General features: G+C 63.7%; 114 protein-coding genes, 2 tRNA genes and 2 riboswitches (1 of these 118 running past the window's edge). Of the genes, 63 read left to right on the top strand and 53 right to left on the bottom strand.

Annotated elements, in window-relative coordinates; translation table 11 throughout:
* Together U3648_RS05345 and U3648_RS05340 are read left to right on the top strand one after the other, a co-directional pair.
* A protein-coding gene (locus U3648_RS05345) for a hypothetical protein (RefSeq protein WP_420858213.1) crosses the window boundary here: on the top strand, positions 1-384 show its 3' portion. It extends 42 nt beyond the left edge of the window; only the last 384 of its 426 coding nucleotides appear in the window; its start codon lies beyond the left edge, outside the window; the stop codon is at positions 382-384.
* A complete protein-coding gene (locus U3648_RS05340; protein WP_420858212.1) occupies positions 384-836 on the top strand; it encodes a low molecular weight protein-tyrosine-phosphatase in 453 nt (150 codons plus the stop codon). Before U3648_RS05345 ends, U3648_RS05340 begins: the two co-directional genes overlap by 1 nt.
* Here the strand turns inward: U3648_RS05340 and U3648_RS05335 are convergent.
* The 6 genes from U3648_RS05335 to U3648_RS05310 form a co-directional block, all read right to left on the bottom strand.
* On the bottom strand, positions 805-1,131 hold the full coding sequence (locus U3648_RS05335) for an arginine transporter (RefSeq protein WP_420858211.1): 327 nt from the start codon (positions 1,129-1,131) through the stop codon (positions 805-807). The two genes, U3648_RS05340 and U3648_RS05335, sit on opposite strands and share 32 nt — an antisense overlap.
* A gap of 173 nt (positions 1,132-1,304) precedes the next feature.
* Positions 1,305-1,379, bottom strand: a tRNA-Glu gene (locus U3648_RS05330).
* A 90-nt stretch (positions 1,380-1,469) separates the two neighbouring features.
* Entirely contained in the window at positions 1,470-3,242 is a 1,773-nt protein-coding gene (gene recJ / locus U3648_RS05325; protein WP_420858210.1) for a single-stranded-DNA-specific exonuclease RecJ, read from the bottom strand.
* Positions 3,243-3,329: 87 nt separating this feature from the next.
* Entirely contained in the window at positions 3,330-3,788 is a 459-nt protein-coding gene (locus U3648_RS05320) for an RDD family protein (RefSeq protein WP_420858209.1), read from the bottom strand.
* Between the two features lie 63 nt (positions 3,789-3,851).
* Positions 3,852-4,319, bottom strand: a complete 468-nt coding sequence (locus tag U3648_RS05315; RefSeq protein WP_420858208.1) for a DUF2852 domain-containing protein — start codon at positions 4,317-4,319, stop codon at positions 3,852-3,854.
* Between the two features lie 158 nt (positions 4,320-4,477).
* The gene (locus U3648_RS05310; RefSeq protein ID WP_420858207.1) at positions 4,478-4,948 is read right to left on the bottom strand and encodes a YbaK/EbsC family protein; all 471 of its coding nucleotides are present in this window, start codon (positions 4,946-4,948) and stop codon (positions 4,478-4,480) included.
* A 95-nt stretch (positions 4,949-5,043) separates the two neighbouring features.
* Between U3648_RS05310 and U3648_RS05305 the strand changes: the two genes are divergently transcribed.
* Both U3648_RS05305 and U3648_RS05300 read left to right on the top strand, forming a co-directional pair.
* Complete coding sequence (locus tag U3648_RS05305) at positions 5,044-7,848, top strand: [protein-PII] uridylyltransferase family protein (protein WP_420858206.1); 2,805 nt, start codon at positions 5,044-5,046, stop codon at positions 7,846-7,848.
* Positions 7,823-8,098, top strand: a complete 276-nt coding sequence (locus tag U3648_RS05300; protein WP_420858205.1) for a hypothetical protein — start codon at positions 7,823-7,825, stop codon at positions 8,096-8,098. The genes U3648_RS05305 and U3648_RS05300 overlap by 26 nt, the downstream gene beginning before the upstream one ends.
* Before the next feature lie 65 nt (positions 8,099-8,163).
* Here the strand turns inward: U3648_RS05300 and eda are convergent, their stop codons facing one another.
* Together eda and edd are read right to left on the bottom strand one after the other, a co-directional pair.
* Positions 8,164-8,805, bottom strand: coding sequence for a bifunctional 4-hydroxy-2-oxoglutarate aldolase/2-dehydro-3-deoxy-phosphogluconate aldolase (gene eda, locus U3648_RS05295; protein WP_420858204.1), 642 nt, complete (start codon positions 8,803-8,805; stop codon positions 8,164-8,166).
* A gap of 16 nt (positions 8,806-8,821) precedes the next feature.
* Positions 8,822-10,624 (bottom strand): phosphogluconate dehydratase, encoded by a 1,803-nt coding sequence (edd, locus tag U3648_RS05290; RefSeq protein WP_420858203.1) that lies wholly within the window; start codon positions 10,622-10,624, stop codon positions 8,822-8,824.
* Between the two features lie 248 nt (positions 10,625-10,872).
* On the opposite strand from edd, the gene U3648_RS05285 reads away from it, so the two are divergent.
* From U3648_RS05285 to U3648_RS05275, 3 genes are read left to right on the top strand one after another with little or no spacing between them, the layout of a single operon-like run.
* On the top strand, positions 10,873-11,544 hold the full coding sequence (locus U3648_RS05285) for a DUF6778 family protein (protein ID WP_420858202.1): 672 nt from the start codon (positions 10,873-10,875) through the stop codon (positions 11,542-11,544).
* A 26-nt stretch (positions 11,545-11,570) separates the two neighbouring features.
* The gene (locus tag U3648_RS05280; protein WP_420858201.1) at positions 11,571-12,767 is read left to right on the top strand and encodes an RSP_2647 family RNA methyltransferase; all 1,197 of its coding nucleotides are present in this window, start codon (positions 11,571-11,573) and stop codon (positions 12,765-12,767) included.
* Positions 12,764-13,318 (top strand): RSP_2648 family PIN domain-containing protein, encoded by a 555-nt coding sequence (locus U3648_RS05275; protein ID WP_420858200.1) that lies wholly within the window; start codon positions 12,764-12,766, stop codon positions 13,316-13,318. The genes U3648_RS05280 and U3648_RS05275 overlap by 4 nt, the downstream gene beginning before the upstream one ends.
* Positions 13,319-13,397: 79 nt before the next feature.
* Here the strand turns inward: U3648_RS05275 and U3648_RS05270 are convergent, their stop codons facing one another.
* From U3648_RS05270 to U3648_RS05245, 6 genes are all read right to left on the bottom strand, one after another.
* Positions 13,398-14,081: a M48 family metallopeptidase gene (locus U3648_RS05270; protein WP_420858199.1), complete on the bottom strand. Its 684-nt coding sequence runs from the start codon at positions 14,079-14,081 to the stop codon at positions 13,398-13,400.
* Positions 14,082-14,084: 3 nt separating this feature from the next.
* Positions 14,085-14,690, bottom strand: coding sequence for a DedA family protein (locus U3648_RS05265; RefSeq protein ID WP_420858198.1), 606 nt, complete (start codon positions 14,688-14,690; stop codon positions 14,085-14,087).
* Positions 14,690-15,046, bottom strand: coding sequence for a hypothetical protein (locus U3648_RS05260; protein WP_420858197.1), 357 nt, complete (start codon positions 15,044-15,046; stop codon positions 14,690-14,692). The genes U3648_RS05265 and U3648_RS05260 overlap by 1 nt, the downstream gene beginning before the upstream one ends.
* Positions 15,040-16,185 (bottom strand): M24 family metallopeptidase, encoded by a 1,146-nt coding sequence (locus U3648_RS05255; protein ID WP_420858196.1) that lies wholly within the window; start codon positions 16,183-16,185, stop codon positions 15,040-15,042. The genes U3648_RS05260 and U3648_RS05255 overlap by 7 nt, the downstream gene beginning before the upstream one ends.
* Positions 16,186-16,247: 62 nt before the next feature.
* On the bottom strand, positions 16,248-16,913 hold the full coding sequence (locus tag U3648_RS05250) for an alpha/beta hydrolase (protein WP_420858195.1): 666 nt from the start codon (positions 16,911-16,913) through the stop codon (positions 16,248-16,250).
* Positions 16,910-17,542, bottom strand: a complete 633-nt coding sequence (locus tag U3648_RS05245; protein ID WP_420858194.1) for a DNA-3-methyladenine glycosylase family protein — start codon at positions 17,540-17,542, stop codon at positions 16,910-16,912. Before U3648_RS05245 ends, U3648_RS05250 begins: the two co-directional genes overlap by 4 nt.
* 100 nt (positions 17,543-17,642) lie before the next feature.
* Here U3648_RS05245 and U3648_RS05240 point away from each other — a divergent pair, with 100 nt between their 5' ends.
* Positions 17,643-18,884: an MFS transporter gene (locus U3648_RS05240; RefSeq protein WP_420858193.1), complete on the top strand. Its 1,242-nt coding sequence runs from the start codon at positions 17,643-17,645 to the stop codon at positions 18,882-18,884.
* A gap of 214 nt (positions 18,885-19,098) precedes the next feature.
* Here U3648_RS05240 and U3648_RS05235 read toward each other — a convergent pair whose 3' ends face one another.
* The 5 genes from U3648_RS05235 to U3648_RS05215 form a co-directional block, all read right to left on the bottom strand.
* The gene (locus U3648_RS05235) at positions 19,099-19,857 is read right to left on the bottom strand and encodes a squalene/phytoene synthase family protein (RefSeq protein ID WP_420858192.1); all 759 of its coding nucleotides are present in this window, start codon (positions 19,855-19,857) and stop codon (positions 19,099-19,101) included.
* Positions 19,854-21,476: a citramalate synthase gene (gene cimA, locus U3648_RS05230; protein WP_420858191.1), complete on the bottom strand. Its 1,623-nt coding sequence runs from the start codon at positions 21,474-21,476 to the stop codon at positions 19,854-19,856. The genes U3648_RS05235 and cimA overlap by 4 nt, the downstream gene beginning before the upstream one ends.
* A 163-nt stretch (positions 21,477-21,639) precedes the next feature.
* The gene (gene cysS / locus U3648_RS05225) at positions 21,640-23,058 is read right to left on the bottom strand and encodes a cysteine--tRNA ligase (protein WP_420858190.1); all 1,419 of its coding nucleotides are present in this window, start codon (positions 23,056-23,058) and stop codon (positions 21,640-21,642) included.
* Positions 23,059-23,214: 156 nt separating this feature from the next.
* On the bottom strand, positions 23,215-23,739 hold the full coding sequence (locus U3648_RS05220; protein ID WP_420858189.1) for a DUF1697 domain-containing protein: 525 nt from the start codon (positions 23,737-23,739) through the stop codon (positions 23,215-23,217).
* Between the two features lie 13 nt (positions 23,740-23,752).
* Positions 23,753-24,934: a BaiN/RdsA family NAD(P)/FAD-dependent oxidoreductase gene (locus U3648_RS05215; RefSeq protein ID WP_420858188.1), complete on the bottom strand. Its 1,182-nt coding sequence runs from the start codon at positions 24,932-24,934 to the stop codon at positions 23,753-23,755.
* Between the two features lie 180 nt (positions 24,935-25,114).
* Between U3648_RS05215 and ftsW the strand changes: the two genes are divergently transcribed.
* From ftsW to recN, 16 genes are all read left to right on the top strand, one after another.
* A complete protein-coding gene (gene ftsW / locus U3648_RS05210; RefSeq protein ID WP_420858187.1) occupies positions 25,115-26,278 on the top strand; it encodes a putative lipid II flippase FtsW in 1,164 nt (387 codons plus the stop codon).
* A gap of 45 nt (positions 26,279-26,323) precedes the next feature.
* The gene (locus U3648_RS05205) at positions 26,324-27,424 is read left to right on the top strand and encodes a UDP-N-acetylglucosamine--N-acetylmuramyl-(pentapeptide) pyrophosphoryl-undecaprenol N-acetylglucosamine transferase (protein WP_420858186.1); all 1,101 of its coding nucleotides are present in this window, start codon (positions 26,324-26,326) and stop codon (positions 27,422-27,424) included.
* Position 27,425: 1 nt separating this feature from the next.
* On the top strand, positions 27,426-28,838 hold the full coding sequence (gene murC, locus U3648_RS05200) for a UDP-N-acetylmuramate--L-alanine ligase (protein ID WP_420858185.1): 1,413 nt from the start codon (positions 27,426-27,428) through the stop codon (positions 28,836-28,838).
* On the top strand, positions 28,835-29,062 hold the full coding sequence (locus tag U3648_RS05195; RefSeq protein ID WP_420858184.1) for a hypothetical protein: 228 nt from the start codon (positions 28,835-28,837) through the stop codon (positions 29,060-29,062). The genes murC and U3648_RS05195 overlap by 4 nt, the downstream gene beginning before the upstream one ends.
* 25 nt (positions 29,063-29,087) lie before the next feature.
* Positions 29,088-30,284: an APC family permease gene (locus U3648_RS05190; protein WP_420858183.1), complete on the top strand. Its 1,197-nt coding sequence runs from the start codon at positions 29,088-29,090 to the stop codon at positions 30,282-30,284.
* Positions 30,281-30,547, top strand: coding sequence for a DUF2484 family protein (locus tag U3648_RS05185; protein WP_420858182.1), 267 nt, complete (start codon positions 30,281-30,283; stop codon positions 30,545-30,547). The genes U3648_RS05190 and U3648_RS05185 overlap by 4 nt, the downstream gene beginning before the upstream one ends.
* Entirely contained in the window at positions 30,544-30,792 is a 249-nt protein-coding gene (locus U3648_RS05180) for a DUF2484 family protein (protein WP_420858181.1), read from the top strand. The genes U3648_RS05185 and U3648_RS05180 overlap by 4 nt, the downstream gene beginning before the upstream one ends.
* A gap of 63 nt (positions 30,793-30,855) precedes the next feature.
* Complete coding sequence (gene murB / locus U3648_RS05175) at positions 30,856-31,791, top strand: UDP-N-acetylmuramate dehydrogenase (RefSeq protein WP_420858180.1); 936 nt, start codon at positions 30,856-30,858, stop codon at positions 31,789-31,791.
* 145 nt (positions 31,792-31,936) lie between these two features.
* On the top strand, positions 31,937-32,815 hold the full coding sequence (locus U3648_RS05170) for a D-alanine--D-alanine ligase (RefSeq protein WP_420858179.1): 879 nt from the start codon (positions 31,937-31,939) through the stop codon (positions 32,813-32,815).
* Positions 32,803-33,684 (top strand): cell division protein FtsQ/DivIB, encoded by an 882-nt coding sequence (locus tag U3648_RS05165; protein ID WP_420858178.1) that lies wholly within the window; start codon positions 32,803-32,805, stop codon positions 33,682-33,684. The genes U3648_RS05170 and U3648_RS05165 overlap by 13 nt, the downstream gene beginning before the upstream one ends.
* Entirely contained in the window at positions 33,684-35,018 is a 1,335-nt protein-coding gene (ftsA, locus tag U3648_RS05160; RefSeq protein WP_129683406.1) for a cell division protein FtsA, read from the top strand. The genes U3648_RS05165 and ftsA overlap by 1 nt, the downstream gene beginning before the upstream one ends.
* Before the next feature lie 175 nt (positions 35,019-35,193).
* Positions 35,194-36,807: a cell division protein FtsZ gene (gene ftsZ, locus U3648_RS05155; RefSeq protein WP_420858177.1), complete on the top strand. Its 1,614-nt coding sequence runs from the start codon at positions 35,194-35,196 to the stop codon at positions 36,805-36,807.
* Between the two features lie 193 nt (positions 36,808-37,000).
* The gene (lpxC, locus tag U3648_RS05150; RefSeq protein ID WP_420858176.1) at positions 37,001-37,921 is read left to right on the top strand and encodes a UDP-3-O-acyl-N-acetylglucosamine deacetylase; all 921 of its coding nucleotides are present in this window, start codon (positions 37,001-37,003) and stop codon (positions 37,919-37,921) included.
* A gap of 144 nt (positions 37,922-38,065) precedes the next feature.
* The gene (locus tag U3648_RS05145) at positions 38,066-38,920 is read left to right on the top strand and encodes an outer membrane protein assembly factor BamD (protein WP_420858175.1); all 855 of its coding nucleotides are present in this window, start codon (positions 38,066-38,068) and stop codon (positions 38,918-38,920) included.
* Entirely contained in the window at positions 38,911-39,498 is a 588-nt protein-coding gene (locus tag U3648_RS05140) for a hypothetical protein (RefSeq protein ID WP_420858174.1), read from the top strand. The genes U3648_RS05145 and U3648_RS05140 overlap by 10 nt, the downstream gene beginning before the upstream one ends.
* A gap of 80 nt (positions 39,499-39,578) precedes the next feature.
* Entirely contained in the window at positions 39,579-41,234 is a 1,656-nt protein-coding gene (gene recN / locus U3648_RS05135) for a DNA repair protein RecN (RefSeq protein WP_420858173.1), read from the top strand.
* Between the two features lie 209 nt (positions 41,235-41,443).
* Here the strand turns inward: recN and U3648_RS05130 are convergent, their stop codons facing one another.
* Positions 41,444-42,817, bottom strand: a complete 1,374-nt coding sequence (locus U3648_RS05130) for an FAD-binding oxidoreductase (protein ID WP_420858172.1) — start codon at positions 42,815-42,817, stop codon at positions 41,444-41,446.
* A 66-nt stretch (positions 42,818-42,883) separates the two neighbouring features.
* Here U3648_RS05130 and U3648_RS05125 point away from each other — a divergent pair, with 66 nt between their 5' ends.
* The 10 genes from U3648_RS05125 to U3648_RS05080 all read left to right on the top strand — a co-directional run bounded on the left by U3648_RS05125 (position 42,884) and on the right by U3648_RS05080 (position 53,931).
* Complete coding sequence (locus tag U3648_RS05125; protein WP_420858171.1) at positions 42,884-44,572, top strand: chloride channel protein; 1,689 nt, start codon at positions 42,884-42,886, stop codon at positions 44,570-44,572.
* Between the two features lie 130 nt (positions 44,573-44,702).
* The gene (locus tag U3648_RS05120; protein ID WP_420858170.1) at positions 44,703-45,503 is read left to right on the top strand and encodes an endonuclease/exonuclease/phosphatase family protein; all 801 of its coding nucleotides are present in this window, start codon (positions 44,703-44,705) and stop codon (positions 45,501-45,503) included.
* A gap of 161 nt (positions 45,504-45,664) precedes the next feature.
* A riboswitch (FMN riboswitch) is annotated at positions 45,665-45,812 on the top strand.
* Positions 45,813-45,892: 80 nt separating this feature from the next.
* Positions 45,893-46,342 carry a 6,7-dimethyl-8-ribityllumazine synthase gene (locus U3648_RS05115; RefSeq protein ID WP_420858169.1) on the top strand — a complete coding sequence of 150 codons (450 nt, stop codon included), beginning with the start codon at positions 45,893-45,895 and terminating at the stop codon, positions 46,340-46,342.
* 169 nt (positions 46,343-46,511) lie between these two features.
* Positions 46,512-47,588, top strand: coding sequence for a hypothetical protein (locus tag U3648_RS05110; RefSeq protein ID WP_420858168.1), 1,077 nt, complete (start codon positions 46,512-46,514; stop codon positions 47,586-47,588).
* 152 nt (positions 47,589-47,740) lie between these two features.
* Complete coding sequence (locus U3648_RS05105) at positions 47,741-48,859, top strand: hypothetical protein (RefSeq protein WP_420858167.1); 1,119 nt, start codon at positions 47,741-47,743, stop codon at positions 48,857-48,859.
* A gap of 113 nt (positions 48,860-48,972) precedes the next feature.
* Positions 48,973-50,910 (top strand): AAA family ATPase, encoded by a 1,938-nt coding sequence (locus U3648_RS05100; RefSeq protein WP_420858166.1) that lies wholly within the window; start codon positions 48,973-48,975, stop codon positions 50,908-50,910.
* Positions 50,907-51,260 (top strand): hypothetical protein, encoded by a 354-nt coding sequence (locus tag U3648_RS05095; RefSeq protein ID WP_420858165.1) that lies wholly within the window; start codon positions 50,907-50,909, stop codon positions 51,258-51,260. The genes U3648_RS05100 and U3648_RS05095 overlap by 4 nt, the downstream gene beginning before the upstream one ends.
* Before the next feature lie 355 nt (positions 51,261-51,615).
* Positions 51,616-52,968 (top strand): DUF6638 family protein, encoded by a 1,353-nt coding sequence (locus U3648_RS05090; protein ID WP_420858164.1) that lies wholly within the window; start codon positions 51,616-51,618, stop codon positions 52,966-52,968.
* Between the two features lies 1 nt (position 52,969).
* Entirely contained in the window at positions 52,970-53,242 is a 273-nt protein-coding gene (locus U3648_RS05085; protein WP_420858163.1) for a hypothetical protein, read from the top strand.
* A gap of 11 nt (positions 53,243-53,253) precedes the next feature.
* A complete protein-coding gene (locus U3648_RS05080) occupies positions 53,254-53,931 on the top strand; it encodes a DUF1523 family protein (RefSeq protein ID WP_420858162.1) in 678 nt (225 codons plus the stop codon).
* A 4-nt stretch (positions 53,932-53,935) separates the two neighbouring features.
* Here U3648_RS05080 and U3648_RS05075 read toward each other — a convergent pair whose 3' ends face one another.
* The gene (locus U3648_RS05075) at positions 53,936-54,781 is read right to left on the bottom strand and encodes an AraC family transcriptional regulator (protein WP_420858161.1); all 846 of its coding nucleotides are present in this window, start codon (positions 54,779-54,781) and stop codon (positions 53,936-53,938) included.
* 126 nt (positions 54,782-54,907) lie between these two features.
* Between U3648_RS05075 and rpe the strand changes: the two genes are divergently transcribed.
* Positions 54,908-55,585 carry a ribulose-phosphate 3-epimerase gene (rpe, locus tag U3648_RS05070; protein WP_420858160.1) on the top strand — a complete coding sequence of 226 codons (678 nt, stop codon included), beginning with the start codon at positions 54,908-54,910 and terminating at the stop codon, positions 55,583-55,585.
* 3 nt (positions 55,586-55,588) lie between these two features.
* Here rpe and U3648_RS05065 read toward each other — a convergent pair whose 3' ends face one another.
* Genes U3648_RS05065 through soxR form a run of 3 tightly spaced genes read right to left on the bottom strand, consistent with a single transcriptional unit; the run spans position 55,589 to position 57,487 of the window.
* A complete protein-coding gene (locus U3648_RS05065; protein ID WP_420858159.1) occupies positions 55,589-55,804 on the bottom strand; it encodes an Ada metal-binding domain-containing protein in 216 nt (71 codons plus the stop codon).
* Between the two features lie 41 nt (positions 55,805-55,845).
* Entirely contained in the window at positions 55,846-57,018 is a 1,173-nt protein-coding gene (locus U3648_RS05060; RefSeq protein ID WP_420858158.1) for a pyridoxal phosphate-dependent aminotransferase, read from the bottom strand.
* A gap of 31 nt (positions 57,019-57,049) precedes the next feature.
* The gene (gene soxR, locus U3648_RS05055) at positions 57,050-57,487 is read right to left on the bottom strand and encodes a redox-sensitive transcriptional activator SoxR (RefSeq protein WP_420858157.1); all 438 of its coding nucleotides are present in this window, start codon (positions 57,485-57,487) and stop codon (positions 57,050-57,052) included.
* A gap of 81 nt (positions 57,488-57,568) precedes the next feature.
* Between soxR and U3648_RS05050 the strand changes: the two genes are divergently transcribed.
* Together U3648_RS05050 and U3648_RS05045 are read left to right on the top strand one after the other, a co-directional pair.
* Positions 57,569-57,721 carry a hypothetical protein gene (locus tag U3648_RS05050; RefSeq protein ID WP_420858156.1) on the top strand — a complete coding sequence of 51 codons (153 nt, stop codon included), beginning with the start codon at positions 57,569-57,571 and terminating at the stop codon, positions 57,719-57,721.
* The gene (locus tag U3648_RS05045; protein WP_420858155.1) at positions 57,708-58,094 is read left to right on the top strand and encodes a VOC family protein; all 387 of its coding nucleotides are present in this window, start codon (positions 57,708-57,710) and stop codon (positions 58,092-58,094) included. The genes U3648_RS05050 and U3648_RS05045 overlap by 14 nt, the downstream gene beginning before the upstream one ends.
* A gap of 56 nt (positions 58,095-58,150) precedes the next feature.
* Here U3648_RS05045 and U3648_RS05040 read toward each other — a convergent pair whose 3' ends face one another.
* The 3 genes from U3648_RS05040 to U3648_RS05030 all read right to left on the bottom strand — a co-directional run bounded on the left by U3648_RS05040 (position 58,151) and on the right by U3648_RS05030 (position 61,465).
* Positions 58,151-59,965 carry a M3 family oligoendopeptidase gene (locus U3648_RS05040; RefSeq protein ID WP_420858154.1) on the bottom strand — a complete coding sequence of 605 codons (1,815 nt, stop codon included), beginning with the start codon at positions 59,963-59,965 and terminating at the stop codon, positions 58,151-58,153.
* Between the two features lie 271 nt (positions 59,966-60,236).
* Positions 60,237-61,175 (bottom strand): alpha/beta hydrolase, encoded by a 939-nt coding sequence (locus U3648_RS05035; RefSeq protein ID WP_420858153.1) that lies wholly within the window; start codon positions 61,173-61,175, stop codon positions 60,237-60,239.
* The gene (locus U3648_RS05030) at positions 61,175-61,465 is read right to left on the bottom strand and encodes an SCP2 sterol-binding domain-containing protein (protein ID WP_420858152.1); all 291 of its coding nucleotides are present in this window, start codon (positions 61,463-61,465) and stop codon (positions 61,175-61,177) included. The genes U3648_RS05035 and U3648_RS05030 overlap by 1 nt, the downstream gene beginning before the upstream one ends.
* 72 nt (positions 61,466-61,537) lie before the next feature.
* Between U3648_RS05030 and U3648_RS05025 the strand changes: the two genes are divergently transcribed.
* The 5 genes from U3648_RS05025 to U3648_RS05005 all read left to right on the top strand — a co-directional run bounded on the left by U3648_RS05025 (position 61,538) and on the right by U3648_RS05005 (position 66,479).
* Complete coding sequence (locus U3648_RS05025; protein ID WP_420858151.1) at positions 61,538-62,098, top strand: tetratricopeptide repeat protein; 561 nt, start codon at positions 61,538-61,540, stop codon at positions 62,096-62,098.
* A gap of 33 nt (positions 62,099-62,131) precedes the next feature.
* The gene (locus U3648_RS05020; protein ID WP_420858150.1) at positions 62,132-64,930 is read left to right on the top strand and encodes a helicase-related protein; all 2,799 of its coding nucleotides are present in this window, start codon (positions 62,132-62,134) and stop codon (positions 64,928-64,930) included.
* A 9-nt stretch (positions 64,931-64,939) separates the two neighbouring features.
* Positions 64,940-65,332, top strand: a complete 393-nt coding sequence (locus tag U3648_RS05015; RefSeq protein WP_420858149.1) for an RNA-binding S4 domain-containing protein — start codon at positions 64,940-64,942, stop codon at positions 65,330-65,332.
* Positions 65,333-65,384: 52 nt separating this feature from the next.
* Complete coding sequence (gene fdxA, locus U3648_RS05010; protein ID WP_420858148.1) at positions 65,385-65,720, top strand: ferredoxin FdxA; 336 nt, start codon at positions 65,385-65,387, stop codon at positions 65,718-65,720.
* A gap of 249 nt (positions 65,721-65,969) precedes the next feature.
* Entirely contained in the window at positions 65,970-66,479 is a 510-nt protein-coding gene (locus U3648_RS05005) for a CarD family transcriptional regulator (protein ID WP_420858147.1), read from the top strand.
* Between the two features lie 156 nt (positions 66,480-66,635).
* Here U3648_RS05005 and purD read toward each other — a convergent pair whose 3' ends face one another.
* Positions 66,636-67,898, bottom strand: a complete 1,263-nt coding sequence (gene purD / locus U3648_RS05000; protein WP_420858146.1) for a phosphoribosylamine--glycine ligase — start codon at positions 67,896-67,898, stop codon at positions 66,636-66,638.
* A 69-nt stretch (positions 67,899-67,967) separates the two neighbouring features.
* On the opposite strand from purD, the gene xseA reads away from it, so the two are divergent.
* On the top strand, positions 67,968-69,482 hold the full coding sequence (gene xseA, locus U3648_RS04995; protein ID WP_420858145.1) for an exodeoxyribonuclease VII large subunit: 1,515 nt from the start codon (positions 67,968-67,970) through the stop codon (positions 69,480-69,482).
* Here xseA and U3648_RS04990 read toward each other — a convergent pair whose 3' ends face one another.
* Entirely contained in the window at positions 69,483-69,875 is a 393-nt protein-coding gene (locus tag U3648_RS04990; RefSeq protein ID WP_420858144.1) for a hypothetical protein, read from the bottom strand. It lies immediately after the preceding gene.
* Positions 69,872-70,900: an alkane 1-monooxygenase gene (locus U3648_RS04985; RefSeq protein ID WP_420858143.1), complete on the bottom strand. Its 1,029-nt coding sequence runs from the start codon at positions 70,898-70,900 to the stop codon at positions 69,872-69,874. The genes U3648_RS04990 and U3648_RS04985 overlap by 4 nt, the downstream gene beginning before the upstream one ends.
* Between U3648_RS04985 and U3648_RS04980 the strand changes: the two genes are divergently transcribed.
* The 4 genes from U3648_RS04980 to U3648_RS04965 all read left to right on the top strand — a co-directional run bounded on the left by U3648_RS04980 (position 70,899) and on the right by U3648_RS04965 (position 74,512).
* Complete coding sequence (locus tag U3648_RS04980) at positions 70,899-71,591, top strand: lysoplasmalogenase family protein (protein WP_420858142.1); 693 nt, start codon at positions 70,899-70,901, stop codon at positions 71,589-71,591. The two genes, U3648_RS04985 and U3648_RS04980, sit on opposite strands and share 2 nt — an antisense overlap.
* Positions 71,592-71,667: 76 nt before the next feature.
* Positions 71,668-72,978 (top strand): signal recognition particle-docking protein FtsY, encoded by a 1,311-nt coding sequence (gene ftsY / locus U3648_RS04975; protein ID WP_420858141.1) that lies wholly within the window; start codon positions 71,668-71,670, stop codon positions 72,976-72,978.
* Between the two features lie 14 nt (positions 72,979-72,992).
* Positions 72,993-73,898 carry an EamA family transporter gene (locus U3648_RS04970; protein WP_420858140.1) on the top strand — a complete coding sequence of 302 codons (906 nt, stop codon included), beginning with the start codon at positions 72,993-72,995 and terminating at the stop codon, positions 73,896-73,898.
* A gap of 2 nt (positions 73,899-73,900) precedes the next feature.
* On the top strand, positions 73,901-74,512 hold the full coding sequence (locus tag U3648_RS04965; protein WP_420858139.1) for an inner membrane-spanning protein YciB: 612 nt from the start codon (positions 73,901-73,903) through the stop codon (positions 74,510-74,512).
* Here the strand turns inward: U3648_RS04965 and U3648_RS04960 are convergent, their stop codons facing one another.
* Positions 74,513-75,214: a glutathione S-transferase family protein gene (locus tag U3648_RS04960; RefSeq protein ID WP_420858138.1), complete on the bottom strand. Its 702-nt coding sequence runs from the start codon at positions 75,212-75,214 to the stop codon at positions 74,513-74,515. It abuts the gene before it with no gap.
* A gap of 60 nt (positions 75,215-75,274) precedes the next feature.
* Positions 75,275-76,195 (bottom strand): MBL fold metallo-hydrolase, encoded by a 921-nt coding sequence (locus tag U3648_RS04955; RefSeq protein WP_420858137.1) that lies wholly within the window; start codon positions 76,193-76,195, stop codon positions 75,275-75,277.
* 176 nt (positions 76,196-76,371) lie between these two features.
* A riboswitch (glycine riboswitch) is annotated at positions 76,372-76,457 on the top strand.
* A 151-nt stretch (positions 76,458-76,608) separates the two neighbouring features.
* On the opposite strand from U3648_RS04955, the gene gcvT reads away from it, so the two are divergent.
* From gcvT to U3648_RS04925, 6 genes are all read left to right on the top strand, one after another.
* Positions 76,609-77,754, top strand: coding sequence for a glycine cleavage system aminomethyltransferase GcvT (gene gcvT / locus U3648_RS04950; RefSeq protein ID WP_420858136.1), 1,146 nt, complete (start codon positions 76,609-76,611; stop codon positions 77,752-77,754).
* Positions 77,755-77,778: 24 nt separating this feature from the next.
* Positions 77,779-78,138 (top strand): glycine cleavage system protein GcvH, encoded by a 360-nt coding sequence (gene gcvH / locus U3648_RS04945; protein ID WP_420858135.1) that lies wholly within the window; start codon positions 77,779-77,781, stop codon positions 78,136-78,138.
* A gap of 84 nt (positions 78,139-78,222) precedes the next feature.
* Positions 78,223-81,072 carry an aminomethyl-transferring glycine dehydrogenase gene (gcvP, locus tag U3648_RS04940; RefSeq protein ID WP_420858526.1) on the top strand — a complete coding sequence of 950 codons (2,850 nt, stop codon included), beginning with the start codon at positions 78,223-78,225 and terminating at the stop codon, positions 81,070-81,072.
* 111 nt (positions 81,073-81,183) lie between these two features.
* Entirely contained in the window at positions 81,184-81,972 is a 789-nt protein-coding gene (locus U3648_RS04935; RefSeq protein WP_420858134.1) for a transporter substrate-binding domain-containing protein, read from the top strand.
* Between the two features lie 39 nt (positions 81,973-82,011).
* A complete protein-coding gene (locus U3648_RS04930; RefSeq protein WP_420858133.1) occupies positions 82,012-82,806 on the top strand; it encodes an amino acid ABC transporter permease in 795 nt (264 codons plus the stop codon).
* A gap of 53 nt (positions 82,807-82,859) precedes the next feature.
* Positions 82,860-84,884: a M3 family metallopeptidase gene (locus U3648_RS04925; protein WP_420858132.1), complete on the top strand. Its 2,025-nt coding sequence runs from the start codon at positions 82,860-82,862 to the stop codon at positions 84,882-84,884.
* A 9-nt stretch (positions 84,885-84,893) separates the two neighbouring features.
* On the opposite strand, the gene U3648_RS04920 is transcribed toward U3648_RS04925, so the two are convergent.
* Together U3648_RS04920 and U3648_RS04915 are read right to left on the bottom strand one after the other, a co-directional pair.
* Positions 84,894-85,808 carry a cation diffusion facilitator family transporter gene (locus U3648_RS04920; RefSeq protein ID WP_420858131.1) on the bottom strand — a complete coding sequence of 305 codons (915 nt, stop codon included), beginning with the start codon at positions 85,806-85,808 and terminating at the stop codon, positions 84,894-84,896.
* A 12-nt stretch (positions 85,809-85,820) separates the two neighbouring features.
* Positions 85,821-86,387 (bottom strand): SH3 domain-containing protein, encoded by a 567-nt coding sequence (locus tag U3648_RS04915; protein ID WP_420858130.1) that lies wholly within the window; start codon positions 86,385-86,387, stop codon positions 85,821-85,823.
* Positions 86,388-86,502: 115 nt separating this feature from the next.
* On the opposite strand from U3648_RS04915, the gene U3648_RS04910 reads away from it, so the two are divergent.
* A complete protein-coding gene (locus tag U3648_RS04910) occupies positions 86,503-87,489 on the top strand; it encodes a 2-hydroxyacid dehydrogenase (protein WP_420858129.1) in 987 nt (328 codons plus the stop codon).
* Positions 87,490-87,557: 68 nt separating this feature from the next.
* Here U3648_RS04910 and U3648_RS04905 read toward each other — a convergent pair whose 3' ends face one another.
* From U3648_RS04905 to U3648_RS04880, 6 genes are read right to left on the bottom strand one after another with little or no spacing between them, the layout of a single operon-like run.
* On the bottom strand, positions 87,558-89,762 hold the full coding sequence (locus U3648_RS04905; protein WP_420858128.1) for a 3-hydroxyacyl-CoA dehydrogenase NAD-binding domain-containing protein: 2,205 nt from the start codon (positions 89,760-89,762) through the stop codon (positions 87,558-87,560).
* A 12-nt stretch (positions 89,763-89,774) separates the two neighbouring features.
* On the bottom strand, positions 89,775-90,986 hold the full coding sequence (locus U3648_RS04900; RefSeq protein ID WP_420858127.1) for an acetyl-CoA C-acetyltransferase: 1,212 nt from the start codon (positions 90,984-90,986) through the stop codon (positions 89,775-89,777).
* 11 nt (positions 90,987-90,997) lie between these two features.
* Complete coding sequence (locus U3648_RS04895) at positions 90,998-91,624, bottom strand: glutathione S-transferase family protein (RefSeq protein ID WP_420858126.1); 627 nt, start codon at positions 91,622-91,624, stop codon at positions 90,998-91,000.
* Positions 91,621-91,833, bottom strand: coding sequence for a hypothetical protein (locus U3648_RS04890; RefSeq protein ID WP_420858125.1), 213 nt, complete (start codon positions 91,831-91,833; stop codon positions 91,621-91,623). Before U3648_RS04890 ends, U3648_RS04895 begins: the two co-directional genes overlap by 4 nt.
* Positions 91,834-91,887: 54 nt before the next feature.
* Positions 91,888-93,663, bottom strand: coding sequence for an acyl-CoA dehydrogenase C-terminal domain-containing protein (locus tag U3648_RS04885; RefSeq protein WP_420858124.1), 1,776 nt, complete (start codon positions 93,661-93,663; stop codon positions 91,888-91,890).
* A gap of 25 nt (positions 93,664-93,688) precedes the next feature.
* Entirely contained in the window at positions 93,689-94,087 is a 399-nt protein-coding gene (locus U3648_RS04880; RefSeq protein WP_207209200.1) for a MerR family transcriptional regulator, read from the bottom strand.
* Between the two features lie 268 nt (positions 94,088-94,355).
* On the opposite strand from U3648_RS04880, the gene U3648_RS04875 reads away from it, so the two are divergent.
* A complete protein-coding gene (locus tag U3648_RS04875; protein ID WP_420858123.1) occupies positions 94,356-95,546 on the top strand; it encodes a glycosyltransferase family 61 protein in 1,191 nt (396 codons plus the stop codon).
* On the opposite strand, the gene U3648_RS04870 is transcribed toward U3648_RS04875, so the two are convergent.
* Together U3648_RS04870 and U3648_RS04865 are read right to left on the bottom strand one after the other, a co-directional pair.
* Positions 95,539-95,907: a MerR family transcriptional regulator gene (locus U3648_RS04870; protein WP_420858122.1), complete on the bottom strand. Its 369-nt coding sequence runs from the start codon at positions 95,905-95,907 to the stop codon at positions 95,539-95,541. The genes U3648_RS04875 and U3648_RS04870 overlap by 8 nt on opposite strands.
* A 63-nt stretch (positions 95,908-95,970) precedes the next feature.
* Positions 95,971-97,122 (bottom strand): putative manganese transporter, encoded by a 1,152-nt coding sequence (locus U3648_RS04865; RefSeq protein WP_420858121.1) that lies wholly within the window; start codon positions 97,120-97,122, stop codon positions 95,971-95,973.
* A gap of 101 nt (positions 97,123-97,223) precedes the next feature.
* On the opposite strand from U3648_RS04865, the gene U3648_RS04860 reads away from it, so the two are divergent.
* The 3 genes from U3648_RS04860 to U3648_RS04850 are packed head-to-tail and all read left to right on the top strand — an operon-like array spanning position 97,224 to position 99,527.
* Entirely contained in the window at positions 97,224-97,682 is a 459-nt protein-coding gene (locus U3648_RS04860; RefSeq protein ID WP_420858120.1) for a PaaI family thioesterase, read from the top strand.
* Complete coding sequence (locus U3648_RS04855) at positions 97,679-98,185, top strand: PaaI family thioesterase (RefSeq protein WP_420858119.1); 507 nt, start codon at positions 97,679-97,681, stop codon at positions 98,183-98,185. Before U3648_RS04860 ends, U3648_RS04855 begins: the two co-directional genes overlap by 4 nt.
* A 4-nt stretch (positions 98,186-98,189) precedes the next feature.
* Positions 98,190-99,527, top strand: a complete 1,338-nt coding sequence (locus U3648_RS04850; RefSeq protein WP_420858118.1) for an MATE family efflux transporter — start codon at positions 98,190-98,192, stop codon at positions 99,525-99,527.
* 10 nt (positions 99,528-99,537) lie between these two features.
* Here the strand turns inward: U3648_RS04850 and arsC are convergent, their stop codons facing one another.
* The 5 genes from arsC to U3648_RS04825 are packed head-to-tail and all read right to left on the bottom strand — an operon-like array spanning position 99,538 to position 102,584.
* Positions 99,538-99,876, bottom strand: coding sequence for an arsenate reductase (glutaredoxin) (gene arsC, locus U3648_RS04845; RefSeq protein WP_420858117.1), 339 nt, complete (start codon positions 99,874-99,876; stop codon positions 99,538-99,540).
* On the bottom strand, positions 99,873-100,922 hold the full coding sequence (locus tag U3648_RS04840) for a quinone-dependent dihydroorotate dehydrogenase (RefSeq protein WP_420858116.1): 1,050 nt from the start codon (positions 100,920-100,922) through the stop codon (positions 99,873-99,875). Before U3648_RS04840 ends, arsC begins: the two co-directional genes overlap by 4 nt.
* Positions 100,919-101,257 carry a DUF952 domain-containing protein gene (locus U3648_RS04835; protein ID WP_420858115.1) on the bottom strand — a complete coding sequence of 113 codons (339 nt, stop codon included), beginning with the start codon at positions 101,255-101,257 and terminating at the stop codon, positions 100,919-100,921. The genes U3648_RS04840 and U3648_RS04835 overlap by 4 nt, the downstream gene beginning before the upstream one ends.
* Before the next feature lie 45 nt (positions 101,258-101,302).
* Entirely contained in the window at positions 101,303-101,605 is a 303-nt protein-coding gene (locus U3648_RS04830) for a DUF4389 domain-containing protein (protein WP_420858114.1), read from the bottom strand.
* 1 nt (position 101,606) lies between these two features.
* Entirely contained in the window at positions 101,607-102,584 is a 978-nt protein-coding gene (locus U3648_RS04825; protein ID WP_420858113.1) for a Gfo/Idh/MocA family protein, read from the bottom strand.
* 158 nt (positions 102,585-102,742) lie between these two features.
* On the opposite strand from U3648_RS04825, the gene U3648_RS04820 reads away from it, so the two are divergent.
* Positions 102,743-103,267, top strand: coding sequence for a DUF4262 domain-containing protein (locus U3648_RS04820; protein WP_420858112.1), 525 nt, complete (start codon positions 102,743-102,745; stop codon positions 103,265-103,267).
* 36 nt (positions 103,268-103,303) lie between these two features.
* On the opposite strand, the gene rpoH is transcribed toward U3648_RS04820, so the two are convergent.
* The 4 genes from rpoH to U3648_RS04800 all read right to left on the bottom strand — a co-directional run bounded on the left by rpoH (position 103,304) and on the right by U3648_RS04800 (position 107,653).
* Positions 103,304-104,200 carry an RNA polymerase sigma factor RpoH gene (gene rpoH / locus U3648_RS04815; RefSeq protein WP_420858111.1) on the bottom strand — a complete coding sequence of 299 codons (897 nt, stop codon included), beginning with the start codon at positions 104,198-104,200 and terminating at the stop codon, positions 103,304-103,306.
* A 177-nt stretch (positions 104,201-104,377) separates the two neighbouring features.
* Complete coding sequence (locus U3648_RS04810; protein ID WP_420858110.1) at positions 104,378-105,454, bottom strand: hypothetical protein; 1,077 nt, start codon at positions 105,452-105,454, stop codon at positions 104,378-104,380.
* A 97-nt stretch (positions 105,455-105,551) separates the two neighbouring features.
* Positions 105,552-106,916, bottom strand: coding sequence for a TolC family outer membrane protein (locus U3648_RS04805; RefSeq protein ID WP_420858109.1), 1,365 nt, complete (start codon positions 106,914-106,916; stop codon positions 105,552-105,554).
* Between the two features lie 83 nt (positions 106,917-106,999).
* A complete protein-coding gene (locus U3648_RS04800) occupies positions 107,000-107,653 on the bottom strand; it encodes a protein-L-isoaspartate O-methyltransferase family protein (RefSeq protein WP_420858108.1) in 654 nt (217 codons plus the stop codon).
* Positions 107,654-107,793: 140 nt separating this feature from the next.
* On the opposite strand from U3648_RS04800, the gene U3648_RS04795 reads away from it, so the two are divergent.
* Positions 107,794-107,867: transfer RNA gene (locus U3648_RS04795), tRNA-Cys, on the top strand.
* 250 nt (positions 107,868-108,117) lie between these two features.
* Complete coding sequence (locus U3648_RS04790) at positions 108,118-109,608, top strand: tyrosine-type recombinase/integrase (protein ID WP_420858107.1); 1,491 nt, start codon at positions 108,118-108,120, stop codon at positions 109,606-109,608.
* Here the strand turns inward: U3648_RS04790 and U3648_RS04785 are convergent.
* A complete protein-coding gene (locus U3648_RS04785) occupies positions 109,605-110,171 on the bottom strand; it encodes a tyrosine-type recombinase/integrase (RefSeq protein WP_420858106.1) in 567 nt (188 codons plus the stop codon). The two genes, U3648_RS04790 and U3648_RS04785, sit on opposite strands and share 4 nt — an antisense overlap.
* A 270-nt stretch (positions 110,172-110,441) precedes the next feature.
* On the opposite strand from U3648_RS04785, the gene U3648_RS04780 reads away from it, so the two are divergent.
* Both U3648_RS04780 and U3648_RS04775 read left to right on the top strand, forming a co-directional pair.
* Positions 110,442-110,684, top strand: a complete 243-nt coding sequence (locus U3648_RS04780) for a type II toxin-antitoxin system prevent-host-death family antitoxin (protein WP_420858105.1) — start codon at positions 110,442-110,444, stop codon at positions 110,682-110,684.
* The gene (locus tag U3648_RS04775) at positions 110,677-111,096 is read left to right on the top strand and encodes a hypothetical protein (RefSeq protein ID WP_420858104.1); all 420 of its coding nucleotides are present in this window, start codon (positions 110,677-110,679) and stop codon (positions 111,094-111,096) included. The genes U3648_RS04780 and U3648_RS04775 overlap by 8 nt, the downstream gene beginning before the upstream one ends.
* A 6-nt stretch (positions 111,097-111,102) precedes the next feature.
* Here the strand turns inward: U3648_RS04775 and U3648_RS04770 are convergent, their stop codons facing one another.
* The gene (locus tag U3648_RS04770) at positions 111,103-111,324 is read right to left on the bottom strand and encodes a DUF3768 domain-containing protein (protein WP_420858103.1); all 222 of its coding nucleotides are present in this window, start codon (positions 111,322-111,324) and stop codon (positions 111,103-111,105) included.
* Positions 111,325-111,374: the final 50 nt, after the last annotated feature.

Here is a 111,374-nt window from a genome sequence, read left to right as displayed (position 1 = left end):
CTTCTGTGGAACGCGGGCGGGGCATTCGACTATCTGATGACGCAACTGCAAAACGAGGCCTATCTTGGCCAGTTGAACGAGGCACAACGTGCCTTCCTTGACGCGCGCCCGGTTTGGTTCGATGCCTGCTGGGCCCTTGGGGTCTGGGGGTCGATCCTGGGATCGGTCCTGATCCTGCTGCGATCGCGGTTTGCGGCTACGGCCTTTGGGGTCTCCATCCTTGGCTTGCTTGGGTCGTCAATCTGGTCCTTCTTCATCGCCGACCCATCGGCGGTCGAGGTCAACGGAACCTTCGGCCTTGTCTTCTCGGCTGCAATTGTCGCCATCCTTCTGGCGCTATACACCTATTCCCGGACGATGTCGGGGAAAGGGCATTTGCGCTGATGCGTGTCTTGTTCGTCTGTCTGGGAAACATCTGCCGGTCTCCTGCGGCCGAGGGGGTGGTTCGCGCCCGCGCGCCCGACTGGGACACCGACAGCGCCGGCACGGGCAACTGGCACGTGGGCGAAGCGCCCTATCCGCCGATGCAAAAGGCGGCAATGCAGCGGGGTGTGGATATTTCGGACCTGCGCGCGCGGCAGTTTCGGCCCGGTGATTTCGACCGGTTTGACCTGATCGTCGTGATGGACAACGATAACCTTGAAGCCGTTGAACGACAGCGTCCGATGGGCCGGACGACCCCAGTGAAGCTGTTCACGGATTTCGGGCCGGGCGGGGTAGGGGATATCGTGCCCGACCCCTATTACACCCGCGATTTCGAAGGTTGCCTGAACCTTATCGAGACCTGCGCCGACGGGCTGCTTCTCAGCTACGGCACATCGCCTCGGCGGTGCTGACAAAGTTGCGGTAACGGGCCCAGAATGCCTCTGCCGCCGGGCCATCGGCGGTGCGTGTGTCCTGCGCCTTGTCCGGGTCGCCAAAGAATTCCGCCGCACGGGACTGATCGCGGCTGGATAGGGTCTGGTTCGCCGCCGCCTGCACGCAGGAACACAGCTGCCGGTTCGCCGCCGAGCGGCCCCCAGCCATACAGGCCTGACTGATTTCCCCTGTCGCACTAGGCGTGCCACGGCTGCCGCCGCCGCCACAGGACGCCAGAACTGCAAGTGCCACAATGGCCAATGAATACCGCATGTTGAAAACTCTCGCCGCTCGATTGTGTGCCGGGCCAAGCCCATTGTCGTTGAGGCGATTATGCCACAAGGGGCCGACCATGCAAATGCGCCGCAACGGGGCGCAGCAACATTTGGCCAAGACAATGCGCAGGGCGCTCAAAGGGGCGAAACTTCGACGATTTTCAGGAAAAGTGGCAGCCCGTAGGGGAATCGAACCCCTCTTTCCAGGTTGAAAACCTGGCGTCCTAACCGATAGACGAACGGGCCACTCTGTGGTGAGGCGGCTTCTAATTAAACCCGGCGACCCGCGCAAGAGGATTCGGACAGAAAAATTCGACCCGCCGAAAGTTTTTCGGATCAGCCCGCCGGGGCCGCATCTTCCAGCCGCAACTGCACCGAAGACCGGCCCTGCCAGTGATTGATCTCCAGCCGTCCGGCAAGGTGGAACCGCGCCCCGTTGTGCCCCTCGATCATGGGCCCAAGAGGTCCGTCGAAGGCGCCGAAGGCGATGCTGTCGATCCGGGGCCCCAGCCCGTCGGTAAAGCTGAATTTCAGGTGGTTGGCGCCGACCCGCTTGGCAAAGCTGATCTGCATGTCGGCAAAGGCAAACCGCGGGGCACGGGCGCCCGCGCCGAAAGGCCCCGCCTGTTCGATCTGTTCGACAAGATCCACGGTCGCCGCGCCCGGCATCAACAGCCCGTCCAGCCGCAGGTCTGCCGGGCCAATCCGGTCCGCGCCCTGCCGCGCCAGCAGGTCGCCCAGCCGATCCATCGCCGCTTCCAGCTTGTCCCGGGCAACAGTCAGCCCCGCTGCCATCCTGTGGCCGCCGCCCTTGACCAGCAGCCCCTCGGACGCAAGCCGGTGAATGGCGGCCCCTAGGTCGATCCCCGAGACGGACCGGCCCGAACCCTTGCCCTCGTCCCCGTCGAACCCGATCACGATGGCGGGCCGGTTGGTGGCTTCTTTCAATCGGCTGGCAACAATGCCCACCACGCCGGGGTGCCACCCATCGCCTGCGGCCCAGACCAGCGGGCCATCCATGCCCCGGGCCTCGGCCTGTTCAAGGGCCAGGTCGCGCACGGTGTTTTCGATCTCTCGCCGGTCCTTGTTCAGCCCGTCCAGAATTTCGGCCAGCGCCTGCGCCTCGGCTCGGTCAGCGGTGGCCAGAAGCCGCGCCCCAAGGTCGGCCTTGCCGATCCGTCCGCCCGCGTTCACCCGTGGTCCCAGCAGGAACCCGAGGTGATAGCTGCTCGGCGCCGTATCCATCCCCGCCACGTCCGACAGGGCCACGATGCCGGGGCGCTGCCTGCGCCCCATCACGGCCAGCCCTTGCCGGACAAAGGCCCGGTTCACCCCGATCAGGGGTGCGACATCGGCAACGGTGCCCAGCGCCACGAGGTCCAGCAGGTCCATCAGGTTCGGCCCGGTCACGCCCTTGGCCCGCAGCTGCCGGTTCGCCTCGACCAACATCAGGAACACGACCCCCGCCGCGCAGAGGTGCCCAAGATCACTGCTTTCGTCCTGCCGGTTGGGGTTTACCACGGCCACGGCGGGGGGCAGGGTTTCGCCGCCAAGGTGGTGGTCCAGAACCACCACATCCGCCCCCTTTGCCGCTGCAATCGGTCCATGCGACAGCGTTCCACAGTCCACACAGACAATCAGGGTATGGGTGCGGGCAAGATCCTCCATCGCCGGTTCGTTGGGGCCATAGCCTTCGTCGATCCGGTCGGGGATATAAAGGGTCGCCTGCCGCCCCATGTCCCGCAGCCAGGAAATCAGCAGCGCGGCGGAGGTGCCGCCATCGACGTCGTAGTCGGCGAAAATGGCGATCTTTTCGCGGGTTTCCACGGCCTGCAGGAACCGCTCTGTCGCCTTGCCCATATCCTTCAGCGTCAGCGGATCGGGCAAAAGATCCCGCAGGGTGGGCGACAGGTAGCTGTCCGCCTCTTGCGCCGAAACACCACGCCGCACGAGGGTCCGGCACAGGGGCAGGGGCAGGCCGGTTTGTTGGGCCATCGCCTCTGACTGGCGGTCATCTTCGATGCCGGGACCGATCCAGCGGCGGCCAGTGGCCGAGGTTTCAACGCCAAGAAAGGCGGGGGTGTGCGCAATATCTGGGGTGTCTGTCATGTCGGCATACTAGGGGCCGGGAAACAGATTCGCCACGCGCGAAAATGGCCCGGCGCAAGGACCGGGCCATTTCGGGGGGCAAAGGGATCAGCGGGCCAGCCGGTTCACCATCGCTGTGTTCATCACCATGTCGGTCAGACCCTGACGGCGATCCGACAGCAGCATCAGCACGATGGACACGAGTTGCAGCGGCGCGACGGTGATCGACACGGTGAACCCCAGCGTGTGCAGGAACGCCTCGCCGCTATCGAGCTTCTGGCGGTTGGCGTTGCGCAGTTCGACCGCCATCAGCCGCATCCCCCATGTGGCCCCGGTTCCGGCGATCGTCCACCAGCGGTAGAAGAAGCCGATCACCAGCATCATCGCCGGGAAAAACAGCACGCCGACAAAGGCGGTGAAGGGCAGGGCGAGACCGGCGAGAATGGCAACGATGGTTGCGTCGACGATCCAGGCGATCAGGCGCTTGGACAGGACGCCAGAATAGACTTCTGGCTGGTGCGCCGGGTCGGGAAGGCCAAGGGAAGCGGTGTAATCAGCGGCGGACATGGGTGTGGTCCTTGAAATGGGTCATAACGGCGGGCGCCCCGTGCGGGGGGGCGCCCAGAGGGATCACTTGGGTTCGCTTGCGGCGTCGTCGATATCGTCGACATCCGCGGCCGACCGCTTGGCCCGGTCGTTCATGAACTGGTCGAACTCGGACTTGTCCTTGGCTTCGCGCAGGCGTTCCAGGAATTCCTCGAAGCTGCGCTGTTCGTCTTCCAGCCGGCGCAGGGTGTCAGCCTTGTAGGCGTCAAAGGCGGTGTTGCCCGAGGATTTGAACGCGGCGCGGAAATGCGTCTTGGTCATGTGGTTGCGGGAATGGGCACAGCTGCGGGAAAACATGCGTTTGCTCCAGATCATGTAGGCAAGAAGGGCAAGGCCGACAGGCCAGACGAAGATGAAGCCAAGCACCATGGCGGCGATCCAGGCGCCTTTGCCGCGTTCATCCAGCCAGCGTTCGGCGCGGGTAAAGAATCCGGGGGCACCATGCGCGGGGGCGTAGGGCCGGGACGGCGGGTGGAGAGAGGCGTCAGACATCGGGGGCTCCTTGCGGGTTATGGGTTTATGTGAATGGTTTTCACATTACAGCATATCGGAACCATACCCCCGGCCTGCAAGGGGTGATGTAAAAGTTTTTAACATAAGTCGGCTCAAGACGACTTAAGGCTTTGTAAAGGTAAGATTAAAATCTTCCGTCACGCCGTAAAATCTGTCCGTTCCGCGCCCGTGACCCGGGGCAAATCCGCCGGGTCAATCGGAAAAACATGGCGTGGGGTGCCCGCCGCGGCCCAGACCTGATCGAAGTCGAACAGGAGCGGATCCATGTAGATGCGGGGTGGTGTCAGGTGCCCGACCGGGCTGACCCCGCCGATGGCAAAGCCGGTTGTCGCCCGCACGAAATCCGCATCCGCCCGGCCCAATGGCTCGCCCGCAACGGCGCTCGCCTTCGCCGGATCGACCCGGTTGCTGCCCGCGGTCAGGAACAAAACCACCTGCCCGCTGGTCTTGCCCCGGAAGACGATGGATTTGACGATCTGGTCCAGCGCGCAGCCGACCGCCGCCGCGGCGTCTTCCGCCGTGCGGGTCGTATCGGCCATTTCGACCGGCTCCGCCGCCAGCCCGGCGTCGCGCAATGCCGCCCGCACCCGTTTCAAACTCTTGCTCATCGCCGCCTCTTTCAATCCTGCCCCGACTGAACCCCAGCGGCCCGACGAACTCAAGCCAGATTGACGGCCCCCGAGCCGCGTTCCATCCTGCGCCCATGACCTTCGAATCCCGCCTGACCCGCAGCCCCGATCCATTTGACACCGACCGTGGCGCAGAGGCGCGGGCGCAGTTTTCCGACCTGTCGGCGCCCGTTCAGGGGCTGATCAACGGGGCTGCAGGGTGCAGCCCCTACCTGTCTGGCCTGCTCTCGCGAGAGGCGGATTGGATTCGCCCAGCCTTCGACGACCCCGAGGGGGCGATGGACGCCCTCTTGGCAGAGGTCGCCGCGACCCCCTACGACAGCCTCGCCCCCGATCTGCGCTGCGCCAAGCGCCGGGTCGCGCTTTTGGCGGGGCTTGCGGACCTTGGCGGGGTCTGGCCGTTGGAACAGGTCACGCAGGCCCTGACGGATTTTGCCGATGCTGCGGTCGATGTCTGCCTGAAACGGCTGACCGCCGCCCATATCCGGCGCAAGAAACTGCCCGGGTTCACCGAAGACGACGCCGAAACCGCCTGTGGCATGGTCGCGCTGGCAATGGGCAAGATGGGCGCGGGAGAGCTGAACTATTCCTCCGACATCGACCTGATCATGCTGTTCGATCAGGACCGTCTGACCGAAGACACCTATGACGAGGCGCGGATGGGTTTCGTCAAGATCACCCGGCTGATGACGGGGATTCTGGCCGATGTGACGGCCGAGGGCTATGTCTTCCGCACCGACCTGCGGCTGCGGCCCGATGCCTCTGTCACGCCGGTCTGCCTGTCGATGGGGGCGGCGGAAAGTTACTACGAGGGGGTTGGCCGGACATGGGAACGGGCCGCCTATATCAAGGCCCGCCCCTGCGCGGGGGATATCCACGCGGGCGCGGGGTTCATCGAAACCCTGCGGCCCTTCATCTGGCGCAAACACCTTGATTTCGCAGCGATTCAGGATGCCCACGACATGCGCCTGCGCATCCGCGATCATAAGGGGCTGCATGGCCCACTGTCGCTGGACGGGCACAACATGAAGCTTGGCCGCGGCGGCATCCGCGAGATCGAGTTTTTCACCCAGACCCGGCAGCTGATCGCAGGCGGCCGCGACCCCAAGCTGCGCGTGAGGGGCACCAAGGCGGGGCTGGAGAAGCTCGCGGCGTCCGGCTGGGTGCCCGAGGATCATGCGGCCAAGCTCTATGACCACTATCGGTTCCACCGCGAAGTGGAGCACCGGGTCCAGATGGTCGCAGACCAGCAGACCCATCACCTTCCCACGAACGAGGAAGGCTGGGCGCGGCTTGCGTCCTTCATGGGGCGGGATGTCAGCGGGCTGCGCCGCGAACTGACTGACCGCATCGAGGATGTGCACGCCCTGACCGAAGGCTTCTTCGCCCCCGGCCATGCCCGCACGCCGAAAGAGGACTTCGGAGCCGAGATCACCGCCCGCTGGCCCAACTACCCCGCGCTGCGGTCCGCCCGCGCGGTCGAGATTTTCAATCGCCTTCGGCCCGAGATCATGGGTGCGCTGGCAGAGGCGGCAAAGCCGGAAGAGGCGCTGCTGAACTTTGACGGGTTCCTTGCGGGCCTGCCCGCCGGGGTGCAGCTGTTTTCCCTGTTCGAGGCGAACCCGCAATTGACCCGGCTGGTTGTCGATGTCTGCGCCACTGCGCCCGCGCTGGCGGCCTATCTGTCGCGCAACGCCGATGTGTTCGACATGGTGATTGGCGGCGGGTTCTTTTCCGACTGGCCGGGCGCACAGGGGCTGGTCGCCAGCCTGACCCGCGCCATGTCCGAGGCGGCGGATTACGAAGACCGGCTGAACATGGCCCGCCGCTGGATGAAAGAGTGGCATTTCCGGGTCGGGGTTCATCACCTGCGCGGGCTGATCGACGCGACCGAGGCGGGGCGCCAATACGCTGACATTGCCGAGGCGACGATTGCCGGGCTTTGGCCGGTCGTGGTCGAGGACTTCAGCGCCAAGCATGGGGCGCCTCCGGGGCGGGGCGGGGTCATGCTTGGGATGGGGTCGCTGGGGGCGGCGCGGCTGAACGCCGCGTCGGACCTTGATCTGATCATGATCTACGATGCCGACGGCGTGGAAGGATCAGAGGGGCGCCGCCCGTTGGCGACCCGGCCCTACTATGCCCGGTTGACACAGGCGCTGGTGACGGCGGTGACTGCGCCGATGTCGGATGGGCGGCTGTACGAGGTCGACATGCGGCTGCGCCCGTCCGGGCGGCAGGGGCCGGTTGCCACCTCTTTCACATCCTTTCAGGACTACCAGCGCACCGAGGCCTGGACATGGGAGCATCTTGCCCTGACCCGCGCCCGCCCGATCGCGGGTAATATGGAACTGGGGGCCGAGGTTGAAACCTTCCGACAGGAGCTGTTGCGGGACAAGGCCGGTGGGGAATCCGTGCTGGCCGATGTGGCCGATATGCGGGCCCGGATTGCCGCCGCCAAGCCGCCACAGGGCGACTGGGACGCCAAGATTGGGCCGGGGCGGTTGCAGGACGTCGAACTGGCCGCCCAGACCGTTGCCCTGCAATCCGGTAGCCCGGCCCGTGAAATAAGGGCCCAATTGGCCGCCGGTGTCGGTTCTGGACGCCTGAGTGACGCGGATGCAGAGGCGCTTTCGACTGCGGCAGGGCTTTTCTGGCAGCTGCAAGCCTCTGCAAGATTGCTGACGGGCGGGGAATTAAAACCGGAAGAGCTTGGCGAAGCCGGGCGCAGGCTTATCTTGCGGGAGACAGGGTATGAGACAACGGATCGCTTGCTGGCCGCAATGGGGACGGTCGCAGAAACGGCGGACGCGGTCATTTCGCGGCTCCTGTCTGGAGCCGCGCGGGAGACGAATGATGACAAGAGCCAAGGATCCAATTGATCCGCGGGGCCTGATCCGTGAAGCCTACCGGATTGACGGGATCAGCGCGCCGGAATGCAGGTCGATCTTCTTCGACTGGGCGCTGGGCATCCCGGTGGATTCCAATACGGACGAGATGGTCCGGGCGCTTCTGGCACGCTATGCCGGGGAACCGGCGGACCACCCGATGACCGAAACCCTGAAGGCCGCGCTGGATAAGGCAAATGCACCACGCCGCAGGGGTGGTCGGGCCGCGCGGGCCCGGGACTAGGATATAAGGCAGAACGTCGCGAATGGTGGGCGTATGGTGGGTCTTGACCCACCTTGCCCGATCATTCAGCGGGGCAGGCGGGCCGCCTCGGCAGCCAGTGCGGTGATCCCGTCCCAGTCGCCTGCCGTGACCATGTCTTTCGGGGCGACCCAGCTGCCGCCCACGCAGAGCGTGTTAGATAGCCCAAGGTAATCGCCCGCATTCTTCAGGCTGATCCCGCCGGTCGGGCAGAACTTGACCTGCGGCAGCGGCGCGCCAATGGCCTTGAGCGCCGGTGCGCCGCCATTGGCCTCGGCCGGAAAGAATTTCTGCACGGTGTAGCCGCGTTCCAGAAGGCGCATCACCTCGGACGAGGTCGCCGCGCCGGGCAGCAGCGGCAATTCATTGGCCTCGCAGGCATCCAGCAGACGGTCGGTCGCGCCGGGCGAGACGCCAAAGCTGGCCCCGGCCCGTTTCGCGGCTTCGACATCCGCAGCGGTCAGAAGGGTGCCTGCGCCGACAACGCCGCCTTCGACCTTGGCCATCTCTGCAATCGCCTCCAGCGCGGCGGGGGTGCGCAGGGTCACTTCCAGCGCCGGGAGCCCGCCCGCGACCAGGGCGCGCGCCAGACCTTCGGCCTGACCAGCATCGTCGATCACAAGGACCGGAACGACCGGGGCCAGTTCGCAGACTTTGCGGGCCAGTTCAGATGCCTGTTGCGGTGTCATATCTCGGTCTCCAATGTCAAAGGATCGTGCAGGCGCCGTCGGCGGCAAGCCCGACGTTCCGGCGGAAGGTTTCAAACAGTTCGCGCCCGACGCCGTTGCCGTTTCCGGTCAGGTCGGCGGGGGCCGGGGTCCGCCCGGTCAGGTCGGCCAGCACGTCCAGCGTGCCCTTGGTGGCATCAAGCCGGATCATGTCGCCATCCTGCACCAGCGCCAGCGGCCCGCCATCGGCGGCCTCGGGGCAGACATGGATCGCGGCGGGCACCTTACCGGACGCGCCCGACATCCGCCCGTCGGTTACCAGCGCGACCTTCAGACCCCGGTCTTGCAACACGGCAAGCGTCGGCGTCAGCGAATGCAGTTCCGGCATCCCATTGGATTTCGGCCCCTGGTAGCGGACCACCACGATGGTGTCCTCGGTAAACTCGCCGTTCTTGAAGGCGGTCTTTACGTCGGCCTGATCGTGGAATACGCGGGCCTTTGCCTCGACGATGTGGCGTTCCTCGGCCACGGCAGAGGTCTTGATGACCCCGCGCCCAAGGTTGCCCGACAATTGGGTCAGACCGCCATGAGCATGGAACGGGTCCGACGCGGGACGCAGGATCTTGTCGTTCAGGCTGACCTTTGTGCCTGGCACATAGGTCACGCGCCCGTCCTTCAACTGCGGCTCTTGGGTGTAATGTTCCAGCCCGTCGCCGACCACGGTCTTGGTGTCGGGATGCAACAGCCCGGCGTTCAGCAGATCGCCGATCATGTAGCCCAGGCCGCCAGCGGCGTGGAAATGGTTCACGTCGGCCAGCCCGTTGGGATAGACCTTTGCCATCAGCGGCGTGACCTCGGACAGGTCGTGGAAATCTTCCAGATCAAGGATGACACCAGCGGCGCGGGCCATGGCGGGCAGGTGCAGAACAAGGTTTGTCGAGCCGCCGGTCGCCATCAGCCCGACAATCCCGTTCACGAAGGCCTTTTCATCCAGAATGTCGCTGACCGGGCGGAAATCGTTGCCCAGTGCGGTGATCTCCAGTGCCCGTTCGGCGCCTGCCACCGTCAGCGCGTCGCGCAGCGGCGTGTTGGGGTTTACGAAGGACGATCCCGGCAGGTGCAGCCCCATGAATTCCATCAGCATCTGGTTGGTGTTCGCGGTGCCATAGAAGGTGCAGGTGCCCGGCCCGTGATAGCTGGCCATTTCGGCCTTCATCAGCTCATCGCGGCCGATCTCTCCGGTCGCGAACTTCTGGCGGATCTTGGCCTTTTCGTCATTCGGCAGCCCCGACGGCATCGGCCCGGCTGGCAGGAAGACCGAGGGGATATAGCCGAAGGTCGCGGCGGCGATGATCAGCCCCGGCACGATCTTGTCGCAGACCCCAAGGTAGAGGGCCGCGTCAAACACATTGTGCGACAGCCCGACCCCGGCGGACAGCGCGATCACGTCGCGGGAAAACAGCGACAGCTCCATCCCCGTTTGTCCTTGCGTGACCCCATCGCACATCGCGGGCACCCCGCCCGCGACCTGCGCGGTCGCCCCTGCGGCCCGGGCGGCGGCGCGGATCAGGTCAGGATATCGTTCATAGGGCTGATGCGCCGACAACATGTCGTTATAGGCGGTGATGATCCCGATATTCGGGGCCTTGTCGGCGGTCAGGGTTCCTTTGTCATCGCCCATCGCGGCATAGGCATGGGCAAGGTTGCCACAGGACAGATGCGCCCGGCGCGGGCCTTCGGCAGCGGCGCAGGCCATGGTGTCGAGATAGGTTTTCCGCGTGCGTTCACTGCGGGCGCGGATCCTGTCGGTCACGGCGGCGATGGTGGCATTCAGCGGCATTTCATAGGTCCTTCGGGTCAATTCGGGCCGGGTCTAGCAGGTCTTGTTAGCGCTAACAACCCGTGATTTCGTCTTGGGCCGGTCAGTTTCGCCGCAGGGACGGGGCAAAATCGTTGCCCAAAAGACTCACATTCCCTGCCTTTTCATCAAATTGGACTGGGTTGGCCACATTCCTGCCCCGTTCAGGGGTGAGAAGTGATCGCAGCCGGGGGGCCAACAACTTGGGGCAGAAGCCCCGGAGGACAGAAATGAAACTTCTGCGCATCGTTGCACTCGCAGCCCTTGGCCTTGGCGTGGCCGGCTGTACCTCGGTCGATACTGTAACACGAAATCAGCCTGTGGACGACCTGATCGCCGCCCCGGCCCAGATCGAACGGTCCTATACCGTGACCAATGTGGTCGCCATGGTTCCCGCCAGCCTGAAAGTGTCGGAACGGAACGGATACTATCCATTTGCCGACATCGTGTGGCGTGGTGACCCTGTCGGCAACCGGCATATGCAACTGGCCCAGATTTTCGAAACCGCGGCGGCCCGTCATGCCGAAACCCTGCAGGGCGATGTGCCCGTGGTGGCCGAAGTGGTCCTGAACCGGTTCCACGGCGTGACCGAACGGACCCGGTTTTCGGTCGGCGGCGTTTATAACGTCGTGTTCACCCTGACCGTGAAACACGCCGAAACCGGCGCGATCATCGAAGGCCCGCGTCTGGTCGAAGCGAACTTGCCCGCTCCGGGTGGCGAAGCGGCGCTTGCACTTGAACACGCAGGCCAGACCGAAAAGGTCCGGATGACCGACTTTCTGACCACCGTCCTTGCCCGTGAACTTGGTGCTGGCCCGGCCGAGGTTGCGCCGGTCCCGGTGCCCGGCGACGACGAACTGATCGTCTCGCAGGCGGTGCAGCAAACAGGCGTCTTCCGCTAGTCCCGGAAACCCAGTAGGAGGGGGCCATGATGCACCCCTCCTATCCAACCATCCGTCTCATGCCCAAGGCAGATGCCCGCGCCATCCGGCACGGGTTCCCTTGGGTCTACGCCAATGAACTGGTGACCGACCGCCGGACCCGCGCCCTTGCGCCCGGGTCCGTTGCCGTTCTGGAATCGGCGGACCGGCAGCCCATGGGGCTGGTCGCCATCACGCCCGAAAGCAAGATCATCGCCCGGATGCTGGATCGCGATCCGCAGGCCGTGATCGACGAGGACTGGTTCGCCGCCCGCATCGCGCGGGCGCTGGCCCACCGGGACCGGATCTATGACGCGCCCTTTTACCGACTGGTCCACGCCGAGGCCGATGGCCTGCCCGGTGTGATCATAGACCGGTTCGGGGATGTGGCTGTGGTGCAGCCTAACGCCGCCTGGGCCGACGCGCGGGTCGACCTGCTGGTCGCGGCGCTTGCGCGGGTGGCCGGGGTGACGACCGTGATCCTGAACGGCACCGGACGCGCCCGCGCGCTGGAAGGCCTGCCCGAGGAAACCCGGGTCGCGCTGGGCGCCGCGCCTGACGCGCCAATCCCGGTGCCGATGAACGGGGCCACCTATATGGCCGACGTGATGGGCGGGCAAAAAACCGGCCTGTTCTTCGACCAGCGGCCCAATCACGCCTTTGCCGCCAGCCTGTCACGCGGGGCGCGGGTGCTGGATGTGTTCAGCCACGTCGGCGGGTTCTCCCTTGCCGCGCTGGCCAATGGTGCGGACAGCGCCCTTGCGGTCGATGGATCGGCCCCGGCACTGGACCTTGCCGCGCAGGGGGCTGCCGCCTCTGGCGTGGCCGACCGGTTCCAGACCCGGCAGGGCGATGCTTTTGACACGCTGATGGCGTTGGCAGACGAGGGGCAGAGTTTTGACGTCGTGATCTGCGACCCGCCGGCATTCGCACCTTCGAAGAAAGCGCTGGAGGCAGGTCTGCGGGCCTATGAACGGGTGGCGAAACTGGCCGCGCCCTTGGTGGCCGAGGGCGGCTATCTGGGGCTGTGTTCCTGTTCCCACGCCGCCGACCTGACCAAGTTCCGCAACGCCAGTGCCCGCGGCATTGGCAAGGCCGGGCGGCGCGGCACCATCGTCCACACCGGGTTTGCCGGGCCGGACCATCCGCTTTTGCCGCAACTGGCCGAAAGCGGCTATCTCAAGGCCGTGTTCTTCCGGCTATGAGGGTGCTGCTGGACGCCTGCGTGCTGTATCCGACGGTGATGCGCGAGGTGCTGATCGGGGTGGCAGCCGCCGGGGTTTACCAACCGCGCTGGTCGGGCCGCATCCTTGAAGAATGGGCGCGGGCCACGATCAAGCTTGGCCCCGGGGCCGAGGAGATCGCGCGGGGCGAGATCGCCAGCCTGACCGCCCGCTTTCCCGAGGCATCCGTTCGCGTGCCCGAGGGGATGGAACGGCGGTTCTGGTTGCCCGATCCAAACGATGTGCACGTGCTGGCCGCCGCCGTGGCGGGCAGCTGCGACATGATACTTACGCTGAACGCCGCCGACTTCCCCCGCGCGACCCTGGCCGAGGAAGGGCTGACCCGGCAGGCGCCGGACGAGTTTCTGATGCATCTCTGGCCGGATCACGAACCAGTGCTGCGGCAGGTCGGGGCAGGGGTGCTGGCCACGGCAAGGCGGCTTTCGGGCGAGGACTGGACGATCCGGGCGCTGATGAAAAAGGCCCGCCTGCCGCGGTTTGGAAAGGCCCTCGGGCAGGGGATGGTGGGTTAAAACCCACCTTACTTTTTCGTCGTTCTTTCGGCCCGGCGCCCCCGAATTGTAAGGTGGGTCTTGACCCACCATCCCCCGGTCAGACGCCCCACTTGGCCTCGTTCGCTTCAATCGCGGCGATCCGCTTGTCCGTCTTGGGGTGCGACAAAAGCCAGGCGGGCATTGCCGCGCCGCGCGCACCGGTCAGGGTCTCCAGCTTGCGGAACAGGGATTTCTGCGGCGCAGTCCCGAGACCGGCCTTGGTCATGAGGGCGGAGGCATAGGCGTCGGCCTCGAACTCATCCGACTGGGACAGCCGCGCCATCACCAGCGACATCACGAACCCCGCCACCATCGGCCCCAGCCCCGGCAAAACGCGGTTCAGCACCATGGCAAGCGCGGTGCGCAGCGCGTTCTGGCCTGAAAAATCGATCATCCGGCGGCGGCTGTGGCCCAGCGCGGTATGGCCCAGCTCATGGGCGATGACGCTGGCCATCTCTTCGGCGCTTACCTCGCCCTTGCGGAATTTCTCGTAGAACCCGCGGGTGATGAAAATGCGCCCGTCCGGCGCGGCCAGCCCGTTGACCGGGTCGATTTCATAGATGTGAACCTTGATCCGGGGCAGGTCCAGCGCCCGCGCCATACGGTCGATCACCGGCTTCAGGACCGGATCCACGAGTTCCGTCGACCGCGCGTCCAGTTCGGCCCGCAGCCGCCAGGCCGAGAACCGATACATCACGACGCCGTAGACAACAGCCAGGAGGATCGGAAGAAACTTGATCATGGATCAGATATGGGCGTTCTTCGGTGCCTTTCCAGACCGCCGCCACAGCCAAATGCCAAGGCCGATGGTGACAGCCCCGGCGGCCAGAAGCCCGGACAGGTTTCCGGCGATATCGGCGATGGCGCTGATCTGATTGGCGAAAGCGTATCCAAGGCCCACGTAAACGGTGACCCATGTCGCCTCTCCGGCCATGTCCCAGCCGAAGAATCGTGGCCAGCGCATCCCGGCGATCCCGGCGGCAAGGTTCACATAAGGTCCAAGCGGTGAAAACAGCCAGCGCGACAGGTAGACACCGATTCCGCCCCATTCGCGCGTCTTGTCCTGCGCCTTTTGCAGGATCGCCCCGCGTTTCGGGTGCCGCGCCATCCAGCCTGTCAGGTGCCGCCCGCCGATCCGCCCGATCCCGTATCCCACCTGATCGCCCAGAACCGCCCCAACCCAGGCCGCCCCGGCCACGGTGTAAAGGTCCAGGTCCCCAGACGCGGCAAAAGCCCCGCCCGCCAGCATCATCAGCGAGGACGGCACCGGCAGGGCAAGGCAGCTGAGAAACGTGCCAAGAAAAAGCGCGGCCACCCCATAGGTGGTGATCAGCGACAGGACCGTTTCCATCAGTCGCCCCGTGCGGCCCGGTGCGCCTCTGCCGCGGCCTCGATCCGGGACTGAAGCTCGGTCAGGGTGATCCCCTGCGCTGCCGCGATGTCGCCCATAGTGACCCTTTCGCGCGGACCCCCCGGGTTCAAACCCAAAATCGGGATCAACACCTCTGGCGGCAGCTTGTAGGACATGCCGACATAATTGGGCGGCATCCACGCCTCAAGCGGTTGGTTCTGATGCGCGGGGTCCGCCCAGTAGATCGCCTGCCGCACGGTCCGCACCCCGAAAAACGCGGTGGCCGCAAGGGCCGCGGCAAACAGCAGGGTCAGCAGGCGGTGGTGGGTCCAGAGGTGGCGCAGGCGGGTCAGCACATCAGAAGTCCAAGGTCGTGGCGCGAGAGCCGTTCGACACCCTTATCCCCCACCAGAACCGAATGGCCAAGGGTCATCGCCGCGCCGCTGTCGCTGTCCATCAGGATCATGTGCAGGAAGAACACCTGCCCCTCCAGCATCGGCAGCGGGTTGCCTTCGTAGAACATCGGGAAATCCACCCAGATCGGGTTATAGACCGCCCCCATCCCATAGCCGCAGGCCTGAAGCCGGGCGTGATGCAGCCCGTGCGCATCGAAGACCCGCGCATGGGCGTCGAACACATCGCCCATGGGCGCGCCGGGCCGGATCGCCGCCTCGCAGGCCTCGATCGCCTCGACCGTGGCCGCGTGCATCCGGCGATGCGCGTCCGAGACCTCTCCGACCACGACGGTCCGCATCATGGCCGCGTGATAGCGGGCATAGGTGCCGGACCATTCCAGCGTCAGCTGGTCCTGCGGATCCAGATGTCGCCGTCCGGAATAGTAACGGCACAAAAGCGCGCCGGGACCGGACCCGATGATGAACTCGTTCCCCGCATAATCGCCGCCGCCCTTGAACACGGCCCCCTGCATCGCGGCCAGAATGTCCCCTTCGAAGGCGCCTGCGCGGGTAATCTCCAGCGCGGCGTCCAGCGCATCGTCCGACAGGGCGGCGGCGCGGCGGTGCATGTCGATCTCGGCCGGGGATTTGTGGCGGCGCAGTCCCCGGATCAGGCCGGAGGTGTCGATCAGGCCGGGAAGGACCGCGCGCAGCCGCTGGCCGTTGTAGTCGGTCAGCCCCGCAGTCTGGCTTTCGAACCCGATGTTCCCTGACACGCCAAGATCGGCCAAGAGCCGGGCCAGATCGTCGGCGGGGTTCGCGCCTTCGACCTCGGTCCAGATGTGGATCTGGTCGTCTGTCAGGGTCGAGGTCAGCCGCGCCTGCCGCAGGTCCGGCATCCGTGTCAGCAGATGCAGATCGCCCCGCGCGGTCAGCACCATGCATTGGAACATGGCAAAGCCGAAGGTGTCATAGCCGCTGATCCAGAAATGGCTTTCCGGGGCAAACATCAGGATCGCGTCCAGCCCTTCGGCCTGAAGGGCTTCGATGGCGCGGGCTTGGCGGGCGGCGTATTCGGCCGGGGTGAAATGCAAGGTCATGGGCGCATGAGGGGCCGGGCGATCTGCCCGGTCAAGCCCATCCGCGACATGCCCTGCCGTGTTCAGTATCCCAGCCGGTCGCGCATGAAGGCCAGCGCGACAGACAGACCGTCCGGCGCGATCCCATGGGCCGTGCCCTTCATGATGTGGGCATAGACCTCTTCCCAGCCCGCCCCCTGCAGGGCCTCTGCGGCTTCGGGCAGGGATTGAACCGGCACCACATCGTCCTGATCGCCATGGACCAGCAGGACCGGCGGGCGGCAGGTGACTTCATCCGCCAGAAGCTCCGGCTGCAACAGCCGCCCCGAGAAAGCGCAGATGCCCGCCACCGGGTCTTCCCGGCGCGGGGCGACATGCAGCGACATCATCGTGCCCTGGGAAAAACCGAACAGCATCACCTGTTCGGGTAGCAGGTCTTCATCGACCATCACCCCGTCCAGAAAGGCGTTCAGGTCTTCGGCGGCGCGGCGCAATCCGGCCTCCGCCTCTTCCTCGGACGAACCATCAATCCACGGGATCGGGAACCACTGGAACCCGAAGGGCGCCCCGGCGCAGGCCTCGGGCGCGTCGGGGGCCAGAAACAGCGTATCGGGCATATGTTCGCCCAAGGGGTCGGCCAACCCGAGAAGGTCCGCGCCATTGGCGCCATAGCCATGCAGGAAGATGACCGCGCTGCGCATCTCTCCGGAAATGGGGTCGCGGCGGCCCGCTGTCAGTGCCCGTGTCATCGAATGCCTTCCCTTTGTTTCGCGACCCTGTAGTAGGCCCAGAGAAGCCGGGCCGCAACTGCCGCCCAAGGGGACCAGTCGGCGGCCATGCCGCGCAGCGTCTTTTCGGATGGGCGGTCGGGCAGATCAAAGACGATCCGCGCAGATTCCTGCAAGGCCAGATCGCCCGCGGCAAAAACATCGGCCCGGCCTAGCGCGACCATGGCGTAAATCTCGGCCGTCCACTGCCCGATCCCTGTGATCGCGGTCAGCGTGGCGATGACCTGATTGTCGGGCAGATGCGCCAAACTTTCCCAATCCAGATCGGCCCCGGCCAGCGCCTTGGCATAGCGGGCCTTGGGCCGGGACAGGCCATAGCTGCGCAACTCTTCCTCGGTGGTGGCGCGAACGGCCGGTTCGGTCGTCAGCCCCGCGGCTTCCAACCGCCCCCAGATCGCAGCGGCCGAGGCGGTGGACACCTGCTGGCCCACGATGGCCGACAACAGCGCACCAAACCCCGCAGGCGACCGACGCAGGGGCAAGGGGGTGCACAGCGGCAGGATGCGGGCGAATTCCGGCACTTGGGCGGCCAGCCAGTCCGCGCCCTCGGCCACGCAGGCCCCGGTTTCGATGATCCGTCCGACCGTCATGCACCGTCTGTGGCATGGGCTGCGCGGCGGCGCAATCACCCATGCGCCCGCGCGAATATGTCCATTGCCATTCCCGGCGCCGGGGACTACCGATTTCGCCATGACGGACATGACCCAAATCCCCGACACGGACCGGATCGCGAAACGCAACGTGATCGTTCTGGTTCTGGCGCAAGCCATCCTTGGCGCGCAGATGCCCATGATCTTCACCATCGGCGGACTTGCCGGGCAGCAGATGGTGCAGGGCACGGCGATTGCCTGCCTCGCGACCTTGCCGATCTCGCTGATCGTCTTTGGGTCGATGACGACAGCGCCCTGGCTGTCGCCGCTGATGCAGGCGCGGGGGCGGCGGTTCGGCTTTGTCCTTGGGGCGCTGGCGGCCGCCTTTGGCGCGGCGGTCTCGGCGCTGGGCCTTTACACCGGATCGTTCGTCACCCTGCTGATCGGGTCCTATTTCATTGGCATCTACATGTCCGCGCAGGGGTTCTACCGCTTTGCCGCGACGGATATGGCCTCGGACGCCTACAAACCAAAGGCGATTTCCTACGTCATGGCCGGCGGGCTGGCCGCGGCCATCATCGGGCCGCAGTTGAACAAGCTGGTGGCCGAAAGCTTTGTCGTCCTCTACCTCGGGTCCTACCTTGCCGTTGTGGCGCTGAACCTGTTCGGCTCGTTGTTGTTCTTCGGCCTGCAATTGCCCAAGGGCACGCGGGGCCAGCCGATACAGACCGACGCGCCCGCCAGCCGCACCCGTGGCCAGATGCTGCGCGACCCCCATATCGTGGTGGCCATGGTCGTGGGCATGGTGTCCTATGCGCTGATGAACCTTGTTATGACTTCGACCCCGCTGGCGGTGGTCGGCTGTGGGTTCGATACCGGCGATGCGGCGGATGTCGTCACTGCCCACGTGCTGGCGATGTACATCCCGTCGTTCTTTACCGGTCACCTGATCGCGCGCTACGGCACCACCCGGATCATGGCGCTGGGCCTTGTGATCCTTGCTGGGGCCGGGGCAGTAGCGCTGACCGGAGTGACGCTTGAGAACTTCTTTATCGCGCTGGTCCTTCTCGGGATCGGCTGGAACTTTGGCTTCATCGGGGCGACGACCCTGCTGACCAAATCCCATGCCCCGCACGAACGTGGTGTGATCCAGGGGTTCAATGATCTTTTCGTTTTCGGCGGGGTCACCGTGGCCTCGATGGCCTCGGGTGGGCTGATGAACTGTTCCGGTGGCAGCCCGATCGAAGGCTGGACGGCGGTAAACCTTGCCATGGCGCCATTCCTTGCACTGGCGGGCGGGGCACTGATCTGGCTGGTGATGAAACCGAAGTCGGTCGCATGACCATTCCGGGGTGGTGGGTCAAGACCCACCTTACCCGGGGGCGCTTCGCCCCCCGGACCCCCCGAGGATATTTCCAACCCAAAGAAGAATGGACGCCCGGTCCAGCCCCCTTCTTTGGGTCAATAAATATCCCGGGGTGAATGGCCCGGAACGGGCCAGAGGGGCAGAGCCCCTCAAACGTAAGGTGGGTTTCAACCCACCGCCCCCGAAACGGTCACGATGCGAAGAGCAATCGAAGTTTCTTTGAAAACGGGCTCAGGCCCACGGCCCCTTCGGCCACGCGTGCCGGCTGGCGGATGAGCTGTTGCAGGAGCGGTCGGGTTTGCCAGCCTTCGATCAGGGCCGCGCGGGCCGGTTTGGGGATACCCGCATGGTGGCGGATATTGCGGGCAAAGGCATCGTCCAACGCCCCTCGCGCCATGGCCGCAATCGCCGCCGGGCGGCCATCGACCAGCGGGATGCGTTTGCGGGCCTCCAGATTGGGGACGGCCTGAAGGAACCGCACCAGCGCGGTCGCCTTGCCCAATGCGATGACCGCAGGGGCCGCCGTGACATGCGCCCCAAGGCAGCGCGCAGCCACCCACATCAGCACCCCGCCAGTATTTTCAAGGTATTCATCGAAATGCGCCTGATCTTCGAAGGCGTCTTTATAGATGTCCCAGCGCCGGGCGACGATAAGCCGATCCAGGACGCCCGCGGTTTCCGGGGTCAGGACCTCGGCCAATGGCCCCACGACTTCATGCGCCCGGGGCTTTTTCCCGTCGCGGATTTCTTCCAGCGCGTCACGCCACCATTGCAGGCGCATTTCGGCGATCATCGGTTCTTCTGTCACCCAGGGCGCGCGGGCGACCTCGAGGTTGAAGGCATAAAGCGGGAACAGCACCCGCCGCGCGGCAGGCGGTGCCGCCATCGCGGCAAGAAACCGGTCCGGGTCGCCTCGTTCGACCAGCGCGGCGCAGGCGTTCAGGGTCACGCCACAGCCCCGCCCTGCACCAGCTTCCAGTTGATCCCGTCCAGAAGCGCATCAAAGGCCGCGTCGACGATATTCGCGCTGACGCCCACCGTGGCCCAGCGGCGGCCAGCGCCGTCTTGAAAATCAATGATGACGCGCGTCACCGCCTCGGTCCCGCCATTTGTGATGCGCACCTTGAAGTCCACGAGGCGCATATCGTCGATCTGTTCCTGATACCGGCCAAGGTCGGATTTGAGGGCCTGCCACAGGGCGTTCACCGGCCCGTCGTCCGACAGGTCGCTGGCATGTTCATTCTTGAAGAAACTGGTCCGGGTTTCCCCGTCGATCTGGACGGTGACGACAGCCTCGGACTCCACCACCAGCTTGCCCTTGGCGTTGCGGCGGCGTTCGGAAATCACACGGTAGCGTTCCACCTCGAAGAAATGCGGCAGAAGCGCCAGTTCCTCTCGTGCGAGCAGTTCGAACGACGCCTGCGCGGTGTCATAGCTGTAGCCCTGCGCCTCTTTCATCTTGATCGCGTCAAGGATGCGGGGCAGGGCGGCTTCGTCCTTGTCCACGGTCAACCCGGCGTCTGATAGGCGCTTGCGCAGGTTCGACTGTCCGGCCTGATTGGACATGGGGATGATCCGCGTGTTGCCGACCAAGGCCGGGTCGACGTGTTCATAGGTGGTCGGGTCCTTCAGGATCGCGCTGGCGTGAAGCCCGGCCTTATGCGCAAAGGCCGAGGCCCCGACATAGGGGGCCTGCTTCACCGGCACCCGGTTCAGGATGTCATCCAGCATCAGGCTGACCCGGCGCAGGTCCATCAGCGCATCGGTACTGATCCCGGTGTCCAGTGTGCTGGCAAAGGGCTCCTTCAGCAGAAGCGTCGGGATCAGGCTGGTCAGGTTGGCGTTGCCGCAGCGTTCGCCCAGCCCGTTCAGCGTGCCCTGCACCTGCCGCGCACCCGCCTCGATCGCGGCCAGCGAATTGGCGACCGCATTGCCGGTGTCGTCATGGGTGTGGATGCCCAGTCTGTCGCCGGGGATGCCCGCCGCGATCACCGCACCTACGATCCGGCCGACCTCGGTGGGCAGGGCGCCGCCATTGGTGTCGCACAGAACGATCCAGCGGGCGCCCGCGTCCAGCGCCGCCCGCAGACAGTCCAGCGCATAGTCGGGGTTGGCCTTGTACCCGTCGAAGAAATGTTCGGCGTCAAACAGCGCCTCGCGCCCCTCGGCCACCAGATGGGCGACAGAGGCGCGGATGTTGTCGATGTTTTCCTCCAGCGTGATGCCAAGGGCGGCGGTCACGTGGAAATCATGGGTCTTGCCCACAAGGCAGACCGCCGGGGTGCCGGCATTCATCACAGCCGACAACACCTCGTCATTGGCCGCTGATCGGCCCGCGCGCTTGGTCATGCCAAAGGCGGTCATGGTCGCGCGGGTCTTGGGGGCATCGGCGAAAAAGTCGCTGTCGGTGGGGTTCGCCCCGGGCCAGCCGCCTTCGATGTAATCGACGCCTAACCCGTCCAGCGCCTGCGCGATGCGGGTCTTTTCGGCGGTCGAGAATTGCACGCCCTGCGTCTGCTGCCCGTCGCGCAGGGTGGTGTCGTAGATATACAGCCGATCCTTGGTCATTTCCCTGCTCCTTTGGCCCGCGTCTTGTTCCCAAGACCCATGCCCATCCGCTCAATCCCTGTCGTCCGGGTCGCGCAGCGGGCCGGACAGCCCCCGACCGCCCCCCCGGGCGGGGGCTTAACCCCCACCCGCGGCCGCGGGCAGTCCTGTGTCGGGAGGCGGGTCATAGGAGGCCCTCCAATTTGGTGGGGTCGAAATCGGGGCCGGGAAAGAGTTCGACACCCTCCTTGGACATGCGCACTTCGACACCAAAAGCAGTCAATGCCGCTTTGAACGCATCCAGCTCCGAAAAGTCCTTTGTCGCTTTGGCGGTATCGCGCAAGTTCGATAGCCGTTCTGAAAACCGTGACAAATCACTTGTATCGTCCCCAACCCAGTAGGCCATATTTCCAAGCCGAAGTCCCAAGAACTGCAAGGACGCTGCCATAGTCTCCCCATCGCCGCGCTTGTAGACCTCGTGCAATGCGGTTAGGGCACCCGCTGTATTCAAATCGTCGGCCAAGGCTTCAATAACTGATTTCGAAACTTGCCCAATTGGCTTCTTTGCCGCCAATGCTAGCCACTTCCGAAGCGTCTTCTCCGCCTCGTCCCGCTTCTTCTCGGTCCAATCCATCGGCTTGCGATAATGCGTGCCCAGCATCACAAAGCGGATCACTTCGCCCGGCACCCCCTGATCCAGCAGGTCGCGCACGGTAAAGAAATTGCCCAGGGACTTGGACATCTTCTTGCCTTCGACCTGAAGCATCTCGTTGTGCATCCAGACATTCGCGAAATCGCCTTCGGGGTGGGCGCATTTCGACTGGGCGATCTCGTTTTCGTGGTGCGGGAATTGCAGGTCGTTGCCGCCGCCGTGGATGTCGAAGGACGCCCCAAGCAATTCGAACGACATGGCCGAGCATTCGATGTGCCACCCCGGCCGCCCACGGCCCCAGGGGCTGTCCCAGCCGGGGGTTTCGGCGTCCGACGGTTTCCAGAGGACGAAATCCATCGGGTTGCGCTTGTAGGGCGCAACCTCGACCCGCGCGCCCGCGATCATGTCGTCGACCGACCGGCCCGACAGCGCACCGTAGTTGGCATAGCTGTCCACCGCGAACAGCACATGGCCTTCGGCGGCATAGGCGTGGCCCTTGGCGATCAGATCTTCGATCATCGCGATCATCGCCCCGATCCAATCGGTCGCGCGGGGCTCAGCCTCTTCGGTTTGAAGACCTTTGATTGCTGGCCGCAGCGCACCTAGTTCATCCATGTCGGCGTGATACCAGCTGATGGTTTCCTCGGTCCGTTCGGCGATCAGCTCTTCCAGCGTGCCCTTGGCCCCGGCCTCTTTGCGCTTGCGGGCGGTGTCGTTGATCTTGTCGTCCACATCCGTGAAGTTGCGCACATAGGTCACGTGATCCGCGCCATAGACATGCCGCAGCAGCCGGAACAACACGTCGAACACCAGAACGGGCCGCGCGTTGCCTAGATGCGCCCGGTCATAGACGGTCGGCCCGCAGACATACATCCGCACATTGTCCGGGTCGATCGGGGCAAAGACCTCTTTCTTGCGGGTCTGGGTGTTGTGCAGTTTGATCGTCGTCATGTCTCACTCACGCGCGGTTTTCGCCCGCGGGCTTAGCAACTTACCGTCAGAAGTGAAACGTGAAAGAGCGGCCCGCGTGACTGGTGTCAGCAGGGAATAATGCAGCAAATGATGATGCAGGTGCTCTTCATGAGATGGGTCATAGCACCGGGGCGGCTACCCGTCCAGCATTTCGACAAGCTTGCGGATGGTGTTGAGGTTTCGGGCGGTGAAATCGACGCCCAGAACCTTGGGCAGCTTTTCCGCCAGTTTCGACCGGCCGAACCCGTCGGGCGTATGGACCCAGGCGACGCGGCCTTGCAGGCGGATCTCCTCGGTCGGCGTGCGAAGTTGGGCATAGAGCGCGTCGTCGAAGTGCGGGTCGGCCCACAGAAAGGCCCCATGCAACTGGTTCCCCGCCGCAGGCGCAATCGGGCAATCGTCCAGCACCTGGTGCAGCGCCGCGCCCGGCAGGACCATGATCGGCACATCGACCCCCATCCGCGCCACCATCGCGCGCCGCAGGTCTTCGGCCAGCGTGGCGGGATCGCCTTTGGCCGCGAAAACCAGATTGCCGGAGGCGATATAGGTCCGCACCCCGGTCCAGCCGAGTCCCGCGCAAAGGTCGCGCAGATCGGCCATGGGCACCTTGTTGCCGCCGCCCACGTTGACCCCGCGCAGAAGTGCCACGAATGCTGTCATGTGTTCGCCCCCGTCAGGATTGCGCGATGGCGGTGCCCGCCGCATGGGCCGACGACCACGCCCATTGAAAGTTATACCCGCCCAGCCAGCCTGTCACATCCACGCATTCGCCGATGAAGTGGAGGCCGGGAATGCCCGTCGCCTCCATGGTTTTGGACGACAGCGCCGCGGTCGACACGCCTCCCAGCGTCACCTCGGCCGTGCGGTAGCCTTCGGTCCCGGTCGGCACCACCTGCCAGCCGTGCAGCCGGGCGGCCAGATCGTCGATCCTTGCGTCGGACCAATCGGCAAGATTGCCGGTCAGCCCTAGTTCCCCCGCCAGAAGATCGGCAAAGCGGGCGGGCAGGTGATCGGCAAGGATGGTCCCGACCGGCTTTCCCCCGGCGGCGGCCTTGCGGGCCTTCAGCGCGGAGGCAATATCGGTGCCGGGGCTAAGGTCGATGGTCACCGCCTCGCCCTCGCGCCAGTAGGACGAGGTTTGCAGCATCGCGGGGCCGGACAGCCCGCGATGGGTGCACAGCATCGCCTCGGGGAAGGCGGGGCCACGGTCGGCGCGGGCGGTCACCGGCAGGGCGATACCCGAGATCCCGGCAAACCGCCCGTCGGAAAATGTATAAGGCACCAGCGCGGGCCGCGTGTCCGTGACCGGCACGCCATAGTCGCGGGCGATCTGATAGGCCAGCCCGGTCGCCCCCATCTTGGGGATGGATTTGCCGCCCGTGGCCACGACAAGGTTCGTGGCCTCGACCACCACACTGTCGCGCCCGCGGGTCAGAGTGGCGCGAAACCCCGTATCGGCGCGCTCCACCCTCTCGATGCCCGTTTCGAGCCAAAGGTCGGCGCCTGCACGGTTCACCATGGACAAAAGCAGGTCGATGATCGCCTGCGATTTGCCATCGCAGAACAGCTGTCCCAGCGTCTTTTCATGCCAGGCGATCCCGGCGGTCGACACGAGGTCAATGAAATCCCATTGGGTGTATCGGGCCAGCGCGGATTTGGCGAAATGCGGGTTGTCCGAGATGAAATTCGCGGCCGTCACGTCAAGATTGGTGAAATTGCAGCGCCCGCCACCCGAGATGCGGATCTTGTCGCCGGGGCGTTTCGCATGATCGACGACCACCGCCCCCGGCCCGGCATGGGCGGCGCAGAAAAGGCCGGCGGCCCCGGCCCCAAGGATCAGCGTCTTCACCTTCATCCCTGTCCAAGACCACGGCGGCGAGAGGCTGGCAAGGGGTGGCGATGCCGAAAAACGATTCGCGGGGAATCGCCTGTCCATTCATTTCGCTGGAAATCCGAATCACTTGCCGTTACCCTTGCGCCAGATCCGGGGAAAACCCGGGCAGGCAGAGGCAGAGACACCCAAGGCGGTATTCCCATGACGGAAATGGTTCATGGCACGATCCCCGTGCAGGCGGGCGAACCCATTCTTCCACGCTGGTGGCGGACGATCGACAAATGGACGATGTCCTGCGTCCTTGCGCTGTTCGGGATCGGATTGCTGCTGGGGCTGGCGTCCTCTCCACCGCTGGCGGCCCGCAACGGGCTAGAGCCGTTCTATTACGTGACCCGTCAGGCGGTGTTCGGCGGCGCGGCGATCCTTGTGATGATGATCACCTCGATGATGTCGCCGCTGATGGTGCGTCGGCTTGCCGTCCTTGGGTTCATCGCGGCCTTTGCGGCGCTCGCCCTGTTGCCCGCCTTCGGAACCGATTTCGGCAAGGGCGCGGTGCGCTGGTATTCTTTGGGCTTTGCCAGCTTCCAGCCGTCCGAGTTCCTGAAACCCGTCTTTGTTGTGGTCGCCGCATGGTTCATGGCGGCCAGCTTTGAATTGGGCGGCCCGCCGGGCAAGGCCTATTCATTCGCGATCACGGTCATCATCGTGACGATCCTTGCGCTGCAACCGGACTTTGGCCAGGCGGCGCTGGTGCTGTTTGCCTGGGGCGTGATGTATTTCGTGGCCGGGGCACCGATGCTGCTGCTGTTTGGGATTGCGGGGCTTGTTATCCTTGCGGGCAGCTTTGCCTATTCCAACTCGGAACATTTCGCCCGCCGGATCGACGGGTTCCTGAATCCGGAGATCGACCCGACCACCCAGATCGGCTATGCCACCAACGCCATCCGCGAAGGTGGGTTTTTCGGTGTCGGCGTCGGCGAGGGGCAGGTAAAATGGTCGCTGCCCGATGCGCATACGGATTTCATCATCGCGGTCGCGGCCGAGGAATACGGGCTGATCTGCGTCATCGCGATTATCGCGCTTTATACCGTGATCGTCTTCCGGTCGCTTCTGCGGCTGATGAAGGAACGTGATCCCTTTATCCGGCTGGCGGGCACCGGGTTGGCCTGTGCCTTTGGCGTTCAGGCGATGATCAACATGGGCGTCGCGGTGCGGCTTTTGCCAGCCAAGGGGATGACCCTGCCCTTCGTCAGCTATGGCGGATCGTCGATTATCGCGGGCGGGGTTGCGGTCGGGATGCTTCTGGCCTTTACCCGGACGCGGCCGCAGGGCCAGATGGGCGATCTGCTGGCGCGCAGGCACTAGGGTTTCCGGCCGGACCGGCCGGGGCGATATCTGAAAGGATCACACATGGCGGCCCCTTTACTGGTTATCGCGGCGGGCGGCACCGGCGGGCACATGTTCCCGGCGCAGGCTCTGGCCGAGGCGATGCTGGCCAAGGGGTGGCGGGTGCGCCTGTCCACGGACGCGCGCGGCGGGCGCTATACCGGCGGGTTCCCGGCGGGGGTCGAGATCACCCAGGTCGCCAGCGCAACCTTTGCGCGTGGCGGGGTCGCGGCAAAGGCGCTGGCCCCGTTTCGCATCCTTGGGGGTATACTTGGCGCGACCTTCCGCACCCTGCGGGACCGGCCTGCGGTCGTCGTGGGCTTTGGCGGTTACCCGTCGATCCCGGCGGTGGCGGCGGCATGGATCACCCGGACACCCCGGATGATCCACGAACAGAACGGGGTTCTAGGGCGCGTCAATCAGGTTTTCGCGAAACGGGTCGATCAGGTCGCCTGCGGCACTTGGCCCACGGCCCTGCCCGATGGGGTCGATGGGGTCCACACAGGCAATCCGGTGCGCAGTGCGATCATGGCCCGCGCGGGCGCGGGATATATCGCACCCGGCGATTACCCCATGTCGATGTTGGTCATGGGCGGCAGTCAGGGCGCGCGGATCCTGTCCGATGCGGTGCCCGCCGCCATCACGTCCCTTCCCGACAGTATTCGCAGCCAACTGCGGGTCAGCCATCAGGCCCGGCCCGAGGATATGGACCGCGTGACCGCCGCCTATGCCGAGGCGGGCATTCGCGCGGACGTGCAAAGCTTCTTCACCGACGTGCCCGAACGCATGGCCGAGGCGCAGCTGGTCATCAGCCGGGCAGGGGCCTCCTCGGTCGCCGATATCTCGGTCATCGGACGCCCGTCGATCCTGATCCCCTTCGCCGCTGCCACCGCCGATCACCAGACCGCCAACGCCCGGCAGTTGACAGACGCGGGCGCGGCAATCCTGATCCCCGAAAGCCGCCTTGACGCGGTCAGCCTTTCGGCGCAGATCGCGCTGATCCTTGGTCAGCCCGCCGCGGCCAACCAGATGGCCGCTGCCGCCCTGTCCTGCGGCATTCCCGATGCAACCGACCGGCTGGTTGCCCTTGTCGAAGGGCTGGCCGGACAGACGAAAGACGCCTGATATGAACGCCGCCGCCACCAAACTTCCGCTTGACGTGGGTCCGATCCATTTCGTGGGCATCGGCGGGATCGGCATGTCCGGCATCGCCGAGGTTCTGCTGAACCACGGATACGTGGTGCAGGGGTCGGACCTGAAACGGTCCAAGATCACCGACCGGCTGGAAAAGATGGGCGCGCTGATTTTCGAAGGTCAGCGGGCCGAGAACCTTGAAGGGGCCGAGGTCGTCGTGATCTCATCCGCGATCAAACCGGGCAACCCCGAATTGGACGAGGCCCGCCGCAGGGGCCTTCCCGTCGTCCGCCGGGCCGAGATGCTGGCCGAGCTGATGCGCCTGAAATCCAATGTAGCCGTGGCCGGAACCCACGGAAAGACCACGACCACGACGATGGTCTCGGCCCTGCTGGACGCCGGGAATTTCGACCCGACCGTGATCAACGGCGGGATCATCCATGCCTACGGGTCGAACGCCCGCGTGGGCGAAGGCGAATGGATGGTGGTCGAAGCCGACGAAAGCGACGGCACCTTCAACCGCCTTCCGGCGACCATCGCCATCGTGACCAACATCGACCCCGAACATATGGAGCATTGGGGCAGCCTCGATAACCTGCGCAAAGGCTTCTACGACTTCGTGTCGAACATCCCGTTCTACGGGTTGGCCGTCTGCTGCACGGACCACCCCGAAGTGCAATCGCTGGTCGGCAAGATCACCGACCGTCGCGTCGTCACCTATGGGTTCAATGCGCAGGCAGACGTGCGGGCGGTGAACCTGACTTATCAAAAGGGGATCGCCCATTTCGACATCGCCCTCCAGGCCGAAGACGCGGTGATCGAGGGCTGCACCCTGCCGATGCCCGGCGACCACAACGTATCGAACGCCCTGTCGGCGGTGGCCGTGGCCCGGCACCTTGGGATGAAGAAGGATGAAATCCGCGCGGCGTTGGCTAGTTTCGGCGGGGTCAACCGCCGCTTTACCCGCGTGGGCGAGGTGGGCGGCGTGACCATCATCGACGACTACGGCCACCACCCGGTTGAAATCGCCGCCGTACTGAAGGCCGCGCGGCAGGCCGTGGGCGTCGACAGCGCCGCGCGGGTCATCGCCGTGCACCAGCCACACCGCTATTCCCGCCTGTCGTCGCTGTTCGAAGATTTCTGCGCCTGTTTTAACGAGGCCGATGTGGTCGGCATCGCCGAAGTCTATGCCGCGGGCGAAGACCCGATCCCCGGCGCGTCGCGTGACGATCTGGTGTCGGGGCTGGTCCGCCACGGACACCGGCATGCCCGCGCAATCCTGTCCGAGGACGATCTGGAACGACTGGTCCGCGAACAGGCCCGTCCGGGCGACATGGTGGTCTGCCTTGGGGCCGGGACGATCAGCGCCTGGGCCAACAACCTGCCCGCCCGTCTGGAAAAATGAACTGGGTCTGGATCATCTCCGCGGTCGTCGTTCTGATCTCGGCCATGTCCATAGCCCGACACATCCGGCGCGGGCTTATCTTCTTCGCAATCGCCTTCGCAGGGCTGATGTTATTGCATTTCCAAGCCCATCCGGGCGAGGCGATGCTGGGTCTCGGCTCTTTGGGCGGGGGGCTGGCGATGATGCGGCCACTTCGACGGATCGTCACCCGGATATCGTTCTAGGACAGGCACAACGAAAGGGACAGCCATGCCAGACGCCACCCTGAAACGCCGGATCGGCCCCGGGCTGCTGACAGCCTATGGCGTGGGCGTGATGGTGGGCGCGGGCATCTATGTCCTTGTGGGCGAGGTCGCGGGCCTGTCGGGCATCTATGCGCCGGTCGCCTTCCTTCTGGCAGGGCTCGTCGCGCTGCCGTCCGCCCTGTCCTATGCCGAACTTTCGGTCCGGATGCCCGAAGCCGCGGGCGAGGTCGCCTTTGTCGAGGCGGGAACAGGGCTGCGCTGGCTGGGACTGATCGTTGGGCTGGCCATCGTGCTGTCCGGCACCCTTTCAGCGGCGGCGGTCTTGCGGGGCGGGGCTGGGTATCTGACGTCGATCGTCGGGATCTCGCCCGAAATGGCGATCATCGCCGGGGGCGTCCTGATCGCAACGGTCGCCATCGTCGGCGTGCTGGAAAGCCTTGCAGTCGCGGCCGTCTTTACCCTGGCCGAGGTGCTGGGGCTGGCTCTTGTCATCTGGGCGGGGCTGGGGGCCGACCCCGTCTCGGTCGATTGGGCGGCGGCCCCCGCGCCCTATTGGCCCGGTATCTTCGCTGCCGTCACCCTGTGTTTCTTCGCCTTCATCGGGTTCGAGGATATCGTGAATCTGGCCGAAGAAACCCGCGACCCCGACCGCACCATGCCGCGCGCGATCCTTTGGGCGCTGGCAATCACCGCTGTCCTCTACGCGGCGGTATCCTACGCCGCCGTTCGGGCAGTGCCGATCGAGGCGCTTTCGTCCAGTCAACAGCCGCTGGCGCTTGTCTGGCAGGTCGGAACCGGCAACCCCGCCGCCTTCCTGTCGGCCATCGCGGTCGCAGCGGCCGTGAACGGAGTATTGGCGCAAATCGTCATGGCGGCGCGAGTCTTGTACGGGCTGGGTCGCAGGCACGGCAGCCTGCGGGTCTTCTCGGGCGTTGGCGCGCGGTTCGGAACGCCGCATCTTGCCACGATACAGATCGGCGGTGGCGTGATCGGCGCGGCGCTTGTCCTGCCGGTGGGGCAGCTGGCCGGTATCACCTCGCTTGTCCTCTTGTCGGTCTTTGTCCTCGTCAACCTGTCGCTGATCCTGATCAAGCGGCGCACGCCGGCCGCACGGTTCCGGGTGGGGGCATGGGTGCCAGTGGCAGGGCTGCTGATGGCGTTGGGCGCGCTGATCCTGTGGCTGTGGGGGGTGCTGGCATGAGCTATTCCCTGTTCGCCGCCGCGGCTTGGGTCATCCTTGGCACGATCACCGCGCTTTTGCCGCTGCGGCGGCAAATGTGGCCCGGATTGACCCTGCTGCTGTTAGCGCCTGTCATTTTGGTCTGGTTATCGGTTGACCATGGGCTTTGGATCGGGGCATTGGGGGCGGCAGGTTTCGTTTCCATGTTCCGAAACCCGCTTCGTTACCTCTGGGCCCGGGTTCGGGGCCGCAATCCGCAACTACCGCCAGAGCTTCGCAGATGACCTATTCCCTGATCGCCGCCTTCCTCTGGTTCATCCTTGCCAATGTCGCCGCACTGGTTCCCAGCCGCGACAACCACTGGAGCAGGGCCTATGTGCTGATCGCGGTGGGTGTGCCGATCCTGGGCTGGGTCACCTATGAAAACGGGCCGTTCATCGGGCTGGTTGTTCTGGCCGCCGGGGCAAGCGTGCTGCGCTGGCCGGTGATCTATCTGGGCCGCTGGGTTCGGCGGAAGGTCGCGCGCTAGCTTGCTTGCCGGGGGGCGAACCGCTATTCCGCCCGAAACCATGACGAGTAGCAGGCCCACCCCGTGACCTTCGATCTTCCGCCCGTGCGCGGCAGCCTGACCCGCGACCGCGACCTTGCCAGCCTGACGTGGATGCGGGTGGGCGGGCCTGCGGATGTGCTGTTTCAGCCTGCCGATGCGGATGATCTGGCCGATTTCCTTGCCGCGCTTGACCCGGCGGTGCCGGTTTTCCCGATGGGGGTCGGGTCCAACCTGATCGTGCGCGATGGCGGTATTCGCGGCGTGGTGATCCGGCTGGGCCGGGGCTTCAACGGGATCGATATTGACGGCGCCACCGTGCGGGCCGGGGCAGCGGCGCTGGACGCCCATGTCGCCCGAAAGGCGGCAGAGGCGGGGCTGAACCTGACCTTCCTGCGCACCATCCCGGGGTCCATCGGCGGCGCGGTCCGGATGAATGCGGGCTGTTATGGCGACTATGTCGCGGATGTGCTGCGCGAGGTGGATGTGATCACTCGGCAAGGCCAGCGCCTGACCCTTGCCGCCGAGGCCCTGAACTTGCGCTACCGGCAATCGGACCTGCCCGATGGGGCGGTGGTCATTGGCGCGGTCTTTGACGCACCGGAGGGCGACCCCGCGGAACTGGCCGCGCGAATGGACGACCAGCTGGCCAAGCGCGATGCGACCCAGCCGACGAAAGACCGTACCGCCGGGTCCACCTTTCGCAACCCGGCCGGGTTTTCCAGCACCGGCAAGGCGGATGACACCCACGAACTGAAAGCGTGGAAGGTGATTGACGACGCCGGGATGCGGGGCGCCACGCGGGGCGGGGCGGTGATGAACACCAAGCATTCCAACTTCCTGACCAATGCGGGCGGCGCGACGGCGGCCGATCTGGAGGGATTGGGCGAAGACGTGCGGAAAAAGGTTTACGATTCAAGCGGTATCACGCTAGAATGGGAAATCATGAGGGTCGGCGAACCGGCTCCAGAGGCAGACTAACAGGCGGGGCCAATTTCCCCGTCTTACAAGATCGAATGATCCGCCGCGCGATAATGCGGCAATTTTCAATGACGGACCGAAAAACGGTTCGCGTGGTGAGGCAGTAGGCATGTCGGGCAGCAGGCCCCGCAAGGTTGCAGTTTTGATGGGCGGCCCATCGGCCGAGCGCGAGGTTTCCCTCAGCTCGGGACGGGAATGTGCGACCGCGCTGCGGGCAGCCGGTTTCGACGTGACCGAGATTGACGCGGGCCCCGACCTTGCCGAACGGCTGCGCGCCGACCGGCCCGATGTGGTGTTCAACGCGCTGCATGGGCGCTGGGGCGAAGATGGCTGCGTTCAGGGCATTCTTGAATGGCTGCGCATTCCCTATACCCATTCCGGCGTGCTCGCCTCTGCTCTTGCGATGGACAAGCAAAAGTCGAAAGAGGTCTACCGCGCCGCCGGTCTGCCCGTTGTCGACAGCATCCTGTCCACCCGCGACCAGATCGAAGCCGCCCATGTCATGGCCCCGCCCTATGTGGTCAAGCCCAATGCCGAAGGATCGTCCGTCGGGGTCTATATCGTGCGCGAGGCCGCCAATGGCCCGCCGACGCTTGCCCCCGATCTGCCCGCCAGTCTGATGGTCGAAACCTATGCGCCGGGGCGCGAGCTGACCGCATCTGTGATGGGCGACCGGACGCTGACAGTGACCGATATCATCACCGATGGCTGGTATGACTATTACGCCAAATACGCCGACGGCGGATCGCGCCACGTGGTGCCCGCCGATGTCCCGACCGAGATTTTCGATGCCTGCATGGACTATGCCTTGCGGGCGCATCAGGCGCTGGGCCTGCGCGGGTTGTCGCGGACCGATTTCCGCTGGGACGATACGCTCGGGCTGGACGGGCTGATCCTGCTGGAGACCAACACTCAACCGGGGATGACGCCGACCTCGCTTGCCCCCGAACAGGCGGCCCACTGCGGCATCGACTTTCCGACGCTCTGCGCCTGGCTGGTAGAGGATGCCTCATGCGATCGCTAGGCCAGCAGACCCCGCGCCGCGACCCGGCGCCGTCCCGCTGGGGCTACCGCTATCAGCGGCTGATGCTGACACCCGGCGTTCGTCGGTCGTTGCGGATCGGCGTGCCGTTGGCGGTGCTGGCCGTGATTTCGGCTGCGTGGTTTAGCAAGGCTGAAAACCGGGACCTGGTCGCGACCACTTATCAGGACATCCGGACCTCAATCGAAACCCGGCCCGAATTCATGGTCAACGCGATGGCCATCGACGGGGCGAGCGAAGCGCTGGAACTGGAAATCCGCACGGTCCTGCCGGTCGATTTTCCGCTGTCGTCTTTTGAGCTGGACCTGGAAGTGATGCGCGACACGGTCGAAGCCGTGGGCGCGGTGGAACGAGCCACCCTGCGCGTCAAACCCGGCGGCATTCTTCAGGTCGATGTGACCCCGCGCGTGCCGGTCGCCGTCTGGCGGCGCAACGACGGGTTGGACCTGATCGACGCGGGCGGCGCGATCATCGGGCCGCTGGCCCAGCGGGCGGACCGGGCCGATCTTCCGCTGATCGCGGGCGATGGCGCGCGGCAGAACGTGACCGAGGCGCTGGCCCTGATCGACGCCGCGGGCCCCGTGGCCCCCCGTGTACGCGGGCTGGTGCGGATGGGCGAACGGCGCTGGGACGTGGTTCTGGACCGGGATCAGCGGGTCCTGCTGCCCGCAGACCGCCCGTTGCAGGCGTTCGAACGGGTCGTGCTGATGGCCCAGACACAGGATTTGCTGGATCGCGACGTTCTGGTCGTGGACATGCGTAACGAGGACCGGCCGACCATAAGGCTGGGGGAACAGGCAACCGTCGAAATGCGGCGGCTTAATGCTTCGGTATCGGGGGCAGGAAACTGATGAGGCAGCTATACGAAACCCAACGGGCTATGCGGAACATGCGCAAGGCGGCAATGCAACGTGGCGTAGTCGCGATTCTGGATGTGGGGACATCCAAGATCGCCTGCCTTGTGCTGCGCTTCGACGGGCCGGAAAGGTTCCGCGACAGCGACGGGGTCGGGTCGATGGCCGGGCAATCGTCGTTCCGGGTGATTGGCGCGGCGACCACGCGGTCGCGCGGGGTTCGCTTTGGCGAAGTGGACGCGATGCAGGAAACGGAACGGGCGATCCGCACCGCCGTTCACGCAGCCCAGAAGATGGCCAATGTGAAGGTGGACCATGTCATTGCCTGTTTCTCGGGCGCGCGGCCCCGGTCCTACGGGCTTGAGGGCGAGGTCTCGGTTGAAGGCACGGTTGTCACCGACGCCGATATTGGCCGGGTTCTGGCCGCCTGTGACGTGCCGGATATCGGGGCCGGGCGCGAGGTGCTGCATGCCCAGCCGATCAACTTTGCGTTGGATCACCGGTCGGGTCTTGGCGATCCGCGCGGACAGATCGGCAACCAGTTGGCGACCGACCTGCATCTGCTGTCGGTTGACGCGACGGTTATCCAGAACCTGCTCTATTGCATCAAACGCTGCGATCTCGAACTCGCCGGGCTTGCCAGTTCGGCCTATGTGTCGGGCATTTCATCGCTGGTCGAGGACGAACAGGAACTTGGCGCGGCGTGTATCGACATGGGCGGCGGTGCGACGTCCCTGTCAATCTTCATCAAGAAGCACATGATCTATGCTGACAGCGTCCGCATGGGCGGCGATCACGTGACCAGCGATATTTCCATGGGCCTTCAGGTGCCACTGGCGACCGCCGAACGGATCAAGACCTTCTACGGCGGCGTCGTGGCCACCGGCATGGACGACCGCGAGATGATCGAGATCGGTGGCGATACCGGCGACTGGGAACGCGACCGCCGCACCGTCAGCCGGGCCGAGTTGATCGGGATCATGCGCCCTCGGGTCGAAGAGATCCTGGAGGAGGTGCGCGCCCGTCTGGATGCCGCCGGGTTCGAATACCTGCCCAGCCAACAGATCGTGCTGACCGGCGGGGCCAGTCAGATCCCCGGCCTTGACGGATTGGCCAGCCGCATCCTTGGCCAGCGCGTCCGCCTTGGCCGCCCGCTGCGTGTCCAGGGGCTTCCGCAGGCCGCGACCGGCCCGGCATTTGCCGCCGCCGTTGGCCTGACGCTCTTTGCCGCACACCCGCAGGATGAGTGGTGGGATTTCGAGATTCCGACCGAAAACTACCCGGCCCGGTCGCTTCGGCGCGCCGTTCGTTGGTTTAAGGACAACTGGTAATACGCAACATCTTGCCGATTGCCCGAAATCCGGCGAAAAGGACGCTGAAAACCGCCATATTTGGTAGGTTTTGGCGCATTTTTTCGTGACCTCGGTCCAACAAGCCGTTAGGATCGCAGCAATTTAGGCAAGAACGCCCGATGGGACGGGCCCGAAACAGACAGGCGGACAGAGCATGACACTGAATCTCTCCATGCCCGGGCAAGAGGAACTCAAGCCCCGGATCACCGTGTTTGGCGTTGGCGGCGCTGGCGGCAACGCAGTGAACAACATGATCGAGAAGCAACTCGACGGCGTGGAGTTCGTGGTGGCCAACACCGACGCGCAGGCCCTTCAGCAATCCAAGGCACAGGCCCGCATCCAGATGGGTGTGAAGGTGACCGAGGGCCTTGGCGCGGGGGCACGGGCCACGGTTGGCGCAGCTGCCGCCGAGGAAAGCATCGAACAGATCGTCGACCATCTGGCGGGCGCGCATATGTGCTTCATCACCGCGGGCATGGGTGGCGGCACCGGCACCGGCGCGGCCCCGATCATCGCGCAGGCCGCCCGTGAACTGGGCGTTCTGACCGTGGGCGTTGTGACCAAGCCGTTCCAGTTCGAAGGCGTCAAGCGGATGCGCCAGGCTGAAGACGGCGTTGAGGCACTGCAAAAGGTCGTGGATACGCTGATCATCATCCCGAACCAGAACCTGTTCCGCCTTGCCAACGAAAACACCACCTTCACCGAAGCCTTCGCCCTTGCCGACGATGTGCTGTATCAAGGTGTGAAGGGCGTGACCGACCTGATGGTCCGTCCGGGCCTGATCAACCTCGACTTTGCCGACGTCCGCGCCGTGATGGACGAGATGGGCAAGGCGATGATGGGCACCGGCGAAGCGCAGGGCGAAAACCGCGCCATCGACGCCGCCGAAAAGGCCATCGCCAACCCGCTTCTGGACGAAATCAGCCTCGAAGGCGCCAAGGGTGTTCTCATCAACATCACCGGCGGCTACGACCTGACCCTGTTCGAACTGGACGAAGCCGCGAACAAGATCCGCGAAAAGGTCGATCAGGATGCCAACATCATCGTCGGTTCCACGCTGGACCCGGATATGGAAGGCCACATGCGCGTGTCCGTCGTTGCCACCGGCATCGACGCCAGCGAAGTGCGTCAGGAAATCCCGGTTCCCCGCCGCAAGATGTCCGAGCCGCTGACCCAGACCGTCTCGACCGAAGCGCCGAAGGCCGTGGCCCCCGCGCCGACCCCGGCGCCGGTCGCCGCGGCTGCCGCCCCGGTGATGGAAGAACCCAGCCTGTTCGATGACGCGCAGGACATGGTCGCCAAGGCACCGGAACCGGAAGACATGTTCGACGAATTCGAAGAACAGCTGACCGCAGAGCTTGAGGCTGAGGATGTGGCCGAAGACGACCTGCCGCCGCCCGCCTATCGCCCGCGCCCGGAACCGTCGATGGACCGTACCGCCGACAGCTTTGTCGCGCCGCGCGCCCCGGCCCCCGGAACGCCCTCGCCGGAGGCGCTGGCCCGTCTTCAGGCTGCTGTTCACAAGGCCCCGACGGCCCCCGCTGCCGCGCCCCGTGGTCCGGTCGCTGACCAGCGTGTGGAACCGGAAAAGCCGCGCTTCGGGATCAACTCGCTGATCAACCGGATGACCGGCCATGGCGCTGACCAACCGGCGGCCCAGCCGCAGCGGTCCCAGCCCGAGGTTCATGCCTTCCGCGACGAACCACAGGCCGATCCGGAACAGGAAAAGATCGAAATCCCTGCCTTCCTGCGCCGTCAGGCCAACTAGGAACGCAACGTCAGACTGACAAGGGGCCGCCATTGTGCGGCCCTTTTTCATTCTTAATCAAAGGGTTAAGGGGGAGATTGCGGGCGTTGCAACAAATTCGTTTCGAATGTTTCATCCCGTTAGAAAGAGTGAGTTGAGCCCGTGGCCCCGCTTGCTTACCTCATGGGCAACGTGAACGAATCCGGGGCTTCCCTTGCAGACCACGATTTCACAGCCTGTGACCTTTGAAGGCGTTGGCCTTCATAGTGGCCAGCCTGCGCGTCTGCGTGTGTGCCCGGCCCCCGCGCATCATGGTATCGTCTTCCGCCGCACCGATGTGGTTGGGGCGGATGCGCTGGTTCGGGCTCGGTGGGATTTCGTATCGCAGGAACCGCTGAACACCCGCATCGTGAACGAAGCCGGGGTTTCGGTCGCCACCATCGAACACCTGATGGCGGCGCTGGCGGGCAGCGGGTTGCATAACGTTCTGATCGACATCGACGGGCCAGAGGTTCCGATCCTTGATGGATCGTCTGCCGAATTCGTGCGCGGGCTTGTGGCCGCAGGGTCGACAGCCCTTGCTGCGCCTTTGCGCGCGATCCGCGTGCTGCGGACGGTCGAGGTATCAAGCGGGGACGCCGTCGCGCGGCTCTCGCCCTCTGACAGCCTTGAAATCGACTTCGAGATTGACTTTGCCGATGCTGCGATCGGGCGGCAGGAAAAGATGCTGAACATGGCCAACGGCGCCTTCGTTCGGGAACTTTGCGACAGCCGCACCTTCTGTCGGCAGTCGGATGTGGATGCGATGCATGCCGCCGGACTTGCGCTTGGCGGGTCGCTGGAAAACGCGGTCGTTGTGGATGGGGCCGAGGTTCTGTCGCCCGGCGGGCTGCGCCACCGGGACGAAGCGGTGCGGCACAAGATGCTGGATGCCCTTGGTGATCTTTACACTGCCGGTGCTCCGATTCTGGGGCGCTACACCGGCAGTCGGGCCGGTCACGCGCTAACGAACAAATTGCTGCGTGCGCTGTTCGACCGACCCGAGGCATGGGATTGGGTTGTTTGCGACGCGCGGATCGCGGCGCGTCTGCCCGGCGTTGGCGTCCATTTTTCGGACCTCGGGCACGTCGCCTGACCTCTTGCGGCATGACGTGGATGGCCGTGTCACGCCGACAGGCGCCAAAAGGCATTTTGCCCCCCATTTTTCTGTGCTAGACCAAGGGCAATCCGGGGCGTGTGCGCGTTTCGGGAACAAGGAAAGTGTGTCGGGGGCAAGCGCATGTCGAGCCGTTTCGGAAATGCAAAAGGCAAGGCGATTCTGGGCGCCGCCCTTTTTTCGTTTGCCCTGACAGCCGCTTGTTCAACTTTTGACCCGCGCCGCGAAGGTGCGCTTGAGGTTTACACGGCGGAAGAAATCTACCAACGCGGCGAATTTGAACTGGAGAAGGGGCAGGCGGATGACGCCGCCTTCTATTTCGGTGAAATCGAACGGCTGTATCCCTATTCTGAATGGGCCAAGCGCGGTTTGATCATGCAGGCCTATTCCTATCACCGCGACGGGGACTACCCCAATGCCCGGGGTGCGGCGCAGCGGTTTCTTGACTTCTACCCGGCGGATGAAGATGCGGCCTATGCCCAATATCTTCTGGCGCTCAGCTACTATGACCAGATCGACGAGGTTGGCCGGGACCAGGGCCTGACTTTCCAGGCGCTTCAGGCCCTGCGGGTGGTGATCGAACGCTATCCCGACAGTGAATATGCCCGCTCGGCGATCCTTAAGTTCGATCTGGCCTTTGACCATCTTGCCGCCAAGGAAATGGAGATCGGGCGCTATTACCTGAAACGCGGCCATTACACCGCCGCGATCAACCGGTTCCGCGTTGTCGTCGAAGATTTCCAGACCACCAGCCACACGCCCGAGGCGCTGCACCGGCTTGTCGAATCCTACCTGTCGCTTGGCCTGACGGACGAGGCGCAGACCGCTGGCGCGATCCTTGGCCACAACTTCCAGTCCACCGAATGGTATCAGGACAGCTATGCGCTGCTGACCGGGGAGGGGCTGGAACCGCGGTCGCTGGGCAATAATTGGCTTTCAGCGATTTACCGGCAAATGATCCGGGGCGAGTGGCTTTGATCCGGGCCATCCCGGCAGTCTTTGGCGCGGCAATCCTTGTGGCCCTCGCCGCGCCGCTGGCCGCGCAGGACATCCGGATGCAGATGGACAGCGTGACGTCCGAACTGGTTCTGGATTTCGAGGATTCGGATGGGCTGATCATCCAGCAGCGCTTGACCGCACTTGGCGACGGGGCATGGCGCGAAGAGCGAACCGAGGTGCATGCGGGGGCGACCATTGTCACTGACAGCATGATCACCAACGCCGACGGCAACGTCATCCAGGCCGATGGAATGGATGGCGCGATAATCCGGTTCATCCCCCATGATTGCCGGCGGGTCGAAGGCACCTGTGAATACGTCCAGGTGGTCGATGACATGCCCGAAGAATACGGCACGCGGCTGGTCCGGCGGAACACGCCGACCGAGAAGGGCTATATCGCCGAATTGGCCTATTTCGGGCCCGATGGGGTGCTCTTGCCCTACCTGCGCAGCGTTGTCGTGCTCGACGATGCGGGCTTTGTTGTGCGGGCGGATCGGACCTATGCGGATGGCAACCGCTATTCCTACTGGCGGGTCGGGCCGACCACCGGCAGCTAGGGCAAAGGCCAAGGTGCCTTGCAAGTGCCCATCGCTTGATCCAAAACACAAGGCGCGAGATTTGCGGACCGGAGGCTTTCGTGCTGCGCACCCTGGATATCCGGGACATGCTGATCATCGACCGGCTGGAGCTTGAATTCCAGCCGGGTCTGAACGTCTTGACCGGCGAAACCGGGGCCGGGAAATCCATTCTTCTGGACTCGCTTGGGTTCGTGCTGGGCTGGCGCGGGCGGGCCGAACTTGTCCGCGCCGGTGCCGATCAGGGCGAAGTCACTGCCGTATTTCACCTTTCCGACGGTCACCCGGCACATGCGGTTCTGCAAGAGGCCGGGATTGGCGCCGAGGAGGGAGAGGTCATCCTGCGCCGGGTCAATACCCGCGACGGGCGCAAGACGGCATGGGTCAACGGGGTCCGTGCATCCGGCGAGGTGCTGCGCCAACTTTCCGATGTTTTGGTGGAACTGCACGGTCAGCATGACGACCGGGGTCTGCTGAACCCGCGGGGGCACCGGAACCTGTTGGACGCCTTCGCCGGGACCGAGCCACAGATTGTTCAAACCCGCGCGGCCTGGCGGGCACTGTCCGAAGCGCAAAAGGCGCTTGCGGCGACAGAGGCCCGGCTGGCCGAGGTCAAGGCCGAAGAGGATTTCCTGCGCCATTCGGTGGCCGAGCTGGACAAGCTTGATCCGCAGCCCGGTGAAGAGGCGGAGTTGGATACCCGGCGTCGCCTGATGCAGGGGGCCGAAAGGATCCGCGAGGATATTCAGAAGGCATATCAGGCGCTTGGGCTGGATGGCGCTGAAGGAATGTTGGGCGACGCCAGCCGCTGGCTGGACGGTGCCGTGGCCGAAGCCGAGGGGCAGCTTGACCCCGTGCTGGCCGCGCTGGATCGGGCGATGGTCGAACTGGGCGAGGCGCAGTCGGGGGTCGAACGGTTTCTCGATCAATTGGCATTCGACCCATCCGAACTGGAGCACGCAGAAGAGCGGCTGTTCGCCATCCGCGGGCTGGCGCGCAAGCATGGGGTCCTGCCCGATGATCTTGCGGGCTTCGCGGATGACCTGCGCTCCCGCCTTGCCGTGATTGACGGCGGCGAAGGCGACCTACGGACGCTGTCCGAGGCCGTGGCCAAGGCGCAAGCCGCCTATGAAACCGCCGCGACCCACCTGCACGAGGCGCGGGTCGAGGCCGCCCTCCAGCTGGACGCCGAGATGGCCGCCGAACTGGCCCCGCTCAAGATGGAACGCGCGGTTTTCGCCACCGTGATCACACCGGGGCAACCGGGGCCAGAGGGCCGCGACGAGGTTGCCTTTACCGTGGCCACCAACCCCGGCGCGCCCGCCGGTCCCCTGAACAAGATCGCGTCGGGCGGGGAACTCAGCCGCTTTCTTCTGGCGCTCAAGGTCTGCCTGACACAGGGGGCGTCGGGCCTGACCCTGATCTTCGACGAGATTGACAGGGGCGTCGGCGGGGCCACGGCGGATGCGGTCGGGCGGCGGTTGGCGGAACTTGCGCGGGACGGTCAGGTTCTGGTGGTCACGCACAGCCCGCAGGTGGCGGCCCTTGGCGGACATCACTGGCGGGTCGAAAAACGGCAGACCGAGGTCGAAACCCTCTCGACAGTTGTGCCACTCGGCCCGACGGACCGGATTGACGAAATCGCCCGAATGCTGTCCGGCGACCAGATCACAACAGAGGCGAAAGCCGCCGCCAAAGCCCTGCTTCGCGCGGTCTAGGGGGGGGTGGGTCAAGACCCACCTTACCCGGGGGCGCTTCGCCCCCCATCCTGAAAACTCATGGCCCCCAGAGGATATTTCTAACCCAAGGAAGAAAGGACGCTGAGTCCAGCCTCCTTCTTTGGGTCAACAAATATCCCGGGGTGAATGGCCCAAAGGGCCAGAGGGGCAGAGCCCCTTCGTAAGGTGGGTTTTATCCCACCGCCCCGTTATTCGGGGGGAACAAGCTTGCCAGGGTTCATGATGTTTTGGGGGTCAAGGGCGGCCTTGATACTGCCCATGACCTCCCATCCGTTGCCATGTTCGGCACGCATGTAGCCCAGTTTGCCCATGCCGATCCCATGTTCCCCGGTCACGGTGCCGCCCAGCCGCAGGGCCCGGTCCGCCATGCGGGCAGACAGGGTTTCGGCGGCGCGAACCTCGGCCTTGTCGTCGGGGTCGATCAGCAGGATCGCGTGAAAATTTCCGTCGCCCACATGGCCAAGGATCGGGGCTTCGACCGGCGAGGCGTCGATATCCGCCTGGGTTTCCGCCACGGCCTGCGCCAGTGCCGATATTGGAACACAGACATCCGTCACGATCGCCCGCGCACCGGGGCGCGACGCAAGGATTGCACGATAGGCCTCGTGCCGCATCTTCCACAGCCGGTTCCGATCCTCGGTCTGGCGTGCCCATTGGAACCCCTCTGCGCCGTTGTCTCGTGCGATGGCTCCGAAAATCTCGGCGTCCTCGCCCACGCCCACCTCGGACCCGTGAAATTCGACCAGGAGGTGAGGTTTTTCCGGAAAGTCGGCGTCGGAATAGGCATTCACCGCCCGTGCTGTCGCCGCATCGACGAATTCGATACGGGCCATGGGCACGCCAGTCTGGATCGTTTCAATCACTGTCGCGACGGCGTCGCTCATGTCGCTGAACGCACAGACGGCAGCGGATACGGCCGTGGGCTGCCCCTGCAATTTCAGGGTCAGTTCGGTGATCAACCCGAGCGTCCCTTCGGCCCCCACGAACAATGCAGTCAGGTCGTAGCCGGCCGAGGATTTCCGCGCCCGCGTGCCGGTGCGAGTGACCCGCCCGTCCGCCAAGACCACCTCTAACCCCATGACATTGTCGCGCATGGTTCCGTATCGCACCGCCGTCGTCCCCGACGCCCGGGTCGAGGCCATCCCTCCGATCGAGGCATTGGCCCCGGGATCGACCGGGAAGAACAGGCCGGTGGCCCGCAAATGTTCGTTCAGGGCCTCACGGGTGATGCCCGGCTGGACCCGCACGTCCATGTCTTCGGCGTTGACTGCGATGACCCGGTTCATCCGCGCGAAATCCACCACCACCCCGCCCTGCACCGCCAGCGCGTGCCCTTCCAGCGACGTGCCCGCGCCCCAGCCGATCACCGGGACGCCATGATCGGCGCAGATTTTCACCAGCGCCGCGACCTCCTCGGTTGTCTCCGGATAGGCGACCGCTTCGGGTGGGGTCGGGGGAAAGTGGCTTTCGGATTGGCCGTGGTGGTCCAGTTCGGACTTGGACCGGCACAGCCGATCCCCTAAGAGGGAAGACAAGGCGGGAAGGGCGGCGTCGAGTGTCATGGCGGAAAGTCCCTTTGGCTGGTCGGACCTTAGGCCAGCCTGATCCTGCGGGGAAGGCGGGAGGCGATGGCAGAGCCGATTGTCGCGGAAATCCGGGCGGTTGCCGGGCGGGCAAGGGACACATTGGCCCATGCGCTGCGGGTGCTGCGCCAGAAAGGGCCAAGCCAGGTGCAATTCTGGTTTATCGCCCTTGCGGTCGGCATTGCCGCTGGCTTCGCCGCGCTGGTGTTCCGCCTTGGGGTCGATCAGCTTCAGTCGCTTGTCTATGGCACCGAAAACACCGCCCGCATCCACCGGGTAGCGGCCCAGATCGACTGGTATTGGCTGATCCTGATCCCCGCCACCGGCGGGCTGATCGTCGGCCTCATCCTTGACCGGTTCACGCCCGAGGCGCGGGTCAGGGCGGTGGCGGATGTGATCGAAGGCGCGGCCCTGAACGAAGGCCGGGTCGAGGTGAAGGCGGGGCTTGCCTCGGCGGCGGCCAGCTTCATTACCCTCTCCACTGGCGGGTCCAGCGGACGTGAGGGTCCGGTTGTCCACCTTGCGGCGGTCATGTCCACCAAGGTGCTGAAATGGATGCGGGCCGATGCGATCACCGGGCGCGACCTGTTGGGCTGTGCCGTCGCCGGGGCGGTGGCGGCCAGTTTCAACGCCCCGATCGCCGGGGCGCTTTTCGCGCTCGAGGTGGTGTTGCGCCATTTCGCCGTGCACGCCTTTGCCCCTATTGTCATCGCCGCCGTCGCGGCCACGGTGATCAGTCGGTTGATCATGGGGGATGTGACCGAATACTACCTTCTGGAAATGACCACGCTGTCGTTCTACGTGGAACTGCCTGCCTTCCTGATCCTTGGGCTGGTCTGTGGACTGGTCGCCACGATCCTGATGCTGTCGATCTTCTGGGCCGAGGATTTCGCCAGCGCGGTGCAAGCGCGGCTGCGCCTGCCGCGCTATCTGCGTCCGATGGTCGCCGGGATCATGCTGGGGGCCATCGCGATTGCCTTTCCGCATATCATCGGGGTCGGCTACGGCACCACATCCGAGGCCTTGTCGGGGCGCCTGTTGCTGTGGCAGGCCATCGCCTTTGTCATCATCAAGATCATCGCGACCGCCATCACCATGGGCGGGCGGATGGGGGGCGGGGTGTTTTCGCCGTCGCTGATGGTGGGGGCCCTGACCGGGCTGGCCTTCGGGATCATCGCAACCTCTATCTTGCCGGATTTTTCCGGCTCGCCCACACTCTATGCCCTTGCCGGGATGGGGGCGGTGGCGGCGGCGGTCCTTGGCGCGCCGATCTCTACCACGTTGATCGTTTTTGAATTGACGGGGGACTGGCAGACGGGCCTTGCGGTCATGGTCGCCGTGTCATTGTCCACGGCCTTGTCGTCGCGGCTGGTGGACCGGTCGTTCTTCCTGACCCAGCTGGAACGGCGCGGCGTGCATCTGGCCGCCGGGCCGCAGGCCTATCTTCTGGCGACCTTCCAGGTGGCCAGCGTCATGCGGGCCAAGGATGCGCCGCGCGGCGCGGACGAAGCGGCCTGCTGGGCGATGATTGAACAGGGCCAATATCTGGACGCGGGCGCGACGCTGGAAAAAGCGATGCCGCTGTTCGAGGAAACGGGCGTGGCCTTCCTTCCGGTGGTCAAACTGGGCGGGCAGGGCGAGGCGCCGGAGCTTTGGGGCGCCCTGTTCCAGGTCGATGCACTTCGGGCCTACAACCGGGCGCTGGCAGCGACGGCGGCGGAAGAGCACAGTTAGGGTGGAATCCTTCATACGTAGCGGGCCTAAGGTGAATGCTATGCAAGCACGGCGAATGGCAACTTTGAGCCCAACTTGCATATTTTCGTCGCTGCAGCGAATGTCCGCTCTAGGAAGTGGGAAGCAAGCAATGGAAATCATGTGTCTAAATGGTTGGGGTGGAAAGCTCCACGATGCACTGCTGCCATACCTAGCCGCGATGGCTCCCGATATTCTTTGCTTGCAGGAGGTCGTCCACAGCCCCGAGTCTCAAAAAGACTGGCTGACGTATCGTGACGGCGATCACATCCTGCAGCAACGCGCCAATTTGTTTCGCGACGTCAACGCTGCTTTGCCGGAGCATGTCGCGATCTTTTGTCCGGCTGCGCAAGGGGTGCTTTGGGACGATGATACCTCAATCCCTTCGCAATGGGGCCTTGCGACCTTCGTACACCGGTCCTTCCCGATCATTGGACAGGTGCAGGGCTTCGTTCACAAGGATTTTTCCCCTGTCGGTTACGGCGATCACCCGCGCTCCCGAAGCGCGCATGGTGTGCGGGTATGGGACTATGACGCCAACCGAGCCGTCAGCATTACCCATATGCATGGTCTGCGCGACTTGAATGGGAAAATGGATACGCCAGAGCGTGAGAAACAAGCTCGGAAGCTGCTCGACATGTCGCGCAGTCTTGCAGAGCCAGACGATCTCACGGTGATCTGCGGCGATTTCAACGTCGAGCCGGACAGCGAAACGCTTTCGATCCTGGGAAATGCCGGGCTGACTGAGCTAGTGACTGGGCGCGGTTTCGGTAGCACGCGTAGCTCGCAATACAACAAGCCAGGGCGCTTTGCCGACTACATGCTAATCAACCAAGAAGAAGCGGTGAAGAGCTTTGACGTGATCCACGATCCCGAGGTTTCAGATCACTGTCCGCTTGTTCTGAAGTTGTAGCTTAAATTTCCATAGCTGCCGTTGGAACTGATGGTTGGAACGTCCGCTCTGTCCCGCTCTCCCGACCTTGGCGCGTGTGTTGACGGCCGTTGGGCCCGCCGTTCCCAGCCGTCCGCTTGCCGCAAATCGCCTTGCCGCTGCGCGCGAACCGGGTAATCTGGCCCCGTTCTCAGGGCGGGGCGGAATTCCCCACCGGCGGTATGTGGCGCAAGGCCACGAGCCCGCGAGCGCCTTCGGTTCGCCGGAGGGTCAGCAGATCAGGTGAGAGGCCTGAGCCGACGGTCATAGTCCGGATGAAAGAGAGCATGGACAGCCCCGCCGCGACCGCGGAGGGCTGCCCCATGGGATCGCCTTGGGTGACGTGTCTGTTGCGAAAGGAGATCTGCCAAATGACACACACCCGATATGCCTTTATCAAGGCAAACTGGCATGCCGAGATCGTGGATCAGGCTCTTGTCGGCTTCCGCGAGGGGTTGCCAAAGGACACGCCGGTCGATGTCTTCGACGTGCCCGGCGCCTTCGAGATGCCGCTTCTGGCCCGCGACCTTGCCCGCAGTGGCCGCTACGCCGCCGTCGCCTGCGCGGCGCTGGTGGTGGACGGCGGCATCTACCGCCACGACTTCGTGGCGCAGGCCGTGGTTTCCGGGCTGATGCAGGCGGGACTAGAGACAGGGGTGCCGGTCTTGTCGGTGTCGCTGACCCCGCACCATTTTCACGAAACACCCCATCACATCGGCATTTACCGCGACCATTTCGTGAAAAAGGGGCGCGAGGCGGCCGAGGCGGCGTTGTCGATCACGGCCACGCGGCGGGCGCTGCAACCGGCCACCGCCGCCTGACCGGTTGTCAGGAGGTTTCGACCTTGAGGGGAGGCAAAGGCGCTTCCCCTCTTCCCAAGCATGTGTGCATTTGCAACACTTGGGCGAAACCGCCGCGCTGGGTATGTAAATTCATTTAACATTACCTATCTGACGTTGGTGACAGTGATGCTTTGAGGGAGTTTTCCAGATGTCCGATTTCGATGCCCAGATCCGCGACAGCCAGGCGCAGGTGCAGGATGCACAGGCCAAGATTGCCGAAATGACAAGCCGGATCGAAGTGGCCCGCCAGAAGATGGAGGCCGGGACCGATATTTCCGTGGATATCGAAAACGCCACGCTGGAAGAGGTGCACGCCCACACCGAGGCGATGAACGCCAATATCGCCGAGTTGATCATGGGTCTGGACGATGTGACCGCCGGGTTCTCGAAAGATTTCGACGAGATGCGGACCAAGACCGGCTGGGAGAGCTTTGTCGGTATCTTTTCCGGCGCCAAGGCCGACAGCATGCGGCAGGAACGCATCCGCACCGCCAGCGTCGATGACAAGCTGCAGGACCTGATTTCCAAATCCAACGTGATACAGCAATTGCTGGAAGGGCAACTGGCGGTCCTGAACGAACAGAAGGCCAAGGTCGAAGGCAATCTGACCGGCACGCTGGAAGAGCGCGAGGCCGTGGTCGGAGAGCTGGAGGCCGTCCGCGCCGAGATTCTGGGGATGGACCCGAAGATCATCGAATTGGAAAACAAGATTTCCGTCGAACAGGATGCCGCCGCCCGCACCAAGCTGGAAAGCGAACTGGCCGCGCTGAACGCGAAATACAACGAGTTGGTGCAGGCCGAGCAAGTGCATCTGGCCAAGTCGCAGACGCTGGAACGCTATATCGAAAAGGGCAAGACCTGGATCGACAGCCTTCAGAATCAGGCAGCGACCCAGATGGTGCTGATCAACAAGCTGAACACCGACACCAAGCAGCGGGTGGTCCTGTATGACGCGCTGACCAAGTCGCTGAAAACCGCGCAGCAGCAGGACGTCGCCCACCGGATCAACGAGATCGGGGTCAAGACCGACCAGGAGGCGCAGACCGCCATGGCCGCGATCGGATCGGCCACCAACGCCCGCATGGCCGACATGCTGGAAGCCCACGAAGACCAGATGGTCTTTGCCCGCAAGGTGCTGGAAGAAAAGGCGAAGGCGGACGAACGCTTCGTGCGGCGGTTCCAGAAGATCGTCGAGAAGCACGACAAGAATATCTATGGGGCTTGAGGTTGACCGGATGGTCGCATCCGACGCCATAGGGCGGTCCCCGGCCGCGGGTGGGGGTGAAGCCCCCGCCCGGGGGGGCGGTCGGGGGCTGCCCGTGCCGCAAGCGCCACGGGCGCAGATTCATTTGGCGTTCCATTCGAAGGGCGGCGCGGATGGCTGACCTCGCCGACGATCATTTCCGCCTTGAAGATACCCGCGTTACCCGGCGCTATTTCGGCAAGTTCGAGAAGATCACCGGCTATCTGGGCCGGGTGGCGGCGGTGCTGGACAGCGAAGGGCGGTTTTCCAAGCCCGAGATCGCGGCGATTGCCCGCTATCTTGTCGGGCTGAACCTGACCTTTCGGACGCTGGCGCATAAATACCATTTCGCGGGCCGCTTCGCCCATGCGGGCGCCCTGACCTTTGACCGGGTCGAAAGCGGCTTTCCGGTCTTCACCGAACTGCTGGAAATGGCCAATGACGCGCTTCAGGCGAAAAAGCATCTGTCCGAAATGCCGGGCGAGGAGGCGCTGAAGGACCAGATGGTCCGGGTCATCACCGGCGAACAGGCGGTGCCGGTCAAGCTGCAATACGCCCTGTCGCAGCGGCTTTACTATCAGGAGCTGGCCAGGGGCGGGCAATTCCTTGCCCGCAACGACCCGGATGTCGTTTGGCTGGAAAACCTCGCCGAGGGCCGCCGCCGGTTCCTGATCCACTGGGCGGTTTATGACGCGTCGAACAACCTGCCCACTCTCTACCTGATGGAGGTGGAGGACACGGGCCGGATCGGCCTGCCCAAGGACGAACGCCGCTGGCCGGAGGCACAGGCGCATCTGATGGCGCAGTCGCTGACCTCTCTGAAGCTTTTGACCATTGCCAAGGGATTTGACGAGGATTTCCACGACCTGCACCCCAAACGGCTGCGCCGCATCCACCTTGGCCCGATGTATTCCCATGCCTTCACCCGGCAGGCCGGCCCGATCCGCGAGGTGCTGGAAGCCGCCCGCGCACCCGAGGGCGAGGACTGGGCGCTGGTCTGGACCGAGGAAGACCTGCTGAGCCAAAGCGTGGAGCGGGTCAAGGACGGCTGGTTCAGCACATCCGAACGCGAGATCTTCGCGCTGGACCCCTTTGCCGGGAAGGGGGCGGAAACCGGGGCGACGGCGATGGAACGGGCGCTGATCATGCCGCAGCGACCGTTCCAGGCCCTGGCCGAACGGAACCCGCCAGGGTTCCGGGACGTGCGCAAATTCGTGGTGAACCCGCAGGGCAGGGTGCTGAGCTACAGGTAAGGTGGGTCAAGACCCACCTTACGGCCGGGAATGGGAACTTGGTGGGTCGAGACCCACCTTACGCAAGTGGCGGAAAGGTAAGGTGGGTTTCAACCCACCCTGACGGAGGAAAGATGAGCCAGACAAGCGACCAGATGGAACTGCGCGAGGACGATATTCGCAAGCATTACCCGGCGGCCCTGTCGATGCTGGAAGGCTTCGATCATGCGCCCCGCATCGCCAAACCGGCCGAGGCGGCCGCCGCCCCGGAACGGTCGTCCGGGATCGGCAGCCGACGCGCCTTCCGGTCTACCACCCCCGGCCTTGTCACCCGCCGCACCGCCCGCAGCGAGGGTGTCCAACTGATCGCCCGGATCGAAGGGGCGGACGGGGGCGATGCCCTGACCAGCCCGGTTCAGGCCCATGTGCTGCAAGGGCTGCGCCGGGCCCTGGCCATCGCGCTGGCCATCGGCGAACAGTATTCCGACCGCACCGGTCTGTCGGACCTCAAGCGCCAGAACCTTGAAGGGGCGCTGCCCGCGGGGAAGAAGGCGGAGTTCTCGGAAGGGCTGAGCGCCGAGGCGCTGGCCGTTCTCTATACCTTCGCCAATGCGACATCCTTTCTGCTGGCCGATCACGCGGGCGAGGATACGGTCGAGGTGGGCGAGGTCGATGAGATCCTGACCGAGAACGCCCAACTGGCCCTGCACGGCGCCCTGTGGGAGCTGGATCAGGACGTCGCGACCCACGGCGCCGATGACGCGAAAACAGCCGCGACCGTTCTGGCCTTCGCCGAACAGGTCATGGGCAAGGTCGCCGCGCGGGCCAGCACCGCGACCGGCCTTGCACCCTTTACCGGGGCAAGCTGGAAGGTCGAAGACGATGATCTGACCATTCAGGGGTTCACCCCTGCCCGCAAGGCCAAGGGCACGACCCTGACGATGACCTTCAAGAAGCCGAACGAGGTGGTCGGCAACCACATCGCCAAATATCAGGCGATGAAGCTGTCCAAGATGCTGATGGCCTATGACTTTGACAGGCGGCTGAACCCCTTTGCCGAACTGGGCGGGTTCATCTTTACCTTCATGGGCGATGGCAAGCCGGGGACGGGCAAGACCACCCTGATCCAGATGATGGCCGGGCTGATTAACGACTATTGCAAGGTGGCGGGCTATGCCTTCCGCTACCAGAACTTCGGCATCGACAATATCGACAGCTATCAGGGAAAATCGGGCCAGAACGCCAAGGCCTTTGTCCAGAACGTGCTGGACCCCGGCGTGATCGGCTTTGGCACCATCGACGATATCGACCAAATCGCGGGCAAACGCGGCGACCGGCAGTCGAGCGCCGGCCAGCAAGAGGTCACGGCCGTGTTCATGGAGGCCTTCGCCGGCGCCAATACCGTGGTGCGCGGCAATTGCACCTTCGGCATGTTCTCCAACTATCCCGAGAATGTCGACGACGCCCTGCGGCAGCGGGCGGGTGCCCGGTTCCTCGTGGACGGGCCGCAGACGCGCGAGGATTATATCGACATCCTTGCCCTTCTGATGGGTAAGAAACACGATATCCCGCTGGGCGATCACGAGCTGTTCGCCGCGCAGGAGATCAAGAAGGCCGTCGCCGCCAGTTTCGAAAGCCATTCCCGCCCGCATGAAGAGGGGTTGGCCAAGGTCTTTGAACGGGTGCAGGCGCAGATCGGTGATCTGGACACGATCGCCAAGATGGGCACCTATCTGAAAGCCATTCAGGAAGCCGACGAAAGGTTCACCGGCCGCGCGATCAAGAACATCACCGACGCGGTCAAGGTCCGGGCGATGGATTTCGAACTGCCCGACGAATGGATGGAAAACCCCGACCTGTTCCTGTTCCGCGACTACGACACGAAAAGGGCGATGATCGAAGAGCTGCGCCAGCCGATCACCATCGACATGGTGCTGCAAGAGGTGAACCGCTACGCCGACAGCGAATTCCGCTATGCCGACAAGTCGGACGAGGTGGCGATTGAAAACATGGTGCGCGACTTCGGGCGGCAGGAAGAGGCGAAACGGCGGTATCTGGAGGGGAAGGGGTGACCAACCTGACCGACGCCTTCGCCTCTGGCCTGATCCTTCCGGCGGCTGTGCTCGCCCTCTTGGGTTGGGCCGTGCCGCGCCTGCTGGCGTTGGTGATCCCCGAAGGCGTGCGGCCGCTGATGCTGATCGCGCTTCTGTCCACCCTCGTCATGGGGGTCTTCGGCGCGCTGTTCTTCGCGGGGCTTTATGTCTGGCAGGGGATGCCGATGGCGGCCCTGTTCGAGGCCGGGCTTGCTGCGGGGGTCGTGCATTTCGGGCGGCTCTCGCTGATCTCGGCCCTCCTCTGGGGGCCGATCATGGTGCTGTCCATCGCGGGGCTGCCCAAGAACTGGATCAAGGAGACGTGGTGATGGAGGGGTGGTACGGTAGTTTCGATACTTTTTTGTTGGCGACCGGGCTCTTCGCTGCGCTGGGCTGGTTGTTGCCTTGGGTATTCCTCCGGAATCGAAAGCGCCCAATACTTGGACTGGTTGTTTCCATTCCAGTTAGTCTTGTTTTCCTACTATTGCTGGGAACGGCCGCGTCATATCTTTTGCATCTTCGCGCCAATTCTGGACTACACGCGGTAATTTCTACTGACCCAATAGGGGCAGCGGAATACTTGTTCAACACTGGTGCCGAACTGGTGCCGTTCGGCTTGCTTTCCGCTCTATTTTCCGCACTCGCTGCTTGTGTAGTCGATCTCCGACGAATGGGAGGATCTTCATGAAACTCCTCATCGAAAAGGGCCTGATGTTCGGCAATCTGATCGTGGTGGACAGCCCGGTCTGGGTGGAGCGTTACAACCGCGCGCTGAAACATCTGACCGGCAAGACCACGACCCTGACCGATTTCCACATCGACATTTCGGGCTTTTCGCCCGAGGTGGCGGATGAATTGGGCGACGACCTTTACCTGAACCACGATGGCGTGAACCGGCAATTCATCCTGCTGACCACCGACCAGAAAACCGCACCGCTGCTGAACGCGAAATTTTCGACCGCGCGGGGCATCCTGCGCCAGTTCATCGAAGACAACGCGGCGCAACTGTTCGCTCTGACCGCCCGCGACGCGGTGGCGGGCGAGTTGGTCAATTCCGTCTATCGCGTGGACAGCCCCGCGAAACTGTTCGACATCCGCACCATCCGGGTCGAGGCGGACACGACCGCTGGAACCGTCGCCACCGCCCGCAAGCTGCGCCGGCTGATCGACCGGTTCAAGGCGGACAAGGACGCATGGTGGGACGATGTCCTGATCGCCGAGATGATCGGGCTGGCCAAGGAAACCGGGGACGTGTCCCGATACCCGGTCGATCTGGATGTGGCAGAGTTCCGTCAGGACAATTTCTGGACCTCGCATTTCGGCGGGCTTTACGTGTTCCGGGGGGGGGACCACCCGGCCGTCATCACCTCGGGCGATAAATCCGCGCTGGGCGACCTGCCGGTGCCCTTCGTCTTTGATTTCACGGATCGGGCCCGGATCGCCAAGTTCCTGACGCTGAACAAACTGGCCGAACCGATCGTCGAAGGCCGCGGCATCGACGTGGCCGCGATCCTGCATCAGAAGATGGATTTCGTTGTCGCCGAAGTGGCCGCACAATTGGGCGAGGACCTGACCGGCGCGACCCGGCGCGACCTGCGGCGTCTGGGCCGGAAATACGCCGACCAACTGCCCGAGGAATGGCAGGGGCTGGCCGCGCTTGCCCGATGGGCCGAAGAGGACGCGCCCTGGCCCCGGATCACATCGGATCACCCGGCCTATTTCTATACCCTGCGCGCCAGCCGGCACGCCGACGCCGACCTTGTGAACATGTTGTTGGCCGAGATGTGCCCACTGGATATCCGGCAATTGTTCATCTGCCACAAAGAGGCGTTCTATGCCGCCTATGCCCGCTGGCCGGAAGAAAAACAGGCCTATGTCGCCGATTTCCTTGACCGGGAATACCAGGTGGACAAGGCGGGCACGCGGGCGGCACTCTTTGGGCATGACGCGCCGATGGCGGACCCGGAACCGCCGAAACCCCGGCGCGAGGATATCATCGAACGGGTCGGCCCTTGGGGCGCGGTAAGGAGGACGTGATATGGGACTGGTGAAACTGGTCGTCTTCGGATTTCTGTTCCTGTCGGTGATCTACCTGTCGATCTCGATCTATTCCCGCTCTGTCCGGCGTGAAAAGCTGGAAAAACAGTGGGATGCAGACAACCCCGGGGGTGAACAGGCCGACCGGGATACCTATGTGGAAGAGGGCATGGCCAAGTATGAAAGCGGCTTTCGCAAGAAGCTGATCGTCTTGGTCTATATCGTGCCGACGGTCGCGATCGTCGCGATCCTCTACCTGACCAACGCCAACTGAAAGGGCGACCGATGCGCTATGTTCGAATGACTTTCCGGATTGTGATGGTCATCCTTCTGGGCAGCTTGCTGCACTATGTCCTGCCACAGCACGATATCGCCCGCGTCACCTCGACCGAGGTGATCCGCACCGATTTCAGCGGTTTCAATCGTTGGTTCTACGCGCAGGCCGACAGCGGCAATACGGAACTCTCTACCCGCGACCTGCGGCTGATCAATACGGATCGGCAAAAGACATTCCTCTTGGGGTTCATCCCACGGGATACGACCGGGGTGATGGTCTATCGCAACGAGGATTCGGGCTGGATCTGGCCGCCCTATTTCAAATTCGACAGCTCCGACCTTCAGGCAGAGGCCGCGTCGCTGGTCAGCACGGCGGCAGAACCGCAATGGGTCGTCATCACCCATTATGGCTGGCGCAACCGGTTCTTTTCGATTTACCCCAACGCGGTTGGCATTCGCCCGGTCGAAGGGCCGGATGTGCGGGTGATCCCGTGGTTCAACATCGGCTTCTTCATTTTCCTGATCGTGGCATGGCTGTTCTTGCGGGCCGCCTGGGCGCAGTTCCGCGAACGCAGCCTTGACCCGATGATGGACAAGGCCAGCCACCAGATGGACGAAGTCAACGCCGGGCTGTCGGAACGGCGGTCACGCCTGCGCCGCTGGCTGGACACTTGGCGGCGGAAGTAGCTGGTCAGGGCTGGAACAGGTCCCGCTGGAACCGGCGCCGATAGCCCGCGGGCGTCAACCCGTGGTGGTCGCGGAACAGCTTGTGAAAATGGCTCATGTTCGGGATGCCGCAATCGGTGGCGATTTCCGGCAGGCTGTCGGTGCTGCCGGCAAGGCGACGGGCGGCGAACTCCATCCGTAACCGATTCACGTATTCCGACGGAGATTGATCCAGCAACCGGCGCATCGTGCGGCTGACGTGGGCGTGGGCCTTGCCGGTGCGGGCGACCAGCCCCGCCGCCCCGTCGCGGAACACCACCGGATCCTGAACCGCCGCGCAGGCCTGAGCCAACCAAAGGGGCAGGTTAGGGGGCAGGGCGCGCACCTCGTCCAGAAGTCGGGCAAGCAGGGGCAGCAGGAACGTTTCCAGTTCCAGCGCGCTGCGGGCCTGTGCCCGCTCAAGCCGCAGCGCGGCATGGTTCAGGTCGGCCAATTGGCGACTGTCGAGATGGGCGCGGATCGGGGTCGGTGCATCCGACCAGAAGAAATGGCCGGCAAGGTCCGGGTGCCGTCGCCCGATATCGGCGATCACCTCGGGGTGCAGCGACAGGGACACGACCAATGTCGCCTCTGCCCGGCCTTCCAGCCCATGCCGGTGCAAGGGGCCAGCGAAGACCAGCGCCCCTTCGGTCAGGTCCTCGCGGCTATCGGGCAAATGGTGCCGCACCACCCCGTTCTGCACCCAAAGAAGTTCGTGAAAATCATGCCCGTGCAGGTGCCGTGGGCGTCCCTTGCCCAACTCGGCCCGCGCAAGGTGATAGCGGGCGGAGGGTCCGAAAATATCCTGTGTCTTCAAAAGCTGTATGGTCATGGGATCAAAATAGCATATTCCACGAAACCCGCCCCCGGCATTCTGCCGCAGGTGCGACAAACGCGTGACCTTGCCCGTTTTTCGGGCTAGAGGGGCGGCAACTGCTGCCAAGGGAGGCTATGGCCCATGTCCTTCGACCGTTCTGTGAAAATCGCCCCGTCCATCTTGTCCGCCGACTTCGCCAATTTCGGCGCCGAGATTCGCGCGATCGAGGCCGAGGGGGCGGATTGGGTTCATGTGGATGTGATGGACGGCCATTTCGTCCCGAACCTGACCTTCGGCCCGCCCGCCGTGAAGGCGTTCCGCCCGCATGTGAAGACGGTGATGGATGTCCACCTGATGATCACCCCGGTGGACCCCTACATCGACGCCTACGCCGAAGCCGGGGCCGATGTCCTGACCGCGCATATCGAGGCCGGGCCGCACATTCATCGCACCCTTCAGGCGATCCGCGGCGCGGGGATGAAGGCGGGCGTCGCCCTGAACCCCGGCACCCCGGCCGAGGCGGTGGCGCATCTTCTGGACCTGACGGACCTTGTCTGCGTGATGACTGTGAACCCCGGCTTTGGCGGGCAAAAGTTCATCGACATGACCGCCAAGATCCGCAGCCTGCGCCAGATGATTGGTGACCGTCCGGTGCATATCGAAATCGACGGTGGGGTCGATCCGAAGACCGCGCCGCTGGTGGTCGAGGCGGGGGCTGATGTTCTGGTCGCCGGGTCGGCGGTGTTCAAGGGTGGGTCCGTGGACAACCCCGGCGTCTACGGCGACAACATGCGCGCGATCCGCGCCTCTGTCGCCTGACCTTCAGGCACTATCGGGATCACAGCGCTTGCAGGCCCGCAGCCCCGCCGCGCGGGCTGCCTCGGGACTATTGAAGAACCGCGTGTTCCTGCGCAGCGGCTTTCGCGCAGGGCAGGTGAACCGGCAGTAGATCCCGGTCGAGGTCACACCGGCCCAGACCGTCCCGTCATGGGCCGGGTCGCGGGCCAGAAAGGCATGATAGAGGGCGTCGTCATCCATGGCCCGACCCTATCACGGGTCGCGGCCCGAATCCTGCGCAATCACCAGGCCAGCCGCGCCGCGAAGGCCAGAACCCGCCGCAGCGCATCTTCATAGGCCGCATCGGGAATGGTCATGGCGACCCGGATATGCCCCGCCGCCGCAGTGCCGAAACTTTCGCCCGGCATGACGGCGATCCTTTCTTCGTCCAGCAGGCGGTTGGCGAAGTCTTCCCCCGACAGGCCCGTCGCGCGGATATCCAGCATCGTGTACATCGCGCCCTGCGGCGGGACCGCGCGGACGGTATTTTGACCCGCGATCAGCGCCAATGTCATATCGCGCCGCCTGGCAAAGGGGGCCGCAACCCGCGCCTCCGCCTCTGGCCCCAGACCCAGCGCATAGGTGGCGGCATCCTGCACGAACCCCGCCACGCCGTAGTTGGTGTTGGTGGACAGATTGATCAGATGGTCGATGACCTCGACCGGGGCACAGATCCAGCCGATCCGGCTGCCGGTCATCGCATGGCTTTTCGACATCGACCCGACAAGGATAGTCCGGTCGGCCATGCCGGGCAGGGCACGCGGAGAGATATGTTCACCCTCCCACACCTGGCAATCATAGACCTCGTCCGAGATCAGCCAGAGGTCGTGATCGCGGCAGACCGAAGCGATGCCGTCCAGCGTGTCGCGGGAATAGACGACGCCGGTCGGATTGTTCGGCGAATTGATCAGAAGGCTGGATGCCCCCTCTGCCTGCGCCGCGATGGCGTCGGGGCGGGGCTGAAACCCGTCCTCGGCCCGCGCCTGAACCGGCACGGCCACGCCGCCCGCCGCCCGGATGGTGCCGGGGTAGGTGGCGTAATAGGGGTCGATGAACAGGCCCTTTTGCCCATCCCCGCAGGTTGCCAGATGGGCGGCGAAAAGTGCGGCCTGCCCCCCCGCCGTGATCAGGATGTTTTCAGGGCCGGTGGGCACGCCCGTCATGCGGGTGACCCGTTCGGCCGCCGCCCGCCGCAACGCCGGGGTGCCCGGCACGATGGCATAGCCGGTGTGCCCGCCCGTCGCGGCCCGGTGCATCGCGTCAAGGATATCCGGCGCGGTGCGCACGTCATGTTCGCCGATGGTCAGTTCGGTGACAGGGGTGCCCGCCGCCAACATGGCCCGCGCGCGGTAGAAGACGCCCCAGCCGTCGGACCCGCCGGGGCTGATGGAGGTGATACGGTTCGATAGTTTCATGGGCGGACGGGACCAGCCCATTCGGCCGGTGTCAATCCCGGATCAGCTTGCGCGGGCCGGAACCTTCGGCCGCAAGCGTGTCGTCGGGATTGTATAGGGCGCAGGTGTCGAGCGACAGGCACCCGCAGCCGATGCAACCGTCCAGCCGGTCGCGCAATCGTTCCAACTGGGCGATACGGTCGTTGATCCCGTCCCGCATCCGTTCGGACACGCGGGTCCAGTCGGCCTTGCTGGGGGCCTGATGGGCGGGCAGGTCGGCCATTTCGGCGGCGATCTCGGACAGGGAGAACCCCAGTTTCTGCGCGATCATCGCAAAGGACAGACGCCGTATGTCGGGCCGACCGTATCGGCGGTGCCCGCCCGCGTTGCGCACCGGCTGCACAATGCCGTGGGTTTCGTAGAACCGGATCGCCGACACGGCCAGCCCCGTCCGTTCCGCCAGATCGCCGATCGTCAATCCGCCCTGCATGAAAAACCCCTTGATCTAAAGCGGACTTGAGAAATTACACCTGAGTCGAAGGTTGAACACAAGGCAAGAAAGGATTGAACGATGCCATGGGAACGGAATTCGGAACGGGTGTGCCTGCCGCCTGCGGTGGTGCGGCACCTTGAACGGGATGGGCTGGGGTGGGGGCACGACCTGACCGCGGGCTGTGTCCGCTTTGGGCTTGATCGGAAAGGGGGCCGGAATGGCAAGGCTTGAACATGTGAACGTGACCGTTGCCGACCCACGCGCCACAGCCGCGGTCCTGCATCGGCTGTTTGGCTGGGAAACCCGCTGGGAAGGAACGGCTATCAATGGCGGCTTTACCGTTCACGTCGGAACCGGCGACCAGTATCTGGCACTGTACACAGGCCCGGACGGCGGTGCGGCGCAAACCCCGGCCGACAACAGTTATCTCATGCGGGGTGGGCTGAACCATATCGGGATCGTCGTGGACGACCTGGCCGCGGCCGAGGCGGCGGTCCGCGCCGAAGGGTTCGCGCCGCATTCCCATGCGGACTACGAACCGGGCCGCCGCTTCTATTTCGATGAAAACAACGGGGTCGAGATCGAGGTGGTCTGCTACGCCTGATCGTTCCACCCGCACGAGGCCAAGTAAGGTGGGTTTAGACCCACCTTACCCCGGTCTCAGCCCATGGCTTCCAATTCGTCGATGAAGCCTTCGATCATCGACAGGCCCTTGTCCCAGAATGCCGGGTCGCTGGCATCCAGACCAAAGGGTGCTAAAAGGTCCTTGTGGTGCTTCGACCCGCCCGCTTTGAGCATATCGAAATATTTCTCCTGGAAATCCCCGTCGCTTTCTTCGTAGGCAGCATAGAGCGCGTTCACCAACCCGTCGCCGAAGGCATAGGCGTAGACGTAGAAGGGCGAATGGACGAAGTGGGGGATGTAGGACCAGAAGGTTTCATAGCCTTCCATGAAGTCGAAGACCGGCCCAAGGCTTTGGGCCTGCACGGACATCCACAGGGCGTTGATATCCTCGGGTGTCAATTCGCCTTCGGCGCGGGCGGCGTGCAATTTGCATTCGAAATCGTAAAAGGCGATCTGGCGCACGACCGTGTTGATCATGTCCTCGACCTTGCCCGCCAGAAGAACCTTGCGTTCCGCGTCATCCTTGGCGTCGGCCAGAAGCTTGCGGAAGGTCAGCATCTCCCCAAAGACCGAGGCGGTTTCGGCCAACGTCAGCGGGGTGGAGGACAGAAGTTCCCCCTGACCGGCGGCCAGCACCTGATGGACACCGTGGCCCAGTTCATGCGCCAAGGTCATCACATCGCGCGGTTTGCCCATGTAGTTGAGCATCACATAGGGGTGCACCGTGGTGACGGTCGGGTGGGCAAAGGCGCCGGGGGCCTTGCCCGGTTTCACGCCCGCGTCGATCCAGCCTTTGTCGAAGAACGGTTCGGCAAGCTCGGCCATGCGCGGATCGAACCCGGCGTAGGCTTCCATCACGGTCTTGCGGGCCTCTTCCCAATTCACGATCCGGTCGGATTCCATCGGCAGGGGCGCGTTGCGGTCCCAGACCTGCATCCGGTCCAGCCCCATCCATTTCGCCTTCAGCGCGTAATAGCGATGCGACAAGCGCGGGTAGGCGGCGACCACCGCGTTGCGCAGCGCCTCGACCACCTCGGGTTCCACATGGTTGGACAGGTGGCGGCCGGTCTGCGGGGTGGGGAAGCCGCGCCAGCGGTCCTCGATCTGCTTTTCCTTGGCGAGCGTGTTGTGAACACGGGCGAACAGTTTCACGTTCTGGCCAAAGACCCGGGCCAGTTCGCGGGCCGCCGCCTCGCGCGTGGCGCGATCCTGTTCGGTCAGAAGGTTCAACGTCGCCTCAAGGTTCTGTTCCTCGCCATCGACGGTGAACATCAGCCCGGCCATGGTTTCATCGAACAGCTTGTTCCAGGCGCTGGCCCCGACGGTAGACTGGTCGTGCAGGAATTTCTCCAACTCGTCCGACAGCTGGTAAGGCTTCATCGCCCGCATCCGGTCCAGCACCGGGCGATAGCGGGCCAGATCGGCGCTTGCGGCATAGGCGGCGTCCAGCGCTTCGTCCGACAGGCGGTTGAATTCGAGGCTGTAGAAGACAAGCGGCGTGGTGAAGGTGGTGACCTTATCCTGACAGTCGGACATGAATTTCGCCCGCTCGCCGTCCATGGTCATCTGGTAGTAGCGCAGGCCGGCATATGACATGATCCGCCCGGCGATGATGTCGATCTCCTCGTATCGCTTTACCGCCTCGGCCAGCCCGGCGCCGTCCAGATCGGCCAGCTTTCCTTCGTAATCGGCGGCGAAACTGGCGCAGGCGGTTTCAAGCCAGTCCAGATCGCGCGCCAGTTCCGGTGCATCGGGATCGGCGTAAAGGTCGGTCAGGTCCCAATCCGGCAATTGGCCCAAAGCGTTGGCGCCGCGGCTGTCTTTGTCGAAATTGGGGGTAGGGGTGCGCATGGAATACCTCGTCATGACGTTTGACGTCAGAGATAGTGCTTTGCCCGTCGACATGAAACCCCCGGGGGCGGAGAGGGTGGGTTGAAACCTACCTTACCTTTGAGGGGCTCTGCCCCTCTGGCCCGTTGGGCCATTCACCCCGGAGTATTTGGGGCAAAATGAGAGTGGGGAGGATGAGGGTGCCGAACACCGTCGTGCGCGGCGGCGGGGATGCGGTGGGTCCAGCGCGTTGAAAGACAGGGCGCAAGGTGGGTCTTGACCCACCATTTGGTCAGGGCGCGGCGTTGAAATGGCCGGCGATCCGATCGAACACCATCTTCCGGGTCTCGGGCCCTTCCATCATCACTTCGTGACGGGCGCCGTCGATCTCGACCAAGGTTCCATTTGGCCAGCGGCCCATCCGGTCGCGGATGCGGCTCGGGTCCACGATATCCTCGGCCGTGCCAAGAAAGGTGATCGTCGGCACATCGGGTGAAGGTTTCCGTGCCAGCGCCCGCATTTCCACCAGCGCCTCGCCGAGCCAGCGCAGGGACGGTCCGCCAAGGGCAAGATCCGGGTGCGCCCGAAGCTGGTCGAGCATGTAGTCGAACATCTCGCGGTCGGTGGTCAGGGAATTCTCGTTGAAATCGGCGGTATTCACGTAGCTGTCGGCGTTCTGGCCCGGCGGGAACCTATGGCTGAACCCCAGCGGTTTGGACAGGGACGACACGACCCAGGCAAAGGGGCGCAGGGCCGGGGCGATTCCGATCCCCCACATTGGGGCCGAAAAGGCCGCAGCCCTGACCGGCAGCCCGTCATACAGGGCGCGCAGGCCAATGCAGCCGCCCATGGAATGGGCAATCAGGTAGAAGGGTTCGGGCAAACCCTGATCGCGGGCATAGCGCAGCACCGCCGCGACATCCTTTTGGTAGTCGTGGAAGTGGTGCACATGGCCCTGCATCGGGTTGTGATCCGGCCGGTCGGCCAATCCTTGTCCCCGCCAGTCCACCGCGACCGTCGCAAAGCCACGGTCCAGCAGATCGCGCGCCGCGCGCCCGTATTTTTCGATATATTCGGTCCGGCCTGGAAACAGCAGGACGGTGCCCCGCGCCTCTGGCCCGGTCCAATGGCCCACGCGGATGCGCACCCCGTCCGACGTGCGCAACCATTCGGTCCGGCCCCCGGCCGGCCCGTCCGCCACCGCATCGAAATAGGGTGCGCCCGCCAGCATCAGGCCAGAACCCCGGCCAGCTTCATCGCCATACCCATGTCGCCATCCACGGTCAGCTTGCCGGTCATGAAAGCGGCCGTCGGGTTTTCCTCTCCTTCAAGGATCGCCTGAAAGGTTTCGGCGCTGGCCGAGAGGGTCACGTCGGCGTCATCGTCGCTGACATGGGCACCGGAGCCGTCGATCACGATCGCGCCTTCGCCTTCGATCTGGAACTTGGCAGAGCCGTCAAAGCCCGCGCCGCCCATCTTGTCGTTCAGGGCGGCAACCGCCGCAGTCAGAATTTCGCTCATCCCGTGTCGTCCTTTCGATGATTTGACCGCTGGGGTACTGGAACCCTACGCGGCATAGGTTACATTGACGTTATGGGCACTCTGACCGATCACTTCAAATCTATCGTTGCGGCATCTGTCGTCGCAGTCGGGTTTTCCCTACCCGCCATGGCGGATGACGCTGCGTTAGATGCGCTGTTCGACGATTTGCAGGCGGCGCAAGGGGCCGATGCGGACCGGATCGGCGATCAGATTCGGGCAGAGTGGAGCAAGAGCGGATCGGCGGCCATCGACCTGCTGCTGCGCCGTGGGCAAGAGGCGATCGACGCGGGCGACCCGCTCGCCGCCTCCGAACATTGCACCGCCGTGATCGACCATGCGCCGGATTTCGCCGAAGGCTATTCCTGCCGCGCCATCGCCTATTACCTTCTCGACCTGCCCGGTCCGGCGCTGGATGACCTGCGCCAGACCCTCGCGCTCAACCCCCGGCATTTCGACGCCATGCGCGGATTCGCGGTCATGCTGGAAGAATTGGAGCGCCCGGAAGAGGCGCTTGAGGTTTATGGCCGGGTGCTGGATATCTACCCGGCGAATACGCTGGCCCAAGAGGCCGCGGATCGTTTGAAACTTCAGTTCGAGGGGCAGGCGCTCTAGCCCGTTTGCCCCCCGCCAGTCCGGGATACAATCATGTCTGCTGCCCCCCGGATCACGGCCGTGCTTGGGCCGACCAACACCGGCAAGACCCATTACGCCATCGAACGGATGCTGGCGCATCGGACCGGGGTGATCGGCCTGCCGCTGCGGCTTCTTGCGCGCGAGGTCTATGACCGGATCGTCGCCCTGCGCGGTCCGTCAGTGGTGGCGCTTATCACGGGCGAGGAACGGATCGTTCCCGACCGCGCCCAATATTGGGTCTGTACGGTCGAAGCGATGCCCGAGGGGATGGGCTGTGATTTTCTGGCCGTCGATGAAATTCAGCTCTGCGCCGATGCCGAACGCGGCCATGTGTTCACCGACCGGCTATTGCACGCCCGGGGCCTGCATGAGACCCTGTTCATGGGGTCCGAAACCATGCGCCCCGCCATCGCCGCGCTGGTCCCCAAGGTGCAGTTCCTGCATCGGGAGCGGTTTTCGACCCTGACCTATGCAGGTTCGAAAAAGATAAGCCGAATGCCTGGAAGATCGGCAATTGTGGGGTTTTCGGTTGATAATCTCTATGGCATCGCCGAACTGCTGCGCCGGACCAAGGGCGGCGCGGCTGTGGTCATGGGCGCACTTAGCCCCCGGACCCGCAATGCCCAGGTCGAGATGTATCAAAATGGCGACGTGGACTTCCTTGTCGCGACCGATGCCATCGGGATGGGCCTGAATCTTGACGTGAACCACGTCGCCTTTTCCGCGCTGGACAAATTCGACGGGCGGCGGATGCGGCCCCTTGCAGTTGACGAACTGGCCCAGATCGCCGGTCGGGCGGGGCGGCACATGACCCACGGATCATTCGGCGTGACCGGCGAAGCGCCGGACCTCGATCCGGCTGTGGTCGAGGCGATCGAGAACCACCAGTTCCGCCCGGTGAAGAAACTGCAATGGCGCAATTCCTCGCTTCGGTTCGGATCGGTGAACCGGCTTTTGGGCGCGCTGGAACAGAAGACCGACAACGACTGGTTCACCCGGGTGCGCGAATCCGATGACCTTGCCGCGCTCAGGGCCATGTCGGCCGATATCGAGGTGATGGCCCGGGCCAGCGATGGGCCGTCGGTGAAACTCTTGTGGGATGTCTGCCGGGTGCCGGATTTCCGGGGGATCAGCCGGGGCGAACACGCCAACCTTGTGCGGGACATCTTTACCTTCCTGCACCAGCACGGAGAGATCCCGCGCGACTGGTTTGCCCGGCAGGTGAAGCGGGTGGACCGGCCCGAGGGCGATATCGACACGCTGTCCAAACGGCTGGCCTATGTGCGGACATGGACCTATGTGGCGCAACGGCGTGGATGGCTTGCGGACGAATCCCATTGGCGCGGGGCCACGCGCGCGGTAGAAGACCGCCTGTCAGATGCGCTGCATGCGGCATTGACGCAAAGATTTGTGGACCGGCGGACATCAGTTTTGCTTCGCCGGCTCAAGCAGAAGGAGGGCCTTGTGGCCGAGGTGAACGAACAGGGTGAAGTGACCGTCGACGGCGAATTCGTCGGGCGGTTGGAAGGGTTCCGTTTCCGGATGGACAAAACCGGAAGCCCGGACGAGGCAAAGACCCTGCGTCAGGCGTCGGTGCAGGCGCTTGCGCCGCATTTCAGCCTGCGGGCCGACCGGTTCTACAACGCCCCCGATACGGAAATCGACTTTACCGAACAGGGTGGCTTGATGTGGGGCGATCAGGCCGTGGGCAAGCTTGTCGCGGGGCCGGAACCGATGAAGCCGCAGGTGCAGGCCTTTGTCGACGAGGAAGCCGGCGATGACGTGGCCCAGAAGGTCACCCGCCGCCTGCAACACTTCATCGACCGCAAGATTGCCGCCCTCTATGAGCCGATGCTGGCGATGCTGGGCGACGAGGCGCTGACCGGGCTGGCCCGTGGCTTTGCCTTCCGCCTGTCCGAAGGGTTCGGGATCATTCCCCGTGGCGAAGTTGCGAACGAGGTGCGCGATCTGGATCAGGATGCCCGTGGCGCGCTGCGCAAGCATGGCGTCCGCTTTGGCCAGTTCACCGTCTTCATGCCGCTGCTGCTGAAACCGGCGCCGACCCGTCTGCGCCTTGTGCTGTGGTCGCTGGCCAAGGGGTTGCAGGACTTCCCCGAAGCCCCGCCGCCGGGCCTTGTCACCGTGCCCGCCCAGAAAGGGGCAGAGCCGGGGTATTACGCCATGGCCGGCTATCGCGCCGCGGGCGAACGGGCGATCCGCATCGACATGCTGGAACGGCTGGCCGACATGCTGCGCGACAAGGACAGCAAGGGCGGCTTCGAAGCCAACCCCGATATGCTGTCGATCACCGGCATGACGCTGGAACAATTCGCCGACCTGATGCAAGGCCTTGGATACAAGGCGGAAAAGGGCGAACGCGAAAAGGCGAAACCGGTCGTCGCAGGCGAGCCGGAACTGCCGGGTCAGCCCGACGAAACCCCCACCGAGCCCCCGGTTGAAGTGCCCGCGGACCAGCCGCAGGAAGCGCCGGTCGAGGTGCCGCAAGAAGCCCCGCAAGAGGCCCCTGCCGAGATCCCGACCGAAGATGCCGCGCCCGAGATGGAGGTATTCTATACCTTCACCTGGGCCGGACGCGGCCAGCGCAAGGGCGGTGGACGGCCACAAGAGGCCCGCGGCGGCGACCGTTCGAAAGGCGGGCCGAAAGGGCGCAAGGGCGGCAAGCCGCAGGGCAAGGGTGGGCCGCGTGGCGACCAGAAACCCCAGACCTTCGCGGCCAAGCCCAAGCGCGAGGCCCGGATCGACCCCGACAACCCCTTCGCCGCTGCCCTGTCAGGCTTCAAGACGAAGTGACGGCCTGACGTGACGGACAGCCCGCGGGACACGATCCGCATCGACAAATGGCTCTGGCATGCGCGTTTCTTCAAGACGCGCACGCTGGCCGCGTCGATCGTGTCGGCGGGCAAGGTTCGGGTGGATGGCACGCCGGTGTCGAAACCGGCGCGCGCGGTGGGCCCGGGCGATGTTCTGACCTTCGCCAAGGAAGACGACATCAAGGTCGTTCGTATCACGGGAATCGGGGTCCGACGCGGCCCCGCAAGCGAGGCGCAGGCGCTTTACGAGGACCTGTCGCCGCCGCCTGCGGAAAAACCTCCGCACAATCCGGGGTTCGATGGAACGGGCCGCCCGGGAAAGAAAGAACGCCGGAACATGGCGTCGCAGTTGGGGGCGAAAGGGGCTTTCGATCTTGAATGACGCCCGCGCTTGGCCTAGCTAGGCGCGAAACAGACGAAACCGGTGGCCCCAAATGACCTATATCGTCAACGACAACTGCATTGCCTGCAAATACACCGACTGCGTGGAAGTCTGCCCCGTGGACTGCTTCTACGAAGGCGAGAACATGCTGGTGATTCACCCCGATGAATGCATCGACTGCGGCGTTTGCGAACCCGAATGCCCCGCCGATGCGATCCGGCCCGATACCGAACCGGAGATGGAAAAATGGGTGGAATTCAACCGCAAGTATTCGGAAATGTGGCCGGTCATCGTGACCAAGAAAGACCCGCTGCCAAATGCCGACGAGATGGACGGCAAGCCCGGCAAGCTTGACCTCTTCTCGGAAAAGCCCGGCGAAGGCGGCTAAGCGATTCGGCGGGTTTCGCGGCCTGCCGGACCCCAGATTTTGGAATCGGACCTAACCCCCCGCAATATATGGGGTATTTCCGGTGCTGCGCTGCGGCGCTTCCGGATGTGCCATTTTTGTGATATGATGCCCCTAATGCTGCTGGATTCATGACCTGACAACATAGGCGCGAAACCGACGGAGATGCTGTTTATCTCCGCCGGTTGTTTTGTCGCCAAATACAGTTCGGTCGTCATAGGAAGGACGAATATGAGCAAGTCGAAGAAGCTCGAGTATAGCCCGAATGACTTCGTGGTTTACCCCGCCCACGGCGTCGGCAAGATCGTGTCGATCGAAAAGCAGGAAGTCGCCGGGTTCGAGTTGGAACTTTTCGTGATTTCCTTCGAGAAGGACAAGATGACCCTGCGGGTGCCGACCAACAAGGCGACCGAAGTTGGAATGCGCGGCCTGTCGTCGCCGGACGTCGTTGCCCATGCGATGAAAACCCTGAAGGGAAAGGCCAAGGTGAAAAAGGCCATGTGGTCGCGTCGGGCCCAGGAATACGAACAGAAGATCAATTCGGGCGATCTGATCGCGATTGCCGAGGTGGTCCGCGACCTGCACCGCGCCGACGACCAGCGCGAACAGTCCTATTCCGAGCGTCAGCTGTACGAGGCTGCTCTGGAACGTCTGACCCGCGAGATTGCAGCGGTGGCAGGGAACGATGAGACCGCCGCCGCCAAGGAAATCGACAGCGTGCTGACCAGCCGCGCTGCCTGATTTTCGAAGGTTTGTCAAAATGAATGCCGCGCCCCGTCCGGGCGCGGCATATTCTTTTGCCCATGGGTCAAGACCCATGAGGACGGGGCAGGGGCTCTGCCCCTCTGGCCCTGACGGGCCATTCACCCCGGGATATTTATTAACCCAAAGAAGGGGTTATAGCGCCCGCCAACCGATGTCGCGCCGGCAGAACCCATCCGGCCAGTCGATCTGATCAACCATGGCATAGGCCCGATCCCGCGCCTCGGATAGGGTCGCGCCGCGAGCGGTGACGTTCAGAACCCGACCGCCGGTGGCGGTGATCTGTCCGTCTTTCCCCGTTGTGCCCGCGTGGAACACCACGTTCATGCTGTTCTCAGGCAAGCCGTCCAGCCCCTTGATGACAGAGCCTTTTTCATAGGCTCCGGGGTATCCGTTGGCGGCCATGACAACAGTGATCGCATGGTCATTGGCCCAGCTGACCTGTGCCTCGGCCAGCCGCCCTTCGGCCGTGGCCTGCATCAGGTCCAGCGCCTGCGCGCCAAGCCGCAGCATCAACACCTGGCATTCCGGGTCGCCAAAGCGGACGTTGTATTCCACCAATCGCGGTTGCCCGTCCTTGATCATCAGCCCGACGTAGAGCACCCCCTGATAGGGCATCCCTTGCCGTGCCATTTCCGCCATGGTCGGCTTGACGATTTCTGACATCGCCGTGTCTACCACCGCATCTGACAGGACCGGCGCGGGGGAATAGGCGCCCATGCCGCCGGTATTCGGCCCGGTGTCGCCTTCGCCGACCCGCTTGTGGTCCTGCGCGGTGCCGATAGGCAGCACGGTTTCCCCGTCAACCAGCACGAAAAGCGATCCTTCCTCGCCCTCCATGAATTCCTCGATCAACACCTCGGCCCCGGCTGCGCCGAATTCGCCGCCGAACATGTCGTCGATGGCGGCGAGCGCCTCGTCCTCGGTCATGGCGACGATCACGCCTTTGCCCGCGGCCAGCCCGTCGGCCTTGACCACGATGGGTGCGCCCTGTTGCCGGATGTAGGCGCGGGCGGGGTCGGCGCTGTCAAAGCGGGCATAGGCGGCAGTTGGGGCGTTCGATGCGTCGCAGATTGCTTTTGTGAAAGACTTGGACGCCTCAAGCCGCGCTGCGGCTGCCGAAGGTCCGAAAACGGAAAGTCCGGCGGCGCGGCACCGGTCCGCGACACCCGCCGCGAGGGGGGCCTCTGGTCCGACGATCACGAAATCCACCGCGTTTTCGGCCGCGAATTGCGCCACCACGTCCCCGTCAAGGATGTCGATATCCGCGCAGTCGGCGATCTGTGCGATCCCGGCATTTCCCGGCGCGACGATCAGCTTGTCACATTTCGGATTTTGCAGGACGGCCCAGGCCAGCGCATGTTCCCGCCCGCCGCTGCCGAGAATGAGAATGTTCATGGCGTCCCCCGCTTGGCCTTTGTTGCCCCGCGTCATAAGGTCGGCGGGCACGGATAACAAGGGTGGCGCATGGACCTGTTTGACGACGATGGACCGCAGGGAAACGGCGGATCGAACAGCCCCGAACTGACCGTGTCCGAAATCACCGGCGCGGTGAAGCGGACGCTGGAAGGAGAGTTCGGTCATGTCCGCGTGCGTGGTGAGGTGGGCCGGGTTGTTCTTGCCCGAACCGGCCACCTGTATTTTGACCTGAAGGACGACCGAAACGTCATCGCCAGTGTCAGCTGGAAGGGGCAGGTCGCCCGCCTGTCGCATCGCCCGGAAGAAGGGATGGAGGTCATCGCCACCGGCCGTCTGACCACCTATGGCCCGCAGTCGAAATACCAGTTGAACGTCGAGGATGTGACCCCGGCGGGTGCGGGCGCCCTGATGGCCATGCTGGAAAAGCGCAAGGCGATGCTGGCCGCCGAAGGGCTGTTCGCCGAGGACCGGAAGAAACCCATCCCCTTCCTGCCCGAGGTGATTGGCGTGGTCACGTCGCCTACCGGCGCGGTGATCCGCGACATCCTGCACCGGTTGCGCGACCGGTTCCCGCGCAAGGTTCTCGTTTGGCCGGTTGCCGTGCAGGGCCAGCAATGCGCGGCACAGGTGGCAGCGGCGATCGAAGGGTTCAACCGGCTGACCCCCGGCGGCGCCCTGCCGCGCCCAGACCTGCTGATCGTGGCGCGCGGCGGCGGCTCTATCGAGGATCTGTGGGGCTTCAACGAAGAAATCGTCGCCCGCGCGGCGGCGGCGTCAGACATCCCGCTGATTTCGGCAGTGGGCCACGAAACCGACACCACCCTGATCGACTTTGTCTCGGACAAGCGCGCGCCCACGCCGACGGCGGCGGCGGAACTGGCGGTGCCGGTGCGGGTCGAACTTGCGGCGGCGGTTGACCAGATGGGCGCGCGGCTGACCCGCGCGGTGGGGCAGGGGGTGCAATTGCGCGGCCAGCGTCTGCGCGATCTGTCCCGCGCGCTGCCACGGGCTGAATCCCTTCTGGATACGCCGCGCCAGCGGCTGGACCGCGCGTCGGACAGGCTACCATCCGCGCTTCGGGCCGCGACCGCGCAAAAGGCGATCCTGCTGGGCCGGGTCGCGGGCAGTCTGCGTCCTTCGGTTCTGCAGGGGCGGATTACACAGGAACGGCGGGTTCTGGACCGCCTGTCGGGCCGTCTTGCCCCCGCCCTGCAACGGCAATTGCGCGACAGCCGGAAAGATATCGACGAGACCCGCCGCAAGGCCGCCGATCTGATGGATCGGGCCGGGGCGGCGATGACCGCCATCCACACCCGCCACCGCGACCGGCTGGAGGCGCTGGACCGTCTACGCCAAAGCCTTGGTTACGAACGCACGCTGGAGCGCGGCTATGCCGTTGTGCGCGGCGACGGGGCGGTGGTGAAGGACACTAAATCCGCCGGGGCCGCGACCGAACTGGAGATCCAATTCGCTGATGGGCGGATCACCGTTGGCGCGGGCAAGGGAGGCGGCGCAAAGAAATCGGCGCCCAAGAAGCCACCCGAACAGGGGTCGTTGTTCTGATCAGACCCCCGGCCCCTGACACACCACCGCGTTCGGGGCAGGCGTGACGGTATAAAGTGTATCACTGTCGGGCCTGTTCATGAAAACGGCCATCAGGCCGCTGTCCACTTCAAACATTCTCCAACATTGCGGGTCAGGGTCGAAATCATAGGAAAAACAAATGTTTCCGGCCTCTTCGTACCAGATGCCTTCCTCGCAGCGCCCATCCATGAATGTCCAGATGACCCGCCGGTCGGGATAGTAGGTTTCCATCCCGTAGATGCCTTCGCCCTCGACCCCGAAATAGAATGTCCGGCCTTCGCTGTAGGCTTCAAACGCGTCCGCGCTGAGTGCGGTTTGTGCCGCGGCGGGGGCGGTCATGCCGACAAGCGCGGCAAGAATTGCGCGGATCATCCGGTTGGCCTTTCTGAATTGGGAGATTGAATGGCCACGCGCCTGTCCATGACCCGCCGCCACCTTCGGGGGAAAAGCGCAAGGGTCGCCATCACCGGCAAGGATCGGGGCAGTTGCGGCCCGTCCGTCAGCCGTAGCGCCGGATAGGGGCGCAAAGGCCGCGCGTGGTGGTCCGAATGGCGCGGCGCGTTCAGCATCATTGACGAGGAATACCAATGCGGGCTGTTCCAGCTATGCCGGTCGGCCACGGGTTCGGGTTTGCCATCCGGGCGCATGGCCCGCGACAGCCCGTAGTGCTGCACATAGTCGGACAAGAGCAGCTGCATCTGCGCATATCCCGCCAGCCCGATCATGGCCAAAATGCCGCCCGCGCCGCCCAGCACAAAGGCCGCCGCAAACGTCACCACCGCCCCGCCGACATAGGCGCCGTAGGGATGCCGCCACAGGGGCCGTCCGGCCCGCACCATCCGCGCGGTTTCCGCCCGCAACCCTTCGCGAAACGATCCCATCCAGGCCCGCAGAGCAAAGCGGTAGAACCCTTCGCCCAGCCGCGCCGAATTCGGGTCCTCTGGTGTAGCGACCCGCACGTGATGCACCAGAACGTGGGCCGAGGCGTGGTGCCCGAACAGAAGCGAGACATAGACTGCAACCCCAAGCCGATGCAGCAACCTGTTACCCCGATGGATCAGCTCGTGCGCGTTGGAGTTGCTGACCTGCCCGAACCAAAGCCCCGCACCGGCAAACAGCGCGGCCTTTTGCGCCAGGGTCAGCATGGGCCCCGAAAGCGCCCAGACCGCCAGCGCCAGCCCCGCGAAATGTGCCAGCGCCAGCGCGACGGACAGCGCGTTGGCCGCCGGGAATTCCTCTGCCTCGGCGGGCGGGGTAACGCGCGCGACCAACAAGTCCAGCAGGGGCACGAAAACCGCCATATAGGCCAGAAGGGCAAAGGCCCATCCGCCCCCCGACAACGTGGCAAGGGCGATCAGCGCGGCAGGGGTCAGGCTGGCGACGGAGAACAACAACATGCGCGCAGTCTGGCAGGCTGACGCGGCGTCTGCAATTGCCGGAACCGCCCCCGTGGTGTCTGATTACTACATGTTCGTGTTCGCCGCCTCCGCGCTGTTATCGGCCCTGTTCCTGACGCGCTATTGCGCTGCCGGGCACAGCTGGCCGAAATCCTTGGTCAAGACCGGGGCGGTCGCGGGCCTGTCCCTTGCCGCCGGTCTGGCGGGCGGGCCCGTGGCGCTTGTCGCGGCCCTTGCGCTGGGCGCGGTCGGGGATTTCTTCCTGTCCCGACCCGGGGAGCGGGCGTTTCTGGCGGGGCTGGTGGCCTTTGCATTGGCGCATCTGGCCTATGTCTGGTTGATGGTCGGGGCCGGGGGCGGCTGGCCCGGGGCAGGCGCGGGCGCGGTCGTGGGCCTGTTTTCCGTCGCGATGGCGGGGCTTTTGTGGTCGCGCACCGGGCCGATGCGCTGGCCGGTCATGGGCTATGTCGCGATCATCGGGGCGATGGGGTTGCTCGCGCTTTCGCTGCCGTGGCCCGTGGCCCTGTCGGCGCTGGCCTTCATGGCGTCCGACACGATCCTGTCGTTCGAGTTGTTTGTTCTGACCGCCGCCCACCCGGCCCGCCGCTGGACCCCCTATGCGGTCTGGTCGCTTTATTGGGGTGCACAGGCGGGTTTTGCCTGGGTTTTCGCCTTGTCAGCCACTGCCTGACCCTTCCAATGCGCCGCGTTGCGGATTAGGTGGAAGGAAACCAATGGGACACGGGTAAAGGGGCTCGGGCGCGCGGATGTCGTTTTTCAAGAAGATGAAAGAGCGGTTGTTCAAGTCCTCGTCGAAGATCGACGAAGGGCTGGAGGCAATCGTTTCGGACGGGGGCGAGGAAGAGGACATCACCGAGGAGGTGGTTGACACAGCCGCCCCGGCAGCAGCACCCCTTCCCGAGCCCGAGCCCGAGCCCGAGCCCGAGCCCGAGCCCGAGCCCGAGCCCGAGCCCGAGCCCGAGCCCGAGCCCGAAATCGATGATGAGGGGCCGTCGCCGGGCGTCATCGTGCTTGACCCGGCCCCGATCATGCAAAGTCTTTCACCGGAACCGGAACCGGAACCGGAACCGGAACCGGAACCGGAACCGGAACCGGAACCGGAACCGGAACCGGAACCGGAACTCGCGCGCGCCGATCTGTTGGCCGATGCGCCCGAGGAACCGGCGGCAAAGCCGGGCCTTCTGGGTCGCCTTCTGGGCCGGGGCGAGAAAAAGACCGTTGTCCGCCGGGCGCTGGACGACGACATGCTCGAACAGCTCGAAGAGCTGCTGATCACTGCCGATATGGGCGTTGATACGGCCCTGCGCGTCACCGCCAACATGGCCGAGGGCCGTTTGGGAAAACGGCTGAGCGTGGACGAGATCAAAGGGCTGATGGCCTCTGAAATCAGCCGGATCATGGAGCCCGTGGCCCGCCCGCTGCCGATTTACCCCAAGACGCCGCAGGTCGTTCTGGTGGTCGGGGTCAATGGGTCGGGCAAGACTACGACCATCGGCAAGCTGGCCAGCCAGTTCCGGGCGGCGGGCAAGAAAGTGGTGATCGCTGCTGGTGATACCTTCCGCGCGGCGGCGGTGGAACAGCTTCAGGTCTGGGGTGACCGGGCCGGGGTGCCGGTGCTGACCGCGCCCGAAGGGTCCGATCCCGCCAGCCTGGCTTTTGACGCGATGGATCAGGCGCAGCGCGACGGCGCCGACCTTTTGATGATCGACACCGCCGGGCGTCTGCAAAACCGCGCCGATCTGATGGAGGAACTGGCGAAAATTGTCCGGGTGATCCGCAAGAAAGACCCCGAAGCGCCGCATAATACCCTGTTGGTGCTGGACGCGACGACCGGTCAGAACGCCCTGAGCCAGGTCAAGGTTTTTCAGGAGCTTGCCGATGTGTCGGGCCTGATCATGACCAAGCTGGACGGGACGGCGAAGGGTGGTGTCCTTGTGGCACTGGCCGATAAATTCGGCCTGCCAATCCACGCCATCGGGGTGGGCGAACAGATCGACGATCTGGCCCCCTTCGACCCCGAGGACTTTGCCAACGCCCTTGTCGGGCGCAACCTGTGACAGGGCGCTAGCGGATGGGCGACTGGATCCTGTCCATCGCCGGAACCCCGCAGGGCGCGCAGCTGGCGCTTGTGCTGGCCCTGTCCTCGGCGCTGTTTCACGCGGCCTTTGGGGCGCTGCAGAAGGGACGGTATCATCCCTTCGTCATCCGGGGCGTGATCGACGTCTGGCTGTTGGGTCTGTCGCTGCCCATCGCGCTATTTCTGGTGCCATGGCCGACGGCGCAGGGGTTCCTGATCCTGCTGGGCGCGGCCGTCTTGCATTTCTTTTACAAGATGACTGTCGCGCTGGCCTATGAGCGGGCGGCCTATACGGTGGTCTACCCGGTGATCAGGGGGACCGGCCCGGTGGTGACCGTGCTGGCCGCGGCGGCAATCTTCCACGAACATTTCACCGCCTTGCAATGGGCCGGGGTGGCCTGTCTGTCGGGTGCGATGCTGCTTTTGGCGCTGCGCAACCTGTCCGAGGAAAAGCTCGATGGACGCGGGCTGCGGATCGGCTTGGTCTGGGCGCTGGTGGGCGGGTTGATGGTGGCGCTTTATACGGTCTATGACGCGTGGGGGATCCGGCTGGCCGCGAACCCCTTCACCTTTCTTGCGTGGTTCTTCGTGATCACCTCGCTCGATATGCCGCTGATCGCGGCCTATCACGTGCGGCGGTTCGGCATGGCCGGATCGGCGCGGACACTGGTCTGGCGCGGGGCGATCGGGGCTGTTATCGCTTGGGCCAGTTTCGGTGGGGTCCTTCTGGCGACCCGGCTGGACAAGGTGGGCGAGGCGGCCGTGCTGCGCGAAACTTCGCCTGTTTTCGCCGCCCTGATCGGTTGGTTCATTCTGGGCGAAAAGGTCGGGCCGCGACGGCTCGCGTTGATGGGACTGATCGCGCTGGGCGCGGTGATGGTGGAACTGGGAGGACGATAGGCATGGCGGAACGCAAGGTGCCCGGATGGTTGAAAACGGCGCTTGATTTCGGCCCCGTGCTGGCTTTCTTCGCGGCCTTCTTTCTGTTGAAAGAGGACACCTACCCCTTGTTCGGGCGCGAGGTGAAACCCTTCATCCTGATCACCGCGGGGTTTGTCCCGCTGCTTGTCATCTGCATGGGCGCACTTTGGGCGCTGACCGGGCGGCTGTCGCGGATGCAGGTCATGACCCTTGTGCTGGTTGTGGTCATGGGCGGGCTGACCGTGCTTTTGAACGACGAGTTGTTTCTGAAGCTGAAACCCACCATCCTCTATGCCGCTTTTGCCGGCATCCTCTATGTCGGTCTGTGGCGCGGGAAATCCTATCTGGCCTATGTGATGGAGGAATTCCTGCCAATGACGCCCGAAGGATGGATCATCCTCACCGGGCGATTTGCCCATTTCTTCGTGGCGCTGGCGGTGTTGAACACGGTCATTGCCTTTGCGCTGTCGGATGCGGTCTGGGTTTCGGTCAAGACCTTTGGCCTGCCCATCGCGCTTTTCGCCTTTGTCATGTCGCAATACCGGATTTTCGAAGATCACGGGATCGCGGAAGAGGGCGACAAAGACGCCTGATCACCGTTTGAACAGGTGCCCGTGGCCGGATGTGTCCTTGCGAAAGTCCGATCGCAGCTCTGCATAAAGGGCGCGGCCGCGCTGCACGCCGGGCCGGGCGCTGACGGTGTCCAGCCAGCGGGCAAGCCGGGGTTTGTCATCCAGCCTCTGTTCCTGTCCCTCCCACAGCGACGCCCAGCCCCAGCAGGCGATATCGGCGATGGAAAAGAAATCCCCGGCAAGGAATTCATGGTTCGCTAACTGCCGGTCCATCACCCCATAAAGCCGGGCGGTTTCCGCGCGGTATCGGTCCTTGGCGTAGGGCAGGTCATGGGGCGGGTCCATGTGGGGGGCGTATTTCAGGAAGTGATGCGCCTGCCCGGCCATCGGCTCAAGCCCGCCCATCTGCCACATCAGCCATTGGTCCACGGCGATGCGTTCCCGCTCGGTTTCACCGTATAACTGTCCGGTCTTGCGGGCGAGGTATTGCAGGATCGCCCCGCTTTCGAAAATCGAGATCGGCGTGCCATCCGGCCCGTCGGGATCGGTAATCGCGGGCATCTTGTTATTGGGGGAAATGGCAAGGAATTCGGGCGCAAACTGGTCGCCCTTGCCGATGTTGACCAGATGGGTGGTGTATGGCAGGCCCATTTCTTCCAACGCGATGGAGATCTTCCAACCGTTCGGCGTGGGCCAGAAATACAGGTCGATCAGGGCGGTCATGGGCGGGCTCCGTGCTTGGCCCGCCCAGAATGTTGGTTAACGTGGAAATGGCAACCCTGATCAGGCCGCGACGAAGCGGTATCCGTCGCCGTCCGCCACTGCCGTGCCGATGCCGGGGAAGGGCAGGTGATAGCCGATCAGGCTGCGCCCGCTTTCGGCCAGTTCCGCCAGAAGCGCGCTGCGCGACACGATCCCCGCCTCCGGGTCCTGATCTGACCCCGATGGCCAGCCGGGCCGGGCAAAGGCAAGGTGGTGATTGCCGATCACATCACCGACCACGGTCAGCCCTGCGCCCTCCGAATTCAGGTCAAACACCATATGCCCCGGTGTATGCCCGCCGAACTGCCGCGCGGTGATCCCCGGCAGCACCTCGGCCCCGTCGTCAAAGGTTTCCAGCACACCGTAGTCATCCAGAGTTGCAAGGATGCGCGATGCGCCTGCAGCAAAGGCCTGCCGCTCGGTCCCGATGGTGTTCACCGTCTCCGGGTCCATCCAATAGGCCAGTTCTTCGGCGCCGATCAGATGGGCCGCATTCATAAAGAAAGGTTCATCAAAATCGTCCAACGCCCCCCACAGATGGTCCGGATGGGCGTGGGTGAACAGCACATGGGTCACTTCGGCAGGATCGACCCCCAGCGCATCCATCGCATCCAGTAGCTTGCCCGCCGAGGGCATGAAGTTGGGGCCAGAGCCCGCGTCGAAGATCACCGTATTGGTCCCGTCCCGCATCAGGGTCAGGTTGCAATCGGGGGTGAAACTGTCGCCTGCGATGTCAAAGCTGTCGAGGATTGCGGCGGCCTCTTCTTCCGGCACGGCGCCAAGGATGAAATTGCGCGGCAGGACAAGATTGCCGTCCGACAAGGTATCGATCTGCATCGCCCCAACCTGGGTGCTGGCATGGGCCCAGACCGGGACCATCCCGCCCGCAGCGGCCAAAGCGGCCCCTCCGGTTTGAAGCAATCTACGGCGTGTCACGATCATTGATCAACCTCCCATGCATGCATTGCTATTTGTTTATATCAATCCGATGCCGTCTGCCTACCGGGAAATTCGTGCGCGAAACACGGACTTCGCGGCAATTCTTCCTGCGTTTTTGCCCGGCATCCCATCGTATGCAGAAATCTCTGGACGGGTGACCCGCGAATCTCGTAATCGAAAGGCGCAGTATGGGAGAACTGGATCACCAGTGCCGAAGGAGCAACCGCCCCGGTAAACTCTCAGGCAACAGGACCGTGCTGCGAAGGACAAACTCTGGAGAGAGGCGCGTGTGACGCGCCCGCCGAAGGGATAACGATCTCAGGCGAAAGGACAGAGGGGGCATCGAACGCCGGGCCAATGGCCCGGAACCGATGCCGGTCGCATTCCGCCCCGGCTGAACCAAGGGAAGGGGCGACATGACTGACGCGACCGGGGCTGATCTGAAACAAACCGTGCTGAACGCGTTGCACCGCGAAATGGGTGCCAAGATGGTGCCCTTCGCGGGCTATGACATGCCTGTGCAATACAAGCTGGGCGTGATGCAGGAACATCTGCACACCCGCGCCAAGGCGGGCCTGTTCGATGTCAGCCACATGGGGCAGGTGATCCTGCGTCCGAGGTCCGGCAATGTGGCCGATGCCGCGCTGGCGCTTGAAACGCTTGTGCCCGTGGCCCTGCTGGAACTGAAGGAAGGCCGCCAGCGCTATGCCCTGTTCACCAATGACACCGGCGGGATCGACGATGACCTGATGGTCGCCAACCGCGGCGATCACCTGTTTGTCGTGGTCAATGCCGCCTGCAAGGATGCCGACATCGCCCATATGCAGGCCAACCTGTCCGACACCTGCGACGTGATCCCGATCACCGATCGCGCCCTGATCGCCCTGCAAGGGCCCGAGGCGGAGCGTGCACTCGCCGTGCTGGCCCCCGCCGTGGCCGAGATGAAATTCATGGACGTCGCGACGGTCGACATCATGGGCGCGGACTGCTGGGTCAGCCGGTCGGGCTATTCCGGCGAGGACGGATACGAGGTGTCGATCCCGAACGATCGGGCCGAGGAGATCACCCGCGCCCTGATCGCGGACGAGGCTGTCGAACTGATCGGCCTTGGCGCGCGTGACAGCCTGCGACTTGAGGCGGGGCTGTGCCTCTACGGCAATGACCTTGACCCGACCACCAGCCCGGTCGAGGCGAACCTGAACTGGGCCATGCAAAAGGCCCGCCGTGCCGGTGGCACCCGTGAAGGCGGGTTTCCGGGCGCAGAGCGTATCCTGAAAGAACTGGCCGATGGCCCGTCCCGCCTGCGCGTGGGGCTGCTGCCCGAAGGCCGCGCGCCGATGCGGGCCGGGGTCGAGCTGTTCGCCGAGGAAGAGGGCGGCGCGCCGATTGGCACTGTCACCTCCGGCGCCTTTGGCCCCTCGATCGAACGGCCCATGGCCATGGGCTATGTCGCGACCGGCCTGTCCGCAACCGGCACCCGTCTCTTTGGCGAGGTGCGCGGCAAGCGCCTTCCCGTTACCGTCGCGGACATGCCGTTCCGCGCGGCCACCTATAAACGCTGAATTGTCCAACTGGAGAGAAGTCCAATGAAATACACTGAAGAACACGAATGGCTCCGCGTCGAAGGCGATCTGGTCGTCGTTGGCATTTCCGACCATGCCAGCGAACAGCTGGGCGATATCGTCTTTGTCGAACTGCCCGAGGCCGAGACCACCGTGTCCAAGGATGACGAGGTCGTGGTGATCGAATCCGTCAAGGCGGCGTCGGACATCCTTGCCCCGCTCGACGGCGAGATCGTCGAGGTGAACGAAGCACTGGCCGACAACCCCGCGCTGGTCAACGACGACCCCACAGGCGATGGCTGGTTCTTCAAGATGAAGATCGACGACATGTCGGCGCTGGACGACCTGATGGATGAGGCCGCCTACAAAGAGTTCATCGCCTAGGTCAGCCCCGCCAACAGTTGCACCGATACGGGGGGAGCGACGCCCGCGCCCGCTCCCCTTTCCCTTGGGATCATGGAGACGCAGATGCCTTTCACCCCGACCGACTACCTTCCCTACGATTTTGCCAACCGCCGCCATATCGGCCCCTCGCCCGAGGAAATGGCCGAGATGCTGAAGGTCGTCGGCGCTGACAGCCTGGATGACCTGATCGACCAGACGGTCCCGAAAAGCCTGCGACAGGCCGAACCTCTGGATTTCGGCAAGCCGAAGTCGGAAGGTGAATTGCTGCATTTCCTTGGTCAGGTGGCCAAGAAAAACAAGGTGCTGACCAGCCTGATCGGGCAGGGATATTATGGCACCGTGACCCCGCCCGCGATCCAGCGCAACATCCTTGAAAACCCCGCCTGGTACACCGCCTACACCCCCTACCAGCCCGAGATTTCGCAAGGCCGGCTTGAGGCGCTTCTGAACTACCAGACCATGATCACCGACCTGACCGGTCTTGAGATCGCCAATGCCTCGCTTCTGGACGAGGCGACGGCGGCGGCCGAGGCGATGACCATGGCCGAACGCGTGGCCAAGTCGAAGGCCAAGGCTTTCTTCGTCGATCAGGACTGCCACCCACAGAACATCGAGGTGATCAAGACCCGCGCCGCGCCTCTGGGGATCGAGGTGATTGTTGGCAACCCGGACGAGATGGATGCCGAGGCGGTCTTTGGCGCCGTGTTCCAATATCCCGGCACCTACGGCCACGTCCGCGATTTCACCGCCCATATCGAGAAGCTGCACGCGGCCAAGGCGATTGGCATCGTCATTGCCGACCCGCTCGCGCTGACGCTGCTGAAAGAACCCGGCGCGATGGGCGCCGATATCGCTGTTGGATCGACCCAGCGGTTTGGTGTGCCGCTTGGCTATGGCGGCCCGCACGCGGCCTATTTCGCCTGCAAGGACGCCTACAAGCGCAACATGCCGGGCCGGATTGTCGGCGTGTCGGTCGACAGCCACGGCCACCCGGCCTATCGTCTGTCGCTGCAAACCCGCGAACAGCACATCCGACGCGAAAAGGCGACGTCGAACGTCTGCACCGCGCAGGCACTTCTGGCGGTCATGGCGTCGATGTATGCGGTGTTCCACGGGCCGAAGGGCCTCAAGGCAATTGCCCAGCGTGTGCACCGCAAGACCGTTCGCCTTGTGCGCGGGCTCGAAGCCGCAGGGTTCACCGTCGAACCTGATCATTTCTTTGACACCATCACGGTCGAGGTTGGTCCGCTTCAGGGCGCGGTCATGCAACTGGCTGTCGAAAACGGGGTGAACCTGCGCAAGGTCGGCACGACCAAGGTCGGGATCAGCCTTGATGAACGCACCCGTCGCCGCACCATCGAGGCGGTCTGGCGTGCCTTCGGGATTGACACCAAGGACGACAACCTTGCCCACGAATACCGGATTCCGGAAGAGCTTCAGCGCGCGTCGGATTACCTGACCCACCCGATCTTCCACATGAACCGGGCCGAGACCGAGATGATGCGCTACATGCGCCGCCTGTCGGACCGCGACCTTGCGCTGGACCGGGCGATGATCCCATTGGGGTCCTGCACCATGAAGCTGAACGCCGCGGTCGAAATGATGCCGATCAGCTGGCCCGAGTTTGCCTTCATGCATCCCTTCGCGCCGCTGGATCAGGCCGAAGGCTACCAGCAGATGATCGCGGATCTGTCCGACAAGCTTTGTGTCGCGACCGGCTATGATGCCATGTCGATGCAGCCCAATTCGGGGGCGCAGGGCGAATATGCGGGCCTTCTGACGATCATGGCCTATCACGCGGCCAATGGCGACGATCAGCGCAAGATCTGCCTGATCCCGGTCTCGGCCCATGGCACCAACCCCGCCAGCGCCCAGATGTGCGGGATGGAGGTCGTCGTGGTCAAATCCGCCGACAACGGCGACATCGACCTTGATGATTTCGCCGCCAAGGCAGAAGCCGCGGGCGACCGTCTGGCCGCCTGCATGATCACCTACCCGTCCACCCACGGCGTGTTCGAAGACACCGTGCGCGCGGTCTGCGAGATCACCCATGCGCATGGCGGACAGGTCTATATCGACGGGGCGAACCTGAACGCCATGGTCGGGCTTGCCAAACCGGGCGAGATCGGCGGCGACGTGTCCCACCTGAACCTGCACAAGACCTTTGCCATCCCGCATGGCGGCGGCGGCCCCGGCATGGGTCCGATCGGGGTCAAGGCGCATTTGGCACCCTACCTGCCGGGCCACCCGGAAACCGGCGGCCAGACCGGCCCGGTCAGCGCCGCGCCCTGGGGGTCGGCCTCGATCCTGCTGATTTCCTGGGCCTATGTGCTGATGATGGGCGGGCAGGGGCTGACGCAGGCCACGAAGGTGGCGATCCTGAACGCCAATTACATCGCCAAGCGGCTGGAAGGCGCCTATGACGTGCTGTTCAAGGGCAAACAGGGCCGCGTGGCCCATGAATGCATCCTTGACACGCGCCCCTTTGCCGACAGCGCCCATGTGACCGTGGACGACATCGCCAAACGTCTGGTGGACAACGGGTTCCATGCGCCCACGATGAGCTGGCCGGTGGCGGGCACGCTGATGGTCGAACCCACCGAATCCGAGACCAAGGCCGAGCTGGACCGCTTTATCGCGGCGATGCTGGACATTCGGTCCGAGATCGAGCGGGTCGAAAACGGCGAATGGCCGCAGGACAACAATCCGCTGTGCAACGCGCCGCACACGGTCGAAGATCTGGTGAGCGAATGGGACCGTCCCTACGACCGCAAGACCGGCTGTTTCCCGGCGGGGTCGTTCCGCGTGGACAAATACTGGTCCCCGGTCAACCGGGTCGACAACGTCTATGGCGACCGGAACCTTGTCTGCACCTGTCCGCCGCTGGAAGATTACCTCGACGCGGCCGAATGACCGCGTGATCGGGGGCCGGTTCGCTGGCCCCCGAAACTCCCTTGGCGCGGGGGCTTTCTTTTCGCGTTGCCTGCGCCATACTCCCCGTAAAACCAACAGGGAGTCTGTTCCATGAAATCCATTGCTGCCCTTGCTGCGGGCCTTGCCTGCCTTGCCACTGTCGGCTCTGCCGCTGGCCACTTGCCCGACCTTGGCGGGCGTGAGGTGGTCGTCGTCACCGAAAACGCCTATCCGCCGCTTCAGTTCCTGGATGCCGACGGGAACGCCATCGGCTGGGAATACGACGCGATGGCGGAAATCGCCGAGCGTCTGAACATCACTGTCACCTATGAAAACATCAGCTGGGACGCGATGATCCCCGCCGTCTCGGAAGGCCAGTACGACATGGGTATGACCGGGATCACCATCCGCGAAGACCGGGCCGAGGTGGTGGATTTCTCGGACAGCTACATGACCAGCCAGATGGTCATGATGGTGCGCGGCGACGAGGACCGGTTCAACGATGCCGCGTCCTTTGCCGCCGACCCCGATCTGCTGATGGCCGCGCAGCCTGGCACCACGCCCTTCTACGTCGGCGTCTATGACGTACTGGACGGGGACGAGGCGAACCCGCGCATCAAGCTGATGGAAACCTTCGGCGCGACCGTGCAGGCGCTGCGCGCGGGCGATGTGGATCTTGTCCTGACCGATGGCACCGCCGGGAACGGCTATGTGGATGCCTCGGACGGCGGGCTGAAAATCATCGGCGGGCCGCTTGGGACCGAGGATTTCGGGTTCATCTTCCCGAAGGGCTCTGACCTTGTCGAACCGATGAACGCCGCCATTGCCTCTATGGCCGAGGACGGTACGCTTGAGGCGCTGAACGTCAAATGGTTCCTTGAATACAAGATGGGTCAATAGGGCCAGACGGGGCGGGCCACGGTCCGCCCCCTTTTCCGCATGATCCCCCAATCCCCGCAGGACAAGGATTTTCCATGGTGGTTGCTGGTGGCCGTGGCCATCGGCGGCTGGATGCTGTGGCAGGTTCTGACCGATGACATCTACACGCAGGTTCTGCAAACCCTGGGCAAGGGGGCCCGGGTCACGATCTTCGTGACGCTGGTCGGCTTCACGCTGGCCTCTGCACTGGGCTTGCTGCTGGCGGTCATGTCGCTGTCGCGGTTCCTCGTGCTGCGGCAGGTCGCCCGGTTCTATATCGAAATCGTGCGTGGCGTGCCGATCATCGTCCTTCTTCTTTATGTCGCCTTTGTCCTTGCGCCGATGCTGGTCGCGGGCTGGAACGGGATTCGTGACGTGATCGGGCTGGACCCGATCCGGCCACGTGATTTCAGCCTGATGTGGCGGGCGATCATCGCCCTGACCATCGGCTATTCCGCCTTTATCGCCGAAGTCTTCCGCGCTGGCCTGCAATCCATCGAAAAGGGCCAGATCGAAGCGGCAGAGGCGCTGGGCCTTGGCCCGTGGCACCGGTTCCGGCTGATCGTCTTCCCGCAGGCCTTTCGCCGCATCCTGCCGCCACTTGGCAATGATTTTGTGGCGATGGTCAAGGACAGCTCGCTCGTGTCGGTCCTTGGGGTCACGGATGTGACGCAATTGGGCAAGGTCACGGCGGCGGGGAACTTCCGCTATTTCGAAACCTACAACGTGGTGGCGCTGATCTACCTGATGATGACGATCTGCCTGTCGCTGGCGCTGCGGCGGCTGGAAAAACATCTGCGCCAGAAGGCGGGCTAGGGCTGGTTCTTTGATGCGCGGCTCCCTAGGTTTCAGGGAAAGGAGACCCGCGCATGACCAACCCACTTGTCGCCGACTGGGACACCCCCTTCGGCTACCCCCCCTTCGACCGGATCACCGATGCCGACTACGCCCCGGCGCTGGATGTCGCGCTGGCCGAAGCACGCGAAAAGATCGCCGCCATCACCGCCAATCCGGACGCGCCCACATTCGCCAACACGGTGGAGGCGCTGGACCTTGCCGATGGGATGCTGGACCGGGTGCTGGGGGCCTTCTACGCACAGGCGGGCGCGGATTCGAACGACACGCGCGAGGCGCTGATGCGCGACTTTGCCCCGAAGCTGTCCGCCTATTCGTCCGAGATCGCGTCGAACCGCGACCTCTTCGCCCGGATCGAAACCCTGTGGCAGGACCGGGATACGCTGGACCTGACCCCGGAACAGGCCCGGGTTCTGATGCTGACCCGGCGCGGCTTTGTCCGGTCCGGGGCGCTGCTAGAGGGGGCAGAGGCAGAGCGGCTGACCGCCATCAAGGGGCGGCTGGCGGAGCTGGGCACGCAATTCGGCCAGAACCTTTTGGCGGATGAACGCGGCTGGTTCATGGAGCTGTCAGAGGACGACCTTGCGCCGCTGCCCGGCTTTGTTCAGCAGGCCGCCCGCGCGGCGGGCGAGGAGCAGGGCAAAGGGCCGGTCGTGACCACTTCTCGCTCGCTGATCGTGCCGTTTCTGCAGTTTTCCCCCAACCGCGATTTGCGCCGCCGCGCCTATGAGGCGTGGACCGCGCGGGGCGCTATGGGCGGCGCCACCGACAACCGCGCCATTGCCGCCGAAATCCTGTCCCTGCGTGAAGAGCGCGCCAAGCTTTTGGGATACGACAGTTTCGCTGCCTACAAGCTGGAACCGGAAATGGCGGGCACGCCCGAGGCGGTTGAAGACCTGCTGATGCGGGTCTGGACCCCGGCCAAAGCGGCGGCAGAGGCGGACGCCAAGGTGCTCGAGGCGATGCTGCATGCCGACGGTATCGCAGGCCCGCTGGAACCTTGGGACTGGCACTACTATTCCGAAAAGCGCCGGGTGGCCGAACACGACCTGAACGAGGCCGAGATCAAACCCTACCTGCAACTGGATAGGATGATCGACGCGGCTTTTGCCTGCGCGACCCGCTTATTCGGGTTGAAGTTTTCGCCGGTCGAGGTGCCCCATTACCACCCCGACGCCCGCGCCTGGGAGGTCAGCCGCAACGGCACCCATGTGGCCCTGTTCATCGGGGACTACTTTGCGCGCGGATCGAAACGGTCGGGCGCGTGGTGCAGCGCGATGCGGTCGCAACAGCGGCTGGCGGGCGACATCCGGCCGATCGTCGTGAACGTCTGCAACTTTGCCAAACCCCCGGCAGGCGACCCGGCGCTTCTGTCCTATGACGATGCCCGCACCCTGTTCCACGAATTCGGCCATGCACTGCACCAGATGCTGTCGAACGTGACCTACCAGTCGGTCAGCGGCACCTCGGTCGCGCGTGACTTCGTGGAGCTGCCCAGCCAGCTATATGAACATTGGCTGGAGGTGCCGGAGGTGCTGGAAGAATTCGCGACCCATGCCGAGACGGGCGCGGCGATGCCCCGCGACCTGCTGGACCGGCTGCTGGCCGCCACGACCTATGACATGGGGTTCCAGACGGTCGAATACCTCGCCTCGGCCCTTGTCGATCTCGCGTTCCACAACGGCCCCGCGCCTGCCGATCCGATGCAGAAACAGGCCGAAGTATTGGAAACGATCGGGATGCCTCGCGCCATCCGGATGCGCCACGCCACCCCGCATTTCGCCCATGTGTTCACCGGCGATGGCTATTCTAGCGGCTATTACAGCTATATGTGGTCGGAAGTGATGGATGCCGATGCCTTTGCCGCCTTCGAAGAGGTTGGCAACGCCTTTGACGCGGGCCTAGCCCAAAGTCTGGAGGCGAACATCCTGTCCGTAGGCGGGTCCGAGGACGCGGCAGAGCTTTACACCCGGTTCCGGGGGCGGATGCCGGGGGTGGAGCCGCTGTTGAAGGGGCGGGGGCTGTTAGACGTGGCCTAAGGGCCAGATCTATTGCCGATGCCGGGGATCGTCGGGGTGTGGTTCCACCCCGACCGGGTCCTTATGGATCAGCACATCGGCCTGCGGGTATTCGGCCACGATTGCGCGGCGCAGCGCGGCGCCGATGGCATGGGCCTCGTCCAGCGTCTGGGACCCGTCCAGTTCGATATGCATGTTCACAAAGAACCGGCTGCCCGCGCGGCGGGTCTTGAGGTCGTGAAACCCGTGAACGCCGGGAAACCCGCCCGCGATCTGCTCGATTCCGGCGACCACATGGTCCGGCGCGGCGCGGTCCATCAGCGCGTCCCATGCCTCTTTCCCGATCCGCAGGGCGCCCACCGCCAGAAACAGCGCGGCCCCAAGCGCCACAACGCTGTCCACCTGTCCCAGCCCGAACCGGGCCGAGGCGAAGAGCGCGACGATGGCGCCGACATTGGGCACAAGGTCGCCAATGTAATGAAGGCTGTCGGCGGCGACGACCTTGTTCCCGGTCTTGCGCGCGACCCGGCGCTGCCAGGTGACCAGCGCCAGCGTGACCACGATTGAAAAGACGACAACTGCGATGCCCTTCTCCTCTTGCCGGGGCAGGGGCAGGTCCCCGGCCAGCAGGCGGCTGACGGCCACCGCCGCGATAACCCCGGCTGACCCGAGGATGAACAGGGATTGCGCCAAGGCAGCAAGGTCTTCGGCCGAGGTGTGGCCAAAGGCGTGGTCATCGTCAGCGGGCTTGGCCGCGTATATGATCGCCGCCAGCCCGCCAAGGCTCATCATCAGGTCAAGGGCACTGTCCGCCAGCGTCGCCGCCACCGAGAGCGACCCGGTTTCGCGCAGTGCCCAGATCTTGGCGATGACAAGCACCAGTGCCACCGTGACGGAAAACGCCCCGGCGGAAAGGTTCAGCTTGTTATCGTTGGACTGGGTCATGGCAGGCCCGGATCAATCGAGGATTTCGTCGGCGGAGACGCCCCAAAGCGCGGCCTTCGGGGCCCAGCCATCATAGCCACCTGCGCTGATCTCGCACCAGTCGATGGTGCATTCGTCGATCCGGGCAATCACCCCGGCCTCCAGCTGCGCCACGACCGTGGCCCCGGTTTCCGGTCGGGCAAGGATTTGCAGAAGGTCCTGATCGACGATCACCGTGCGGACCCCGGACAGAAGCGAATAATGGACCCAGCCGCCGATCCCCTCGCGGTCGATCACGCGGCGCCAGTGGCCGTATTCAGCAACGATCTGCAAGGGCATGTCGCGCCGGGTGAAAATCCAGTCGATCCGGTGCGACAGGGACGGACCCCGGCGGATATTCGCCTCGGACGCTTTCAGGGAAACAAACCGGGGCAGGGGCAGGTTGGTTTCCGGCCCACGCGCGGTTCCGTCGGGGGCGATCACCGCATTCGCCGGCAGGTCGATGTCCTGGGCTTGCGCGGTGGTCAGCAGGGCGCACAGCCCAAGACTGGCCGCCAACACGCGGGAAAGGCGCCGGAACTTGCCCCGAAACTGCGTCATATCACCCTAGGTCCTGTCTGATGCGCCCGTGATGTGCGGCCTGCTCTTGTGCCGGGCGTTCTTGGCGGGCAATCTGCCACCGAAGGCAGGACTTGCAAAGCGGGAGTGAGGCGAAATGGCTGGGAAGCGCCTGAGTGTTGTTGTCACGCGACGGTTGCCGGAAACGGTCGAAACCCGCATGAAGGAACTGTTCGACGTGCGGCTGAGCGAGGATGACGCACCGATGTCGCGGGACGCCCTTGTTGCGGCGATGCAATCGGCCGATGTTCTGGTCCCTACGGTGACCGACAAGATCGACGCCGGGCTGTTGGGGCAGGCGGGCGACCGGCTCAAACTGATCGCGAACTACGGGTCGGGGATCGACCATATCGACGTGCATACGGCGCGGCAGCGGGGCATCCTTGTGTCCAACACCCCCGGTGTTGTCACCGACGACACCGCCGATATGACCCTTGCGCTGATCCTTGCTGTGACCCGGCGCATTCCCGAAGGGCTGGCGCTGATGCAGTCGGGCGACTGGGAGGGCTGGTCGCCGACCGCGATGCTGGGTGGCCGGATTTCCGGGCGGCGTCTGGGCATCCTTGGCATGGGCCGGATCGGTCAGGCGGTGGCCCGCCGCGCCCGCGCCTTTGGCATGTCGGTCCATTACCACAACCGCCGCCGCCTGCGCCCCGAGATCGAGGACACGCTGGAAGCGACATGGTGGGAAAGCCTTGATCAGATGGTGTCGCGAATGGACATCATATCCATCAACTGCCCGCATACACCGGCGACCTTCCACCTGATGAATGCCCGCCGTCTGAAACTGATGAAGCCAGACGCGGTGATCGTAAATACCTCGCGCGGGGAGGTGATCGACGAAAATGCGCTGACCCGGATGCTGCGCGCGGGCGAGATCGCGGGCGCGGGGCTGGACGTGTTTGAACGCGGGGCCGAAATCAATCCGCGCCTGCGGGAACTGCCCAACGTGGTGCTTCTGCCGCATATGGGCTCGGCCACGGTCGAGGGGCGGCTTGAGATGGGCGAGAAAGTTCTGATCAATATCAAGACCTTCGACGACGGGCACCGGCCGCCGGACCTTGTGGTGCCGGGGAATATGTAGCCCGACCTGAATAGCAGAAATGAAAAGGGCGGCACCTTGCGGGGCCGCCCTTTCTTGTTGTCGGACGCTCAGGCCGCTTGCTTGCCTGCGCCGAACCGGGCGTAGAATTCCTCGCCCTCGTCGGCCATGTTGCGCAGCAGCGCGGGCGTGGCAAAGCGGGCGCCGAACTTCTCGGCCAGTTGGTCGCAGCGTTCTGCGGCATAGGGGGCGCCGATGATGTCCAGCCAGCTGAACGGGCCGCCCGACCACGGGGCAAAGCCCCAGCCAAGGATCGCGCCGACATCGCCTTCGCGGATGTCTTCCAGCACGCCTTCCTCCAGCGCCCGCACGGCCTCGAGCACCTGTGCGAACAGCAGACGTTCCTGCACCTCGATCAGGTCCGGCTGGTCGTCGGCCACGGGGTATTTCGCGGCCAGACCGTCCCACAGGCCGGTGCGCTTGCCCTTGTCGTCATAGCTGTAGAAGCCCGCGTTGGATTTCCGCCCCAGACGGCCCTCGTCGGCCATCCAGAAGATCACCTCGTCGACCGCCCCGTCCGGATAGGCATCACCCATCGCGGCCTTCGTCGCCTTGGCGATCTTCACGCCAAGGTCGATCGAGGTTTCATCGACCAGTTGCAGCGGTCCCAGCGGCATCCCGACCATCTTGGCCGCGTTTTCGATCAGCGCGGGGGCGACCCCTTCGGCGACCATGCGGATGCCTTCGTTGATGTAGGGAATGATGCAGCGGTTGGCATAGAAGAACCGCGCGTCGTTCACCACGATGGGCGTCTTGCGGATCTGGCGGACGTAGTCCAACGCCTTGGCCACCGCCCGGTCGCCGGTTTCGCGGCCCTTGATGATCTCGACCAGCATCATCTTTTCAACCGGGCTGAAGAAGTGGATGCCGATGAATTGTTTGGGGCGCACGCTGGCCTTGGCCAGATCGCTGATCGGCAGGGTCGAGGTATTGGTGGCGAAGATGCAGTCTTCGCCGACGATCGCTTCGACCTTCTTGGTGATCTCAGCCTTGACGGCGGGGTCTTCGAACACGGCCTCGACGATCAGATCGGCCCCTTTCAGCGCCTCAAGATCGGTGGTGGCGGTGATCAGGCCCAGAACGGCGTCCTTCTTCTCGGCTGTCACCTTTTTCCGGGCGATGCCCTTGTCCAGATAGGCCTCGGTATAGGCTTTGCCCTTGTCGGCAGAGGCCTGCGCCTGGTCGATCAGCACAACTTCGATCCCGGCCAGAGCCGAAACAAGCGCGATGCCCGCGCCCATCATGCCTGCGCCCAGAACACCGACCTTGGTGACCTTCTGGTCGTCCACGGCAGGGCGGTTGGCGCCTTTTTCCAGCGCTTCCTTGTTCACGAACAGGCTGCGGATCATGGCAGAGGAGGACGGGTTCATCAGCACATGGGTGAACCAACGTGCCTCGATCTTGAGCGCGGTGTCGAAGGGCACCATCGCCCCTTCATAAACCGCCGACAACAGCGCCTTGGCCGCCGGGTAGACCCCTTGGGTCTTGCCGTTGACCATGGCCGATGCGCCGACGAAGGTCATGAAGCCCGCCGGGTGATAGGGCGCGCCGCCGGGCATCTTGTAGCCCTTGGCGTCCCACGGCTTCACAAGGTCCGCGTCGGTGGCGTTCAGAATCCATTCCTTGGACCGGGCCAGCAGGTCTTCGGCGGGCACGACTTCGTCCACGACGCCCGCGCGTTTCGCGGCCTCGGGCGAATTCAGCTTGCCCTCCAGCAGCAGCGGCGATGCGGCCATCGCGCCCATCTTGCGCGACAGGCGGGTGGTGCCGCCCGCGCCGGGGAAGATGCCGACCATGATCTCGGGCAGGCCGATCTTGGCCTTGGGGTTGTCGGCGGCGATGATCCGGTGGCATGACAGCGGAATTTCCAGCCCGATCCCCAGCGCGGTGCCCGGCAGGGCGGCGACGATGGGCTTGCCGCCCTTCAGGGTTTTCGGGTCCATGCCCGCGCGTTCGATTTTGCGCATGATGCGGTGGGCATTCATGATCCCGTCGAACAGGCTCTGCGCCGGGTCGTCCCCGGCCATTTCCTTCATCTTGGCGATGACCTTCAGGTCCATCCCGCCGGCAAAGCTGCCGGGCTTGCCGCTGGTCAGGATCACGCCCTTGATCGCATCGTCGGCCAGTGCCTGATCAATCAGCGCCTCCAGATCGTCCCACGCCTCAAGCGTCATGACGTTCATGGATTTGCCCTTGGTGTCCCATGTGATCGTGGCGACGCCATCGGCGTCGGTTGCCATGGTGAAATCGGTCATGTCGGACACTCCTTACACGCGTTCGATGATAGTGGCCGCGCCCATGCCGGACGCGATGCAAAGGGTGGCAAGGCCGGTGCCCTTGCCGGTACGTTCCAGCTCGTCCAGCAGGGTGCCGATGATGATCGCCCCGGTGGCGCCCAGCGGGTGGCCCATGGCGATGGACCCGCCGTTGACGTTCACGACCGACGGGTCGACATCGAAGGCCTGCATGAAGCGCAGCACGACCGAGGCGAAGGCCTCGTTCACCTCGAACAGGTCGATATCGGAAATCGACATACCGCTGTCGGCAAGGATCTTCTCCGTCACCGGAACCGGGCCGGTCAGCATGATGGTCGGGTCGGTGCCGATCTTGGCGGTGGCGCGGATGCGGGCGCGGGGTTTCAGGCCCCATTTCTCGCCAAACTCCTTGTTGCCGATCAGAACCCCGGCAGAGCCGTCAACGATCCCGCTGGAGTTGCCGGCGTGGTGGATGTGGTTGATCCGCTCAAGGTGCGGGTATTTCATCAGCGCGACCTTGTCGAAACCGGGCATCACCTCGCCCATGTCCTTGAAGCTGGCTTTCAGTGCGCCAAGGCTTTGCATGTCGGTGCCGGGGCGCATGTATTCGTCGTGGTCCAGTATGGTCAGCCCATTGATGTCACGCACCGGAACGATGGATTTGTCAAACCGGCGGTCGGCCCATGCGGCGGCGGCGCGTTTCTGGCTTTCGACGGCCAGCGCATCGGCGTCATCGCGTGAAAACCCGTATTCGGTGGCGATGATGTCGGCGGAAATGCCCTGCGGCACGAAATAGGTCTCCATCGCGATCGACGGGTCAACGGCAATCGCCGCGCCGTCGGAGCCCATGGCCACCCGGCCCATCATTTCCACGCCGCCTGCGATATAGGCCTCGCCCGCGCCACCCTTGACCTGGTTGGCGGCAAGGTTGACGGCCTCCATGCCAGAGGCGCAGAAGCGGTTGATCGCAAGGCCGGGGATCGACTGATCAAGGTCCGAAGCCAGAACGGCGGAGCGCGCCAGACACCCGCCCTGTTCGCCGACCTGGGTCACGTTGCCCCAGATCACGTCCTCGACCGCGTGGCCGTCCAGTCCGTTGCGGTCTTTCAGGGCGTTCAGCACACCGGCCGACAACCGCAGAGAGGTCACCTCGTGCAGGCTGCCATCGGCGCGGCCTTTGCCGCGCGGGGTGCGCACGGCGTCATAGATATAGGCTTCAGACATCGTATCCTCCATCACGCGCCGGGAAAGGCGCGGGTCATCAGGTCGTAGGGGTGTTTCCAGCCGGGCAGGGTTTCGATCCGGCCCAGCCATGCGTCGATTGCCGGGTATTGCACCCGGTCGAATGTGAAAGGTTCGGGGTAGAACAGGTATCCGCACAGCGCGAGATCGGCGATGGTCACGTCATCGGAGGCGACCCAGTCGCGCCCCTCCAGATGGGCGTTCAGCACTTTCAGGGCCGAATGCAGCCGCATCGACAGGAACCCGTTCACATCGGTGTTGCGCTTGTCTTCGGGCAGGAAGTTCATGTTGAACCGCAGCGTGCCCGCGACGCCCGACACCTTGTGATTGTCAAAGAACATCCAGCGCAGAACCTCGCGCCGTTCGGCGGCGGATTTGCCGCCCAGCTTGCCGGTCTTGGAGCTGATGTAGTCCTGAATGACCCCCGATTGGGTCAGGACCGCGTCGCCATCAACCAGAACCGGAACCTCGCCCATGACATTGATCGCCCGAAATTCGGGGCTGCGCGTTGCGCCGCGGAAGAAGTCGACGAACTCGGGGGTCCAGTCTTCGCCCGCCAGTTCAAGGGTTAGCGCCGCCTTGTAGGCATTGCCGCTTTCGCCAAAACAGTAGAGTTTCATCGCTTTCGGGCCTCCAGTTCAGAATTGAAAATCCGCAGCCGCGCTCCGAATTTTTCCGCGTCGATGACACTGTCGAAGTTCTCGAACAGGAAGGACAGCGCCTCGCCCTCGTCCAGTCCGGCCTCGGCGGCGAACCGCTTTAACCGGCGATAACCGTCCTCGGTCATGGCGACCGGAAAGCGGCGGGTCAGGCGAAAGCGTTTGGGCATCTTGTTCTCCTCCGGGGTGGGCAGGGGCGCGGATGCGCCCCCGTCCGGGCCAGCCTAGAACTGGTCGGCGCTCAGGGCCATGACCGTTTCCGCGCCGCTTTCGATCTTGGCCAGATGCATGGCGCAAGCGGGCAGTTGGCGGGCCATGTAGTAGCGCCCGGTGGCGATCTTGGTCTCGTAGAACGTCACGTCCTCTGCGCCCGCATCCAGCGCGTCATGGGCGGCCTTGGCCATACGGGTCCACATCAGCCCAAGGCAGACATGGCCCATCATGTGCATGAAATCATAGGACCCGGACAGCGCTTCGTTCGGGTTTTTCACGCCGTTCTGCATGAAGAACATGCCGGCCTGCTGCAATTGCTTCGATGCGGCCTTCAGCGGCTCGACAAAGCCTGCCATGCGCGGATCATCCGCATGGGCCTTGCATTCGTTCTTGACCATTTCGAAGAAGGCCATGACGTGCTTGCCGCCGTCCTGGGCCAGCTTGCGGCCGACCAGATCCAGCGCCTGAATGCCGTTCGCGCCTTCGTAGATCATGGCAATCCGGGCATCGCGGGCGAACTGGGACATGCCCCATTCTTCGATATAGCCATGGCCGCCATAGACTTGCTGCGCCTGCACGGCCATTTCGAACCCCTTGTCGGTCTGGAACCCTTTCAGCACCGGGGTCAGCAGGGAAATCAGGCCATCGGCCTCGGCATCCTTGTTCTTATGCGCCCGGTCGATCAACATTGCGCCCCAGAAGGTCAGCGCGCGGGCCCCTTCGACAAAGCTTTTCTGATCCATCAGGCTACGGCGGATGTCCGGGTGCACGATCAGCGGATCGGCGGGGCCATCGGGGTTTTTCACGCCGGTCACGTCGCGGCCCTGAAGCCGGTCCTTCGCATAGGCCAGCGCATTCTGATAGGCGGCTTCGGCCTGCGCATAGCCCTGAAGGGCCACGCCAAGGCGCGCTTCGTTCATCATCGTGAACATGGCGCGCATACCCTTGTGTTCTTCGCCCAGAAGATAGCCCACAGCGCCGTCATAATTCATGACGCAGGTCGCGTTGCCGTGGATGCCCATCTTTTCCTCGATCTTGCCGACGGACACGCCGTTACGGTCGCCAAGGCTGCCGTCCTCGTTCACAAGGAATTTCGGCACGATGAACAGGGACACGCCCTTGATCCCTTCGGGGCCGCCGGGGATCTTGGCAAGGACAAGGTGGATGATGTTGTCAGCCATGTCGTGTTCGCCGGCCGAGATGAAAATCTTCTGCCCGGTCACTCGGTAGGTGCCGTCATCTTGCGGTTCTGCCTTGGTGCGCATCAGGCCCAAATCGGTGCCGCAATGCGGTTCGGTCAGGTTCATGGTGCCGGTCCATTCGCAGGTCACCATTTTCGGCAGGTAGGTCTGTTTCTGCGCATCCGTTCCGTGATGGAAGATCGCGGAATAGGCGCCATGGGTCAGGCCCTGATACATGTTGAAGGCCATGTTGGCCGACACGAAGGGCTCCTGCGCGGCGGTGTGCATGACGTAGGGAAGGCCCTGACCGCCATATTCGGGGTCGCAGTCGATTGCGGTCCAGCCGCCATCCTTCATCGCCTGAAACGCATCCTTGAACCCGGACGGCGTGCGGACCACGCCGTTTTCAAGGGTGCAACCTTCGGTGTCGCCAACCACGTTCAGCGGGGCAAGCACCTCGGACGCGACCTTGCCCGCCTCTTCCAGAACGGCGCCGGTAAAGTCCCGGTCAAGGTCTTCGAACCCCGGAATATCCTGTTCGCTGACCTTGAGAAGATCGTGTAGCAGGAACTGGTAGTCTTTCGTCGGTGCGGTGTAGCTGGGCATCGGTTGTCTCTCCGTTGGTCGTCGTTCAGGCGGCGCCGGATGTCCGGCGGCGGGCGATTTCGCGTTCGCCCCAGGCCATCTGTTCCTTCAATTCGCCAATCGCCTGTTCCAGTTCGGCCTTCTGGGCCTCCATGTCGGCAAGGTGCTGGCGGGCAAGGTCATAAGTGCGTTCCAGCTGGGTCTGCTGGCTGTCGCCCATGTGATAAAGGTCCAGCAGTTGCCGGATCTCTTCGAGGCTGAAGCCGAACCGCTTGCCGCGCAGGATCAGTTTCAGCCGCGCGCGGTCGCGTTTGGAATACAGGCGCTTCTGGCCTTCCCGCAGCGGAAAGATCAGTTCCTTCGCCTCGTAGAACCGCAGGGTGCGCGGCGTGACCTCGAAGGCCTCGCACATCTCGCGGATGGTCATCATTTCATCAGTCGACATATCAAGTGTCCGGTTAACGGTCTGAGGGTTTGATTGATCAGAAGGTGATGAGTCACCCACGACCATACAAGATCAGATGACGTTAACGTAAACGTAACGTGACGTCAGAAATCTGCTGACCCGGGGTAAGGGCGGCTGCTACATCACACAGGTCGCGGTTTACGCCCCTGTTCGGGCGGCCTATTGTCCGCCGAAATCAACCCCGCACATCAAGGGAACCGGCAAGGGCAGCATGGCCAACCTAAGGCAAAACATCGGCGCCAAAGCCGTGCGCAAGCTAACACGGTCCGGTGATATCTTGATACCGGCGGACTGGGCGAAGGTCTTTCTTGGGGTGTCGCGCCGGGGGCCGTTCGGGGTGTCCGACCTGCTGGACATCGCCCGCCAGACCGAGGACCTGTCACACCTTCGGGGGTGGGTGACCCGGCCCTTTACCGATGTGCCTGCAACCGTCATTCCTGCGCCCTTCTACATGCCCGACCTGTCCGCGCTATGGCCGAAGGTCAGCCAGTCGCCGTTGAACAGCCTGCATTTCTTTCGGTCGGAGATCCGCAAGGACCTGCAGCACTGGGTGCTGGAGGACGTCTTTTTCGTCTATTCCCGCAATCGCTGGGTGATCCTTCGGCCGGACGGCAAGTGCGGTCTGATCGACCCGATGTCAACCGCCCTGCCCACGCCGGAATGTCTGCGGCAGATCGCAGAGGGGCAGGTGCAGCCGGTCGACCGGTTGTGTTTCGCGGGCGATGTTTCATCAACCGGGAACCCCGGCCATTTCATCACCGATCAACTGGCCCGCGCGGTCATCTTCCGCGACCGTCTTGGTGTGGCAACTGACGCGATTTCCCTTCCGATGACGCAGGCCCCGGTCTGTCAGGTGGCCCGCGATTGCGTGATCCCCAAGGTACAGGCGCTGGCGGATGGTGTGATCCTGCATGTGAAGCGGTTCGAGATACTGTCGACTGTTCAGTATCGGGGGCATCCGTTCTGGTATCTTGACCCGGATACCATGGCCGCCATTTCCAGGCCGATGCAGGACCTGGCAAAGGGCCAGAACGGGCAGGGGCCGTGCATCTACCTGAGCCGCCGGGGAAACCCACGCCGTCCCATGGTGAACGAACCCGCGCTGGAACGGGCACTTGCGGCCAAGGGGTTCACCATCCTGCGTCTTGAGGACCTCGATGGGCCGGCGCAGCTTGGCGCGCTTTACCATGCGGATACGGTTGTGGCGCCGCACGGCGGTGCGCTGGGAAGCATGATCGTCATGCGACCGGGAACCCGATTGCTAGAGCTGTTTTCGCCACGGATCGGAACGTTGGCCTATGCGGGCATCGCGGGCGCAATGGACCTGCGCTATGACCTGATGATCGGGGCAAAGCCGCTGATCGGCGGGCAGTCGGGTGGCTGGAAGATGTCCCCTCGTGCGGTCTTGTCCCGCATCTCGGAACTGGAGACTAGCTGATCCCCTTCGCGGTTTCGTCCCGCAGCGCCTTCAACTCGTCCATCATCTCTTCGAGGTTCTTCTTTTGCTCGGCCAGATCGGCCAACTGCCGGTCTGCCATGTCGACGAAGGTCTGCATCTGGACCTGCGTGCCTTCGTGTTCATAGATCAAAAGCCACTGGCGGATGTCTTCAAGGCTGAACCCCCAGCGGCGGCCACGCAGGATCAATGTCATCCGGGCCACTTCGCGCGGGCCATAGAACCGGGACCGGCCTTCGCGGTCGGGCGCAAGAAGTTCAATGTATTCGTAATACCGAAGCGTCCGCGGGGTCACATCGAACCGGGCGCACATTTCCTTGAATGACAAACGGGTATCAGACATCGCGCTCCTCCGGCTGCGGAAAATCTAGCGCCGGGCGGGGCAGGGGGCAACCGGAATACGCGTTCAGTTCATGAAACCGGGGGCAAATACATAGAACCCGTAGGCAACGATGAGGGCGGGAATGGTTGAATAAAGCGTCGCCCAAACCGCCGCCTTGGGGTTCAGCGCAATGGCCGGGAACAACGCGTCGCCGTCGTTTGAGATCGCGTTGCCGATCAGGGCCGCGAAGGGGATCACCCCGTTGATATAGAGGGTCGCGACAAGAACCTGCGGTCCGCATCCGGGGATCAGGCCGATGACGATCCCCATCAAGGGCAGGACCGGCCCGATCGACTGGAACAGGGCCGCAAGATCCAGCCCGGCAAAGGTGGCGACATAGTCATAGGCCAGATAGGCGCCGATGACCCAGACGGAGATAAAGGATGTTTCTTCCGCCATGCGGGTCAGCGGGTTGTCGGCGCTGTGGGTCATCGCGTTGACCGGCGACGTGGACCAAAGCGCAAGGCCAATTGCGGTCCCGGCAAGGCCGATCCACAGGGGCACGGCACCAAAGGCGGCTTCAAGATCGACCTGTGCCAGCTGCGAAATGCCCAGCCCAAGACCCGGAATGGCAACCAGAAGATAGCCGAAGTCGCGCAACCGCACCTGCCCGATCCGGGGCGCCAGATCGCAGGCCGTGCCGGATTGCGGGGTCAGATTGTCGGGGGCAAATGCGTCGATCAGCCAGCCAGAGATGATCCCGACGGTAAAGGACAGGGGCAGAACGACCAGCGCCGCATCGGGTCGGGTTGCCAGCAACAGAAAGGCCGCGTCGCCCATCGTTGCCGTCAGCGTGGCGACGACCGCGCCAAAGCCCACATTGCCCGAGGAATAGGCCGCAACGACCACAACTGCGCCGCCGCATCCGGGCGTTGCGCCCAGCAGGGCGGCCAGCGGAACCTGCCAGCCTTTCGCGCCCTTCAGGCTTTCGCCGATGTCAAAGCGGAACACCCGTTCCGCCCCGTAGAACAACAGGAGGGTCGCCGCGACAAAGGCTGACACCTGCACATAGGCATCCACCATCAGGCCACGGGTCAGCTCGCCGAGCGTTCCGGGGGCAGCGGCCAGCGCCAGAAGGATCGCGGCCACAACCATGCGCCATGGCCGGAACGGACCGATACGGCCCACGGCAATCCGCCCGCCCGTGCTGGTCATTCCGGTTGTCATGTCGGTCATCTTGCGCTCCTGAAAATGAGAATAATTCGCAAGTGCAGTTATAGCACTTGCAGAAGGCGGTTCAAGGGGCAAGTTTGCGCGGGACAGTGGAAGAGGGGCAGATGACCACGGAACCCGACGACATGACCGCCCGCCGCGAACGGCTGGCCCGGCAATTCATCGAAGCGATCCCGCACAGCCGGGCGCTGGGCATGACCCTGTCCGAAGTTGGCGAAGGCACAGCCACAATCGCCATGCCTTATGACGACCGGCTGATCGGCGATCCCGAAACCGGTGTCGTGCACGGCGGGGCGGTGTCCGCCCTGATGGATACCTGCTGTGGCGCGGCGGTGATGGCGCATCCGGCGGCCGCGGTCGGGACGGCCACGCTTGACCTGCGGATCGACTATATGCGCCCCGCCACGCCGGGCCAGACCATCAAGACCCGCGCCGACTGCTATCATGTCACCCGCACTGTTGCCTTTGTCCGGGCGGTCGCGATGGACGACGACGAATCGCGGCCCGTGGCCACAGCCACCGGGGCCTTTACCGTGGAACGACCGAAAGGACCCCGCACATGAGCCGCCGTCCCGAACCCGTTCAGGTGGTCAAGCAGCGGCGCGACGCAGCGCTGCAACGGCTGGTGCAGGGGGTGCCCTATATCGGGTTCCTTGGGGTGCAGTTCGACCGGCGCGGGGACGAACTGACCGCGATCCTGCCCTTCAAAGACGACCTGATCGGAAACCCGATGCTGCCCGCTTTGCATGGCGGGGTTACGGCGGCCTTTCTTGAGATCACGGCGATCATCGAACTGGCCTGGTCGATCATGTGGGAGGATATGGAAAGCCCCTCATCGCATGGGGCGGATTTCCAATTGGAAGAAGGCCTGCCGCGCCTGCCCAAGACCATCGACTTTACCGTCGACTACCTGCGGTCGGGCCTGCCGCGCGATGCCTATGCGCGGGCGCGGATCAACCGCTCTGGCCGCCGTTATGCCAGCGTCCATGTCGAAGGTTGGCAGGACAATCGGAGCCGGCTTTTCGCGCAGGCCACCGGGCATTTCCTTATGCCGCCGCGCGGATAGGGGCGTGAAGGCCGCCCGCACCGGATACCGGCCCGTCACCCACCGGCGGGTCCTGTCGATTGCCGTCCCTATCGTAATTTCCAACGCAACCGTGCCGATCTTGGGCGCGGTGGATACCGGGGTGGTCGGGCAATTGGGGCAGGCTGCCCCCATCGGCGCGGTCGGGATCGGGGCGATTATCCTGACCGCTTTCTACTGGATCTTCGGCTTCCTTCGGATGGGCACCGCCGGTCTGACCGCGCAGGCGAACGGGGCGGGGGACGGGGCAGAGGTCGCGGCGCTGTTCACCCGCGCGCTGATGATCGGCGGGGCGGCGGGACTGGTGATGATCTTGCTGCAAGGGGCGATCTTCTGGCTTGGCTTCGCGGTCTCCCCCGCCAGCCCGGAAGTCGAGGCGCTTGCCCGGTCGTACATGGGCATCCGGGTCTGGTCGGCCCCCGCCGCCATCGCGCTTTACGGGATCACCGGCTGGCTGATCGCGATGGAGCGCACGCGCGGGGTTCTTGTGATCCAGATCGGGATGAACGGCATCAATATTCTTCTCGACCTCTGGTTTGTGCTGGGGTTGGGATGGGGCGTCGAAGGTGTGGCCAGCGCCACCTTGTTGGCCGAATGGGGCGGCGTGGCGCTTGGCCTATGGCTCTGCCGGGATCTGTTGCGTGCGCCGGAATGGCGGGCGTGGGGCCGGGTCTTTGACCGGGCGCGCCTGCGGCGAATGGGGCAGGTCAACAGCGATATCCTGATCCGGTCGGTCCTGTTGCAGGCGATCTTTGTCAGCTTCCTGTTCTTCGGGGCGGACTTTGGCGATGTGCAACTGGCCGCCAATCAGGTGCTTCTGCAATTCCTGCATATTACCGCCTATGGGCTGGACGGTTTTGCCTTCGCCGCGGAAACCCTTGTCGGGCAGGCCCTGGGCGCGGGCAGCCGGGCACGGCTGCGGCGAGGCGCGGCGCTGACCAGCCTGTGGGGCGCGCTGGTTTGCCTTGGGATGGCGGCGTTCTTCACGATTCAAGGTGGTTGGTTGATCGACGTCATGGCCACCGCGCCCGAGGTGCAGGCCGCCGCCCGCGATTACCTGCCATGGATGGTCGCGGCCCCGTTGATCGGATTGCTCCCCTGGATGCTGGATGGGGTATTCATTGGCGCGACGCGCACGCGGGACATGCGCAACATGATGGTCCTGTCGGCGGCAGGCTATTTCGCGGCGGTCATCCCGCTGATGGCGATGTGGGGCAATCATGGGCTTTGGGCCGGGCTGATCGTCAGCTTTGCCCTGCGCGGCGCGACACTCGGCGCGCGCTACCCGGCGCTCGAGCGGAGCGTGGCCGAGCGTCCGGCCTGATCCGGCACTTTCAGAAAATCTCCAGAACCGCCTCGGGCGGACGGCCGATAAGGGCACGGCCCTCGTGGATGACCACGGGCCGTTCGATCAGGACCGGATGGGCAACCATCGCGGCAAGGATGGCGTCCTCTGCCGCGTCCTTCAGGCCCATTTCCTTCGCGATAGCCTCGCCCCTGCGCAACAGTCCGGAGGGCGGCAGGCCCAGCATCTCCAGAACCGCGCGCAGGTCCGCCTCGGTCGGGGCATCCTCAAGATAGCGGCGCACGGTCGGGGTCAGTCCCCGGTCTTCCAGAAGCGCCAGCGTCTCGCGGGATTTCGAACAGCGGGGGTTGTGCCAGATCACGGTCATGTCCAGTCCCCCCGGCCCGTGCCGACCGCCTCGGCCACATTGGCGAACCCGTCGCGGGCCAAAAGCGCGTCCAGCCCGCGCGTGATTTCGTCCACAAGGCTGATCCCGCCATAGACCAGCGCGGTATAAAGCTGCACCGCCGACGCGCCGGCCCGGATCTTCTGATAGGCCTGTTCTGCTGTGCCGACACCGCCCACGCCAACCAATGGCAGGTCGGTCATCCCAGACAGACGGGCCAGAACGCGCGTGGACTTTTCGAACAAGGGCGCCCCGGAAAGGCCACCTTTTTCGTCCCGATTTGCAGATTTCAAACCTTCGCGCGACAGGGTGGTGTTGGTGGCGATGATCGCCGACAGGCCCGAAGTGCTGGCCACATCGGCGATATCCTCAAGATCCGCGACCTCCAGATCGGGGGCGATTTTCAGGAAAATCGGCAGGGGTCTGGCCAGTTTCGCGTTCGCCTCCATCACCCCGGCCAGAAGTGCGGAAAGGGCGGCCTTGCCCTGCAGGTCGCGCAGCTTTTCGGTGTTGGGCGACGAGACGTTGACCGTGGCGAAATCCACATACGGGCCGCAATGGGCCAGCACCCGCGCGAAATCCGCCGCCCGGTCATCGCTGTCCTTGTTGGCGCCAAGGTTCAATCCGGTGCGTCCGTGGGGATGAGCGGCCAGCCGTGCGCCGATCGCCTCCATCCCGTCATTGTTGAACCCGAACCGGTTGATCGCGGCGCGGTCATCGCTCAGGCGGAACAGGCGCGGGCGCGGGTTGCCGGGCTGCGGGCGCGGGGTGGCGGCGCCCACCTCGATGAACCCAAAGCCGCAGCGATAGAGCGGGGCGAGCGCGGTGGCGTTCTTGTCAAACCCGGCGGCAAGCCCGACCGGGTTGGGCAGGTCCAGCCCCGCAAGGCGGCATTTCAGGCGGTCGCTGGTAAACGGCCCGGCCTTTGGTCCCAGTCCCGCGCGCAGGGCGGTAATCGCCAGCCCATGCGCCCTTTCCGGGTCCATCCGGTGCATCAGCCCCATCCCGAGGCGTTCCAAAACACTCATGTCAGGTTCAGGATGTTGCGGCCCGACAGGTCCTGCGCCACGAAGCGGAACCAGACCACCTCTGACCGCAGAAGCGGGCGGTTGTAGATATGCGGAAACAAGGCCCCGCCGCGCGAGGGCTCCCAGACCAGATCCTCGCCATAGGTGTCGGCGCGCAGCGCGGCCAGCACCAGATCGGATTGACCGGCAAAATGCTTGTCCGCCGTCTCCTGCGCCTGTTCAGCGGTCGAGGTATGGATATAGCCATCGGCCAGATCAACGGGCGCCCCGTCGAACCGGCCGGTGTCACACAGCGCCGTCCACTGGTCGGCGGTCAGGATCTTGTAAATCAGCATGGCCGTGGTTTCGCGCGGCCCGTGCCCAAGGTCAAGCGGTCTTGGTTAGTCCAGCTCGGTCCAGGGCCAGGGTTTCACCTCGGACGCGGCGGTTTGATACCGCGCGGCCTTGGCCACCCAAATCCCCAGAGAGGTGCCGAATTCCGCAAGCTGGTCATTGGGTTTGCCGCCGCCGATCACCATCAGAACGAACTGGATCAGGGTCACGACCCCAAGGATGGTCTGGGCGAAGGAAATCATGATCGCGATCAGGATCATGTAGACCAGCCGCATCAGCAGGCTGTCCTTCTCGCCGGGTTCAAACTGCGGCCCGTTCATCCGTCCTTCGAACTTGTCATCTTCCGTCATCTCAGCCCCCATTCCGTGCTGCGTCAAAGACCATGTCGATCATCGCCTGTGTGCCCCGACTGAATTCCAGCGGGCAGGGGTAGGCGGCCCCTTCGCGCACTGTGCGGGCGAAGTTTTCAACCTGCAAGACATAGTGGTTTACGCCCGGAAACCGTTCGACCGTGCGGGTGTTTCCGGCGGTTTCCAGCACCAGTTCCGCCTGATCGAAGACATTCGCGTTGAACGGGCAAGTGACCCGCAGCACGCCGGTTTCGCCGTGAAACACCACCTCTTGCCGGTTGAAGGCGCGCATGGAAACCATGGCCGAATAGGTGAAACCGGGGAAATCGGCGGCGATCCGGTTGAACACATCCACCCCGTTTTCAAACCGGATATGGGCGTGCGGCACCGCGGTGGGCTCTTGCCCGGTAACAAACCGGACCGAGCCGAAAGTATAGACCCCGATATCGGGCAGGGCGCCGCCGCCGGTCTCAAGCTTGTTGCGGATGTTTCCGGTGTCGGCGGCATTGTTGTAGGAAAACGCCGCATCCACATGGACCAGCCGCCCGACAGCCCCGCCCTGCACCAGGTCGCGGGCGCGCTGCCATTGCGGGTGATGGACGATCATATAGGCCTCTGCCGCCAGAAGCCCGGTTGCGTCCCGCTTGGCAATCACCGGGTCAAAGTCGCTGGCCGCCATGCCCAGCGGCTTTTCCACCAGCACATGCTTGCCCCCGTCCAGCGCCTTTAGCGCCCATTCCTGATGCAGGTGGTTGGGCAGGGGGATATAGACCGCGTCGATGTCGGGATCTGCCAGCAGCGCGTCATAGCTGCCGTGAACCCGCAGGCCGGGGTGGAAGGCGGCAAAGGGCGCGGCCTTGGCCGGGCCGGATGTGGCCAGCGCGGCAAGATCCGCCCAGCGGGCGGCGTGAATGGCCGGCGCCATATGTTCACGGGCAAATTTGGCGGCCCCCAGAATACCCCAGCGGATCGGTTCCATGCATGTCTCCCTTGTTGCGGACAGGTTAGCGGTGACATTGGGCCGGGGGAAGGGGCTGGCGAGCGGCATTTGTGGATCAGACGGAAATCGGGAGATGGATAGAAGATCTGAGCTGATATTGACCTTGCCCAAGCATTGGAGTCGGTGGATCATGACACATGGAAATTGAACCGGGCGAAGCAAAAGCTCTGTCGGATATCGACACCTACGGCTGCCACATCATCCACGTCTTTGAGGACGAGGAAACGCCTAGGTTCAGCTATTCAGTTGGAATCGAGAAGACGTCAGGGCAACCGGAACTGATTGTCACCGGACTTAGACGCGAACTCGCACATTGGATCATTAACGAATACAATCGAAGAGTTCGAAAGGGTGAGGTATTTCAACAAGATACTCCGTATTTCGGTTTTCTCGAGGGCCATTATGTGACCTTCAAGCTGATGTCGAAAGATTACTATTCAAAGTATCTTGGTTGGGACCTTTGGCTTTATGGAGGTCCGAATTTTCGAGTTCTGCAGATGATTTGGCCAAGCACCGGCGGCAAGTGGCCTTGGGATGCCGACGCCCCTGCGGACTACAAGGGCTCCATCCCACTCCTTTTTGAACCCGTCAAATTCGCTCTGCTGCGTCAGCTTCGTCCCTTGAAGCGCCTTGTTGGTCATGAAAAGGCCGCGCCCAAATAGGCGCGGCCTTCCTTTGAGATCGCAGGGTCGGGCGGGTCAGGCCGGGGTCAGCATGCCCTTCTCGCGGGCGAGGTCCTGCATCCGTTTTTGCAGCTTTTCAAAGGCCCGGACCTCGATCTGGCGGATGCGCTCGCGGCTGACGTCATATTGCGCGGACAGGTCTTCTAGCGTGACGGTTTCCTCGGCCAGACGACGCTGGACCAGAATGTCCTTTTCACGGTCGTTCAGCACGCCCATCGCCTCGGCCAGAAGGGCGCGGCGGGCCTCCAGCTCGTCATGCTCGGCATAGTCCTCGGCCTGATTGGCGCTTTCGTCCTCCAGCCAGTCCTGCCATTGGGTCGCGCTTTCACCATCGCTGCCCACCATCGCGTTGAGCGAGGCGTCAGAGCCGGACATGCGCCGGTTCATGCTGATCACCTCATCCTCGGTCACGCCAAGGTCATGGGCGATCTGGGCGACGTTTTCCGGCCGCAGGTCGCCTTCTTCCAGCGCACCGATCCGGGCCTTCGCCTTGCGCAGGTTGAAGAACAGTTTCTTCTGGGCGCTGGTGGTGCCAAGTTTCACAAGGCTCCACGACCGCAGGATATATTCCTGGATCGAGGCGCGAATCCACCACATGGCATAGGTCGCCAGCCGGAACCCTTTTTCCGGGTCAAATCGTTTGACCGCCTGCATCAGGCCGACGTTTGCCTCGGAAATCACCTCGGCCTGGGGCAGGCCATAGCCGCGATAGCCCATGGCGATCTTGGCCGCGAGCCGCAGGTGGCTGGTGACCAGACGATGTGCCGCGCCACTGTCTTCATGGTCCACCCAGCGCTTGGCCAGCATGTATTCCTCTTCGGGTTCCAGCATCGGGAACTTCCGAATTTCCTGAAGATAGCGGTTCAGGCCCTGTTCCGGCGATGGTGCCGGAAGATTTGCGTAGTTGCTCATGTTCTGTCCCCTCCCAATGTTTAAGGGTTTAACATGGATATGGTGGCGCTACCGGCCCCGTTCAAGGGGCCAACAGCCGTTCGAATGGAAATATGGACCTCCGGGCGCGGGGATACGAGGGGCATTTCCGCGCGCTCACGCAGATGGGACTGATGTTTCAGGCACAGCTAGAAGGGGTTATTCGAATTCCTGGCTGGCAAGGGCGCGGTAAATCTCGCGCCGGACCAGTTTGCGGACGTTGCGGGTGATCCTTTCGCCAAGCGTGCCCTGAAGCTCTTCGCGGACAATCTCGGCCACGATGCGGCGCAGCGTTTCCTCGTCAATGACATTGCTGTCGGCAACAAAGGCGTCCAGGTCTTCGTCCATTTCCCCGGCAAAGGCATGCCCGCCACCCGGCGCCATGTCGGGGTTCGTATCCCCTCCCAGATCTTCGGCCAGATCCGATAGTTGTTCTTCGCTTACATGATCGGGGCCGACGTGCTGGAACATGACCTCGGGTTCATCCGGCTGAACATAGGGTTGCGCTTCTTCCCCCTCGCGAAACCGGGTTTCCTGCGGGGCAGAGGTCCAAACCGGCTGTTCCTCTTCCGACCCGTCTGGCTCCCATTCATCTGCCTGACCTCCGACAGCGGCTTCAAGCTCGGCAACGGTTGCCATCAGCCGGTGTTGCGGCGAAAGGGTTTCTTCAGCGTCGGTTTCAGGCTGACCGGCATCGGCGGCGTCGACCTGCTCGGCGTCGGCCTCCTCCGCTTGGGCGGCGACCACCTGCGTATCGTCTTCGGTCACAGTGTCCTGCTCGGGGTCGGCATCCCAGTCGATATCCGAAAAATCAATATCGCGGTAATTCGTTTCAGCACTTTGGCCAAGCTCGGGCGTGTCGGGCGACTCGGCAATCTCGGCCTCTAGCTCTGGTGCCGCTTCGGGGGGCTGCGCGGCGTGTTCCTCCGGATCGGAAGTGTCTTCGGGGTGGTCATCAGGCTGATCGACCCGAAGGGCCTCGACCTCCTCCATCTGGTCCGGTTCAGGTTCCGATTCGGGGGCGTCGGCCCCGCGCGACGTCACCCGAAGGGACGGGGTCAGGACGAACCGTTCGGGCAAATCCTCGACCTCCTCCGCCACTTCGGCGGGGTCGGCTGCCGCGGTTTCTGCCTTCAGGCGCTCCGCTTCCTGACGTTGCCAGTCCCCGTCTTCGACAAGACGGCGGATGGACGAAAGAACATCCTCGATATCGAGGTTGGTGACGGGATCGGACATGTAACTACCTGCTTGGCCTCGCCCGAAGTGTAGCCGCAACGACGAGGCCAGACAACAGATAGGGGCAATTTGAACGACAGTGGGCGGGCGGGCGCGATCAGTTGCCGATGGACTGCAGGACACGGTCCAGCGCACGGCCCTGCGGCGACAATCCGGCAGGCGCGTCCTTGACCAGATTGTAATAGGCTTCCGGGTCGTAGGTCTGCACGTCAAGGCGCAGCTGTTCCGCGGTCAGAAGCCCCATGGAGGACAGGATCGAATAGCCTGCAAGGATCTCGTCGATCTGCGCCGACACAAGGTTGGCCTGCGCGTCCAGAAGTTCCTGTTCCGCGTTCAGCACGTCAAGAGTGGTGCGGGCGCCAAGGTTGGCTTCTTCCCGGACCCCTTCAAAGGCAACGCGGGCGGCGCGGACCTGTCGTTCATAGGCTTCCCGCCCGGCGCGGGCGACGGAATAGATGGCATAGGCATTGCCGACCCCTTGCTGAATCCCGGCGCTGGTCACATGCAGCTGCGCGCGGCTGGCGTCCCGGCGGGCGCGGGCCTGCCGGATCGTCGCCTCGATCGCGCCGCCGGAATAGATCGGCCCACCGACACTCAGGGAAATCGATCCACTGTCGTTGAAATCATTGTCGAAGTTCAGCCGCCCACCCAGATCGACGGTGGGGCGCAGCGCCGCTTCTGCCCGCTGGATGTTCAACTCCGCGCCGGTGACAGCGTGTTGAGCCTGCAGGATCTGGGGGTGGCGCTGCACGGCATAGGCCTTGGCCTGTTCGACTGACCGCGACAGCGGCACGCGTGGGGCGCTGGAAAGCGTGCCCGGGCGGCGGCCCACGGCGGCGCGGAATTCTTCGACCGAACGGGCGAGGTTGCCTTCTGCGGCGGCAAGAAGGCTGCGGGCGGCGGCCAGCCGGGCCTCGGCCAGGGACACGTCGGTGCGGGTCACCTCGCCCACATCGAACCGGTCCTGCGCGGCGCGGAATTCTTCGGTCAGGACGCGAACGTTGCTGCGGCGCAGGTTGACGAATTCACTGTCGCGCTGGACGTTCAGATAGGCCGTGGCCGCCCGCAAAAGAACCTGTTGTTCGACGTTGATCAGGGCCTGCCGGGTGGCCAGCACATTTTCCTGCTGGGCGCGGATCGCCAATTGCGAGGCCCCGCCGTCATAGAGCGTCAGGTTAGCGGAAATTCCGAGGTTGAACGTGATTTCATCCGCGTCCGGCGACGGCGCCGGCCAGCTGTGTGTGGCCGAGGCGGCCCAGGATACGATCGGGCGCAGCCCGGCCGCGGCGATGGCCACGTCTTCATCGGCAACCCGCAACAAGGCGCGGTTCTGATCCAGTAGGCCGGAATTGTTGTAGGCGTCCGTCAGCGCGGCGGCGAAGCTGTCAGCGCGGGCAAGGGGGGCGGCAAGCGCAAGGCCAAGAACCAGGCCCAACCGGGCCAATCCGCGTCCAATTCTCATACCCGTCCCCTTGCTCTTCGGCCCGTGCCTGCGCCTCGTGTATTACGTTCTGATACGATGGTTCCGTCGAAGCGGATTTCGGTTCAAAGCGTAAAGGCGCTGTGTTTCTCGAACCCGGACAACACCGGGGCGCCCGCGTTGAACGCATAGCGCCAGTTCATCCGTCCGTCGATCTTGTAGCCGACCCGAACAGTGCCAAGCGCGCCTTCAGCGAATAGAACGCAGATCCGGCCGCCGTCCTGAAGTTGATCCAGCAGGGCAGGGGGCAGATGTTCCACCGCGCCTTCAACGATGATCACGTCATAGGGGCCGGATTTCGCCGCGCCGTCGGCCAGCGGGCCGGTGGTCACGGCGGCATTGTCCACGCCGTTTTCCGAAAGGGCGGCCTGCGCTTCGTCCGCGCGGGTCTCGTCCTCTTCCACGGCGACGACGAATTCGGCCAGCCGAGCCAGAACGGCGGTCGAATAGCCAAGGCCGCAGCCCAGATCCAGAACCACCTCGTCGGGCTGAATATCCAGCGCGTCCAGCATCTTGGCGAAAGTGCGGGGTTCAAGGATCACCCGGTTGCCGCCCAACGACAGGTTTTCGCCCACATAGGCCGCCTCGCGCTTGTCGGCGGGAACGTAAAGTTCACGCGGGACAGAAAGCATCGCGTCAATGATGGGGAACTTGGTTACGTCCGAAGGGCGGACCTGTGTGTCGACCATCATGGTCCGGCGAGTGGAATAATCGGCCACGTCTAAACTCTTTCGTTCAGTTAGCTTGGAACGGTGATGCCATATTCGGGCGGTCTGGGCAACGGGGGAAAGGGCCGCATTTTCCAGCGAAACGGCGCTTGCACCGCCCCGCGAAGCAGGCTATCCCACCCCTGCTCCGAGGCGAGTTGGCGGAGTGGTGACGCAGCGGATTGCAAATCCGTGTACACCGGTTCGATTCCGGTACTCGCCTCCAATAAAATCAATGACTTAACTGATTTTTTCTTCGCAAAATAGCGATACACACTTGATACACACTATACACACCAGAGCGTGAGTGCGTTTGCGGTGTTGAACACGGTGTTTTGGGCACTGTGTGAATCGGTGCTTTTTTAGCCGTTTTTTGAGATGTGACGCTGTGCTGAACAGGGCAAAGGCTGCAGATTTCTGCCTGTGCCATAATATGCGCAGTTTTCCTAAGTGCCCGTGCGCTGTATGCTGTTGATATGTCACAGGATGTCCAAACCATCCGCATCAGCGAATATGTGCGCTTGGACAAGCGACAACGCAGCGCCAAATGGCAAGCCCGCGTGAAGCTCGCAGACGGCAGCTGGCATCGGTTTTCTACAAAGACTGAGGATGTTGAGCGTGCCACAGATTTGGCGATGAAGTTTTTCTACACCGCTGAGGATCGCGCAAAAAACAACCTGCCCCAGAGCACCCGTAAGTTTAAGCGTGTGGCTGAGTTTGCACGGGACAGGATGCAGGAAGAACTGGATGCGGGTGGCGGGCACATCGTGTTCAAAGACTACATCACGGCAATCGACAAATACCTTGTGCCCTATTTTGGCGGCCATGACGTCTCAAGCATTGATGCCAAGGCACTGGTGGACTTCGGCAAGTGGCGCACAGAGAAGCTGGGACGCAAAGCGCATCACAGCACCATCAACACGCACAACACTGCATTGAACAGGGTGCTGGATGAAGCAGAGCAGCGTGGATGGATCACGCATGCCATTCGTCCCAAGCCTATCAATGACGGCATCAAAACCAAAAGCCGGGGCAGCTTTACCCGTGAAGAATACCGGATGATCTATGAAGAGCTGCGGGGCTTCCACAAACTCACAGACAAACCCATTACCGCGGGCACACGCGAAGTACTGCGCAACTATGTACTGATCCTCGCCAACACAGGCATGCGCCATGGCACAGAGGCCCTAGATCTCAAGTGGAAGAACCTTCTGTGGCTTGAGGAAGAGGATCAGACGTATCTGGGGCTGTTTGTGGACGGCAAGACAGGTCAGCGGCCTTTGGTGGCACGAGACAGGGCTATCAGACCTTTTGAGCGTCAGGTTCAGATCAATCCTGATCTACGAGATATGACCCTTAACGACGTGATCGAAGCAAAGCTGGACGAATACGTGTTTGTCACACGTTTGGGGCAGCGGGTGGCGCGGGCCAACCTGTCTCGCAACTTTGAGAAGCTCTTGGACAAGCTTGGGCTGGTATATGGCGCAGATGGCAAAAAGCGCACGCTCTACAGCTGGCGGCACTTCTACGCGACGCTGGACCTACAGCGCGGGATCAGCACACATGCGCTCAGCAGGCAAATGGGCAACAGCACAGGCGTGCTAGACCGGTTTTACAGCAAGCTATCGCCTTTTATGAACCCAGGGCTGCACTCGGGGCGCAATCTGCGCAACGAGCAGCTTGAACTGAAAAGCACGGTGGCTGTGACGGAGCCAGTAAAACAATCTACAACGACCCTAAAAGCACCAGATGCGCCAGAAACGGCACAACAGGCCCCTGCCCTTTCTGCAGCTGTTAAGGCGTTTGATTTATTTGATGCAGGCAAGTTGAGCGAAAGCGCCCTACTGATTGCGCTTGGCGTTTCGCGAGCGGGGTATGATCCGAGCGAGGAGCTGCGGTTGCGGGCGTTGACTGCGTTTGAGGCGGAACGACTTAGCGAAGACGGGTTGGTAAAGGTCCTGGGTTAGAGCAGTTCAACAGCAGCGCTGAGTTGCTCTGAGTTCACATCAATATACCGTTGTGTTGTTGAAATATGAGAATGCCCCGCAAGTTCTGCTAACAAGCGCACACCTACGCCCTTGTTCGCCAGTCGCGTGATATACGTCCTGCGCCCTGAATGGCTTGAGGCGTCCTTAAGCCCTACAGCTTTGTAAATGTCGAGAAACAGCTGGCACATTGTGTTGGCAGAAAAGTGCCCGCCCTTTTGGCTTTCAAACAGTGGGCGGTTTGGATCCTGCAAATAAAGTTTAGCGCCATAATCCGCCAATGCCCTGCGCAAGCGCTGGTTGAGGTACACTGTGCGTGTCTTGCCGCCCTTGCTCTGTGCTGCGCTCAGGATGAACTGCTCGCGCACGTTGCCATCCTCATCAAACACATCGCCTCGGGTCAACGCGGCCAGTTCTTTGGCCCTGAGTCCTGCGTAGAAGCTAAACAGGATGATGGTCTCGTCTCGAGTCGGATGACGGCGACTGCGGCAGTAGTGTAATACACGGCGCAGTTGGGCTTCGTTGAGTGTCTGTGCTTGGCGCATGGTGCGATCCCCTCAAAACATAATCATTTGCTACAAATGACTGTAAAGTCTGAGGTTTCGGTTGGTCGACCGAAATCACGCCACGCATGATCCTTATATTTTTCAGTGACTTAGGCGAAAATCTCATAGAATGCGAGTTCTATGAGGTTCTCTGTTGTGTGCTTTACCAGAAAACAATCAGCGCAGTCGATGCCACGGCGACAATGACCTGCGGCCCTTGACCTTGCCGATTTTAGCTAATATGTATATTTTGTCCAAAAGGAGCTGAACATGCGTAATTTTACGTCTACGGAGCTTGCGAACAAAACGGGGGATGTGCTGGCGGCAGCTGCACAGGAACCTGTGAACATTCAGCGACACGGCAAGGCTCGCTATGTGCTGCTGACCGTGGAGCAGTATGAACGCATGACTGCAAAAGCAGATCAACGCCGTGCAATACACGCAGAAGATTTGGCGCCTGAAGATGTCGATCAGCTGATAGCGCAACTCGAACACAGTATCGAACATGACTGATGCACCAAAAGCAGGGGATGTGCTGCGCTATCCCTATTTGTGGGCACGGCAAGCAGGGCATGGTGAAACAGAAGGCCGTAAAACTCGTCCCTGTGCGGTGATCTTGTCTTTGAAGGCTGGGAGTGGGCAAACAGAGCTACGTTTGTGCGCTGTAACCACACAGCCCCCACAAACAGGCACCCACGCTGTTGAAGTTCCCGAAATTGAAAAACGCCGTGCTGGGTTGGATAGCGGTGTGCCGCTTTGGGTGATTGTGGATGAACACAATTTGGATGTGTTTGAGCAGAGTTTTTACATCGAACCCCACAGTCACATAGGCGCATTCAGCACTAGTTTTACAAAAGAGCTGCAGAAAGAAATGGTCTTGGCCTTGCGTCAGCGCAATTCGAAAGCTGTAAGCAGACGCGATTAAACGGCCTTAGTACTCCTCGGCCAGCATCACCGTGAGCACCCGCGCCGTGACGGTTTCATCTGCGGGGTCGGGCGAGTGCATTGTGTAGTCGAGGTCAAAATAATCAATCTTCCAAAAGATTTGATGATCTTGGAACATGAGTGACCCGAAGTCATGCTCGCCGTAGGGGTCATTGGCTGGCGTAAAATCGTCATAAGCTTTTGGAATAGCCCCCTGAAAGTGGTCCACCAACTGGGATAGTTTGTCCCGCAAATTGGAGGATCAGCGATGGCTGGGAA

The sequence above is a fragment of the Marivivens marinus genome (assembly GCF_035969385.1).
Taxonomy (GTDB): Bacteria; Pseudomonadota; Alphaproteobacteria; order Rhodobacterales; family Rhodobacteraceae; genus SELP01.
Note: the sequence above shows the minus strand (reverse complement) of the source record. Positions and strands in the feature narration are given on the sequence as shown.

Bases quoted from the DNA above. Each gene is read 5' to 3' on its own strand.
- U3648_RS05220 (WP_420858189.1), bottom strand. From the start codon at position 23,739: ATGACAGCATTCGTGGCACTTCTGCGCGGGGTCAACGTGGGCGGCGGC.
- cimA (WP_420858191.1), bottom strand. From the start codon at position 21,476: ATGACCAAGGATCGGCTGTATATCTACGACACCACCCTGCGCGACGGG.
- U3648_RS05075 (WP_420858161.1), bottom strand. From the start codon at position 54,781: ATGACCATACAGCTTTTGAAGACACAGGATATTTTCGGACCCTCCGCC.
- gcvP (WP_420858526.1), top strand. From the start codon at position 78,223: ATGCCTTTCACCCCGACCGACTACCTTCCCTACGATTTTGCCAACCGC.
- U3648_RS04840 (WP_420858116.1), bottom strand. From the start codon at position 100,922: ATGAGTGTTTTGGAACGCCTCGGGATGGGGCTGATGCACCGGATGGAC.
- gcvT (WP_420858136.1), top strand. From the start codon at position 76,609: ATGACTGACGCGACCGGGGCTGATCTGAAACAAACCGTGCTGAACGCG.
- U3648_RS05035 (WP_420858153.1), bottom strand. From the start codon at position 61,175: ATGCTGGCGGGCGCACCCTATTTCGATGCGGTGGCGGACGGGCCGGCC.
- U3648_RS05205 (WP_420858186.1), top strand. From the start codon at position 26,324: ATGGCGGCCCCTTTACTGGTTATCGCGGCGGGCGGCACCGGCGGGCAC.
- U3648_RS05320 (WP_420858209.1), bottom strand. From the start codon at position 3,788: ATGTCCGCCGCTGATTACACCGCTTCCCTTGGCCTTCCCGACCCGGCG.
- ftsY (WP_420858141.1), top strand. From the start codon at position 71,668: ATGTCGTTTTTCAAGAAGATGAAAGAGCGGTTGTTCAAGTCCTCGTCG.
- U3648_RS04930 (WP_420858133.1), top strand. From the start codon at position 82,012: ATGATCCCCCAATCCCCGCAGGACAAGGATTTTCCATGGTGGTTGCTG.
- U3648_RS05195 (WP_420858184.1), top strand. From the start codon at position 28,835: ATGAACTGGGTCTGGATCATCTCCGCGGTCGTCGTTCTGATCTCGGCC.
- U3648_RS04785 (WP_420858106.1), bottom strand. From the start codon at position 110,171: ATGCGCCAAGCACAGACACTCAACGAAGCCCAACTGCGCCGTGTATTA.
- U3648_RS04925 (WP_420858132.1), top strand. From the start codon at position 82,860: ATGACCAACCCACTTGTCGCCGACTGGGACACCCCCTTCGGCTACCCC.
- U3648_RS05275 (WP_420858200.1), top strand. From the start codon at position 12,764: ATGAGGGTGCTGCTGGACGCCTGCGTGCTGTATCCGACGGTGATGCGC.
- ftsA (WP_129683406.1), top strand. From the start codon at position 33,684: ATGAGGCAGCTATACGAAACCCAACGGGCTATGCGGAACATGCGCAAG.
- edd (WP_420858203.1), bottom strand. From the start codon at position 10,624: ATGCCGCTGAATGCCACCATCGCCGCCGTGACCGACAGGATCCGCGCC.
- U3648_RS05125 (WP_420858171.1), top strand. From the start codon at position 42,884: ATGGCAGAGCCGATTGTCGCGGAAATCCGGGCGGTTGCCGGGCGGGCA.
- U3648_RS05165 (WP_420858178.1), top strand. From the start codon at position 32,803: ATGCGATCGCTAGGCCAGCAGACCCCGCGCCGCGACCCGGCGCCGTCC.
- U3648_RS05340 (WP_420858212.1), top strand. From the start codon at position 384: ATGCGTGTCTTGTTCGTCTGTCTGGGAAACATCTGCCGGTCTCCTGCG.
- U3648_RS05085 (WP_420858163.1), top strand. From the start codon at position 52,970: ATGGGACTGGTGAAACTGGTCGTCTTCGGATTTCTGTTCCTGTCGGTG.
- U3648_RS04920 (WP_420858131.1), bottom strand. From the start codon at position 85,808: ATGACCCAGTCCAACGATAACAAGCTGAACCTTTCCGCCGGGGCGTTT.
- U3648_RS04955 (WP_420858137.1), bottom strand. From the start codon at position 76,195: ATGATCGTGACACGCCGTAGATTGCTTCAAACCGGAGGGGCCGCTTTG.
- U3648_RS04860 (WP_420858120.1), top strand. From the start codon at position 97,224: ATGACCACGGAACCCGACGACATGACCGCCCGCCGCGAACGGCTGGCC.
- U3648_RS04820 (WP_420858112.1), top strand. From the start codon at position 102,743: ATGGAAATTGAACCGGGCGAAGCAAAAGCTCTGTCGGATATCGACACC.
- U3648_RS05250 (WP_420858195.1), bottom strand. From the start codon at position 16,913: ATGACACGGGCACTGACAGCGGGCCGCCGCGACCCCATTTCCGGAGAG.
- U3648_RS04880 (WP_207209200.1), bottom strand. From the start codon at position 94,087: ATGTCGACTGATGAAATGATGACCATCCGCGAGATGTGCGAGGCCTTC.
- U3648_RS04775 (WP_420858104.1), top strand. From the start codon at position 110,677: ATGACTGATGCACCAAAAGCAGGGGATGTGCTGCGCTATCCCTATTTG.
- U3648_RS04935 (WP_420858134.1), top strand. From the start codon at position 81,184: ATGAAATCCATTGCTGCCCTTGCTGCGGGCCTTGCCTGCCTTGCCACT.
- cysS (WP_420858190.1), bottom strand. From the start codon at position 23,058: ATGACGACGATCAAACTGCACAACACCCAGACCCGCAAGAAAGAGGTC.
- U3648_RS05265 (WP_420858198.1), bottom strand. From the start codon at position 14,690: ATGGAAACGGTCCTGTCGCTGATCACCACCTATGGGGTGGCCGCGCTT.
- U3648_RS05030 (WP_420858152.1), bottom strand. From the start codon at position 61,465: ATGAGCGAAATTCTGACTGCGGCGGTTGCCGCCCTGAACGACAAGATG.
- soxR (WP_420858157.1), bottom strand. From the start codon at position 57,487: ATGCAGGGCGGATTGACGATCGGCGATCTGGCGGAACGGACGGGGCTG.
- U3648_RS04825 (WP_420858113.1), bottom strand. From the start codon at position 102,584: ATGGAACCGATCCGCTGGGGTATTCTGGGGGCCGCCAAATTTGCCCGT.
- U3648_RS04970 (WP_420858140.1), top strand. From the start codon at position 72,993: ATGGGCGACTGGATCCTGTCCATCGCCGGAACCCCGCAGGGCGCGCAG.
- U3648_RS05110 (WP_420858168.1), top strand. From the start codon at position 46,512: ATGTCCGATTTCGATGCCCAGATCCGCGACAGCCAGGCGCAGGTGCAG.
- U3648_RS05090 (WP_420858164.1), top strand. From the start codon at position 51,616: ATGAAACTCCTCATCGAAAAGGGCCTGATGTTCGGCAATCTGATCGTG.
- U3648_RS05080 (WP_420858162.1), top strand. From the start codon at position 53,254: ATGCGCTATGTTCGAATGACTTTCCGGATTGTGATGGTCATCCTTCTG.
- U3648_RS04805 (WP_420858109.1), bottom strand. From the start codon at position 106,916: ATGAGAATTGGACGCGGATTGGCCCGGTTGGGCCTGGTTCTTGGCCTT.
- U3648_RS04985 (WP_420858143.1), bottom strand. From the start codon at position 70,900: ATGTTGTTGTTCTCCGTCGCCAGCCTGACCCCTGCCGCGCTGATCGCC.
- arsC (WP_420858117.1), bottom strand. From the start codon at position 99,876: ATGACCGTGATCTGGCACAACCCCCGCTGTTCGAAATCCCGCGAGACG.
- U3648_RS05215 (WP_420858188.1), bottom strand. From the start codon at position 24,934: ATGAAGGTGAAGACGCTGATCCTTGGGGCCGGGGCCGCCGGCCTTTTC.
- U3648_RS05335 (WP_420858211.1), bottom strand. From the start codon at position 1,131: ATGCGGTATTCATTGGCCATTGTGGCACTTGCAGTTCTGGCGTCCTGT.
- U3648_RS05185 (WP_420858182.1), top strand. From the start codon at position 30,281: ATGAGCTATTCCCTGTTCGCCGCCGCGGCTTGGGTCATCCTTGGCACG.
- U3648_RS05285 (WP_420858202.1), top strand. From the start codon at position 10,873: ATGAAACTTCTGCGCATCGTTGCACTCGCAGCCCTTGGCCTTGGCGTG.
- U3648_RS05120 (WP_420858170.1), top strand. From the start codon at position 44,703: ATGGAAATCATGTGTCTAAATGGTTGGGGTGGAAAGCTCCACGATGCA.
- U3648_RS05270 (WP_420858199.1), bottom strand. From the start codon at position 14,081: ATGATCAAGTTTCTTCCGATCCTCCTGGCTGTTGTCTACGGCGTCGTG.
- U3648_RS05005 (WP_420858147.1), top strand. From the start codon at position 65,970: ATGAGCAAGTCGAAGAAGCTCGAGTATAGCCCGAATGACTTCGTGGTT.
- ftsZ (WP_420858177.1), top strand. From the start codon at position 35,194: ATGACACTGAATCTCTCCATGCCCGGGCAAGAGGAACTCAAGCCCCGG.
- U3648_RS05245 (WP_420858194.1), bottom strand. From the start codon at position 17,542: ATGACGGTCGGACGGATCATCGAAACCGGGGCCTGCGTGGCCGAGGGC.
- U3648_RS05170 (WP_420858179.1), top strand. From the start codon at position 31,937: ATGGGCGGCCCATCGGCCGAGCGCGAGGTTTCCCTCAGCTCGGGACGG.
- U3648_RS04990 (WP_420858144.1), bottom strand. From the start codon at position 69,875: ATGATCCGCGCAATTCTTGCCGCGCTTGTCGGCATGACCGCCCCCGCC.
- U3648_RS05050 (WP_420858156.1), top strand. From the start codon at position 57,569: ATGCCATGGGAACGGAATTCGGAACGGGTGTGCCTGCCGCCTGCGGTG.
- U3648_RS04870 (WP_420858122.1), bottom strand. From the start codon at position 95,907: ATGTCTGATACCCGTTTGTCATTCAAGGAAATGTGCGCCCGGTTCGAT.
- U3648_RS04790 (WP_420858107.1), top strand. From the start codon at position 108,118: ATGTCACAGGATGTCCAAACCATCCGCATCAGCGAATATGTGCGCTTG.
- murC (WP_420858185.1), top strand. From the start codon at position 27,426: ATGAACGCCGCCGCCACCAAACTTCCGCTTGACGTGGGTCCGATCCAT.
- rpoH (WP_420858111.1), bottom strand. From the start codon at position 104,200: ATGAGCAACTACGCAAATCTTCCGGCACCATCGCCGGAACAGGGCCTG.
- gcvH (WP_420858135.1), top strand. From the start codon at position 77,779: ATGAAATACACTGAAGAACACGAATGGCTCCGCGTCGAAGGCGATCTG.
- U3648_RS04810 (WP_420858110.1), bottom strand. From the start codon at position 105,454: ATGTCCGATCCCGTCACCAACCTCGATATCGAGGATGTTCTTTCGTCC.
- U3648_RS04900 (WP_420858127.1), bottom strand. From the start codon at position 90,986: ATGTCTGAAGCCTATATCTATGACGCCGTGCGCACCCCGCGCGGCAAA.
- U3648_RS04980 (WP_420858142.1), top strand. From the start codon at position 70,899: ATGCGCGCAGTCTGGCAGGCTGACGCGGCGTCTGCAATTGCCGGAACC.
- eda (WP_420858204.1), bottom strand. From the start codon at position 8,805: ATGACACCGCAACAGGCATCTGAACTGGCCCGCAAAGTCTGCGAACTG.
- U3648_RS05145 (WP_420858175.1), top strand. From the start codon at position 38,066: ATGTCGAGCCGTTTCGGAAATGCAAAAGGCAAGGCGATTCTGGGCGCC.
- U3648_RS05065 (WP_420858159.1), bottom strand. From the start codon at position 55,804: ATGGATGACGACGCCCTCTATCATGCCTTTCTGGCCCGCGACCCGGCC.
- U3648_RS04780 (WP_420858105.1), top strand. From the start codon at position 110,442: ATGCGTAATTTTACGTCTACGGAGCTTGCGAACAAAACGGGGGATGTG.
- U3648_RS05045 (WP_420858155.1), top strand. From the start codon at position 57,708: ATGGCAAGGCTTGAACATGTGAACGTGACCGTTGCCGACCCACGCGCC.
- rpe (WP_420858160.1), top strand. From the start codon at position 54,908: ATGTCCTTCGACCGTTCTGTGAAAATCGCCCCGTCCATCTTGTCCGCC.
- ftsW (WP_420858187.1), top strand. From the start codon at position 25,115: ATGACGGAAATGGTTCATGGCACGATCCCCGTGCAGGCGGGCGAACCC.
- U3648_RS05310 (WP_420858207.1), bottom strand. From the start codon at position 4,948: ATGAGCAAGAGTTTGAAACGGGTGCGGGCGGCATTGCGCGACGCCGGG.
- U3648_RS05020 (WP_420858150.1), top strand. From the start codon at position 62,132: ATGTCTGCTGCCCCCCGGATCACGGCCGTGCTTGGGCCGACCAACACC.
- U3648_RS04835 (WP_420858115.1), bottom strand. From the start codon at position 101,257: ATGCTGATTTACAAGATCCTGACCGCCGACCAGTGGACGGCGCTGTGT.
- recJ (WP_420858210.1), bottom strand. From the start codon at position 3,242: ATGACAGACACCCCAGATATTGCGCACACCCCCGCCTTTCTTGGCGTT.
- U3648_RS05190 (WP_420858183.1), top strand. From the start codon at position 29,088: ATGCCAGACGCCACCCTGAAACGCCGGATCGGCCCCGGGCTGCTGACA.
- U3648_RS05315 (WP_420858208.1), bottom strand. From the start codon at position 4,319: ATGTCTGACGCCTCTCTCCACCCGCCGTCCCGGCCCTACGCCCCCGCG.
- U3648_RS04915 (WP_420858130.1), bottom strand. From the start codon at position 86,387: ATGACGCAGTTTCGGGGCAAGTTCCGGCGCCTTTCCCGCGTGTTGGCG.
- U3648_RS05180 (WP_420858181.1), top strand. From the start codon at position 30,544: ATGACCTATTCCCTGATCGCCGCCTTCCTCTGGTTCATCCTTGCCAAT.
- U3648_RS05100 (WP_420858166.1), top strand. From the start codon at position 48,973: ATGAGCCAGACAAGCGACCAGATGGAACTGCGCGAGGACGATATTCGC.
- fdxA (WP_420858148.1), top strand. From the start codon at position 65,385: ATGACCTATATCGTCAACGACAACTGCATTGCCTGCAAATACACCGAC.
- U3648_RS04890 (WP_420858125.1), bottom strand. From the start codon at position 91,833: ATGCCCAAACGCTTTCGCCTGACCCGCCGCTTTCCGGTCGCCATGACC.
- purD (WP_420858146.1), bottom strand. From the start codon at position 67,898: ATGAACATTCTCATTCTCGGCAGCGGCGGGCGGGAACATGCGCTGGCC.
- U3648_RS05115 (WP_420858169.1), top strand. From the start codon at position 45,893: ATGACACACACCCGATATGCCTTTATCAAGGCAAACTGGCATGCCGAG.
- U3648_RS04885 (WP_420858124.1), bottom strand. From the start codon at position 93,663: ATGCCCAGCTACACCGCACCGACGAAAGACTACCAGTTCCTGCTACAC.
- U3648_RS04960 (WP_420858138.1), bottom strand. From the start codon at position 75,214: ATGACCGCCCTGATCGACCTGTATTTCTGGCCCACGCCGAACGGTTGG.
- U3648_RS04830 (WP_420858114.1), bottom strand. From the start codon at position 101,605: ATGACGGAAGATGACAAGTTCGAAGGACGGATGAACGGGCCGCAGTTT.
- U3648_RS05305 (WP_420858206.1), top strand. From the start codon at position 5,044: ATGACCTTCGAATCCCGCCTGACCCGCAGCCCCGATCCATTTGACACC.
- xseA (WP_420858145.1), top strand. From the start codon at position 67,968: ATGGACCTGTTTGACGACGATGGACCGCAGGGAAACGGCGGATCGAAC.
- U3648_RS05240 (WP_420858193.1), top strand. From the start codon at position 17,643: ATGACGGACATGACCCAAATCCCCGACACGGACCGGATCGCGAAACGC.
- U3648_RS05280 (WP_420858201.1), top strand. From the start codon at position 11,571: ATGATGCACCCCTCCTATCCAACCATCCGTCTCATGCCCAAGGCAGAT.
- U3648_RS05130 (WP_420858172.1), bottom strand. From the start codon at position 42,817: ATGACACTCGACGCCGCCCTTCCCGCCTTGTCTTCCCTCTTAGGGGAT.
- U3648_RS05255 (WP_420858196.1), bottom strand. From the start codon at position 16,185: ATGACCTTGCATTTCACCCCGGCCGAATACGCCGCCCGCCAAGCCCGC.
- U3648_RS04965 (WP_420858139.1), top strand. From the start codon at position 73,901: ATGGCGGAACGCAAGGTGCCCGGATGGTTGAAAACGGCGCTTGATTTC.
- U3648_RS04905 (WP_420858128.1), bottom strand. From the start codon at position 89,762: ATGACCGATTTCACCATGGCAACCGACGCCGATGGCGTCGCCACGATC.
- U3648_RS04855 (WP_420858119.1), top strand. From the start codon at position 97,679: ATGAGCCGCCGTCCCGAACCCGTTCAGGTGGTCAAGCAGCGGCGCGAC.
- U3648_RS04910 (WP_420858129.1), top strand. From the start codon at position 86,503: ATGGCTGGGAAGCGCCTGAGTGTTGTTGTCACGCGACGGTTGCCGGAA.
- U3648_RS04895 (WP_420858126.1), bottom strand. From the start codon at position 91,624: ATGAAACTCTACTGTTTTGGCGAAAGCGGCAATGCCTACAAGGCGGCG.
- U3648_RS05060 (WP_420858158.1), bottom strand. From the start codon at position 57,018: ATGAAACTATCGAACCGTATCACCTCCATCAGCCCCGGCGGGTCCGAC.
- U3648_RS04865 (WP_420858121.1), bottom strand. From the start codon at position 97,122: ATGACCGACATGACAACCGGAATGACCAGCACGGGCGGGCGGATTGCC.
- U3648_RS05025 (WP_420858151.1), top strand. From the start codon at position 61,538: ATGGGCACTCTGACCGATCACTTCAAATCTATCGTTGCGGCATCTGTC.
- U3648_RS05105 (WP_420858167.1), top strand. From the start codon at position 47,741: ATGGCTGACCTCGCCGACGATCATTTCCGCCTTGAAGATACCCGCGTT.
- U3648_RS05300 (WP_420858205.1), top strand. From the start codon at position 7,823: ATGACAAGAGCCAAGGATCCAATTGATCCGCGGGGCCTGATCCGTGAA.
- U3648_RS05040 (WP_420858154.1), bottom strand. From the start codon at position 59,965: ATGCGCACCCCTACCCCCAATTTCGACAAAGACAGCCGCGGCGCCAAC.